The organism is Paraglaciecola sp. IT1134, from assembly GCF_058068185.1.
Genome location: NZ_CM176486.1, coordinates 5,189,943 through 5,305,285 on the forward strand (window position 1 = coordinate 5,189,943; position 115,343 = coordinate 5,305,285).

108 protein-coding genes and 2 pseudogenes (2 of these 110 cut by a window edge) are annotated in these 115,343 nt (G+C 46.8%); 43 read left to right on the top strand and 67 right to left on the bottom strand.

Annotated features, from left to right (window positions below):
- The 11 genes from AC3RV5_RS22720 to AC3RV5_RS22770 form a co-directional block, all read right to left on the bottom strand.
- On the bottom strand, nucleotides 1-569 hold the start of the coding sequence (locus AC3RV5_RS22720; RefSeq protein ID WP_489729833.1) for a GspE/PulE family protein. It extends 1,300 nt beyond the left edge of the window; 569 of the gene's 1,869 nt are visible here — the first part of the coding sequence; its start codon is at nucleotides 567-569; the stop codon falls past the left edge of the window.
- Nucleotides 566-1,645, bottom strand: coding sequence for a tetratricopeptide repeat protein (locus tag AC3RV5_RS22725; protein ID WP_489729834.1), 1,080 nt, complete (start codon nucleotides 1,643-1,645; stop codon nucleotides 566-568). The genes AC3RV5_RS22720 and AC3RV5_RS22725 overlap by 4 nt, the downstream gene beginning before the upstream one ends.
- Nucleotides 1,642-2,550: an ExeA family protein gene (locus tag AC3RV5_RS22730; RefSeq protein WP_489729835.1), complete on the bottom strand. Its 909-nt coding sequence runs from the start codon at nucleotides 2,548-2,550 to the stop codon at nucleotides 1,642-1,644. The genes AC3RV5_RS22725 and AC3RV5_RS22730 overlap by 4 nt, the downstream gene beginning before the upstream one ends.
- Before the next feature lie 4 nt (nucleotides 2,551-2,554).
- Entirely contained in the window at nucleotides 2,555-4,234 is a 1,680-nt protein-coding gene (mshL, locus tag AC3RV5_RS22735) for a pilus (MSHA type) biogenesis protein MshL (RefSeq protein WP_489729836.1), read from the bottom strand.
- Nucleotides 4,224-4,562 carry an MSHA biogenesis protein MshK gene (locus tag AC3RV5_RS22740; protein ID WP_489729837.1) on the bottom strand — a complete coding sequence of 113 codons (339 nt, stop codon included), beginning with the start codon at nucleotides 4,560-4,562 and terminating at the stop codon, nucleotides 4,224-4,226. Before AC3RV5_RS22740 ends, mshL begins: the two co-directional genes overlap by 11 nt.
- Nucleotides 4,563-5,225, bottom strand: a complete 663-nt coding sequence (locus AC3RV5_RS22745) for a type II secretion system protein GspM (RefSeq protein ID WP_489729838.1) — start codon at nucleotides 5,223-5,225, stop codon at nucleotides 4,563-4,565.
- Nucleotides 5,218-5,832: a PilN domain-containing protein gene (locus tag AC3RV5_RS22750; RefSeq protein ID WP_489729839.1), complete on the bottom strand. Its 615-nt coding sequence runs from the start codon at nucleotides 5,830-5,832 to the stop codon at nucleotides 5,218-5,220. The genes AC3RV5_RS22745 and AC3RV5_RS22750 overlap by 8 nt, the downstream gene beginning before the upstream one ends.
- The gene (pilM, locus tag AC3RV5_RS22755; protein WP_489729840.1) at nucleotides 5,829-6,674 is read right to left on the bottom strand and encodes a type IV pilus biogenesis protein PilM; all 846 of its coding nucleotides are present in this window, start codon (nucleotides 6,672-6,674) and stop codon (nucleotides 5,829-5,831) included. Before pilM ends, AC3RV5_RS22750 begins: the two co-directional genes overlap by 4 nt.
- A gap of 347 nt (nucleotides 6,675-7,021) precedes the next feature.
- Complete coding sequence (locus AC3RV5_RS22760; protein ID WP_489729841.1) at nucleotides 7,022-7,828, bottom strand: DUF1338 domain-containing protein; 807 nt, start codon at nucleotides 7,826-7,828, stop codon at nucleotides 7,022-7,024.
- A 67-nt stretch (nucleotides 7,829-7,895) separates the two neighbouring features.
- A complete protein-coding gene (gene astA / locus AC3RV5_RS22765) occupies nucleotides 7,896-8,915 on the bottom strand; it encodes an arginine N-succinyltransferase (protein ID WP_489729842.1) in 1,020 nt (339 codons plus the stop codon).
- Nucleotides 8,916-8,927: 12 nt separating this feature from the next.
- Nucleotides 8,928-10,133, bottom strand: coding sequence for an aspartate aminotransferase family protein (locus AC3RV5_RS22770; RefSeq protein WP_489729843.1), 1,206 nt, complete (start codon nucleotides 10,131-10,133; stop codon nucleotides 8,928-8,930).
- 156 nt (nucleotides 10,134-10,289) lie between these two features.
- Between AC3RV5_RS22770 and AC3RV5_RS22775 the strand changes: the two genes are divergently transcribed.
- On the top strand, nucleotides 10,290-10,718 hold the full coding sequence (locus AC3RV5_RS22775) for an Lrp/AsnC family transcriptional regulator (RefSeq protein ID WP_489729844.1): 429 nt from the start codon (nucleotides 10,290-10,292) through the stop codon (nucleotides 10,716-10,718).
- 42 nt (nucleotides 10,719-10,760) lie between these two features.
- Here AC3RV5_RS22775 and AC3RV5_RS22780 read toward each other — a convergent pair whose 3' ends face one another.
- The 4 genes from AC3RV5_RS22780 to AC3RV5_RS22795 all read right to left on the bottom strand — a co-directional run bounded on the left by AC3RV5_RS22780 (nucleotide 10,761) and on the right by AC3RV5_RS22795 (nucleotide 15,142).
- Nucleotides 10,761-11,393 carry a hypothetical protein gene (locus AC3RV5_RS22780; protein ID WP_489729845.1) on the bottom strand — a complete coding sequence of 211 codons (633 nt, stop codon included), beginning with the start codon at nucleotides 11,391-11,393 and terminating at the stop codon, nucleotides 10,761-10,763.
- The gene (locus AC3RV5_RS22785; RefSeq protein ID WP_489729846.1) at nucleotides 11,390-13,573 is read right to left on the bottom strand and encodes a xanthine dehydrogenase family protein molybdopterin-binding subunit; all 2,184 of its coding nucleotides are present in this window, start codon (nucleotides 13,571-13,573) and stop codon (nucleotides 11,390-11,392) included. The genes AC3RV5_RS22780 and AC3RV5_RS22785 overlap by 4 nt, the downstream gene beginning before the upstream one ends.
- Complete coding sequence (locus AC3RV5_RS22790) at nucleotides 13,566-14,039, bottom strand: (2Fe-2S)-binding protein (protein ID WP_489729847.1); 474 nt, start codon at nucleotides 14,037-14,039, stop codon at nucleotides 13,566-13,568. Before AC3RV5_RS22790 ends, AC3RV5_RS22785 begins: the two co-directional genes overlap by 8 nt.
- A 422-nt stretch (nucleotides 14,040-14,461) precedes the next feature.
- Nucleotides 14,462-15,142 carry a TetR/AcrR family transcriptional regulator gene (locus tag AC3RV5_RS22795; RefSeq protein ID WP_489729848.1) on the bottom strand — a complete coding sequence of 227 codons (681 nt, stop codon included), beginning with the start codon at nucleotides 15,140-15,142 and terminating at the stop codon, nucleotides 14,462-14,464.
- Nucleotides 15,143-15,371: 229 nt separating this feature from the next.
- Between AC3RV5_RS22795 and AC3RV5_RS22800 the strand changes: the two genes are divergently transcribed.
- From AC3RV5_RS22800 to AC3RV5_RS22835, 8 genes are read left to right on the top strand one after another with little or no spacing between them, the layout of a single operon-like run.
- Complete coding sequence (locus AC3RV5_RS22800; protein ID WP_489729849.1) at nucleotides 15,372-16,523, top strand: amine dehydrogenase large subunit; 1,152 nt, start codon at nucleotides 15,372-15,374, stop codon at nucleotides 16,521-16,523.
- 5 nt (nucleotides 16,524-16,528) lie between these two features.
- Nucleotides 16,529-17,053 carry a MauE/DoxX family redox-associated membrane protein gene (locus tag AC3RV5_RS22805; protein ID WP_489729850.1) on the top strand — a complete coding sequence of 175 codons (525 nt, stop codon included), beginning with the start codon at nucleotides 16,529-16,531 and terminating at the stop codon, nucleotides 17,051-17,053.
- 5 nt (nucleotides 17,054-17,058) lie between these two features.
- Nucleotides 17,059-17,679: a redoxin family protein gene (locus AC3RV5_RS22810; protein WP_489729851.1), complete on the top strand. Its 621-nt coding sequence runs from the start codon at nucleotides 17,059-17,061 to the stop codon at nucleotides 17,677-17,679.
- Nucleotides 17,680-17,693: 14 nt separating this feature from the next.
- Nucleotides 17,694-18,251: a methylamine dehydrogenase light chain gene (locus AC3RV5_RS22815; RefSeq protein WP_489729852.1), complete on the top strand. Its 558-nt coding sequence runs from the start codon at nucleotides 17,694-17,696 to the stop codon at nucleotides 18,249-18,251.
- 15 nt (nucleotides 18,252-18,266) lie between these two features.
- Nucleotides 18,267-18,722, top strand: coding sequence for a c-type cytochrome (locus AC3RV5_RS22820; protein WP_489729853.1), 456 nt, complete (start codon nucleotides 18,267-18,269; stop codon nucleotides 18,720-18,722).
- Nucleotides 18,723-18,747: 25 nt separating this feature from the next.
- A complete protein-coding gene (locus tag AC3RV5_RS22825; protein WP_489729854.1) occupies nucleotides 18,748-21,054 on the top strand; it encodes a TonB-dependent receptor in 2,307 nt (768 codons plus the stop codon).
- Between the two features lie 29 nt (nucleotides 21,055-21,083).
- A complete protein-coding gene (locus AC3RV5_RS22830) occupies nucleotides 21,084-22,778 on the top strand; it encodes an AMP-binding protein (RefSeq protein WP_489729855.1) in 1,695 nt (564 codons plus the stop codon).
- A gap of 3 nt (nucleotides 22,779-22,781) precedes the next feature.
- Complete coding sequence (locus tag AC3RV5_RS22835) at nucleotides 22,782-24,194, top strand: aldehyde dehydrogenase family protein (protein WP_489729856.1); 1,413 nt, start codon at nucleotides 22,782-22,784, stop codon at nucleotides 24,192-24,194.
- Nucleotides 24,195-24,291: 97 nt separating this feature from the next.
- Here the strand turns inward: AC3RV5_RS22835 and AC3RV5_RS22840 are convergent, their stop codons facing one another.
- Complete coding sequence (locus tag AC3RV5_RS22840; RefSeq protein WP_489729857.1) at nucleotides 24,292-24,903, bottom strand: single-stranded DNA-binding protein; 612 nt, start codon at nucleotides 24,901-24,903, stop codon at nucleotides 24,292-24,294.
- A 16-nt stretch (nucleotides 24,904-24,919) separates the two neighbouring features.
- Nucleotides 24,920-26,266 carry an MFS transporter gene (locus AC3RV5_RS22845; protein ID WP_489729858.1) on the bottom strand — a complete coding sequence of 449 codons (1,347 nt, stop codon included), beginning with the start codon at nucleotides 26,264-26,266 and terminating at the stop codon, nucleotides 24,920-24,922.
- 202 nt (nucleotides 26,267-26,468) lie between these two features.
- Here AC3RV5_RS22845 and uvrA point away from each other — a divergent pair, with 202 nt between their 5' ends.
- From uvrA to AC3RV5_RS22860, 3 genes are read left to right on the top strand one after another with little or no spacing between them, the layout of a single operon-like run.
- Nucleotides 26,469-29,315, top strand: a complete 2,847-nt coding sequence (uvrA, locus tag AC3RV5_RS22850) for an excinuclease ABC subunit UvrA (protein ID WP_489729859.1) — start codon at nucleotides 26,469-26,471, stop codon at nucleotides 29,313-29,315.
- Nucleotides 29,315-29,713 carry an acyl-CoA thioesterase gene (locus tag AC3RV5_RS22855; protein ID WP_489729860.1) on the top strand — a complete coding sequence of 133 codons (399 nt, stop codon included), beginning with the start codon at nucleotides 29,315-29,317 and terminating at the stop codon, nucleotides 29,711-29,713. The genes uvrA and AC3RV5_RS22855 overlap by 1 nt, the downstream gene beginning before the upstream one ends.
- Nucleotides 29,714-30,418 (top strand): 2OG-Fe(II) oxygenase, encoded by a 705-nt coding sequence (locus tag AC3RV5_RS22860; protein WP_489729861.1) that lies wholly within the window; start codon nucleotides 29,714-29,716, stop codon nucleotides 30,416-30,418.
- A 347-nt stretch (nucleotides 30,419-30,765) separates the two neighbouring features.
- On the opposite strand, the gene AC3RV5_RS22865 is transcribed toward AC3RV5_RS22860, so the two are convergent.
- From AC3RV5_RS22865 to yrfG, 4 genes are all read right to left on the bottom strand, one after another.
- A complete protein-coding gene (locus AC3RV5_RS22865; RefSeq protein ID WP_489729862.1) occupies nucleotides 30,766-31,224 on the bottom strand; it encodes a DUF3299 domain-containing protein in 459 nt (152 codons plus the stop codon).
- A gap of 2 nt (nucleotides 31,225-31,226) precedes the next feature.
- Nucleotides 31,227-32,399: an MFS transporter gene (locus AC3RV5_RS22870; RefSeq protein WP_489732238.1), complete on the bottom strand. Its 1,173-nt coding sequence runs from the start codon at nucleotides 32,397-32,399 to the stop codon at nucleotides 31,227-31,229.
- Between the two features lie 175 nt (nucleotides 32,400-32,574).
- Nucleotides 32,575-33,108 carry an inorganic diphosphatase gene (ppa, locus tag AC3RV5_RS22875; protein ID WP_489729863.1) on the bottom strand — a complete coding sequence of 178 codons (534 nt, stop codon included), beginning with the start codon at nucleotides 33,106-33,108 and terminating at the stop codon, nucleotides 32,575-32,577.
- A 94-nt stretch (nucleotides 33,109-33,202) separates the two neighbouring features.
- Nucleotides 33,203-33,886 (bottom strand): GMP/IMP nucleotidase, encoded by a 684-nt coding sequence (gene yrfG / locus AC3RV5_RS22880; protein WP_489729864.1) that lies wholly within the window; start codon nucleotides 33,884-33,886, stop codon nucleotides 33,203-33,205.
- 102 nt (nucleotides 33,887-33,988) lie between these two features.
- Between yrfG and nudE the strand changes: the two genes are divergently transcribed.
- Genes nudE through AC3RV5_RS22895 form a run of 3 tightly spaced genes read left to right on the top strand, consistent with a single transcriptional unit; the run spans nucleotide 33,989 to nucleotide 35,975 of the window.
- Nucleotides 33,989-34,570, top strand: coding sequence for an ADP compounds hydrolase NudE (gene nudE, locus AC3RV5_RS22885; RefSeq protein WP_489729865.1), 582 nt, complete (start codon nucleotides 33,989-33,991; stop codon nucleotides 34,568-34,570).
- Nucleotides 34,552-35,388: a 3'(2'),5'-bisphosphate nucleotidase CysQ gene (gene cysQ / locus AC3RV5_RS22890; protein WP_489729866.1), complete on the top strand. Its 837-nt coding sequence runs from the start codon at nucleotides 34,552-34,554 to the stop codon at nucleotides 35,386-35,388. The genes nudE and cysQ overlap by 19 nt, the downstream gene beginning before the upstream one ends.
- Entirely contained in the window at nucleotides 35,385-35,975 is a 591-nt protein-coding gene (locus tag AC3RV5_RS22895) for a YceI family protein (protein ID WP_489729867.1), read from the top strand. Before cysQ ends, AC3RV5_RS22895 begins: the two co-directional genes overlap by 4 nt.
- Here the strand turns inward: AC3RV5_RS22895 and AC3RV5_RS22900 are convergent.
- From AC3RV5_RS22900 to AC3RV5_RS22910, 3 genes are all read right to left on the bottom strand, one after another.
- Nucleotides 35,972-36,208 carry a YheU family protein gene (locus tag AC3RV5_RS22900; protein WP_489729868.1) on the bottom strand — a complete coding sequence of 79 codons (237 nt, stop codon included), beginning with the start codon at nucleotides 36,206-36,208 and terminating at the stop codon, nucleotides 35,972-35,974. The genes AC3RV5_RS22895 and AC3RV5_RS22900 overlap by 4 nt on opposite strands.
- Nucleotides 36,205-37,293 carry a hydrolase gene (locus AC3RV5_RS22905; protein ID WP_489729869.1) on the bottom strand — a complete coding sequence of 363 codons (1,089 nt, stop codon included), beginning with the start codon at nucleotides 37,291-37,293 and terminating at the stop codon, nucleotides 36,205-36,207. Before AC3RV5_RS22905 ends, AC3RV5_RS22900 begins: the two co-directional genes overlap by 4 nt.
- 301 nt (nucleotides 37,294-37,594) lie before the next feature.
- Nucleotides 37,595-39,502 carry an ATP-binding cassette domain-containing protein gene (locus AC3RV5_RS22910; protein WP_489729870.1) on the bottom strand — a complete coding sequence of 636 codons (1,908 nt, stop codon included), beginning with the start codon at nucleotides 39,500-39,502 and terminating at the stop codon, nucleotides 37,595-37,597.
- A 79-nt stretch (nucleotides 39,503-39,581) separates the two neighbouring features.
- On the opposite strand from AC3RV5_RS22910, the gene AC3RV5_RS22915 reads away from it, so the two are divergent.
- On the top strand, nucleotides 39,582-39,788 hold the full coding sequence (locus AC3RV5_RS22915; RefSeq protein ID WP_489729871.1) for a YheV family putative zinc ribbon protein: 207 nt from the start codon (nucleotides 39,582-39,584) through the stop codon (nucleotides 39,786-39,788).
- Nucleotides 39,789-39,813: 25 nt separating this feature from the next.
- Here AC3RV5_RS22915 and AC3RV5_RS22920 read toward each other — a convergent pair whose 3' ends face one another.
- Both AC3RV5_RS22920 and AC3RV5_RS22925 read right to left on the bottom strand, forming a co-directional pair.
- Complete coding sequence (locus AC3RV5_RS22920) at nucleotides 39,814-39,990, bottom strand: SlyX family protein (RefSeq protein ID WP_489729872.1); 177 nt, start codon at nucleotides 39,988-39,990, stop codon at nucleotides 39,814-39,816.
- A 60-nt stretch (nucleotides 39,991-40,050) separates the two neighbouring features.
- Nucleotides 40,051-41,025 carry a WD40 repeat domain-containing protein gene (locus AC3RV5_RS22925; RefSeq protein WP_489729873.1) on the bottom strand — a complete coding sequence of 325 codons (975 nt, stop codon included), beginning with the start codon at nucleotides 41,023-41,025 and terminating at the stop codon, nucleotides 40,051-40,053.
- A gap of 116 nt (nucleotides 41,026-41,141) precedes the next feature.
- On the opposite strand from AC3RV5_RS22925, the gene fkpA reads away from it, so the two are divergent.
- Entirely contained in the window at nucleotides 41,142-41,894 is a 753-nt protein-coding gene (gene fkpA, locus AC3RV5_RS22930; protein WP_489729874.1) for an FKBP-type peptidyl-prolyl cis-trans isomerase, read from the top strand.
- A 446-nt stretch (nucleotides 41,895-42,340) separates the two neighbouring features.
- Here the strand turns inward: fkpA and greB are convergent, their stop codons facing one another.
- Nucleotides 42,341-42,817, bottom strand: a complete 477-nt coding sequence (gene greB, locus AC3RV5_RS22935) for a transcription elongation factor GreB (RefSeq protein WP_489729875.1) — start codon at nucleotides 42,815-42,817, stop codon at nucleotides 42,341-42,343.
- Nucleotides 42,818-42,968: 151 nt separating this feature from the next.
- Here greB and AC3RV5_RS22940 point away from each other — a divergent pair, with 151 nt between their 5' ends.
- Entirely contained in the window at nucleotides 42,969-45,296 is a 2,328-nt protein-coding gene (locus tag AC3RV5_RS22940; RefSeq protein ID WP_489729876.1) for a Tex family protein, read from the top strand.
- A gap of 109 nt (nucleotides 45,297-45,405) precedes the next feature.
- Here the strand turns inward: AC3RV5_RS22940 and AC3RV5_RS22945 are convergent, their stop codons facing one another.
- The 3 genes from AC3RV5_RS22945 to bioH all read right to left on the bottom strand — a co-directional run bounded on the left by AC3RV5_RS22945 (nucleotide 45,406) and on the right by bioH (nucleotide 47,514).
- Nucleotides 45,406-46,326 (bottom strand): putative metalloprotease CJM1_0395 family protein, encoded by a 921-nt coding sequence (locus AC3RV5_RS22945; RefSeq protein WP_489729877.1) that lies wholly within the window; start codon nucleotides 46,324-46,326, stop codon nucleotides 45,406-45,408.
- Nucleotides 46,327-46,345: 19 nt separating this feature from the next.
- On the bottom strand, nucleotides 46,346-46,612 hold the full coding sequence (locus tag AC3RV5_RS22950) for a hypothetical protein (protein WP_489729878.1): 267 nt from the start codon (nucleotides 46,610-46,612) through the stop codon (nucleotides 46,346-46,348).
- 116 nt (nucleotides 46,613-46,728) lie between these two features.
- A complete protein-coding gene (gene bioH, locus AC3RV5_RS22955) occupies nucleotides 46,729-47,514 on the bottom strand; it encodes a pimeloyl-ACP methyl ester esterase BioH (protein WP_489729879.1) in 786 nt (261 codons plus the stop codon).
- Between the two features lie 77 nt (nucleotides 47,515-47,591).
- Here bioH and AC3RV5_RS22960 point away from each other — a divergent pair, with 77 nt between their 5' ends.
- On the top strand, nucleotides 47,592-48,257 hold the full coding sequence (locus AC3RV5_RS22960) for a ComF family protein (protein WP_489729880.1): 666 nt from the start codon (nucleotides 47,592-47,594) through the stop codon (nucleotides 48,255-48,257).
- On the opposite strand, the gene AC3RV5_RS22965 is transcribed toward AC3RV5_RS22960, so the two are convergent.
- Nucleotides 48,241-50,796, bottom strand: coding sequence for a M14 metallopeptidase family protein (locus AC3RV5_RS22965; RefSeq protein WP_489729881.1), 2,556 nt, complete (start codon nucleotides 50,794-50,796; stop codon nucleotides 48,241-48,243). The two genes, AC3RV5_RS22960 and AC3RV5_RS22965, sit on opposite strands and share 17 nt — an antisense overlap.
- A 156-nt stretch (nucleotides 50,797-50,952) precedes the next feature.
- Between AC3RV5_RS22965 and nfuA the strand changes: the two genes are divergently transcribed.
- Nucleotides 50,953-51,531: a Fe-S biogenesis protein NfuA gene (gene nfuA / locus AC3RV5_RS22970; protein ID WP_489729882.1), complete on the top strand. Its 579-nt coding sequence runs from the start codon at nucleotides 50,953-50,955 to the stop codon at nucleotides 51,529-51,531.
- Between the two features lie 228 nt (nucleotides 51,532-51,759).
- On the opposite strand, the gene AC3RV5_RS22975 is transcribed toward nfuA, so the two are convergent.
- Nucleotides 51,760-53,097, bottom strand: coding sequence for an MATE family efflux transporter (locus tag AC3RV5_RS22975; RefSeq protein ID WP_489729883.1), 1,338 nt, complete (start codon nucleotides 53,095-53,097; stop codon nucleotides 51,760-51,762).
- Between the two features lie 169 nt (nucleotides 53,098-53,266).
- Here AC3RV5_RS22975 and AC3RV5_RS22980 point away from each other — a divergent pair, with 169 nt between their 5' ends.
- Nucleotides 53,267-54,322: a polysaccharide deacetylase family protein gene (locus tag AC3RV5_RS22980; RefSeq protein WP_489729884.1), complete on the top strand. Its 1,056-nt coding sequence runs from the start codon at nucleotides 53,267-53,269 to the stop codon at nucleotides 54,320-54,322.
- Here AC3RV5_RS22980 and AC3RV5_RS22985 read toward each other — a convergent pair.
- From AC3RV5_RS22985 to AC3RV5_RS23010, 6 genes are read right to left on the bottom strand one after another with little or no spacing between them, the layout of a single operon-like run.
- Complete coding sequence (locus AC3RV5_RS22985; protein ID WP_489729885.1) at nucleotides 54,319-54,927, bottom strand: GNAT family N-acetyltransferase; 609 nt, start codon at nucleotides 54,925-54,927, stop codon at nucleotides 54,319-54,321. The two genes, AC3RV5_RS22980 and AC3RV5_RS22985, sit on opposite strands and share 4 nt — an antisense overlap.
- On the bottom strand, nucleotides 54,927-55,568 hold the full coding sequence (locus AC3RV5_RS22990) for an SCO family protein (RefSeq protein ID WP_489729886.1): 642 nt from the start codon (nucleotides 55,566-55,568) through the stop codon (nucleotides 54,927-54,929). The genes AC3RV5_RS22985 and AC3RV5_RS22990 overlap by 1 nt, the downstream gene beginning before the upstream one ends.
- A gap of 52 nt (nucleotides 55,569-55,620) precedes the next feature.
- Nucleotides 55,621-56,538 (bottom strand): heme o synthase, encoded by a 918-nt coding sequence (cyoE, locus tag AC3RV5_RS22995; protein WP_489729887.1) that lies wholly within the window; start codon nucleotides 56,536-56,538, stop codon nucleotides 55,621-55,623.
- Between the two features lie 9 nt (nucleotides 56,539-56,547).
- Nucleotides 56,548-57,525 (bottom strand): COX15/CtaA family protein, encoded by a 978-nt coding sequence (locus AC3RV5_RS23000; protein WP_489729888.1) that lies wholly within the window; start codon nucleotides 57,523-57,525, stop codon nucleotides 56,548-56,550.
- A gap of 10 nt (nucleotides 57,526-57,535) precedes the next feature.
- On the bottom strand, nucleotides 57,536-58,102 hold the full coding sequence (locus AC3RV5_RS23005; RefSeq protein ID WP_489729889.1) for a hypothetical protein: 567 nt from the start codon (nucleotides 58,100-58,102) through the stop codon (nucleotides 57,536-57,538).
- Entirely contained in the window at nucleotides 58,092-58,820 is a 729-nt protein-coding gene (locus AC3RV5_RS23010; protein ID WP_489729890.1) for an SURF1 family protein, read from the bottom strand. Before AC3RV5_RS23010 ends, AC3RV5_RS23005 begins: the two co-directional genes overlap by 11 nt.
- A 42-nt stretch (nucleotides 58,821-58,862) precedes the next feature.
- Between AC3RV5_RS23010 and AC3RV5_RS23015 the strand changes: the two genes are divergently transcribed.
- Nucleotides 58,863-59,072: a DUF2909 domain-containing protein gene (locus AC3RV5_RS23015; protein ID WP_489729891.1), complete on the top strand. Its 210-nt coding sequence runs from the start codon at nucleotides 58,863-58,865 to the stop codon at nucleotides 59,070-59,072.
- Between the two features lie 82 nt (nucleotides 59,073-59,154).
- Here AC3RV5_RS23015 and AC3RV5_RS23020 read toward each other — a convergent pair whose 3' ends face one another.
- The 5 genes from AC3RV5_RS23020 to lexA all read right to left on the bottom strand — a co-directional run bounded on the left by AC3RV5_RS23020 (nucleotide 59,155) and on the right by lexA (nucleotide 64,364).
- A complete protein-coding gene (locus tag AC3RV5_RS23020; protein WP_489729892.1) occupies nucleotides 59,155-60,036 on the bottom strand; it encodes a cytochrome c oxidase subunit 3 in 882 nt (293 codons plus the stop codon).
- 12 nt (nucleotides 60,037-60,048) lie between these two features.
- The gene (locus AC3RV5_RS23025; protein ID WP_489729893.1) at nucleotides 60,049-60,612 is read right to left on the bottom strand and encodes a cytochrome c oxidase assembly protein; all 564 of its coding nucleotides are present in this window, start codon (nucleotides 60,610-60,612) and stop codon (nucleotides 60,049-60,051) included.
- Nucleotides 60,613-60,624: 12 nt separating this feature from the next.
- Nucleotides 60,625-62,217: a cytochrome c oxidase subunit I gene (gene ctaD, locus AC3RV5_RS23030; RefSeq protein ID WP_489729894.1), complete on the bottom strand. Its 1,593-nt coding sequence runs from the start codon at nucleotides 62,215-62,217 to the stop codon at nucleotides 60,625-60,627.
- Nucleotides 62,218-62,227: 10 nt separating this feature from the next.
- Nucleotides 62,228-63,349 carry a cytochrome c oxidase subunit II gene (gene coxB / locus AC3RV5_RS23035; RefSeq protein WP_489732239.1) on the bottom strand — a complete coding sequence of 374 codons (1,122 nt, stop codon included), beginning with the start codon at nucleotides 63,347-63,349 and terminating at the stop codon, nucleotides 62,228-62,230.
- A 391-nt stretch (nucleotides 63,350-63,740) separates the two neighbouring features.
- Nucleotides 63,741-64,364, bottom strand: a complete 624-nt coding sequence (gene lexA, locus AC3RV5_RS23040; protein ID WP_489729895.1) for a transcriptional repressor LexA — start codon at nucleotides 64,362-64,364, stop codon at nucleotides 63,741-63,743.
- A 180-nt stretch (nucleotides 64,365-64,544) separates the two neighbouring features.
- Between lexA and plsB the strand changes: the two genes are divergently transcribed.
- Nucleotides 64,545-66,980 (top strand): glycerol-3-phosphate 1-O-acyltransferase PlsB, encoded by a 2,436-nt coding sequence (gene plsB, locus AC3RV5_RS23045; protein ID WP_489729896.1) that lies wholly within the window; start codon nucleotides 64,545-64,547, stop codon nucleotides 66,978-66,980.
- 82 nt (nucleotides 66,981-67,062) lie between these two features.
- On the opposite strand, the gene AC3RV5_RS23050 is transcribed toward plsB, so the two are convergent.
- Nucleotides 67,063-67,425 carry a group I truncated hemoglobin gene (locus tag AC3RV5_RS23050; protein WP_489729897.1) on the bottom strand — a complete coding sequence of 121 codons (363 nt, stop codon included), beginning with the start codon at nucleotides 67,423-67,425 and terminating at the stop codon, nucleotides 67,063-67,065.
- A gap of 108 nt (nucleotides 67,426-67,533) precedes the next feature.
- A complete protein-coding gene (locus AC3RV5_RS23055; RefSeq protein ID WP_489729898.1) occupies nucleotides 67,534-68,955 on the bottom strand; it encodes an FAD-binding oxidoreductase in 1,422 nt (473 codons plus the stop codon).
- A 181-nt stretch (nucleotides 68,956-69,136) separates the two neighbouring features.
- On the opposite strand from AC3RV5_RS23055, the gene AC3RV5_RS23060 reads away from it, so the two are divergent.
- Nucleotides 69,137-69,850 (top strand): winged helix-turn-helix transcriptional regulator, encoded by a 714-nt coding sequence (locus AC3RV5_RS23060; RefSeq protein ID WP_489729899.1) that lies wholly within the window; start codon nucleotides 69,137-69,139, stop codon nucleotides 69,848-69,850.
- A gap of 116 nt (nucleotides 69,851-69,966) precedes the next feature.
- On the opposite strand, the gene ilvA is transcribed toward AC3RV5_RS23060, so the two are convergent.
- Both ilvA and ilvD read right to left on the bottom strand, forming a co-directional pair.
- On the bottom strand, nucleotides 69,967-71,517 hold the full coding sequence (gene ilvA, locus AC3RV5_RS23065) for a threonine ammonia-lyase, biosynthetic (RefSeq protein ID WP_489729900.1): 1,551 nt from the start codon (nucleotides 71,515-71,517) through the stop codon (nucleotides 69,967-69,969).
- Nucleotides 71,517-73,364: a dihydroxy-acid dehydratase gene (ilvD, locus tag AC3RV5_RS23070; protein ID WP_489729901.1), complete on the bottom strand. Its 1,848-nt coding sequence runs from the start codon at nucleotides 73,362-73,364 to the stop codon at nucleotides 71,517-71,519. Before ilvD ends, ilvA begins: the two co-directional genes overlap by 1 nt.
- A gap of 476 nt (nucleotides 73,365-73,840) precedes the next feature.
- Between ilvD and AC3RV5_RS23075 the strand changes: the two genes are divergently transcribed.
- Entirely contained in the window at nucleotides 73,841-74,467 is a 627-nt protein-coding gene (locus AC3RV5_RS23075) for a trimeric intracellular cation channel family protein (protein ID WP_489729902.1), read from the top strand.
- A gap of 83 nt (nucleotides 74,468-74,550) precedes the next feature.
- Nucleotides 74,551-76,065 carry a YifB family Mg chelatase-like AAA ATPase gene (locus tag AC3RV5_RS23080; RefSeq protein WP_489729903.1) on the top strand — a complete coding sequence of 505 codons (1,515 nt, stop codon included), beginning with the start codon at nucleotides 74,551-74,553 and terminating at the stop codon, nucleotides 76,063-76,065.
- Here the strand turns inward: AC3RV5_RS23080 and ilvY are convergent.
- The gene (ilvY, locus tag AC3RV5_RS23085; RefSeq protein ID WP_489729904.1) at nucleotides 76,062-76,931 is read right to left on the bottom strand and encodes an HTH-type transcriptional activator IlvY; all 870 of its coding nucleotides are present in this window, start codon (nucleotides 76,929-76,931) and stop codon (nucleotides 76,062-76,064) included. The genes AC3RV5_RS23080 and ilvY overlap by 4 nt on opposite strands.
- Nucleotides 76,932-77,065: 134 nt before the next feature.
- Here ilvY and ilvC point away from each other — a divergent pair, with 134 nt between their 5' ends.
- Nucleotides 77,066-78,550, top strand: a complete 1,485-nt coding sequence (gene ilvC, locus AC3RV5_RS23090; RefSeq protein WP_489729905.1) for a ketol-acid reductoisomerase — start codon at nucleotides 77,066-77,068, stop codon at nucleotides 78,548-78,550.
- Nucleotides 78,551-79,035: 485 nt separating this feature from the next.
- Nucleotides 79,036-79,371 (top strand): hypothetical protein, encoded by a 336-nt coding sequence (locus tag AC3RV5_RS23095; protein ID WP_489729906.1) that lies wholly within the window; start codon nucleotides 79,036-79,038, stop codon nucleotides 79,369-79,371.
- Between the two features lie 126 nt (nucleotides 79,372-79,497).
- Here the strand turns inward: AC3RV5_RS23095 and AC3RV5_RS23100 are convergent, their stop codons facing one another.
- The 5 genes and pseudogenes from AC3RV5_RS23100 to AC3RV5_RS23120 form a co-directional block, all read right to left on the bottom strand.
- Complete coding sequence (locus AC3RV5_RS23100) at nucleotides 79,498-80,139, bottom strand: YiaD family glycine zipper/OmpA-like lipoprotein (protein WP_489729907.1); 642 nt, start codon at nucleotides 80,137-80,139, stop codon at nucleotides 79,498-79,500.
- Between the two features lie 178 nt (nucleotides 80,140-80,317).
- The gene (locus AC3RV5_RS23105; protein ID WP_489729908.1) at nucleotides 80,318-81,544 is read right to left on the bottom strand and encodes a multidrug effflux MFS transporter; all 1,227 of its coding nucleotides are present in this window, start codon (nucleotides 81,542-81,544) and stop codon (nucleotides 80,318-80,320) included.
- 124 nt (nucleotides 81,545-81,668) lie between these two features.
- On the bottom strand, nucleotides 81,669-82,181 hold the full coding sequence (locus AC3RV5_RS23110) for a SixA phosphatase family protein (protein ID WP_489729909.1): 513 nt from the start codon (nucleotides 82,179-82,181) through the stop codon (nucleotides 81,669-81,671).
- Complete coding sequence (can, locus tag AC3RV5_RS23115; RefSeq protein ID WP_489729910.1) at nucleotides 82,178-82,768, bottom strand: carbonate dehydratase; 591 nt, start codon at nucleotides 82,766-82,768, stop codon at nucleotides 82,178-82,180. The genes AC3RV5_RS23110 and can overlap by 4 nt, the downstream gene beginning before the upstream one ends.
- A gap of 100 nt (nucleotides 82,769-82,868) precedes the next feature.
- Nucleotides 82,869-83,403 (bottom strand): annotated as a pseudogene (locus AC3RV5_RS23120) (EamA family transporter); the annotation flags it as partial.
- Between the two features lie 91 nt (nucleotides 83,404-83,494).
- Here AC3RV5_RS23120 and AC3RV5_RS23125 point away from each other — a divergent pair.
- Nucleotides 83,495-84,958, top strand: coding sequence for a M20 family peptidase (locus AC3RV5_RS23125; RefSeq protein ID WP_489729911.1), 1,464 nt, complete (start codon nucleotides 83,495-83,497; stop codon nucleotides 84,956-84,958).
- Nucleotides 84,959-84,974: 16 nt separating this feature from the next.
- Here the strand turns inward: AC3RV5_RS23125 and AC3RV5_RS23130 are convergent, their stop codons facing one another.
- The 4 genes from AC3RV5_RS23130 to proB all read right to left on the bottom strand — a co-directional run bounded on the left by AC3RV5_RS23130 (nucleotide 84,975) and on the right by proB (nucleotide 91,086).
- Complete coding sequence (locus AC3RV5_RS23130) at nucleotides 84,975-86,864, bottom strand: hypothetical protein (protein WP_489729912.1); 1,890 nt, start codon at nucleotides 86,862-86,864, stop codon at nucleotides 84,975-84,977.
- A gap of 263 nt (nucleotides 86,865-87,127) precedes the next feature.
- Nucleotides 87,128-88,420, bottom strand: a complete 1,293-nt coding sequence (locus AC3RV5_RS23135; protein WP_489729913.1) for an NAD(P)/FAD-dependent oxidoreductase — start codon at nucleotides 88,418-88,420, stop codon at nucleotides 87,128-87,130.
- Nucleotides 88,421-88,673: 253 nt separating this feature from the next.
- Nucleotides 88,674-89,924, bottom strand: a complete 1,251-nt coding sequence (locus AC3RV5_RS23140) for a glutamate-5-semialdehyde dehydrogenase (RefSeq protein WP_489729914.1) — start codon at nucleotides 89,922-89,924, stop codon at nucleotides 88,674-88,676.
- A 64-nt stretch (nucleotides 89,925-89,988) separates the two neighbouring features.
- On the bottom strand, nucleotides 89,989-91,086 hold the full coding sequence (gene proB / locus AC3RV5_RS23145; RefSeq protein WP_489729915.1) for a glutamate 5-kinase: 1,098 nt from the start codon (nucleotides 91,084-91,086) through the stop codon (nucleotides 89,989-89,991).
- Between the two features lie 280 nt (nucleotides 91,087-91,366).
- Between proB and AC3RV5_RS23150 the strand changes: the two genes are divergently transcribed.
- The gene (locus AC3RV5_RS23150; protein WP_489729916.1) at nucleotides 91,367-93,829 is read left to right on the top strand and encodes a M1 family metallopeptidase; all 2,463 of its coding nucleotides are present in this window, start codon (nucleotides 91,367-91,369) and stop codon (nucleotides 93,827-93,829) included.
- Nucleotides 93,829-94,341, top strand: a complete 513-nt coding sequence (locus tag AC3RV5_RS23155; protein ID WP_489729917.1) for a DUF6702 family protein — start codon at nucleotides 93,829-93,831, stop codon at nucleotides 94,339-94,341. Before AC3RV5_RS23150 ends, AC3RV5_RS23155 begins: the two co-directional genes overlap by 1 nt.
- A 77-nt stretch (nucleotides 94,342-94,418) precedes the next feature.
- Here the strand turns inward: AC3RV5_RS23155 and AC3RV5_RS23160 are convergent.
- Nucleotides 94,419-94,746: pseudogene (locus AC3RV5_RS23160) on the bottom strand (hypothetical protein).
- Nucleotides 94,747-95,035: 289 nt separating this feature from the next.
- On the opposite strand from AC3RV5_RS23160, the gene AC3RV5_RS23165 reads away from it, so the two are divergent.
- Together AC3RV5_RS23165 and AC3RV5_RS23170 are read left to right on the top strand one after the other, a co-directional pair.
- On the top strand, nucleotides 95,036-95,158 hold the full coding sequence (locus AC3RV5_RS23165) for a DUF3149 domain-containing protein (RefSeq protein ID WP_489729918.1): 123 nt from the start codon (nucleotides 95,036-95,038) through the stop codon (nucleotides 95,156-95,158).
- A gap of 299 nt (nucleotides 95,159-95,457) precedes the next feature.
- Nucleotides 95,458-96,624 carry an AI-2E family transporter gene (locus tag AC3RV5_RS23170; RefSeq protein ID WP_489729919.1) on the top strand — a complete coding sequence of 389 codons (1,167 nt, stop codon included), beginning with the start codon at nucleotides 95,458-95,460 and terminating at the stop codon, nucleotides 96,622-96,624.
- A gap of 202 nt (nucleotides 96,625-96,826) precedes the next feature.
- Here the strand turns inward: AC3RV5_RS23170 and AC3RV5_RS23175 are convergent, their stop codons facing one another.
- The gene (locus AC3RV5_RS23175; RefSeq protein ID WP_489729920.1) at nucleotides 96,827-96,991 is read right to left on the bottom strand and encodes a hypothetical protein; all 165 of its coding nucleotides are present in this window, start codon (nucleotides 96,989-96,991) and stop codon (nucleotides 96,827-96,829) included.
- Between the two features lie 648 nt (nucleotides 96,992-97,639).
- Here AC3RV5_RS23175 and AC3RV5_RS23180 point away from each other — a divergent pair.
- Nucleotides 97,640-98,317 carry a spermine/spermidine synthase domain-containing protein gene (locus tag AC3RV5_RS23180; protein WP_489729921.1) on the top strand — a complete coding sequence of 226 codons (678 nt, stop codon included), beginning with the start codon at nucleotides 97,640-97,642 and terminating at the stop codon, nucleotides 98,315-98,317.
- Between the two features lie 152 nt (nucleotides 98,318-98,469).
- Here AC3RV5_RS23180 and AC3RV5_RS23185 read toward each other — a convergent pair whose 3' ends face one another.
- From AC3RV5_RS23185 to AC3RV5_RS23195, 3 genes are read right to left on the bottom strand one after another with little or no spacing between them, the layout of a single operon-like run.
- On the bottom strand, nucleotides 98,470-99,891 hold the full coding sequence (locus AC3RV5_RS23185; RefSeq protein ID WP_489729922.1) for an efflux transporter outer membrane subunit: 1,422 nt from the start codon (nucleotides 99,889-99,891) through the stop codon (nucleotides 98,470-98,472).
- Nucleotides 99,875-103,057, bottom strand: coding sequence for an efflux RND transporter permease subunit (locus AC3RV5_RS23190; RefSeq protein ID WP_489729923.1), 3,183 nt, complete (start codon nucleotides 103,055-103,057; stop codon nucleotides 99,875-99,877). Before AC3RV5_RS23190 ends, AC3RV5_RS23185 begins: the two co-directional genes overlap by 17 nt.
- 1 nt (nucleotide 103,058) lies before the next feature.
- Nucleotides 103,059-104,354 (bottom strand): efflux RND transporter periplasmic adaptor subunit, encoded by a 1,296-nt coding sequence (locus tag AC3RV5_RS23195; protein ID WP_489729924.1) that lies wholly within the window; start codon nucleotides 104,352-104,354, stop codon nucleotides 103,059-103,061.
- Between the two features lie 150 nt (nucleotides 104,355-104,504).
- Here AC3RV5_RS23195 and AC3RV5_RS23200 point away from each other — a divergent pair, with 150 nt between their 5' ends.
- On the top strand, nucleotides 104,505-105,509 hold the full coding sequence (locus tag AC3RV5_RS23200) for a LysR family transcriptional regulator (protein ID WP_489729925.1): 1,005 nt from the start codon (nucleotides 104,505-104,507) through the stop codon (nucleotides 105,507-105,509).
- Nucleotides 105,510-105,567: 58 nt separating this feature from the next.
- Here the strand turns inward: AC3RV5_RS23200 and AC3RV5_RS23205 are convergent, their stop codons facing one another.
- The gene (locus AC3RV5_RS23205) at nucleotides 105,568-106,806 is read right to left on the bottom strand and encodes a sterol desaturase family protein (protein ID WP_489729926.1); all 1,239 of its coding nucleotides are present in this window, start codon (nucleotides 106,804-106,806) and stop codon (nucleotides 105,568-105,570) included.
- 372 nt (nucleotides 106,807-107,178) lie between these two features.
- Between AC3RV5_RS23205 and AC3RV5_RS23210 the strand changes: the two genes are divergently transcribed.
- The 6 genes from AC3RV5_RS23210 to AC3RV5_RS23235 all read left to right on the top strand — a co-directional run bounded on the left by AC3RV5_RS23210 (nucleotide 107,179) and on the right by AC3RV5_RS23235 (nucleotide 111,771).
- Nucleotides 107,179-108,000: a DUF3014 domain-containing protein gene (locus AC3RV5_RS23210; protein ID WP_489729927.1), complete on the top strand. Its 822-nt coding sequence runs from the start codon at nucleotides 107,179-107,181 to the stop codon at nucleotides 107,998-108,000.
- Nucleotides 108,001-108,054: 54 nt separating this feature from the next.
- Nucleotides 108,055-108,579, top strand: a complete 525-nt coding sequence (locus tag AC3RV5_RS23215) for a DUF1285 domain-containing protein (protein WP_489729928.1) — start codon at nucleotides 108,055-108,057, stop codon at nucleotides 108,577-108,579.
- Between the two features lie 171 nt (nucleotides 108,580-108,750).
- On the top strand, nucleotides 108,751-110,046 hold the full coding sequence (locus tag AC3RV5_RS23220) for a metal-dependent hydrolase family protein (protein ID WP_489729929.1): 1,296 nt from the start codon (nucleotides 108,751-108,753) through the stop codon (nucleotides 110,044-110,046).
- 146 nt (nucleotides 110,047-110,192) lie between these two features.
- Nucleotides 110,193-110,960 carry a class I SAM-dependent methyltransferase gene (locus AC3RV5_RS23225; protein WP_489729930.1) on the top strand — a complete coding sequence of 256 codons (768 nt, stop codon included), beginning with the start codon at nucleotides 110,193-110,195 and terminating at the stop codon, nucleotides 110,958-110,960.
- A 146-nt stretch (nucleotides 110,961-111,106) separates the two neighbouring features.
- Nucleotides 111,107-111,565, top strand: a complete 459-nt coding sequence (locus AC3RV5_RS23230) for a hypothetical protein (protein ID WP_489729931.1) — start codon at nucleotides 111,107-111,109, stop codon at nucleotides 111,563-111,565.
- 23 nt (nucleotides 111,566-111,588) lie between these two features.
- Entirely contained in the window at nucleotides 111,589-111,771 is a 183-nt protein-coding gene (locus AC3RV5_RS23235; RefSeq protein ID WP_489729932.1) for a hypothetical protein, read from the top strand.
- A 1-nt stretch (nucleotide 111,772) separates the two neighbouring features.
- Here the strand turns inward: AC3RV5_RS23235 and tusA are convergent, their stop codons facing one another.
- Genes tusA through rph form a run of 3 tightly spaced genes read right to left on the bottom strand, consistent with a single transcriptional unit; the run spans nucleotide 111,773 to nucleotide 113,431 of the window.
- Nucleotides 111,773-112,036, bottom strand: coding sequence for a sulfurtransferase TusA (gene tusA, locus AC3RV5_RS23240; RefSeq protein WP_489732240.1), 264 nt, complete (start codon nucleotides 112,034-112,036; stop codon nucleotides 111,773-111,775).
- Nucleotides 112,037-112,046: 10 nt separating this feature from the next.
- Nucleotides 112,047-112,700, bottom strand: a complete 654-nt coding sequence (gene pyrE, locus AC3RV5_RS23245; RefSeq protein ID WP_489729933.1) for an orotate phosphoribosyltransferase — start codon at nucleotides 112,698-112,700, stop codon at nucleotides 112,047-112,049.
- Between the two features lie 17 nt (nucleotides 112,701-112,717).
- Entirely contained in the window at nucleotides 112,718-113,431 is a 714-nt protein-coding gene (gene rph / locus AC3RV5_RS23250; protein WP_489729934.1) for a ribonuclease PH, read from the bottom strand.
- A gap of 178 nt (nucleotides 113,432-113,609) precedes the next feature.
- On the opposite strand from rph, the gene AC3RV5_RS23255 reads away from it, so the two are divergent.
- Complete coding sequence (locus AC3RV5_RS23255; RefSeq protein WP_489729935.1) at nucleotides 113,610-114,473, top strand: YicC/YloC family endoribonuclease; 864 nt, start codon at nucleotides 113,610-113,612, stop codon at nucleotides 114,471-114,473.
- Between the two features lie 496 nt (nucleotides 114,474-114,969).
- Nucleotides 114,970-115,152 carry a hypothetical protein gene (locus tag AC3RV5_RS23260; protein WP_489729936.1) on the top strand — a complete coding sequence of 61 codons (183 nt, stop codon included), beginning with the start codon at nucleotides 114,970-114,972 and terminating at the stop codon, nucleotides 115,150-115,152.
- Here AC3RV5_RS23260 and AC3RV5_RS23265 read toward each other — a convergent pair.
- Nucleotides 115,149-115,343, bottom strand: the 3' portion of a protein-coding gene (locus AC3RV5_RS23265; RefSeq protein WP_489729937.1) for a cyclic di-GMP phosphodiesterase. The gene runs 972 nt beyond the window's last position; the window shows 195 of its 1,167 coding nt (coding positions 973-1,167); its start codon lies off the right edge, out of view; it ends in the stop codon at nucleotides 115,149-115,151. The two genes, AC3RV5_RS23260 and AC3RV5_RS23265, sit on opposite strands and share 4 nt — an antisense overlap.

Consider the following 115,343-nt stretch of genomic DNA (forward strand, 5'->3'; position numbering starts at 1 on the left):
GCATCTTCAAATATGGACTGCAGCAATCGCGCAACCGCCGTGTCTTGCTCATCCCCCACACCTGTATCGAACTCGAACTCATCCGCCTGATATTCTTCCGCCAGCTCCTGGGCGAAAGAGGCGATATCTTCGGTTCTGCGGTAAAAAGTATCGTAGGCCTGAAACAGCTGGGCATCACTTACGACGGCCACTTTTATGGTTTTGGGCAATACCCCGGACAAAATATCGATGGCGGCCAAATCCGCTGGATCACTCATGGCGACCAACAGGTGGTCCCCTTTGTCTTCCAATACCAGCGCCCGATAGCGACGGGCCTGCACTTCTGGTAATAACTGCACCGCTTCGGGCACCACCTTATAGTGGCTAATATCGATCAGAGGCACGTTGAGATGTTGGGAAAGAAAGCTTAATAACTGGTTTTCAGTCATAAAACCAAGCTCGATCAGCATGTGCCCCAACTTACGCCCGGACTGTTTTTGTGCGGCCAGGGTCTGCATCAATTGCTGTTCGTCAATAATGCCATCCTGAACCAGCAGATCCCCTAACCGTATTTTGGTTTTCGGCCTCATTTTACACCCATCAAATCGTTTATTCTTTTATGCACAAACTGGATAACTTGCGGCGATAACTGCCCGGCATCATCGGCACGGGCATACGACTGACGCGCGTCCTGAACGTTACCCTGACTATCCTGGGCAATGGCCAAACCCAGCCACCATTTGGCTTTGACACTATCCACTTGAGACAGTAGCAGGTAGTCTTGTTGGGCCAGGGAAAATAGAGCTAGACGCTGGGCTAACGCCCCGCGATAGGCATAATAGTCAGGTTGAGCCACCGCCGATGGCGAGTATTCCCTGAGTAGCTGAATGGCGCCATCCGTGTTGTCTTGCTGTACCAGCAGTTTGGCCAACATCAGGCGTAAATCTGTTTGTACAGGGTGCAAGGACAGACCTTGTTGCAACACCAGTTTCGCTTGGGTGATACGATTTTCGGCGAACAGTAACGCCGCTAATTTTTTGCGGGCGCGCAGGTTAGCAGGTTCGTTGACCAACAGACGTTGCAACCCCTCTATCGCTACCAGGGTTTTACCACTGCCCAAGGCATCGCTAATGTTTTGCTTCAATCCCGCCTGGGAGTTGTTCTTACTGGCACTGTTAATACTAAACGTAGCTGGGGACGTGGTAGGTGTGAGGTTTTCAGGCACGGATGTATTAATAGACAGCGTAGTCTGTTGATTCGACTCTAAAGGCACTGAAACTATTTTTGCCGAACGTTCAGTGACGGCTAATATATTAGACATTTCGCCGACCTGGCCTTGCTGTACGAGCGATTCAGGCGCCGTTTGGGGCTTAATCTGTCTTTCGTTTGCAACAGGCGGAGACAGGGTTAACATCGGCTGGGGCGTTTTATGTGCAACTGCGGATTTGTCTATGGTTATGGCCGGGGCAGCTGTCGGGGGATTATTTGCCTGGTCTAACACCCAAAAATATAACCAGGCAATCACGCCTGCCACAACGGCTGTCAGCGAAATCAGGATCCACAATATATAGGACGGGCGCTTAGGCGGTTGATAATCAGCAGAAAAGCCCTCGGCTTGCCCTTTACGCGCGTCGAGATCCTGCAACATCTTATTGACCACACTCATAACGCAAACCTTAGTGATGCAACATACATCAGCACTAAACCACTCATAATAGCCAGTACCCACACTGCCAATCCCATGGCGGACCAGCCGATTGGGTAAGCCGCTTCGGTATCTTTAGTCGCCAGTGTAACGTGGCTGCGCTGTACCTGTTGTTTGCCTTCACCAAAGGCTAACATCAGCGCTTTGTGGCATAACACGTTAACGATCCTCGGGGTGCCTCTGCTGGCCTTAAACAGTAATTTACACATACGCGTATTGAAAATTTCGTTCCCTCGATAACCCGCCACGGCCATGCGGTGTTTCACGTATTGATATAACTGATCCGCATCCATCAGTTTCAAGGCGTATGAAAACGTTACCCGCTGTTTTAATTGACGCAATTCAGGCAAGGCCAGTTTATCGTTTAGTTCGGGCTGACCAAACAATACCACCTGCAATAACTTTTGGGATTCGGTTTCCAAATTGGTGATCAGGCGTAAGGCCTCAATGCTCTCAACCGGCAAGGCCTGGGCCTCATCGATAATCAACACCACCCCACAATTTTGCTGATTAATCTGAAACAGGCGCTGCTGGAGACGCTGGGTAAACTCTTGCTGATCCGAGTGTTCACTCAGTTCCACATTCAGCTCTGCGGCCACAGCGCGTCTTAACTCGCTGGGGGTCAAATAAGGATTGGGAATATAAGCCGCCACAAAATTAGCCGGTAATTCGTTGAGTAACTTACGGCAGATTAAGGTCTTGCCTGTACCAACTTCCCCTGTAACCTTGATAAAACCTTCACCGGTTTTAATCGCGGTCAACAACACCTGAAGCGCCTCTTTATGGCTCGGCAAACCAAAAAAATAACTGGTATTGGGGGTTAAGGTAAACGGAAATTCCTTAATGCCATAATGATAGAGGTACATCTGATTATTCCACATGTAACCAGTCGGCCATTTGATCACGGCTTCTAATCAATTGTTGCCGCCAGGTATCAGCTCCTACGACTGTGGGTTTGAGTAGGATAACTAACTCTTTTTTAATTTCTTTTTCGGATCGGTTTTTAAATAGGTTACCTAATATGGGTATATCACCCAGCAAAGGCGTTTTGGATTCAGTTTGAGAAATAATCGACTGCATCAAGCCACCTATCACCACTATCTCGCCTGAGCGGGCATGAATAATGGTATCCGACTCTCGAATATTACTGGCGGCCAGAGGCAAAATGAACTGTTCTTCATTGAGAATGACGATTTTTTCCTGCTCCTGGGTGTCGATCACCGACGGATGAACATGCAACAATACCCCGCCACTGGCATCGATCTGCGGTGTAACATCCAGCGCTATGCCTGAGAAAAAGGGGGTCAGCTCAATATTAGGTGTGGTCGAGGTCGTACTGGCGGTGATGGTACTTTGGCTGGACACATCGGTGACAAAATATTCGTCATCCCCAACCTTAATGACCGCTTTTTGATTGTTAATGGCGGTTACCCGAGGGCTGGACAATACCTGTACATTGCCCTGGGTGGATAATAAATTGAGCACCCCGCTAAAATCTTTGTTCACAAAGGATAAACTGGTTATGCCTCCCAGCGCCGCGGTAATGGAATCCCCTATATTGCCCCCGGAAGTAGAAAACTGAAAGTCTGTACTGCCGCTATTGGCCAAAACCTGGCTCCAGTTTATACCCTGCTGATAACCGTCATCCAGAGACACTTCCAAAATACGTGCCTCAAGGATAACCTGACGTTGCACATGTTCTTCGGAAATCGTCAGGAATGCCTTCACAGCGCGAATTTCCGCGGGCATGGCGCGCACAGTAACCAGTCCAGCCTGAGGCGTCACCATAACACTGCGCCCATCTTGTGCCCCAACCATAATTTGCAGGGTAGCCAACAGATCGCTCCAAAAGTCAGTCTCGGTGCTGGTGGAAATACTGGTGCCATTGGAATTGTTGCTCGAGCCCATATTGCCTGAACTGCCGCCTCCGGAAGAAGAATTACCACTGAAATTATTTTGCGAATTACCCTGACTGCCCCCATTACTTTGGGCCTGGGACACGCCGCCAGAGGTGATACTGGTTTGCGTCTGTCCATCACGTTTCATCATCAGATAATTGATGGCCATAGTTTCGGTACGCATGCCTGAGGGATAAATGCGATAGATGTTCTGTCTTCGCTGAATATCGTATCCATAAAGCTCACTAACCAGTTCGAAGACCTGATCCAGGCTAACCTGTTTTAAGTTAAGGGAGACTTGACCACTAACTCCAGGATGGATTGCAACACTAAAAGGGGTGTCTTTGACCAACCCGGAAAAAAAGCTGACTGCGTCAATTTGTTCAGCATTGATGTCGTATTTTGTTTCGCCAAATAAGGCCTGGCTGGCGTCTTGTAATTCAGGTAGCAGAGCTTGGTTAACGGCCTCAGGCAACACGCCCAGGTTCGGTTTTTGGCTCGAAGCATTGGATTGATAGTCAGCGATGGCAGAATCCAGAGAATCCTGTACCCGTCCGCCACTGCGCTCAGAACGGTGTTCAGATCCTGGACGAGATTGACAGGCCACCAAAAAAATCAATAAGGCGAATACAAGTAAGTGTTTAAAAACCATGATTTGTGTCTTTTTTAAAGTTAGTGTTGTTGACAAAAAATTCTTGGCGACCTTCGCTGTCACTTAATACAATGCGATTCGGTGCAATTGCGACCAGGGTAAAGCCGGCAACCGTCTGGCCCTCAGTGACAGTTTGGCCATTGATGATCGCATATTTGTTGGTACCAGTGCTAAATACCGCGTCGAGTCGAATAGTCGAACTTGCCACCGCCTGACTTTCGGGCGTCGACATGTGTTGGGGAGCTGGCCGGGTAGGATCAACCAGTTGTTGGCCACTGACCTGACCACAGACACTTAAAAATATTGCAATGCTCAACTGTGTTTTCATCTAAACCCCTATAAATGCCTGGTTGGTACTCAAGGTATATAACTGAACTTCCACCACGGCTTTGGGGTAAGCGGCCACCTTATAATCAAATTTTTTCCAATAGAATTGCCAGCGCAGCATCTCTATCTTTTGCAGATATTGTTGAATATCAAAATAATTGCCTTCCAGTGTCAATTTCACACCATGACGATATAAATTGATATCCGGGGGACCCTTCACGGCATTCAGTACTGGGGAGGGCGCAATGGACTGCAGGGCAACAAGCTTGACATTTTTACTCTGGGACAGCAGCTCTTCTAACAAAGCTGGCATTTGGTTGGCCGGTACCAGATTGGCTGTACTGTGTTGCAAACTCGACTCTAAATCACGGTTTTTTTGGTGCAATACCTGCAGGGTGCTGGCTAGTTGCTGATTGGGATCATCGTTTAGCTCTTCGCTGAGCATGTCTGACTGCATTTGCAAACTGCCCAGTTGAGCCCGCTGAGCCGTAAGATTTTGGCTTAAACGTGTATTATTTATACCGATAGGTTCAATCACTAACAAGTAGCCCACCACAACGATTAAGATCACACCACTGAATAAAATCAGCAGTTGTTCACGTTGCGTCATGCTTAGATACTTATTAAACCACTGCTCGTACTGACTTTTTTGTTGACTACTCATTAACCTGGGCCTCTGCTACAGCGCTGGCACTTCGGGAATTGAGGGTAAAATGCAGCTGCTGTGCGGTATCGCGATACAAGGTAGTAGTGGAGAATTCTTGTCCGCTAAAATGCCTGGTCAAACCTAATTGACTCACCCACTTGGGAATAATGGCAGAATTATCCGCCGCCCCTTCGATGCTGACGTTTTTTTCATCTAAGCTAACGCGGGTTAACCACAACCCCGCTTGATGATGTTCGGCCAGCCCCAACATCAGGTCTGAAAAACCATTGGATTTTAATGATTCCTGTCCCGCAAGATGGGCCAAAACCCGTTGTTTCAAGTCAATATCCAGGTGCTGCCGGGCAACAGTTTGCACCAGGGATTGATCTTCCTGACGAGCGCCTAGCTGTTCCTGCAAACCCAACACTATGTCTTCCAGTTGCTGACGTTGTTGTTCGACAGCCGCCAGTTTCTGCTGTTGCTGCGTTTCCTGAGCAGATTCAAAATAATAAAGGGCGCCGATAATTAACGCTAAAATAGCCCACACTATGAAAACAAAATGCAGTGTCAGCACTTGTAGTCTTGGCTGTAAATCTGCAACGTACAGGTTGATCCTGGTTTTCATTGGCTGGCCTCTTTACCCGGTATATCATTGCAAAGGGCCATACCCAAACTGGAGAAACTGGTGACGTTGAGGCTGTCGTTTAAGACCTCGATAGAGGGGCTGAATATTTCAACAGGCATAAAGGTCAACTGCTTGATTAAGTCCGCCAATGCCTGTTGATTAGGGGAATCGACCGCCAACAGGATCTTTTTAACCGGTGCCTGACGTAGCTGACTTTCGAAATAATCCATGGAGCGCTGGATTTCCACACTCAAGGTATCACCGACCCCCATTTGCAATTCTTCGGCTGAAAAACTGCTCAGGTTCTCGTAGCCCCGCAGACGCCTGGAGAAATACAACTGCCCCTGTTTGACAATATTTAGACAGACTTGACCGCTGTGATTACGAAAAAGGGTAATGACCGCCTCATCGCTACGAGGTATAAGTTCACTGGTTGCTAATTCTTCAATACCAATGCTACTTAATTTCAATTCGGCCTGAATAATGCCTTTGCAAATATCCTGTACGCTTTTTTTGGTCACGGCGACCACGTTGACCCGTTCAGTGCCCGATGCAATACCTGGATAGTCAAAATGATCGAATACAATTTCTTCATTGCCAGGCATTTGCTCTTTCACCAGCCACAGCAGTGCTTGGCTTAGCTCGGCGTTTTCAACATCGGGTTTATCAATCTGTAAAATTTGGTAGTGATGGGTGGCCAGCGCCACATGACAGGTGGTACGTTTTAAATTTTGCTGTTCCACATAAATTTTAAGCTGGGCAGGCCAATTTGTTAAGGGCAAACTATGTTGTTTAACCCACAATAATTTGCCAGATTTTTTCCCAAAAGTAGAAATGTGCAACTCAGTGTTACCAAACTCAATTCCAATTGTATGGAACTTCGATGGTCTACTAAATCGTTGTTTAATAAACTCGCGCCAACTAATTCGCATTATCTATAGGTCATACCTTGTTACATTACGCCGACATTACAGCAAACTTTAGATCAAAGCGCCAGTATTAAAGCCACCCCAAAAGACAGTGCTTTTTGCAACAATACCAATGATTTACCCAATAAGTTAACGAGCTGCCGAAGGTAGATGGGACACCAATGTATTCTTAAATTTGGGCTTTAGCAATTAGACTATGGGATAAAAAAGGGCAACAAATCACGTAAGTCGCCCCTAGTATAGAGAATCTTATAAATTATTTAGCGGGCATTCGTACTTTCGAATATTTTATCTGCTGATTCGGCCACAAAACCACTAAATAACCGGCCATCAGCCTTGGGAAAGCGCTTAGCAAATTCATAAAAGCAGCTGGGGATAACCTTCGCGCCATCAGTAAAGGCAACCGGATGCATATCGGCGAGGGTTGAAGACTGCTCGAGCATTACTTCTTTTGAACCTTTAATTTCACCCCCTGATAGATTCAGGGATAACCCTGCGTCTTTGACTGCGGCATTAATTTGTTCAATAGTGTCGAAGTTAGCCAACTGGTTGTTACTGACAGTGAAGTGGTTGGCCCGATAACCCCATGCCGCTACCCAAGCCGCAAACTCGGATTCCTTAAGCAACATCTGATAGCTTGCATAATCGATATCCCAGTGCCGCCCAGAGTAAAGGAAATCAGCTTTGCTGACTGCATCAGGGGCCACATCGGCCACCAATTCCTGTACACATTTTTGCAATTGTGTGCTGCACCTTTCCACCAGCAGTTGTGAGATAAACACCTTGGGCAGATTCGGATATTCTGGATGTTCATAATGTTTGGCATACAGTTTTTTGGCCTCAAAATGATATTCACCGCAGGCTTGATAGCCTAAGGCTTCAAAATGCTCAGCCAATACCTCTAGGCACACCTTGGGAAGATTAAAGGTTCGCAGGGCAATATGATCGTTGATCACATCATCCCCCTGGGTGGAACCCAGTAGTTTGTGTATTTTGACCGCGGAAGGGGTTACCTCAAGATAATTTCCCCACAAATGTTCGAACAGTGCATTGACCTTGTTATACATAAAACCTAAACCTATAAAATTAATAAATTAAACTGTGAAAAAATATTGATAGCTGCTTGTCCGCTATTTAAAGTCCAATAAAGCGAACACTGTCACCGCCTGAAAGCAGCAGCCCCTGGGCCACCTGAGGAGCTATGAGCAAATTATTAGTTGCCTGATCATAATGGGCATATGGGGTGACTGTCGCTCTAAAGCTAGATACTTGAGTATTGCACAACATAATCTTGGCCCCCTGTGACAGGTGACCAATTTGCACGGGGCAAACCCGACTTTGGCGCACAGTACGAATATTTTTAACCGCTACTTCCACTGTGGGGCCGGCATCAAATAAATCTACATAGCCCCGATATACAAAACCTTCTTTTTCCAGCAAACATAGGGCAGGGGCTGTTTTGGCGTGCACTTTACCAATGACATCCTGGGCTTGCTGACTCAGCAGACTGGTATAAATAGGGTATTTGGGCATCAGCTCAGCAATAAATGCCTTGTCACCTATGCCTACCAGATAATCGGCGGTGGGGAAATCGATGCCAAAAAAATGTTTTTCAAGCCAGGCCCAAAATGGTGAGTGACCCTGCTCATCCGACACCCCCCGCATTTCGGCAATCACCAGAGGCGAGAAGCGCTCAGGGTGATTGGCCATAAACAAATAGCGCACACGGGATAATAACTGCCCACTTAGGCCCTTGCGGAATTTTTCTCGTACAAACAAGGTGCACACTTCCGACACCCCGGTGTAGTCGTTACACAGATTCAGGGTTTTTATCAGCTTTTTCACCCCCACACTAGGGGAATTATGCATGTGGCTGGCCAGATGGTAATGATAGAAAGGGGCGCCCAGACCCACCGCAGCTTCAATTCCCGTGATACCCACAATATCGCCGCTTTTGCTATCCTCAAGCACAAACAGATAACTGTGCTGCCCCGGCTTATCAATCTTGGCGGCAAAACTCTGTTCGGCCCGTTCAATTTTACTGAGTAATAACGGTTCATTGTTTGGCAGTGACGTAAAACCATGGCCAGACTCAATAGCAATTTGTTTAAGTGCACTAAAATCACTGTTGCGAATAGGGCGAATAATCAACATTTGCAGCGCAACCTAACCATTCACGACTTGCGCTACTGCGCGCTCGAAATGGGCCAGGCCTTGCTCTATATCCGCATCGGGGATAACCAGAGAAGGGGTAAACCGAATGACGTCAGGGCCAGCTATCAGGGTCATCACTCCCTGATCAGCGCTGGCTTGAAGGAAGTCACGTGAACGGCCTTGATAGTCAGCATTGAGCACCGCACCGAGCAACAAGCCTTGACCTCGAACCTGACTGAACACCTGATATTTAGCGTTGATTCGATCGAGCCCTTGTCGAATTAGCTGTTCTTTATATTTAACGCCGCTGAGTACTTCTGGGGTGTTAACTACCGCCAATACGGCTTCCGCGACTGCACATGCCAGGGGGTTACCCCCATAAGTTGAACCGTGGGTACCCACTTTTAAATGTTTGGCAATATCCCGGGTTGTGAGCATGGCCCCTATTGGAAACCCGCCGCCCAAGGCTTTAGCCGAGGTCATGATATCCGGGGTCACACCCACCCCCTGGTAAGCGTAAAGTTCACCGGTACGGCCAACACCGGTCTGCACTTCATCAAAAATCAACAGTGCCTGATATTTATCACACAGTGCACGGACCCCTTCGATAAACCCCTCAACAGGAGGAATAATGCCGCCTTCCCCTTGCAAAGGTTCCATTACTACTGCGCAGGTACTATGTGAGATCAACGCTTCGACGCTGGCCAAATCGTTATAGTCCGCGTGGGCCACATTGGCTGGTTTGGGCCCAAATCCGTCGGAATAAGCCGCCTGGCCGCCCACAGTCACGGTAAAAAAAGTGCGGCCATGAAAACTCTTATTAAAGGAAATAATTTGCGATTTTTGCTCGCCATGGTTTTCCAGTGCCCAGCGACGGGCCAGCTTTAACGCTGCTTCATTGGCTTCGGCTCCCGAACTGGCAAAATAAATATTGTCGGCAAACGTTGCCTCGGTAAGCGTTTTAGCCAGGCGCAAAGCGGGTTCATTGGTCATCACGTTAGATAAGTGCCACAGTTTTTGCCCTTGGGAGGTAAGCGCTGCCACTAAAGCCGGGTGACAATGCCCCAGACAGTTCACCGCTATCCCACCAGCAAAGTCGATGAATTCACGACCGCCTTGATCCCATACTTTGGACCCCTGTCCTTTTACCGGAATAATTTGCGATGGAGCATAATTGGGCACCATCACCTCATCGAACAATTCTCTAGTCACTTGCATTTGCTCACCCGCTTAGCTATTTGTTTGAGTCAGCAGAGCCCGAACCGGCCTCTGCAAATTATTTTACTATTATGTATCTAAAGAGATTAAAAGTGCAGTACCATTCTGGGTAAAATGACGCTATGAATTAGCAATATAACCAAAACATTAGCTATTATGATAACCAAGCAGGAACAACATTTACTTTCTATACTGCGCTCAAACGCCAGAGCCAGTATTTCAGACTTGGCAAGGGTATTAGGTTTGTCACGCTCGACTGTGCAAAACCGCATTGCTAAATTAGAAGCTTCCGGGGTAATCAAAGGTTATGTAGTGCAATACGGCAGTGAATACCAGAGTAATTTGGTGGCTTCACATGTATCAATTAAGGTACGGCAAAAACTGACCGCTAAAACCAATGCTGAGTTAAGGCAAGTCAGTGAAGTCGCAGAGCTTTATGCAATAAGTGGTGAATATGATCTTATCGCCATTGTCCAGGCAGAATCCTTGGAGCAACTTAGTCAGATATTAGATGACATAGGTAATCTTGAAGGGGTTGAGCGCACCAATTCCTCGGTTATTCTGGAAACCAAATTTAAACGTTAGTAAATACTCACAATAGCTGTAGCACTATAAAAAGTGATACTACTAGTCACTGGGGCAAGGTGCGCCCCCGTCGATCCAGGCTTTAGTCAACTCGCCAAAAATTTTCTGACTACCCGGCGCAGACTCTCGACCTTCACCTGGGTGCCAGCCCCAACCGACTAAGCCATCCTCGGCCACATGTTTATGAATATCAGCCAAGCTGCGGTTGCCATTGCGAGTGGGGTCTTTTAGTTGTTGGCAAATATCACCTAGGGATTGCCCTATCCACCCCATACTTAAGGGGGCCAAATGCCAGGGATTATGCCCAGGCAAGCTGCCCGGCGCGGTCAAAAACGCGACATTTTGAGCCTGATGACAAGTAGAGCAACGCATTCCTGGGGCGCCGGACCCGCTTTCATCTTGGCGCACCACAGGTGGTTGATGAAGTTGCATGTCCATGCCTTGACGTGGTGAGTTATCAACTGGGTGACAGTTCATACAGCGCGGGTGAGCCAACACTTTGCCCATTTCCGCATAAATCGCCAGGGCCCGTGTATCTTCATCCTGAATATCATTAAAATCCTCTACAGACTTAAGGCTGTTGGCCCCACTGGCAGTTGAATTTGACGCATTGCTTTGGGCCATTCCTACGAATGTAAGCGTGAACAGCGCTACTATGGCGTAAATCTGTATCATGTTATATCTCCTTTAAAGGCGGGACGAGTAAAGGGTAACTCTCTGAGGCTACGGCCGGTTAAGCCGCGCCAGGCGTTGGCCACAGCTGGCGCTAAAGGCGGCACCCCCGGCTCGCCGATCCCTGTGGGTGCTTCGCTGGATTGGATGATAGTCACGTCGACTTGTGGCATTTCGTTGATCCGCAACATGCGATAGTTGTCAAAGTTGGATTGCTCGACCTGTCCATTGGGCCCAAGGGTAATGGCACTGAACATGGCAGCGCCCAGCGCATAACCCACCCCGCCCTCGATTTGCGCCCGGATAATATTGGGGTTGACCGCCACGCCGCAGTCTACCGCTGCCCAAACTTTATGTACCCGTGGTAAGCCATTTTGGTTCGATACCTGAGCAATCATGGCTACATAAGTATTGAAACTTTTGTGCAGTGCCACCCCCAAGCGCCTGTCTTCACCGGCTTTCACCCCGGTCCAATTGGCCATATCCGCGACCCGCGACAGCACAGCACTGTGCCGGGGCGAGTCTTTGATCAATGCCAAACGCCCAGCCACCGGATCTTTGTTACCCGCTATAAGCGCCTCATCCAAAAAGGTTTCGGTTGCATAGGCAGTATGAGTATGACCCACCGAGCGCCACCATAAGACTGGTATTGGGCTCTTCATCTCTACCCAGGTCACCCGGCGAGATGCAAAGCTGTAAGGTAATTTATTGGCCCCCTCAAACGAAGTCGGATCCAGGCCTTTTTCCATCATGCCCTCCATGGCAGTGCCCCGCAAAATAGACTGATTCGCCACGTCGTTCTGCCAAGCGACAATATTACCACTGGCATCCAAGCCTGCCTTGAGTCGATGCACAGTCAAGGGGCGATAATAACCCCCTTGCACATCATCGCTGCGTGACCAGAGCATTTTGTAACTGCCATCACCACCCATTTTGGCTATCTCTGCCACTTCAGTGGCTATGGGGGAGCCAGGTTGTGCCCGGCGGCCAAAACTGCCACCGGTCAACATGGTATGTACCTGAACGTCCTCTGGCTTTAAACCTAGCGTTTGAGCAATAGCGGTTTGATCCCCTACGGGAAATTGGGCTCCCAGCCAGGCTTCCACCTTGCCATTTTTCAGCTCAATAACGCCATCCATGGGCTCCATAGGCGAATGGGCAAGGTAGGGAAACACATACTCGGCCTCGAGCACCGTGACAGCTGAAGCCATCGCCATATCCACTTCACCGCTTTGTTCGACGACTTTCCCTCCCTTCGCAGCAGCTTGGCGCCAATCGGCAATCATCTTTTCACTTGAGCGAGTTTCCGCATCGCTGTTGTCCCACTCAAGTTGCAGGGCGTCCCGGCCCTTAAAAGCCGCATAAGTGGAGTCGGCATACACAGCCACGCCAGAACTAAGGGGCGCCACCTTAGTGACGCCTTTAACCTTCATCGCCGCTTTTTTCTCAAAACTTTTCAGTTTGGCGCCAAAGCGTGGTGCATGGGCGACCGCTACGGTTTGCATGCCATCGCGATAGATGTCGATACTAAAATCTGCTTTACCGTTAGTTTTGATCACCGAATCGAGTTTAGGCAGCTGGGTACCGATGAGGCTAAAGTTTTTGGGGTCTTTAAGCTTAGGATCTGAGGGCACGGACATCTTGCCGGCGGCGCTGGCAAGTGCGCCGAAACCACTGGCATTACCTGACGCCTGGTGGCTAAGCTGGCCTTTAATGACGGTTATTTCCTCAGCAGGCACCGCCCATTGCTCGGCCGCCGCCGCCACCAACATAGCTTTTGCTGCAGCACCGGCCTTACGCATTTGGGTATATGAATTGGCCATGGCCGTGGAGCCCCCTGTGCCCTGTATACCAAAGGCACTGTTGGCATACAATTGATTGTTGGCAGGGGCTGAGGTAGCGCGCATTTGCCCCCAGTCTGCATCCAGCTCTTCGGCAACCAGAGTGGCAAGCCCGGTATAGGGGCCCTGGCCAAATTCGATGTGTTTGATCACGACTGTGACCGTATTGTCTGGGGCAATACGAATAAATGCATTGGGTGCAAAAACCGAATCCACTGGGCTATCAGGGCGAATGACTCCCGCTCCATCTTGGGCTGCAGGTAATTTAAAGGGCAGGTAGATACCGATAACCAGGCCTGCAGTGCCGGTTAGAAATTGACGACGATTAATTGACTTAGGCATCTGCTTTACCCTCCAGCTTGTCTGCAGCATCATGAATGGCCTGGCGGATCCGCACATAGGTAGCACAACGACAGATATTACCCGCCATGGCTTTATCTATGTCAGTGTCACTAGGTTTGGCAATTTCTCGTAATAAGGCGATGGCACTGATTACCTGTCCGGATTGACAATACCCACATTGGGGTACATCAATCGCTACCCAAGCATCTTGAATGGCTTTGGCCTCTTCTCCCTCTATAGCCTCGATAGTGGTGACCTCTGCCCCGTTTAAGGTGGATATAGGCGTCACACATGACCGGCGAGTCTGGTTATTCACCAAAACGGTACACGCCCCGCACTGCGCTATACCACAGCCAAATTTAGTACCAGTAAGGCGCAATTCGTCGCGTATAACCCACAACAATGGGGTATCGGGCTCAACGTCGACATTTCGCGTCTGGCCGTTAATTTTCAGTGAAATAGGCATAGCTGCCTCCTGACAGTTGCTCAACAATTCCAGCGTCGTCAATTTATCGTTCGCTCATACCTAGCCCCTTCAAAACTGTCTGTTAGGGTGGCAGAAAAATTGGCGTGACAGATTTATTGGTTTACGGGGGATTATCCAAGGTCTATGAATAAAAATAGACGCTGTAGCAATATTTACCAGCGGAATTTAAAACGACCTGTTGCTTTTATACGGATGATTAGAACTTGTTAAAACTCACATGCTGTAGCCGCTTGCATCATAAGGATACTAAGAGGGCAGAATATTAAAGATGTGATGTTTCTCGCCAGCCCCTGTTTGGCTGGTAACGAGTTTTGTATATATTTTCAAAACACCTTAAATCAATCCTTAACGATAAATATCAAGGTCAAACCATGTGGCAAAATACTGCCATACTCAGCTCTTTACAAATCTCTTTCGATGTCCTCTGGGGTGATGTTTTTCACTAACTGAATAAAACTCGTGATCGTGATGTTAGCCATTTGCTTGATGGAATCATTCCACACTTTACCGTGGCCAACAAACATGGTCATACCTTCCATCGAGGCTGATATAAATAACGCGACTTTTTGTACTTGTCCTTTAGATAACGCTAAGTTTAATCGCGCAACGCAATTCTCTAATGGGCAACGCACCCTCGCATATACTTGATCCATAAGGGTATCTGCATAATCGTCGTGATTAGCCAATGCCCAAAGCTCTGGATAAAACTTGGTAGTAGTAGGATTACCCAAATCCAGAACGATGAACTTGATGATAGCAATAAGGTGTAATTCCGGATCGTCATTGGCATGCAATCTCAACCTTTCAAATTCATGCATAAACTCATCGATGCTGTGGTCTAGTAGATCTTTTAGTAGGTCATTTTTATTGGGATAGTAATATTGCAAATTACCTACACTGATCTGCGCTCTTACCGATACCTTACGCATCGATAGGTTACTGTAACCTTCTTCAATCAAAATCGATTTTGCAGAGTCCAATATGAGCAAGATGGTCTCTTTTCCCCGTCTAGACTCCCCTGTACCTTTGCGTATATTGCGTTTTTTTTCCAACTCCGTACCCGCCTCGTTTTCTGTTTTCACCTCTAGCCGTAGCCCTTACTGTTATTAGCTTATATCAGATTGACTGTGAAGTCCTATACATGACTAAAAGCGAGTGAAAATACCCACTTTGTGAATAGATGTAAAATAAATGTTGCCAGTGTAGTACGTTTGTACTAATTTAGTACAAACGTACTAACTTGATTATTAATCGTTCACTTATGCCATCACTGTTTAGTTTTTTATCAGGCAATTATTAGGATCACGAAACATGGTTAGCAAAAAAACACTCGTTTTTTCTACATTTTTACTTACCTCGATTTGCCAGGCTGAGCTCCCCTCAGACAAGGTTCCTAATGTGCTAACGTTGCCGGAAGAACCCGGAAAATCATGGGTGTATGTGCAGGATATGAACTTCTGGGGTATGACGGAAGGCAAAGTCGTGATTTTGGATATTGCCGCTAATAACCACAACTACAAGGGGCAAATCAGTACTGGTTTTTTCGGATCATTTATCCCTTCTACGCATCGCAACGAGATATACAGTGCTGAGTCGTATTACTCCCGTGGTACCCGTGGAAAACGCACCGATGTGCTGTCGATTTGGGAAAACGCCACTTTATCGGTGATCAATGAAATTGAGCTACCTCATAAAAAGCGCGCGCAAACCGTATCTGAGAAAAACGCTATACAACTTATCGACGATGATAAATACATGTTGGTATTTAACTTTACACCCGCTACATCGGTGTCGGTTATCGACATGCTCGAACACAAGATCTTACACGAAGTGGATATTCCTGGTTGTAGCTTAATCTACCCGTCAGGTAAGCGCGGCTTTAGCACTTTATGTGCCGATGGTTCAATGCTCAGCATACAGCTAGATACTCAAGGCAAGGTTTCACAGGAAAACCATGGCGCGTCTTTTTTCAATGTGGATGAAGATCCCCTGTTCGAAAAATATGCGCGCATCAATGATATCGGTTATTTCCCTACCTTTCATGGCTATATGCAACCCGTGGAACTAGCTGAGTCTGTGGCTAAACCTCAGCCACAATGGGATTTGCTGACGGCCAGCGAACGTGAGCAAAACTGGCGTCCCGGTGGATGGCAAATCATATCTGGCCACCCAAATGGACAGGTTTATTTGTTAATGCACAAAAACGGTGTAAACGGCAGCCACAAAGACGGTGGTTCCCAGGTATGGGTTTACGACACCAAACAACAGAAAAAGGTAAAGGAGATCACGCTTAAAAGTCAGGGTATTTCATTGGAAGTAACTAAAGGTAAACAGCCATTACTCGCTGTCACTAACGCCGACATGATGATTGATGTTTACGATGTAAATAGCGCAGAGCTGCTACGCACACTTTCCATTGGCGGTACAAATGCCAATCCCTTTACCTTAACCGCAGTGGAGTAAAACTCATGTTAAGCCTCATGTTATTAGGGTTGCTCAGTGCATTTTGGCTGGCGAGCGGCGCGCATAAGTTTTTCGATCGTACCGGTTTCACCCTGACCCTGGATGAATATAAATGGATACCTAAAATTAATAATCGAGTGCTAGTGTCAGCCTTGATATTTGTTGAGCTGAGCATTGCATTTATGCTGCTTTTTCCAGTATCTCAGCTGTTTGCATTAGCGCTCGCCTGTACAGCTCTGCTGGCATATACCGGCCTAATCTGGCTAAACATTATTGCCGGTAATCAGGCCCTGGACTGTGGCTGCTTATTTGGTAATAAAGAGCAAGGACTTAGCTTTGCTTTGTTATGGCGAAACGCTGGAATTTTATTGCTTCACGTAGTTGCTGTCATAACCCTTCAGTTTGACTCCGCCATGTCCCCTGTAGATGTATTTGCAAGTCTAATTTTTGGTGGCGTGGTGCTGCTATTAAGCATCATTTCACAACAACTCATCCGTAATCAATCACATATAAAAGCCATTAAAAGGTAACCCCTATGTCAAATTTAGTCATCGTCTCATTTGTTATGTTATGGGTGCTTGTTATCGCACTTGGCGTGGTTGTTTACGCCCTAGCCCGTCAAATTGGCGTTCTGTATGAGCGCATTGCTCCCGCGGGTGCTTTAGCCATGAACCAACAGTTAAAAGCGGGTGATAAAGCTCCGCAAGTCACCGTTAACACCCTCACTAATCAAACGTTAACGATAGGAAAGCCTGCCAAGAGAAATACCTTGTTGTTTTTCCTCTCCCCCGATTGCCCGATATGTAAAGAATATTTGCCCGTGATTACGTCGTTGTCACATGCCGAACGCTCCCATCTCGATATTGTGCTGGTTAGTGACGGTGATGACTCTGATCACCAAAGATTTATCAAAGAAAAGAAACTGGAAAATTTTCCCTATGTGCTGTCTGAGGAAGTAGGTAAAAAATACGGGGTTAGTCGCTTGCCTTACGCCACCCTAATCGACAAACAAGGCAAAATATCTTCCATGGGCCTAGTCAATTCCAGGGAGCATATCGAGAGCTTGCTCAATGCCCAAGATCTCAACGTCGCATCTATCCAGGAGTTCCTTGAAAAGCAAAACAACAACCAACGCACCCTTTATAAACAGGCATAAAAAGAGTACTGACTATGAAATGGTTTGATAAATTCTTTGAAAACAAAACACGAAATATTGCGCGTACCAGTTCCAGACGCAGCTTTCTGGCAAACATTGGCAAAGTCGTGGTGGGTGTTTCCGTATTCCCCGCCTTACCGGTAGCAAAGGCAGCTGGTGCAGGTTCCTCAGCAGGCGCACATTATCCCGGTGTGTTGCCCCAACCGAGTGAAAACAGCGCGGATCCTGGCGATCCAAGCACTTGCGAATACTGGCGATATTGTGGCATCGACGGATTTTTATGTTCCTGCTGTGGTGGCTCACAATCTGCGTGTCCACCGGGAACGGAAATGTCGCCTATTACTTGGATAGGCACCTGCCTTAACCCGGCAGATAACAAGCACTACATCATTTCTTATAACGACTGCTGTGGTAAAGCGGCTTGCGGCCGGTGTTTCTGTAACCGTAATGAAGATGACACCCCTATGTACCGAGCATTTACAAACAACGACACAAATTGGTGTGTGGGTGCGTCGAGTGAGACCTATGTATGCTCAACAGCAGTGATCCTCGGCACATCAGTTACACCTTAAATGGGAGCAATGCACATGAGCACACAGCCAAGATCTAAGCTCACAAAACGTGCACTCAGTCTGACCTTACTGTGCCTATTGCCGCTATTTTGTGGCGCCAATGACAATCAAACCAAAATGCAATACACCCTTTATTGCAGTGGCTGTCATACCGCAGACGGACGTGGCAGTGGCGACCTACGTATACCGGACATGCGTAACTTCGTTGGTTATTTTACGGCGGTCGAAGGGGGGCGAGAATTTCTAATTCAGGTACCCGGCGTATCCACAGCGCCCCTTAAGAGTAAGGAGCTTGCCAACATTGTTAATTGGATGCTTCGCACGTTTAGTGCAGATCAGCTACCAGATGATTTCATTGAATTTAATGAACAGGAAGTGGAACGGTTGCGGCATTACGTTCTACGTAGTGAATTGGGCCGTAAGCGTAAACAGCTTGTGTCCCAAATAGAAGAGTTCAAAAAATATAACTAAATACTATTCGCCCCTAGGAGACATCATGAAAACACTAAATTATTCAATCATCTCGGGAGCAGTGTTGCTCGGTCTATCTAGTCTCAGTTCCTATGCTGACGTACTCGAAGTCATTGAGGTCACAGCAAATAAACGCACCCAGAGTGTCCAAGACGTGGGGATTTCAATTACCGCCTTCAGTGGCGATCAAATTGAGGCCCTAGGCTATGATAACGCCCAAGAAGTGACCGCCATGGCACCCGGTGTAACAGCCATACAGCCAAATGGACCGTCCGCGTTTTACATTAATATCAGAGGGGTAGCGCAGAACGATTTTTCTGGTGATCATCAAGAATCTCCGGTAGCTGTTTATCTTGATGAAGCTTATATCAGTGCATCCTCAGGAGCGGGCTTTCAGCTATTCGACATCGAAAGGGTAGAAATTTTAAAAGGACCTCAAGGCACTCTGTTTGGGCGAAATGCCACTGGAGGCTTGGTGCATTACATCTCTCGCAAGCCTACTGACACCTTCGAAGGATACGGTAAACTCACGTTCGGTAGTTATAACCAAATTCTCACCGAAGGCGCCGTAGGCGGTGCCTTAACTGACAAACTCTCCTCTCGCTTCTCATTCACCACCAACAATCATGATCCATACGTGAACAATACCCTAGGCAATGACCTTAACAATGGCGACGACTGGGCTGCTCGTCTGCAATTTTTACTTGACGTCACAGACGACCTTGAATGGTTAATTAGTGCCCGGCGCGGTGAACAAGATATCGACACTGGTTTTTTTGAACATTCCAGTGCCAGACTTAACCCCTCGACCGGCTTAGGTGAACACTTCGACGGTCCAAACCTCACGACTTCCGCCTATGAAGAACCAGACAATGGTGTCTTTACAGGCTCATACGACAAAATCGGTTTTAATAAAGTTCAAAGCCAGGGCATTACCAGCAACCTGCAGTGGGAGTTTGGCGACATATTACTCACGGCTATTACTGACTTTTGGGGGCTTGAAAAAGATTATATCGAGGACTCAGATGCCTCTCCACAGGACTATTACAACTTTTTCCTGCAATCTGACGTGGACCAATTTTCACAAGAGCTGCGCTTAAACGGCCAATCTGATAGCAGCCGCTGGGTGGCTGGTTTGTACTATCTTGATATAGACGGCACATTTGCCAATGGCGGTCAGGTACGCGGCTTTGTTGATCAACTAGTCGGAGAAGGTGCCGGTACCGGCACTGTTACCGGCGGGCCAATCACTATTTGGACACCGTTTGACACCACCACCGAGACCTATTCTGTTTTTGCGCAATTGGAATATGACGTAAATAAACAATGGACACTTATTGGCGGCCTACGCTGGGCAAACGAAGAAAAATCGATGGATTATTCTCAAAATTATGTGGAAACCGCCCAAGGTCTTAACCCTTCAGCCGCTAATATTGTTGACCCCGACCCGTTTGGCTTTGGCGGCCCATTGTTTGTGTTTAACGATGATACCTTTGATTTTGCCACTACTGATGATGATTACGTTACGGCTAAAGCAGAAGTCGATTTTAGCCCCAATCAAGACACTTTAGTGTATTTGAGCTACAACCGCGGTATTAAAAGTGGTGGTTACAATGCCCCCCTTGATATCAGTGATTTTTTAGATGGCAACCCGCAAACCGGTGGCCCAGAAGAAATGAAGTTTGATAAAGAAACCCTGCATGCCTATGAATTTGGGGTGAAACATCAACTCAGCCCTAAAACACGCGTCAACGGCGCGGTTTATTATTATGACTATAAGGATTATCAGGCGTTTCGTTTAGAAGGGCTAACCACTTTTGTCTTTAATACCGACGCCAGTGTCAAAGGCGCTGAACTTGAAATCACTGCAAATCCCATCGATTACCTCGACCTACTCCTTGGTGTCAGTTACATAGACAACAATGTCAAAGATGCCTATCAACTGCCCAATGGCGAACTGCTCGATCGCCGGGCGGTAGTTACCCCAGATTGGAATATCAACGGTTTAGCTCGCTACGGCTGGCAAGTAGCCGATGGGGAATTAGCCGCGCAAATAGATTTTGTTTATATGAGCGAGCACTTTTTCCAATTGAAAAACTCGCCAGTAGGTGAACAAAGTAGTTACGCACTATTTAACGCCCGAATTTCCTACACCTCAGATGACGGCAAATGGTTATTCGCTGGTTTTGTCGATAATTTGCTCGACAAAGAATATCGGGTCATGGCCTTTGACTTAGCTGGTGCGCCTGATGCAGGTGGGTTCGGAATGGTAGAAAATTACTACGGCAAACCAAGATGGTGGGGGCTCAGTGCGACATACCATTTTGAATGACCAACAAATTAATAGATTAGGAAATGCTTATGGGACTTAAACAAAGCTATATCTGCGGCAAGGCCGATTCGCAATTGATTTACCAAACAATAGGGGATTATTTTGATCATATTTGCCAGTTACATGGGAGTAACGAAGCTTTAGTCGTCGATCATCAGGACATTCGTTGGACCTATGCCCAACTAAAAGAGAAAGTGGACGAACTGGCTTGTGGACTACTGGCACTGGGTATCAATACTGGCGAGCGCGTGGGGATATGGGGGCCCAACTCTTTCGAATGGACAGTCACCCAACTGGCCACTGCAAAAATTGGCGCGATATTGGTTTGCATTAACCCGGCTTATCGCCTGCGGGAGCTCGAATACGCCCTGAACAAGGTTGAGTGTAAAGCCATAATATGTGCTGAGCAATTCAAGAGCAGTTGTTATCCCGATATCCTAGAGCAGCTGATACCCGAGCTGCCTCAATCGCAGCCGGGTAAGTTACTTTCACCCACGCTGCCCCATTTACGTTGTGTTATCAAAATGGGAGGAAAACAAATACCGGGCTTGTTCAATTATGCCCAGATAACGCAAATGGGCACGACTCATGAGCAGGCGGCTTTGGCTGACATAGCAAATCGCCTGCTGCCAGACGATCCCATCAATATTCAGTTCACCAGTGGTACCACTGGACAGCCAAAGGGCGCAACACTTACGCATTGTAATATTTTAAATAATGGTTTTATGGCCGGTAAAGGCATGCAATTGACCACTCAAGATAGAGTGTGCATTCCGGTGCCACTCTATCACTGTTTCGGCATGGTGCTGGGCAATCTAAGTTGTATCGCCCACGGCGCAACCATGGTTTATCCCAACGATGCATTTGAACCGCTTAGCACATTACGGGTGGTTGAAAAAGAGCGCTGTACCGCGCTCCACGGTGTGCCCACCATGTTCATCGCTGAACTTGATCATCCCCAGTTCAAGGAGTTTGATCTCTCTAGTTTACGCACTGGCATTATGGCCGGCTCCCTATGCCCAGCTCAGGTGATGAAACGCGTTATCAATGAAATGCATATGGAGCACGTGCTAATTGGCTACGGACAAACCGAACTGAGCCCACTAAACCACTTAACTCTGCCGGATGATCCGTTACAAAAACGGGTTGAAACCGTGGGTAGGGCGATGCCTCGCATTGAGGTTAAATTAACAGATGAACATGACAGGGTGGTGCCAACCGGCGAGCGCGGCGAAGTTTGTACTCGTGGTTACTCTGTCATGCGTGGTTATTGGAATGATGAACAACGCACCAAAGAAACCATAGATGCAGGAGGCTGGCTGCATTCTGGTGATATTGGGATCATGGATGAAGACGGTTATGTAACCATAGTAGGTCGCAGCAAAGACATGATAATTCGCGGAGGCGAGAATATATACCCCAAAGAAATTGAAGAATTTTTATACACTCATCCAGCCATCCAAGATATTCAGGTATTTGGTGTCACTAGTAAAGATTACGGTGAGGAAGTATGTGCGTGGATATGTTTGAAGCCAGGCAATACAAGCTGCCACGAAGAGATTGTCAGTTACTGTAAAAACCAAATTGCGCATTTCAAAATTCCAAAATACATCCGCTTTGTTGAAGAGTTTCCGCTAACAGTGACCGGCAAAGTACAGAAATTTAAAATGCGTGAAGTCATGGAAATTGAAATTTCACAAACCACATCAACCAACAGAGGATAACGTATGCATCCATTTTCAATGCTCATCAATGGCGAATTAGTGCAAGGTAACCGCACTCTTGAAGTCATCAATCCTGCGACGGGGAAAGTCTTTCAACGGATCACCAGTGCCGATGAAAGCCAATTTGAACAAGCAATAGCTGCGGCCAAAGCAGCCTTTCCTTCTTGGCAAAAAGTCGATATGCAAACCCGGCGCGACACCCTCGCCAAACTGGCCGATGCGCTTGAACTAAGAAGCACAGAATTCGCCGAGTTATTGACCCAAGAACAAGGTAAACCGCTGGCAGAATCAACCGCTGAAGTAGCTTACAGTTGCGCCTTTATTCGTTACTTCGCCCAGAGTGAACTGCCCGTCGAGATATTTCAAGACGATGAAACCTGCAAAATTGAACTGCATCGTAAACCGTTAGGCGTGGTAGCTGGCGTTGTACCTTGGAACTTTCCGCTCATGATTGCTTGTTTTAAGCTGGCGCCAGCAGTATTGGCGGGCAATACCTTTATCTTGAAACCACCTGCCACTACCCCACTATGTGTGCTTAAATTATCAGAAATATGTCAACAGATTTTCCCTGCAGGTGTGGTAAATATAATCACTGATAACAACGATTTAGGCCACATTCTAAGCGCTCACCCTGATGTAGCAAAGATCGCATTTACTGGCTCAACACCCACAGGTAAAAAAATCATGGCCGCGTCCTCTGCCACGCTTAAGCGCCTGACGTTAGAGCTGGGTGGAAATGACGCTGGCATAGTTCTGCCTGATGTGGATCCAAAGAAAATAGCACCCGCTCTATTCGCCACCGCTTTTATGAACAACGGACAAGTCTGTATCGCCCTAAAACGTCTTTATGTACATGAGGACATATACGATGCCGTAGTCAGCGAGCTCGCCACGCTGGCGAACAACGCGGTGGTGGGTAACGGTTTAGATGACGGTGTCACCTTCGGTCCTATTCAAAATGAAATACAATTCAACAAAGTTCAGGAGTACCTGGCCGATGCCAGAGAAAATGGCACCATAGCAGCAGGGGGTGAGGTTCTAAATCAACCGGGCTTCTTTATTCGACCTACAATTGTGCGAGATATTGACGATGGCTGTAAGGTAGTAGACGAAGAGCCGTTTGGCCCGATATTGCCCGTGCTGAAATACCGCACCATTGCAGAAGCGATAACGCGAGCCAATAATTCAGTATATGGCTTGGGGGGTTCTGTTTGGTCTAACGATTTAGATAAAGCCCATGAAGTAGCTATGCAACTTGAGTGCGGTACCACTTGGATCAATCAACACTTAGCATTTGGTCCAACCGTACCTTTTGGCGGTGCAAAAGAATCAGGCATTGGAGTCGAATTTGCACAAGAAGGCCTGCAGGAATACACCCAAGTGCACGTTATTAACATGGCAAAACAACAGTTCTAAACTGTTAGCTCGTTACCAATCGATAAATAGAAGAAAGCCAGCAAAAATGCTGGCTTGGTTTTGGCTTTAAACTTTACACTTTCAGCTTATACGTAAGCTAGAATGGAATATCGTCGTCAAAATCAAAGTCAGGTTCGGCCATAGGTGCCGGTTTGTTTTGCCCTTGAGGAGCCTGATTAAAACCCTGGTTGGATGAACCCTGGTTGGATGAACCCTGGTTGGATGAACCTTGGTTAGGTGAACCTTGGTTAGAAGAACCCTGATTAGGCGCCTGTTGATAAGGCGCTTGCTGACCACCTTGATTATTAGCTGGCTTGTTTTGTTGTGGCGCCTGGCGCGACTGCCCCTGGAATCCACCTTCAGATTGACCGCCCTTGCCACCTAACATTTGCATTTGATCGCAAATGATTTCAGTGGTGTATTTATCTTGGCCCTGCTGATCTTGCCATTTACGGGTTTGCAATTTACCTTCAACGTAAATTTGCGACCCTTTACGTAAATATTCACCGGCCACTTCGGCTAAACGGCGATACATGGTAATACGGTGCCACTCGGTGCGTTCTTGCATTTGCCCTTGCTGATCTTTCCAGCTTTCACTGGTGGCTATACTTAAATTGGCGACTGCATTGCCATTAGGCATGTAGCGCACTTCAGGATCTTGACCTAAGTTACCCACCAAAATTACTTTATTTACACCTTTACTCGCCATATTACCTCCTAAATTCTTAATCTAAATTGAGCACTTGCCTAGCTTTATTCAGCTCAAATTGTCTGTCATCAGCTTTTATATATACCACACCTTCATCGGGTACGACTGTGATGTCGACCACACCTTGAAGCTCGGCCAGATGTTGACCAATAGTTTCTGCTGACTGCGCATCCATCTTGGCCTTAAGTGTATAACGTTTTAAACCCGGTGTGCCATCTAATCCTCGCACAATCCACAGCCATATTACGCAGACCCCGGCCGCTAACACAAATACCCAGCCGGTACCGAGAAACTGACTGGTTAGCCCGGACAGCATGCCGCCTAAAAAAGCGCCAAAAAACTGAAAACTGGTATAAATACCCATCGCCGAACCCTTTTTACCTGCTGGTGCGATACTGGAAACCAAGGCAGGAAAATTTGCTTCCAGGTAATTAAAGGCGGTAAAAAACAACCAGCTTAAGGCCATTAAACTGGGCATAGTCCTATGCCCAAAAGATAAACCAATAAAAACCACCACTAATAACAAGATACATAATTTGATCACTACCGCCTGGTTGCGCTTTTTAGCCAGCGCCATCAAAACGATCAAACCTAATATGGAAGCACTGAGCACAGGTAAGTATACTTTCCAGTGGCTGGCTAGCTCCCAGCCCAATCCACTGAGCATGGTTGGCATCTGTACAAAGAGTAAGGTGATCATCATGTGCAGTAACAGCACACTAATATTTAAGCGGCGTAATTGGGCATGAAAAAACAACACTTTCACATCGGTCAGAACTGGCAAGGTATCGCCCTTGGGCGCAATATTAACTGCACTGGGCACCACCCAAACAATCAGCGGAATACATAACACGGCCAGAACGCCGGTAATGGCAAAAATACCACTTAAGCCAAAATGTTCAGCAATGATGGGACCAATGAGCAAGGCGATATAAAAAGAAAAACCAATAGCGATGCCGATTATTGCCATTACTGTGCTGCGTTGCTCATCCCGGCTGACATCACCTGCCAGGGCCATAATAGCCCCGGCAATGGCTCCGGCCCCTTGTAAAAAACGGCCAATCACTATCCACAACATATCATCGGCCAAAGCGGCTACGCCGCTACCTAAGGCAAACATCAACAGCCCACCAATAATTACCGGTTTACGACCGATCTTGTCAGACAGCACGCCCATGGGGATCTGCAGCAAAGCTTGGGTAAGCCCGTAGCCGCCTATGGCCAAGCCGAGCATGAGGGCAGAATAGTCTGCATAGTCCATCGCAAGAATGGCCAATACGGGCATGACCATAAAGAGCCCCAGCATACGGAGCACAAAAACAGCAGCCAGGGCCAACGCGGCCCGAATTTCAGTTCGGTTCAAGATCGATAACACTGTATTATGAGCAAATGGCGCGGCAGTTTAACATAGTTTTGGTCGTCATAAAGGATGCCGAACGAGTGTGCAAACACATCAGATACCCACCACAAATTTGCTCGCGAAGTACAGGATAATTAGTGATGCACATAGAGCTCTTATTCAGAGTATGTAATACTTCCTCTTTTGCGGTAGACAATGGCTAATAATGGATAAAATATCAGTACGTGGAGCACGCACGCACAACCTGAAGAATATCGACCTGGATATTCCCCGCGACAAACTGACGGTTATTACAGGTTTGTCTGGTTCAGGTAAATCTTCTCTTGCATTCGATACTCTTTATGCCGAAGGGCAACGCCGTTACGTTGAATCCTTGTCTGCCTATGCCCGACAATTTTTATCTATGATGGAAAAGCCGGATGTGGATCACATCGAGGGCTTGTCACCGGCAATTTCCATCGAGCAGAAATCCACCTCCCACAATCCACGCTCTACTGTGGGCACCATAACCGAAATCTACGATTACCTGCGTTTACTTTATGCCCGGGTGGGTGAGCCTCGTTGCCCGGATCACCACGTACCACTGGATGCACAAACGGTCAGCCAAATGGTAGACCGGGTACTGGCGATGCCCGGAGACGAAAAACTGATGTTACTGGCTCCGGTAATCCAGGATCGCAAAGGTGAGCATTTAAAAACCCTGGAGAACCTTGCGGCTCAGGGCTTTATTCGGGCTCGAATTGACGGTGAAGTCTGTGACCTATCCGATCCCCCTGAACTGGATCTGCATAAAAAACACCGTATCGAAGTGGTAGTCGACCGCTTTAAAGTACGAGATGACTTAAAACTGCGCCTGGCTGAATCATTTGAAACCGCCCTGAACTTATCCGGCGGGACGGCAAAAATCGCTTATATGGACGAGCCAGAAAAAAGCGAAATCGTGTTTTCATCTAACTTTGCCTGCCCCCATTGTGGTTATAGTATGGCGGAGCTGGAGCCCAGACTGTTTTCCTTTAATAACCCCGCAGGAGCCTGCCAGACGTGTGATGGTTTAGGCACCCGGCAGTTTTTTGATCCCCAACGTATTATTTTAAATGACGAATTAAGTCTGGCCGGCGGGGCTATCCGCGGTTGGGACAAACGCAGCTACTACTATTTTCAAATGTTACAAGCCGTAGCGGACCACTATGGTTTTGATTTGGCCAAGCCTTATGCTGAGCTGGCAGACGACGCCAAAGATTGGGTACTGAACGGCAGTAAAGGCACATCCCTGACCTTTAAATATATTAATGATCGTGGCGATATCATGGAGCGCAAACATCCGTTTGAGGGCATCATTCCTAATATGGAGCGCCGCTATCGCGAAACCGAATCCAATGCGGTGCGTGATGAACTTGCCAAATACCTCAGTCAACAACCATGCACCAGCTGTGGCGGAACCCGGCTGCGCCTGGAAGCCCGTAATGTGTTTATTGGCGAAACGCCGCTACCCACGATTACCAGCATGTCAATCGCCGATGCCCTTAGTTTTTTTGCGGAAGTGGAACTGACCGGCAAACGCGAAAAAATCGCCGAAAAAATATTTAAGGAAATCAACGACCGCTTGAATTTCCTGGTGAATGTGGGTCTGAATTATTTGTCTTTATCCCGCAGCGCCGACACATTATCAGGCGGTGAGGCCCAGCGTATCAGACTCGCCAGCCAAATAGGTGCGGGTTTGGTGGGCGTTATGTATGTGCTCGATGAGCCTTCGATTGGTTTGCATCAACGGGACAACGCCAGGTTGTTAACGACCCTGGTGCACTTACGGGACCTGGGCAATACCGTCATAGTGGTAGAACATGACGAAGATGCCATCCGCGCTGCAGATTTTGTGCTCGACATCGGCCCTGGTGCAGGGGTGCATGGCGGTGAAATTGTGGCCCAGGGCACAATTGAAGACATCAAAAATAGTGAACGTTCGCTTACCGGAAAATATCTTTCGGGCAAAGAAAGGATAGAAATTCCACCAGTACGTACCCCTATCGATCAAGAAAAATGGGTCGAGATGGTAGGTGCCACGGGTAATAACCTACAGGACGTGACCTTAAGGATCCCGTTTGGTTTGATGACCTGTGTAACCGGCGTCTCAGGCTCAGGAAAATCCACCTTAATTAACGATACTTTTTATCGCATCGCCCACCGCGAGTTAAATGGTGCGACGACGGGGGAACCGGCACCTTATAAATCCATCACCGGCATGGAAATGCTGGATAAAGTAGTGGATATCGATCAAAGCCCTATAGGACGGACTCCCCGCTCCAACCCCGCTACCTACGCGGGTATTTTCACCCCGGTTCGAGAATTATTTGCTGGTACCCAGGAATCACGTTCTAGGGGGTATAAACCCGGCCGCTTTAGTTTCAACGTCAAAGGAGGGCGCTGTGAAGCGTGTCAGGGTGACGGGATGATTAAGGTCGAAATGCACTTTTTACCCGATGTTTACGTGCCATGTGATGTGTGTAAAGGCAAACGATATAACCGTGAAACCCTGGAAATTCAATATAAAGGCCTAAATATTCACCAGGTGCTGGACATGACAGTGGAAGACGCCCGGGTATTTTTCGATGTTATTCCGGCCATTGCCCGCAAGTTGCAAACCTTGATGGATGTAGGTTTGTCATACGTGCGACTAGGTCAGGCTGCCACCACCCTTTCCGGCGGGGAAGCCCAGCGGGTTAAACTGGCTAAGGAGCTTTCCAAAAGAGACACCGGCCAAACCCTGTATATTTTGGACGAACCTACTACAGGGCTGCATTTCCATGATATCAAGCAGCTGTTAAATGTGCTGCACAGGCTAAGGGATCACGGAAATACAGTTGTGGTTATCGAACATAATCTGGACGTGATAAAAACCGCCGACTGGATCATTGATTTAGGTCCTGAAGGCGGCTCAGGTGGCGGACAAATTATCGCCCAAGGTACCCCAGAAGACGTTTGCCAGGTAGAAATGTCCCATACTGCACATTTCCTTAAGCCGCTGTTGGCGCTGGCTAATCAGGAGCCCAAGTAATGTTTCGGGAAGAGTTTAAAGTCCGTTTTTATGAAACTGACGCTTTGGCCCATGTGAGTAATACTGTGTTAGTGGGCTGGTTTGAAATGGCCCGGGAGCCTATTTTCAAAATTTTTAGCCCACAACTTGATTTGCAAAACTGGCCGTTAATTCTGGCAAGTTACAAAGTGGACTTCCTGCAACAAATTTTTTATGGGCAGGCCGTTGAAGTACGAACCTATATCAGCCGTTTAGGTAGCAGCTCATTTGATGTGTATCAAGAGCTCTGGCAACAGCAAAAAATGTGCGCGACGGGCGCAACGACTATGGTCAGTTTTGATTATAAGCAGCAAAAATCACAAAAGATCAGCCCTGAAGTACGGGATATTTTGAGCACCCACCAGGCGCCAGAGGACTAAATGCAACCAACAGAGACGTTTATCCAAGTCTACGAAAACGTCCTCAGCCCCCAGTTGTGCCAGCAGTTCATTAGCCAGTTTGAACAGAGCCAGCACAAGCAGGTTGGTCGCACCGGGGGCGGCGTGGATACGGACAAAAAACGCAGCCAGGATGTGTCTGTGGCCCGTCATCCGGAATTCAAACAACCGTATCATGCATTGTTACCTTTAATATCCCAACGTCTGTTTGATTATTTTAGCGAGTATTTTTTTGCCTTGATTGGCCCTATTGGCCTCACGGTGCAGCACCCCCAAAGCGGCGAGCCGGTTAAATTAACCCAGGATAATTTCGCCGAAATTGGGCTGCCCAACCTGGCCAATCTCGTTGCTTACTTGTTCAGGATAGGCGATATAAACGCACAAAAATATGATCAAGGTATGGGGGGGTACCCCTACTGGCATTCAGAGGTGTACCCCCAAGCCGGCAATAACGATGCACTGCATAGGATATTGTTGTTCATGTTTTATCTAAATGATGTACAAGAAGGGGGCGAAACGGAGTTTTTTTACCAGAATAGGATAATTAAGCCTAAACAAGGCAGCATGGTGATCGCCCCAGCCTATTTCACGCATACCCACCGGGGCAATATCCCCGTATCAAACGACAAGTATATCCTGACGTCTTGGGTACTGTTTAATCAAGCCAACCAAATTTATACCGGCTAGCAACCAAGGCGGCCGTCTGTAATCAGGCTCCTGGGGATAATTCCCCTTAGACATAATAAATACCGCAGAACGCATTGCATTTTGCAATAGTTCTATGATGTTTTAAATTTGTTCTGTGGATGGGTGCCTGCGAGAGACGAGGGCGCAAACTTCATCTGCCACCACTACAGAAGCTTATAGCCCTAGCTGCTTAGCCAAAATCTTGTTCATGCTGGCACCTAATTTCGCAAAATCCGCAGTATTATTGATCATGGAATCAGAGACATCGTATGCGAGCGAAAAATAGCTATCAAATACAGTGAACATAAGGTTGGCTTGCTGGGTTAGGTTTGGCTCGTTTGTCGAATTTAACCATCAAAAGGGCTTAAACTAATACCTTGCAAGGTATATCCAACCGTCGCCAAATCACCTTGCCACACTTGTGTTGCCAAGGTACCTGTGACCCATACTGCGTCGTATAGGTTATCTATCGGCACGCCTCTGGCAAATTTCACATAAACGATCTGATTGGCGGGGGGCGGTGGCACGTGGATACAAGCCCCAAAATAAGGAACCAATAAAAATTCAGTGGTCATTTCGCTGTCTCCTTCCAGCGGCACTACAAATCCCGGGATCTTTACCAGCTTACCATCGAGCTCTTGTACCACAGGTGCATCCAGTCCTTGTTGCATCATAGTCCCCTCATGATTGAGCTCGGCCTGAGGCGCAATGTAGTTTTTGGGGATCATGTCTTCCCAAAATAACTCCATGGGATTGGCGTATACCCCGCCAGACATGAGAGCACACAAGATTAACAGTAACTTCATTTTTATTCCTTTGACATTGCAGTGTCAACATAGGGTAAGTTGGCCCAGTGCATCAGGTTAAATCTCACTTCATTACCCGGACCAGGAGATAAAGGAATATTAATCGCCAGTGTAAGGGAGCATAACGCAAAGCTGGCACCTATATAAAAAACCAAACTCGGTGAGGTTAACCATACTATGCCAAGTAGTGCTGGGATCACCACTGCGGCAATGTGATTGATGGTAAAACTCACGCCCGCAGTAGAGGCGATATCCCGGTGATCAGCAATTTTTTGTAAATACGTTTTAAGTGCAATTGCCATGGCGAAAAATAAATGGTCAAGCACATACAATCCCGCGGCTATCTGGCTGTTTTCTACCAGTGCGTAACTCACAAAAACAATGATCAGCCCCAAATATTCAAAACATAGTGCCCTGCGCTCGCCAACTTTGTGGATCCAGCGACCAATGCGTGAAGCAAAAAACAGGTTAAATACATAATTCAACATAAACAACAGGCTAACATCACCTACGGAATAGGAAAATTTTTCGACCATCATAAACGAGGCGAAAACCATGAAAATTTGCCGCCTGGCTCCACTAAAAAACACCAGCGAATAATACAACCAGTAACGCTTTCGCAGCACCATATGTTTATGCTGTACCGAGACCTGGGGAAGGTTATCAAAAATGGCCCAAATTCCAAGTACCAATATCAAACCCACCCCGCCAGCTAACATATACATGCTGAGGTAGCTGACCCCGGCCCATTCCATCAACAGCCAAATAACACCGTAAGCTAACAACGACGCCAAACTTTTCACCGCCAGTTGTTTACCCATAAAATGCGCGGCTTTATCTTTCGCCAACCATTGCAAAGTCAATGACTGATTGATGGTTTCAAAATAATGAAAACCAATGGACATCAAAACGGTGGTGCAATAAAGCCCAAGGGCAAAAGGTAACCAACCCGTTATAGCCACCCCGATACACATCAACGCCAGGGAGACTAAAGCCAGGGTTTGTTCCTTTAATACTAGTAGCAGAAATATTGCAGTAAAGGCCAAAAACCCCGGTACCTCGCGCAAACTTTGCAATAGGCCAATTTGCGCACCATCAAAATTTGCCTGCTCTACCACAAAGTTGTTCAGCAGAGCATTCCAAACAGAAAATACCAAGGGCATCACAAAAGCCATCGCCAGTAACAGCAACTGCGGACTGGTGCGAATAACTGACAATTTAATCACGTTGAGAAATCAATTTGGGGTTGGCTGGCTAGTGTCTCACAGCCCAAGCATTGCACAAATAAAAAAGCTGACATTAGTCAGCTGGTAAACAGGCTAGAGACAGCTAAGCTGCCTCATGGATAAACTAGCCTTCGTTTTTATAACGCTCAACGCTTTCAGTCAGTTCAACTCTGGCGGCTGCAGCGTCTTCCCAACCGTCGATTTTCACCCATTTATTGGGCTCTAAATCTTTATAATGCGAGAAAAAATGTTCAATCTGATTACGGGTTAGTTCGTCCACCTCGTCAATATCTTTGATACCGCGGTAGATGCTGGTTAATTTATCCACAGGCACGGCCAGAATTTTGGCATCGGTGCCTGATTCGTCGGTCATCTTTAATACACCAACGGGTCGACATTTAATCACTGAACCGGCTAATAACGGGAACGGCGTCATAACCAATACATCGGCTGGATCACCGTCTTCGGACAATGTATTGGGAACATAACCATAGTTAGTGGGGTAATGCATGCAGGTAGCCATAAAACGGTCTACGAAAATCGCACCCGAATCTTTATCCACTTCATATTTAACTGGATCGGAGTGGGCTGGGATCTCAATGATCACATTAATTTCTTCTGGCAAGTTATTACCTGCGGGAACGCTGTTAAGACTCATAAACTAGGACCTGTTGTCAGTGATTAAAAATTGAATAGAATTATAGGGCTAACCTTCATAAGATGAAACGCTTGAAGCTTAATTAAAACCCTTATCAGCCAACAAAAGGGTTATTGATTATATTTTCAAGCAAATATCGGTAATCTTGCACGACGGGAAACTCATTTATCAAACGTGCTGGTTGTTTGCTATCTGGGTTTGCCACCGCCAGTAAATGTCCTATGCCAAAGGTTTTAGCAGATTGCAAGATAGCCAGACTATCATCCACAAATAAGGTGCTGGCCGAGTTAAAGCCTAGGCGTTGTTGCAATTTTTGCCATAAAAGTTGTGATTCTTTAGTCACACCAAATTCATGTGTGGAGATTAGTTGATCGATGTGGGTATCGAGTTGGGTATGCTCGACTTTTAACGACAAGCTTTGTGGATGGGCGTTAGTAAGCAAAATAACCTGCCTGTTTGAGGCCTTTAACGCATCCATAAAGGGGATCGCATCATCCCGCATACGGATCAGGTGCTCAATTTCACGTTTAGCTTGCACAATATCCAGCTGTAATTTTTCCGTCCAAAAATCCAAACAATACCAACTGAGCGTACCGGCAACTTTGTTATATTCGCTATTCATATAATTTTTGGCATCAGTTATGCTAGTACCACGCTTAGCGGCCAATTTGGCCGGAAGGTGATGTGACCAAAAATAGTTATCAAAATGTAAATCCAGCAAGGTACCGTCCATGTCCAGCAGTACGGTTTGAATTTGCTTCCAGAGTAAATCAGGCAAGTGGCATGTCCTTCATATAAGAGTTATATTCGACGTATTGATTGCTAAGCAGTTTACGTCTCATTGATACAATCAGTGACGCTATGATAACGTGATAAGTAGATGAGCAAAATAGATCCCCACAAAGCATTGCCACAAATTCATAACCGCCAGGTGGTCGCAAAAAGCGGCTTGTTTAAAGTGGAGCAGGTGAGCCTTGAGTTTTCCAATGGTGCATTACGCACCTTCGAGCGTATGGCTGGCAGCGGCCGTGGTGCTGTGATGATCGTGCCTTTTATTAATCAACATGAGTTTTTACTGGTCAGAGAGTACGCCGCAGGTACCCATTCTTATCAGCTTGGGTTCCCAAAAGGCCTGATCGATCCCGGTGAGCGGCCTGTCGAGGCGGCCAATAGGGAACTCAAGGAAGAAGTAGGTTATGGCGCCAATTATCTGTATCCACTGCATAACGTCAGCATGGCGCCGGCTTTTTTTGATGCTCAAATGGATATATTTATTGCCCAAGACTTGTATGAGAAGAGACTCCCGGGTGACGAGCCTGAGCCTTTGGATGTCATTCCTTGGTCGATCAATAATATGGACGAATTGCTCGCTCGGGCAGATTTTATCGAAGCGCGCTGCATTGCAGCACTATTTTTGGCACAAAGATGGTTAAGGGGGCAAAAATGCCAACCGAAGAAATAATAACCTTACTGGAAATTGCAAAACGCGCTGCGCGTGAAGCGGGACGAGTAGTCATGCAAATTTATGATAGTGGTGATTTCACCAGTTATCACAAAGCCGATGATTCGCCTGTCACATCAGCTGACTACAAAGCCAACGAGATCATTTTGGACATCCTAAAACGTGAAACCCCTGACATTCCTATTATGTCAGAGGAATCTGAAAATGGTAATTTGACCCAGCGCAAAGACTGGCAACGCTATTGGTTGATCGATCCCATAGATGGTACTCAGGAATTTATCGCCCGTAGTGGGGATTTTGCCGTGAACATTGCCCTGGTGGAAAACAATGAGCCGGTGTTAGGGGTTATATATTGGCCACCGGGAGAAACGCTCTATTGGGCGGCCAAAGGCCATGGAGCGTTCAAAGAAAGCCGCGCCGAGAATAAACAAATATTCGTACGTAGTTTCGATGACGTGGAAGCCGGCGTGGTGATGATTGCCGTTAGCCGCCGTCAGGCCCGGGAAAAAGTGATGCTCAGTATGAGTGAACATCGTACCTATCAGACTTACCCAACGGGCAGTTGCTCCCTCAAATCCTGCTTTATCGCTGAGGGTAAAGCCGATGTATTTTTACGCATCGGGATCACAGGAGAATGGGACACAGGTGCTTCACAATGCATAGTGACAGAGGCAGGCGGTAAAATACTGGCCCATGACTTTTCCCCCTTAAGTTACAATGAACGAAATTCACTCAATAATCCGGATTTTATCGTGATGGGTGACCAACGCGTGGATTGGCCAAGCATTGTTAAATATCAAATTGGAGAACAAAAATGAAGGATTTTCCTGCCTGTAGTAGCAAGATCTTTGCTCTGGTTAGTCTGCTTTTTTGCACCACGGCTAACGCCGATTGGCGGTTAGTCAACAAGGATTCAACTCTGAATTTTATTTCTACCAAAAATATTAACGTCAGTGAAATTCATCACTTTTCCCAACTAAGTGGGGAACTGAATGAGCAGGGTGAGTTAACAATTGACATAGAATTAGCTTCGGTAGAAACCGGGGTGGCTATTCGCAACACCCGTATGAGCGAAAAACTGTTTTTAGTTGATAAGTTTCCTACAGCAAGGTTAACTGCCACATTAACCAATGATGTACTTGCCCTTAAAGCAGGCCACACGGCAACTTTCGAATTGCCTGCCATGCTAAAAATCATGTCAACTGAAAAACCCATTAACATTTCAGTGCAGATTACCAAAAGTAGTGATGGTAACTTTACTGCCACCAGCACCAAACCGATTTTAATCGCTGCGGCTGATTATGGATTAGGATCTGGGCTCGAGTTGTTGCAACAGATCGCTGGCCTATCTAGCATAGGGTTAAGCGTGCCCGTTTCATTCAATCTGGTATTTGCTCAACTCTAAGCACCCTCTTCATCGGTCAGCTCTAGCTGTCCTTTGGGGATGATATTGACAGTTTCGTGCAACTCGGAATACACCACTAAGGCTTCACCATTTTTTAGTTGCTCCAGTACTTGTTGCACCTTTTCTTCCAGACTGCAATCCACTTCTCCATACTCGGTACCCTCGCGCAATACAAAGCCTTCAACTAACGTATACAAAGTTTCTAGTTCAATCTCACTTATTGGTACGATCATTTTGTCTCACTGTTATTATCTGGTGACCTGCCTAGTGTCTGGTCGATAAATTGGTTTACTCTGTGGTGCAACCAGATTTCAGGTGCCCAGGGCGTGCCCTGCATAAACCCCACATGACCGCCCTTGGCGCTAAGTTCCAGACGCACACTGGAGGATAAGTCGCTCTGCTGGGGCAGAACGTTTTCATTCATAAAGGGATCATCTTTGGCGTGCAGAATTAAAGTAGGGGTGGCGATGCTCTTCATAAAACCGATGGAACTGCATTTTTGATAATAATCCTCAGCACTGTCAAAACCGTGCAGGGGCGCCGTGACATATTGGTCAAACTCGCGAAAACTTTTAAGTTTGCGGGCATTAACAGGATCGATTGCCAGGTGGCCGTCATAATCAATCAAACCCATCTTAGTAACCAAATTGTTGACCATGCTTTTGAGTAAATAAGACTGATACATACGGGAAATCCCCTGATTGATACTCAGAGAACACTGCTGAAGCTTAAACGGTGGAGAGATGGCAATAGCGCCCTGGAGTATTTCTTGCTCGGTGCGCTCCCCTAGCAGTTTTAATAGCATATTGGCCCCGAGGGAAAAACCCATGGCGATTTTGTGTATGCCTGGAAACTGCTGCTGCAAGTTATTCAATAAAAACCAAGCGTCTTCGGTTTCGCCTGAATGATAGGCTCTGGGCAAGGTATTATGTTGTCCGCCGCACCCGCGAAAATGCATCAGCACCACTAGATATTGTTGCTGGCATAAATTGGCCGCCATATCGTTAGCATAATGTGACTTACTGGAGCCTTCCAATCCATGAAAAATGATCACTAATCCTTTGTAAGCAGAGGGGTTATGTCTGTCTCCTGCCCAGGCTAAATTAACAAAATCACCATCAGGTAAAGTTAGGCGCTGCGTCTGCCAGGCTACTTTCACCCGCTTTTGCATAAACCTGGGCCAGATAGTCTGTATATGACGATTGCTCGCCCACCAGGGCGGAACAAAGGCACTGGTTGCTATCACGCCATGTCTTTGCGCTGCACCTAGTAAGAGCGAAAATTCAGACGGATTATTTAAAGGCAGCTGTTGGCACATGTACGAAATTGACTGTTTACGTATTTATAAAAGCAATACAGTATATCAAGAGCCTATGAACATGTAAGTCTTAGTATTTTTTAACTTCTTACTGTAGGTTTAATCTCGACCAAAATGCGCCTAGCAGAGTGTTTTTAAAGTGTTCACGATATAAAATTTGAGCCTTAGAAAATGCAGTTTAGCGCAACAGGCTGGCATATTCAGTCGCATCCACGTCGCTACTGGAACGACTGATATCAGCTGCTCCAGACGTGTTGTGTGCTTGACCTCATCTATTAACTGAGTCGAAGTATTAGCCGTGCTAAATTGAGCTGGCCTGTTCAAAGACTGCTTGGCGTTCTTCCAATTCCTCTTGTGTTTCCAGCCAATTCATTTCGGTCTCACTCAAGCGGGATTTATATTCTGCCTGCTCGGTCAGCAGTTGCTTAAGTTTGCCTTTATTCTCAGCGTTATAGAGATCGGGATCAGCCATTTGCTGTTCCAGAACTTGCAATTTATTTTGCAACTCAGACATACTTTTTTCTTGTTTAGTCAATTGTTTACGTAAAGGTTGAGTCGCCTGCCTAAATTCGGCTTCCAAACGTTTCAGGTTTTTCCGATCAATTTTAGGCTCTTTGTTTTCAGCGCTGTTTGCACCGCTGTCAGATTTAAGTAACCAGTCGCGATAATCATCGAGATCACCATCAAACATAGTGACTTGGCGATTGTCCACCAGGTAAAAATCATCGCATACCGAAGACAGTAAAAACCTGTCATGGGAAACCAGCACCATGGCGCCTTCGAAACCCTGCAGGGCTATATTCAAGGCATGGCGCATGTCTAAATCCAGATGGTTGGTGGGCTCATCCAGTAATAACAAATTGGGTTTTTGATATACGGTCAAAGCGAGCACCAAACGAGCTTTTTCACCACCGGACATAGGCGCAACCTTGCTGAATGCTTCATCACCACGAAAACCAAAACCGCCCAGAAAATCCCGTAAACTTTGCTCAGTGGCCTTTGGATCCAGACGTTGAATGTGGGCGACCGCCGACTCCTCACCGCGCAAATATTCCAGTTGATGCTGGGCGAAATAACCAATCCGCAAACCAGCTGATGTTTCATATAAGCCGTGCATAGGCTGCTTTTCCCCAGCCAACAATTTGATAAGGGTGGATTTACCGGCACCGTTGCGTCCCAGTAAACCTATACGGCTTCCTGGCACCAGATTAAGATGCAAGTGTTCCAGTATGATAGTGGAATCGTAACCCACTTGAACCTTTTCTATTTTTACTAAGGGATTGGGTAGCTTAGGAGGGCTAAAAAATTCAAAGGTAAAATTCGACTCCGCCAGAGCAGGCAACAGGGTTTCCATTTTGGCCAGCTGCTTGACTCGACTTTGCGCCTGTTTTGCTTTGCTTGCCTTTGCCCCAAAACGGTTGATAAAAGATTCGAGGTGGGCAATTTTGTCTTGTTGTTTTTCAAATTGCAGCCCTTGCAAGCGAATACGTTCAGCCCGTTGCTTTTCAAAAGCATCATAGTTACCCCGGTAACTGACCAATTGTTGTTGTTCTACACTGATGATTTCGTTGACTGTGCTATCGAGAAATGACTTGTCGTGGGAAATTAACATCAAGGTTCCCGTATAACGTTGCAACCATTTTTCCAGCCAAATAACCGCATCCAGATCCAAGTGGTTAGTGGGCTCATCGAGTAACAACAAATCCGAGCGACATAATAAGGCCTGGGCTAAATTCAGGCGCATTCGCCAGCCACCGGAAAACTCGGTCACTTTTTTATTGATAGTATCGCTAGCAAATCCCAGCCCCGCCAATATAGTCGCAGCACGCGCTTCAATGTCGTAGGCTCCGGCCTGTTCCAGTTGCCCATGCAGAACAGCGATTTGTTCACCTTTATGCGCCGTTTCAGCTTCGCGCAAGGTATTTTGCAAGGTACGATAACGCGTGTCGCCGTCTATCACGTAATCAATAGCGCTGCGCTGCACCGCCGGCGTTTCCTGGGCAACCGACACCACTTGCCAACCTTTGGGAATAGTACACTCCCCGTGTTCGGGATGTAATTCATTGCGGATCAAAGCAAACAGGCTAGATTTGCCACACCCGTTGGCACCGATTAATCCGGCCTTGTGGCCCGGATACACTACGGCATTGGTTTCGTGTAGCAATATTTTGCTGCCACGCATGAGAGATAAATCAGAAAATTGGATCATGAAAACCTATTGGCGGATAACACATAACGTCTATTGCGCTATGATAGCAAGATGACAGGCTGAAGAAATCCTATTGATAATGACAAACAAAATAAAAAAACGCTTTATAGCAGGGGCGACTTGTCCTAACTGCAAAAAAATCGACACCTTAATGTTATATTTCGAAAACAATGTCGAAAAGCTGCAATGTATTAGCTGTAACTACCAGCAAACCCAAGCTGACAAAAACGTCACTGCAGCCTCGCGCCAAAATGAAAACGTAATTGGCGTATTTAAACCAGAATAATGCCAAGCCACCTAGCCAACATCTATTAATAATGGGGCGGGGGTGGCTCACTAACGTCACTGCCCGCATTGGGTGTTTCCAAAGTGTTTACTTTATTTACCAGGTGAGAAATTTTAAACTGCAAGTCCTCCAACTGTTTTTGCTGTTGGATAAGGGCACTGTTGAGCTCTTCTATGGTGTCTTCCTGAAAAGACACCTTCATTTGTAATTGTTCAATATCTGCTTGTATCTGCTTGTATCTGCTGCATAACCTACTCGTAAATTAATCGTCTATTTGCCAGAACTCAGCTAACCCGCTACTGCTTTCTGACACTATCTGTTTATTATTGATAAACCCAAGCCCATAAACCACGGCGGTTTGGGGCCGGCTACCCTCCCTGGGTGCCACTTGCCACTCTTGCAGTTCATTGCCATCAGTTACCCGCCATAAATTCATTCTCCTGGCCGGTGATCCGGTTAACAAATAACGGCCATCTTCGGAAAAAACAGCGGTACTGAATATTTTCTGTCTGGCCAAATACTGCAATCGACTCACTTCCTTGCCCGTGGTCAAATCCCAAACCCTGGCCTGACGTTTGCTATCTGCGGTAAAAGCAAATCGGCCTTTGTCGTCCAATACTACTTTGGTGACCCGGCTGGGGTGCGTAAATTTGTGTAAAACCTGGCCACTACGAGTGTCCCATAAATAGGCCACATAATCATTCCCCCCAGTGAGGGCATAAAACCCGTTTGGCGAAATATCCACACTGTTAACCTTTTCCTGATGTCCTAAAAATTCTAAGCGCCTGCCGCTTTGGGGTTCAAAGAACATGACCTTGCCATTACCTCGACCTACCAATATACCCCGGCCCTGATTGGACACCGCGACATCACGAATACTCGCTTCATCAATACGCCAGAACCCTTCGGGCTCACCAGTGGTTAGATTCCACAAGGCAAAGGCTTCCCGGTCAGCGGTGACGACATAACTGTTATCAAATGCGATATGGATATTGAGCACTAAATTGTTGCCTTCACCTTGATGTTGCCACTCATAGCGTTTTTTATTAGTGACCAAATCCCACACCAAAATGCCATTATTTACGCCAGACACTACCGCAAGTGTGCCATCTGGCGAAATATTGGCTGCATAAGCCCCGTCTGCGGCATGCCGCCAGGTCTTGATTGGCGCGCCTCCTCCAGGGCTACATGCATTAAGAAATAAAATAATTAAACTTATTCTGTATAGCGCAGTCAATTGTTCGTTCCTATTTGGGTTTCTTCTTTCCCTCTGGGCGTTTAGTATATGCGCTTTATCAGGTTGAGGCCTATCATAACTAACGCATTCAACACATCTAACTTTGGGAGAATTAAATGAAAAAAACAGCAATCGCTATTCTAATCACTTCAACACTAGGCTTGTCGGCTTGTGGACAACAACAAGAAGTCGATATACTGAAAGTTGAGACATTAAAGCTTGAAACAGAAGCTGACCAACAGGCCTATGCCATGGGTGCCAGTGTGGGTCAGTTTATTGAGAAAAAATTAGCTGAGCAAGAACAGTTAGATATTACCCTGGATAAAAACTTGGTGGTCAAAGGTTTTGTGGCCGCATTGCAGCAGCAGTCACAACTGGAAATGAAAGAAATTCAAACTTTGACCTTAGCTATGGAAACCGCTTCCCGTGAAAAACAACAAGCCCTGGCCGCAGCCCAAGGCGAAACAAACATCGCTGACGGCGCCGCTTTTCTGGCAGAAAATGCTAAGCGCGACGGTGTGACAGTAACGGATTCCGGACTGCAGTACGAAGTGCTGACCGAAGGTGAGGGCGTTTCTCCTGCTCCAGAAGATACTGTGACTGTTCACTATAGCGGGACGTTGTTAGACGGAACGGAATTTGACTCTTCTTATACAAGAGGCGAACCGGCATCATTCCCGTTAAATCGGGTTATAGCTGGATGGACCGAAGGTGTTCAACTAATGAAAGTGGGTTCCAAGTATAAATTTTTTATACCTTCTGAATTAGCATATGGTGAGCGCAGCACGGGTGCCATAACCAGTAACTCCACTTTAATATTTGAAGTTGAATTATTGAAAGTTGTGCCAGCAGCTCCTGCTGCAGAATAAGTTACCCCAATAAAAAACCGAACACCAGACGGTGCTCGGTTTTTTATACTCATCAGCTAATTGTCCTTGCTGAACCTTATTCCCTCGTTATTACTGCCCTAAGAAAGGGCTAATTGGCCCAGATAAATCCGGGTAAGGTTAATCATTGTTATTGCGGACGTCCTACCTTAACGTCAAAAGTACAAGTCAATTTTAATGCTGCCAGCCCAAACTGAGAGCTCTTATCTTGTTAGTAAGGTAGTTTTGAACCGGAAATAACCCTACTAGTTTGTGATGTACACGTTCTTGTCAGTTAGAGTAAAACTGCTTTCGGTATCCAGATGGCAACTGATCTGTATACCCGCTCAATCAAAGTTTAGTTTGAAAGAAAATAAGCGAACCGCTTGAAACCAACTTTGATAGAATAAGGATAGACTAATTTAATTATTTTTCACTCCCAAATTAAATTATTTGTTGTAATAAATTGCGCTAATAAAATAGTTTTTATTACCACTTGGTGTAACAACTTTCACTTCATCATCTACGGCCTTACCAATCAACGCTCTGGCCAGGGGGGAGTCGATACTAATTTTGTTTTCACGTAATTCAAATTCATCAGGACCAACCAACTGATAACGACTTTCTTGGCCATCATCATCTTCCAACACCACCCACGCTCCAAAAAATACTTTGCCATATTGCTGTGCTGATGGATAAACGATTTTAAGGTCTTCCATACGTTTGCTTAAAAACCTTACTCGCCGGTCAATCTGACGCAAGTGTTTCTTGCCATAAATATATTCCGCGTTCTCAGATCTATCTCCCATGGCTGCAGCTTCCGACACTGCCTGGGTAACCCTTGGCCGCTCCTCTTTCCATAAGAATCGCAGTTCTTGCTCGAGTTTTGCCCATCCCTCTCGGGTAATATAATTGGTTCTATTCATGAATAATGTGCCGGGTTACTTTGCTTGCCAGGAACGACGACAACTATTTTAGCATTATTACCTGCTAACACTGGTATTTTGCGCCTATTACCCATATATACCCCAGTTAAGATAATGTTTAATCTCATCTAAGCCAATATAGGGCCGTTACATGATCATTGGAAAAATCGCGAGCGAACTTCAAGTTAAATCATCGCAAGTGCAAGCTGCCGTTAATCTTCTGGATGAAGGTTCAACCGTTCCCTTCATAGCTCGCTACCGTAAAGAAGCCACAGATGGCTTAGACGATATTCAATTACGCAAACTGGAACAGCGCTTAGGCTATTTAAGGGAAATCCACGACCGTCGTTTAGTGATCATAAAATCCATTACCGAACAAGGCAAACTAAACGAAGCCTTAAAACACGCTATCCTCAATTGCGAAAGTAAAACAGAACTAGAAGACTTGTACTTACCCTACAAACCTAAACGGCGCACTAAAGGACAGATCGCTATCGAGGCAGGTTTACAGCCCCTGGCCAACAAACTTTTTGCCGATCCTGCCTTGACACCAGAAAACGAAGCAACGGCATTTGTTCATCCGGATAAGGGGGTTAATGATGTTAAAACGGCTTTGGATGGCGCCAAATATATTCTGATGGAACGTTTTGCCGAGGATGCCGGTTTATTACAGAAAATTCGCCAACACTTGCTCAGACATGCGCATATCAAGAGTCTAGTCATTGCAGGTAAAGAAAAAGAAGGCAGTAAATACGCCGACTACTTTGCCCATAGTGAATTACTCAACAAAATTCCTTCCCATCGTTCATTGGCATTGTTTCGCGGCCGTAACGAAAATTTCCTGCAAGTGAATCTGGATGCGGATCCGGAAAAAGACACCTCAGACAAGAGCTCATACTGTGAGCAAATCATCAGCCAGCATTTAGGTCTGGCCTTTGCGAATCGCCCGGGGGATCCCTGGCTGGCATCAGTGGTGCAATGGACGTGGCGGGTAAAAATCGCGCTGCATATGGAAACCGAGTTATTTGGAGCCACCCGCGAACGTTCAGAACAAGAGGCCATTGAGGTGTTCGCTAAAAATCTGAATGATTTGTTAATGGCAGCACCGGCAGGTCCCAAAACCACTATGGGCCTGGATCCAGGTTTACGAACCGGAGTTAAGATAGCTATAGTCGACGCCACTGGCAAAGTACTGGCCACCAGCACTATATTTCCCCATGTACCGCAAAAGCTGTGGGACAAAGCCTTGCGCACCTTGGGCATGTTATGTAAACAGCATAAAGTTCAGCTGATCAGTATTGGCAACGGCACCGGCTCCAGAGAAACAGATAAACTTGTCGCTGAAGTGATAAAAGCCAATCCGGAGTTAGGGTTAAGCAAGATAGTGGTAAGTGAATCTGGCGCTTCGGTTTATTCGGCGTCTGAATTGGCGTCTGAAGAATTGCCGGATATGGACGTGTCCTTACGCGGTGCAGTTTCGATTGCCAGGCGCCTGCAAGACCCCCTTGCTGAGTTGGTAAAAATAGAGCCTAAAGCAATAGGCGTTGGTCAATATCAACACGATGTCAGTCAGAGTAACTTGGGTAAATCCCTGGACAGGGTAATTGAGGATTGCGTAAATGCTGTAGGTGTAGACGTCAATATGGCCTCTGCCGCCTTGTTAAGCCATGTGTCAGGATTAAATCGGACTCTGGCTTACAACATAGTCAACTTCCGAGATAAAAATGGAGTTTTTACCAGTCGTAAACAACTGCTCAAAGTAGAGAGATTGGGGCCAAAAGCTTACGAACAAGCCGCCGGGTTCCTGCGTATCATGCAAGGTCAAGACCCACTGGACGCATCCGCTGTGCACCCTGAGGCATATCCTGTGGTGCAGGCCATAGTCGACAGTTCAGCAACTGCCGTCAATGACCTGATAGGCAACTCTGAGATACTGAAGAAACTCGACCCACATAACTTTGTCAGTGAGACGTTCGGTTTGCCCACAGTGAGCGATATTATCAGCGAATTGGACAAACCCGGAAGGGATCCCCGTCCCGAATTCAAAACCGCGACCTTTAAGGAAGGAGTGGAATCACTCAGTGACTTAAAATCCGGCATGATACTAGAAGGCGTAGTCAGTAATGTTGCCAACTTTGGCGCGTTTGTCGATGTGGGTGTTCACCAAGACGGTTTGGTGCATATTTCAGCGATGACAGACAAGTTTATTTCGGACCCGCGAGAAATTGTAAAAGCAGGGGATATCGTTAAAGTTAAAGTATTGGAAGTCGACGTGGCGCGAAAACGCGTCTCCTTCACTATGCGTCTAACTGATAATCCGGTTGCAGCAAAACCTGGTGCCCAACCTGTCTCTAAAGCCAAAACGGGTACCCAAGCGCGCCAACAGAATCCGACCAGCAAGAAGGCTCAGGGGGCGGGGAATAACCAAGCCATGGGAAATGCTTTTGCCGATGCTTTTGCTAAAGCCAAAAAGAGTTAAACGAGTCCATTAAGACAAGTCCATTAAGACGAGTCCATTAAGACGAGTCCATTAAAAAGCCCTCACAGGAGGGCTGAGTTTGTTTTGTTGATTTCACGCTGGCCCTTACTCAAACACTTTGTTCAAACCCATTATTTTTAGGTTGGGTGACCTGCTGATAGTAATTTTGGATCACACTTTCCCGGATGCGCATTTTTTCGGCGCGCCCGGCTAAAAGACGGGCAAAATCTTGAGGATTACTGTCAAGACTCCCTGCCAAACTAGCATCCAAAGTAGGGGGACTCACATCGGTAACTTGCGCTATATCGTCTAAATCAATACTTTGCGCCAGGGTTACACTGTCATCATCGGCTACCTGTCGGCTAAACTCTTTTTGCCGATCTTCTGTTTGTTGTGCAGATATATCGTTGCGCGCCTCTACGGTTTTCTGACTCGCTTCTGCGGCAACCTTGCGATCCTGTGCAGAAGGTTCAGCCGGGGCCAAGGCAGCCGCTTTAACTTGTTGCATCTTGCGTATGGTATCTTGCGGAGATGTTGCCTGGGCTATGTCAATGGAGACTTCCCCGTCCACAGCGTAGCGTTTACCATCAGGTCCTTTAGTGTATTCATATTGCGGTGGTGCCGCATATTGGCCGCCTAAGCTAGCATGGGCCTGTTCATGGGCGCGTACATCTGCATCTCGTTGTTTGAGCTCGGCTACCTCAGCCTGCTCTTGTTGCTTTTGCTGAGTCTGCTGACGTTGATCAGCCTCTTCTTTACCGGCGCTGGGATCCTTGGCATTATCCTGATTGGCGGCATTTTGTTGTGTCTCGCTCTGGGCTGGTGTTTGGGGGCGTTCATATACTACAGCTTGATAAGGCGATTTAAGTCTATCCGCTTCGCTGCCTAATCCGGCTTGTGCAGCTGAATTTTCGGCAGCGACCAGTACAGGCACGGCTTCGCGTAGACTATTGTCCCTGCGTGCAGCTTCTGTATTGACATTCACTGTTGTGAAGGAAACTGCAATGGGAATGGGCGTGACTATATTCACTTGGGCGCCGTCAATTTAGCTAAGCAAAAGTATCGAGCAAGGTGCCGAGGGTATCATCGGCTGCGCTCAATACTCTGGCGGAAGCTTGGGTATTTATAGCCCCCATTTGCAGGTCAATCAGAGCATCAGTTACCTTTACGCCAGCTTGAGACCCACTCGTCTGGCTGCCAGCCGTGGCACTGGTGATATTCCTCGACGCCTGGCTAATTTGGTTTGAGCCTCGTTGTAATCCCAATGCCCCACTGGCAAAAGCAGAGCCCGTACCGTTATCAATTAGTAAGCCCAAAATTATTACTCCCCAACTAAATCCATGCTCAATTATTAACCAAATTGCGACAATTTAACAGCAAACTTTTATTTACCCTTGATCAAACGAAAAACCGGTTGAGATAGATGACACTTTTAGCTGATATTTTTGCCTATCAAAATACTCAATAAATTGGCCATAAAATCCTCGGGATGGGAAATAAAAGGGGCGTGTGAGGCATGTGGAAATATATGATAACTGTGCTCAGGATGAGCATCATCTAAATAATCAGTCAAACCTACGGGTACCAAGCTGTCAAGGCGACCCAACATCCAGTGCACCGAAACATTGCCAATATTAACGTTCCTGCGCAGATCTGTCTGTGCCAGTATCTGCAACCCTGCCCGTAGTGCGCCAAGATTAGGTTCGGGGTATTGTTGGATATTTTTTTTGATAAGCTTGATATCGGCTTTAGCCGAATCACTGCCCATAGCCTGAATGGCCAAGAACCGCTGCAGAGTTTTGCTGAAATCACACTGAAGTTGTTGAGCAAACGCTTGCAGAATACGCGGCTCTATTCCGGGCCAATCAGGGGCTTTAGAAAATTTTGGGCTAGTGGCCACTAACAGTAAGTTGTCAATTAGTTCAGGGTGGTCTGCGACGATCTGTTGTGCAACCAAGCCCCCCAAAGACCAGCCCAGAAGGTGGCACTTAGCCGGCAAACATTGATGCACTAGATCGGCGACAGCTTGCAAACTTGAATGACCAAGTTGTATATCGGCGTTGACCCCAAACCCCGGCAGGTCAAGGTAAGTAACCCTAAAGTATTGCTCTAGCTGGGTTGCTATGGGCTGCCATACCCCACTATTTACCCCCCAACCATGTAACAGGACTAAAGCAGGTCCCTGGCCTTGGGTGCGGCTTTGTAAACACATATTCATGTAAATTGATCTACGCTTATTGGCGGGCCGGACAGTGTAAGGAAGCATAGGATGAAATCAAGTACGGGCAACAAACATTGGGAACTTTAGCCATTTCCCAAAGCTGCTTGATATGCAGACAAGCCAGCTTGCCACTGGTATGCCAGTTTTGTCAGGACGACTTAGCCTTATTTGATTGGGGAAAATACCACTACAATTTATTAAATTGGCCCCAGGCTCAGCGCGGCTTAAAAAACTTTAATGGTCGACAACTGTTAGCCCTGGCTGATTACCAATGGCCATGGTCGAGTTTGCTCACCGGTCTTAAATTTTCCAGCAAGCTGCCCCATGCCAAGATCCTGGCGCAAATATTTGTGCAACAGCTACTTAACGTGCCGGGCCCCTTGCCTGACGCCATCCTTCCGGTGCCTTTGCATAACAGTCGTTACCGCCAACGAAAATTTAACCAGAGTATTGAAATCGCCAAACACATGGCCGCCCTAATTCCTATCTCTTTGGATGCAGCATTGGTTAGCCGGGTGAAAGCCACGCAGGCACAAACACAATTGAGTGCAGCCAAGCGTAAGGCCAATCTCAAAGGTGCGTTTGCCTTGAATCGGGCACCACAGTATAAACATGTGGTGTTGTTTGACGATGTGGTCACTACAGGGGCGACAATCAACGCTATGTTATCGCTATTACAAAGTAACTGCCCGGCATTAAAAATTGACGTCTGGTGTATCTGCCTTACCCTGGAGCATTAATAAAGTCAGCCATAAAGATGGCATTGCTCAACAAACGGCTAGTCCCCTGCCAGTATCCTCGAAAATTAGGATCATCCGTAAAGGCTACAACTTTGCCCTTCCCCAGGGTATGAGCTACCACAGAGGCGCTATTGGCGATCAAATGTTGTAATTCGTCCGCCGTGTAACCCGCTAACAGCGGTTTGGCAGAATATTGGCCAACGGTTATAAAAGGCGTTTTAGGTTTGCGCATGATCACCGTACTGTTGCGAAAGCTGGGTAAGTGTTCCCGGCTAAAGCCAAAAGTTAACGGATGACTCAAGTCTAAACGAGTGTCAAATACTGCACCTGCTATACGTTGTTTTGCTGCTAATGCATCTTGGTCGGCATAGTTAAGTCCGGTGACCGAAAACGCCTTGTTGAGTTCGTCTTTAGATAAAAACGAAGCTTTTAGCCAATCCTGCTCACTGAACCACTTGGCCGCGCTACCTTGGCCTATTATCACGCCTCCAGCTTTTATCCAATCGTCTAATTTCTTAACAGTGCCCTGTGCTACCTGGTGATAGTCGCCACTGGCCCAAATTATATGGCTATAAGAAGCGAGGGGTAAAACGTCCAGCTCCGCAAGATCTGTGATGGTGACAGGCATATCCACCCTTTGATCCAAATAGTGCCATATTTCACCCACTTCATATTGCGAGGTGCCTGCACCGCCAACAAGCAAAACCTGGGGGGTCTGCACCTCCAGCATTTCCCGACTGCCCAAATCAATGCCCTGGCTGGTAAGTCCGGACATCACTGACCAGACCTTTAAATTCAGCTCGTCTGCTTTATTGCCAAGTAAAGCAAGCAAGTTGTCTGGCTGTTTAGCGGTTGTCGGTATGATCACTGAGCCGGCAGACAATGGGATGTCTCCTTCTGGCGTACTGGCCACAAACGCATTGCCCGCCACCTTAGCCTTGATCCCAGCACTCAACAGTTGCTGTAACAGCTTGGGGGAATGGGAGTCTTGCCAAGAAAATGCATAGGCATAGGCATCAATACTCAGCGCGGACGACGGAGATTGGTTGTCTCTAGGCGCCTTGTCCAAGGCAACCTTTCGCCAAATCTTGCGTTTAACGGGTTCGAACTGCAGATTAAATGCCAGTGGCAAATTCCAATTCGACACATCATAAAAAGTGTTGTCGTCGAAGCGTTGACGTACGGAGAACAACGATTTTATCAGGCGATATTGCGCTTGTTCCAGGGGCACAAAGATACTGTCCACCGGGTTAAATCGATTGTCATTGATCTTTATGGGCTCAGCCAATGGCCAAAATTGAATACCATGCTGGCTTAAGATAGTCTGCATAGCTGCAAAGCGACTTTTGTCCTTCGCTTCACTTATGACATAACCTACTAGGTTGTCATCACTGATCAGTTTTTGGGTTTGCTCGGCGAACTCTTGTCGATAATTTACCAGCGCCTGTTTGTTGGCCAAGGCGCCGGAAAAAGTAGATAGGGAAGTAGTGATCTGGTTCCGGATTGTATCGGTGAACTTAAGTAGGCCGTTGACGGTTTGTTGTTGATGTCCACGACTACTGGCTTGTTCGAATAAAATACCAATGCTGCCATAAGCATCGGGATAAGTTGAACCCTTGCCATAATAAAAGTCGTCGTAGCCTTCCTGAGTAAAATATAATTGTTTGTCAGCATCTAAGGCTTTGGCATGAAATTTTGCCAATGCTTCGGTCAACTCAACATTTTTTAACGGTGTAAATGGATTTTTACGGGACGTAATACCAGGCTGAAAAAAATAACTGCTGTTAGGGCCCATTTCATGAAAGTCAGTTAATACATCTGGGCGCCAAGCTTGAAACTGGGCAACTCTCGCTCTGGATTCGGGGTGGGTGAGCAATAACCAATCCCGATTTAAATCAAACCAATAGTGGTTGGTGCGGCCACTGGGCCAGGCTTGCTGATGTTCCCGGTGTTGGGGATCACTCACCAGGTTTTTGCCGCGATGCATATTGGCCCACTGGGCAAACCGAGCCAGCCCATCTGGATTAATGCTTGGGTCGAGTAATACCACGTTGTTCTGGAGCAAGTTGTCTATTTGGGAATTTTGTCCCGCGGCCAAATAGTAGGCTATGAGCAGTGCGGCGTTACTACCGGAAGGTTCGTCGCCATGCACACTGTAACCCATCCACAAGATAAGTGGCGAGTCGGTTGAGGTTTTGCTGCCCAGGTTAGCGAGGTGATTGGCCTGGATCTCCCCAAGATTTTTTTGATTTTCCGCAGAGGTAAATGCGAGTAATAACAGCGGGCGATTCTCATGGGTGCGGCCGGTTTCAACCAAACTTACCCGTGTTGAGGTGCCGGCAAGTGCACGCATGTAAGTAACCAGTTGATCGTGGCGTACATGCCACTCTCCCACCGGTGCACCCAACACCTCAGTCGGGGTGGGAATATCATCCAGGTATTGGGTATCCGCGGGTAAATAGGCTTTATCTGTAACGGCGAAAAGTTGGGTGGAGATCAACCATAAACTTGTAACAAAACAACGACAACAACCCAGCATAACACCCTTTCCTCAACTACCCGAGAGTAAAAATTCGATAAAAAAGGAGGTTCGCATGTTTTAGCTGAAATTAACATAAGCAAATATTATTACTTGAGTGTTTTAGTCAAGTAATTTTGTTATTATAGCGTCATGTCTATTTTACAGGACCTTAATATGATTTCTATATCAGAAACTGCTCAAGCACATTTTTGTAAATTACTTGAAAAACAAGAAGCTGACACTAACATTCGGGTATTTGTGGTCAACCCAGGTACGCCCAGCGCCGAATGTGGTGTGTCTTATTGTCCCCCCGATGCGATCGAGGAGAGTGACACAGTACTGGAATTCAATGGCTTTGATGCGGTCGTTGATCTCGAAAGTGTGCCTTTTTTAGCTGAGGCGGAAATTGATTTCACAACGGATCAAATGGGTTCACAATTAACCCTAAAAGCACCCAATGCCAAGGCGCGCAAAGTAGAGAGCGATGCCCCATTGGAAGAGCGTATCAGATACATGATCGAGGCAGAAATTAACCCCCAGTTGGCCAGCCACGGTGGTAAAGTCTCGCTAGTTGCAGTCACGGATAAAGGCGAGGCCATTTTACAGTTTGGCGGTGGTTGCAATGGTTGTTCCATGGTCGATGTGACCCTTAAAGACGGCATTGAAAAGCAAATGATGGCGCAATTTTCTGGGGAGCTAACCGCCATCAAAGACGAAACAGAACATGAAGCTGGCGAGCATTCTTACTATTAAACCTTATGCTCAAGCGCAGCCTGCATAAACTGGCAAGTAATCCGCAAAAAAGCTGGGGCAATTTCAAGATAGGGCTCAGCATTTTTGTGTTGGGTGTAATACTGATATTTGCCGCTCAGCATATTTGGCAATGGTTCTACATACCTGCCTTATTGTGCCTTGCTGTTGGCAGTGGCTTTGCCATAGTAGGCTACATTGGGATCCTCGCATTTAGGCTAATTAACGCCTTTAAGCTACCAAACGCCCGCGCTGGGAAAGCCAAGTAAAATACCAGCCCAAACTCCCCCCCCTAGCTAACATAAACACCAGTAAGGCTATCCACAGTGCCATATTCTCCAGGTCTCTGAGTAACCACCAGCTAGGGAAAAATACCAATAGGCTACTAAGCAACATGCTATTTTGCATAGCCTTAGCTCGCGTTAAACCGACAAACACGCCATCGAGCAAGAAACACCAGTGACTCACCACAGGCAGTAACCAGGTTATGGGTAAATAAGTGTGGGAGAATGTTCTCAGCTCGGGTAAATCGGTCAATAGGCCGATAATCTGGTGACCAAAAAAGACAAAACCAAGACTATACAATACGGCCAAATTAGCAGACCAAAATAAGCCTTGCAGCACCACAGTGTGTATTTGCTGATTACTGGCTCGCCCCTTGGCTTCACCAACCAGTGCCTCTACGGCGTAAGCAACTCCATCTAAACCCAAGGCTATTAAGGCAAAAAACTGCATGACTATGGCATTACTGGCGGCTGTCATCTGACCATATCGGGCACCTTGAAATATCACAAAAGCCAGACACAACTGCAGGGCCAAATTACGAATAAAACTATGGCCGTTTAAGGACATCAATTGGGTTAATTCTGACCAGTGCCAATCTACCAACCTGGGTTTGATAAAACCTAAACGGCGCACTGCCAACCACATGCCCGATAAGCAAATTGAATATTCGGCCAAGACACTGGCCAGCGCCACCCCCTCAACCCCTAAACCCAAGACAAACACCATAAAAATGCTTAGAGCCGCATTAAACAAATTCGCCAGCAACTGAATGATCAGTACCTGCCTGGTTTGTTGTTGGCCAATCAACCAGCCAATTATCGCCAGATTCGCCAGGGCGGCGGGAGCACCATAAATTCTGACGTTAAAGTATTGGCTTATGATATTTTGCAAACCAGAACTGGCATCACTGAGATACAAACCTATTGCCAGCAAGGGCTGATGTATCAACCAGATAAATATACCGATGCTCAACGCTACGCTCACACTGTGCCAAAGCACTTTACTAGCCTGCGCGATGTCTTGTTTGCCTTTTGCTTGGGCGCTTAAACCTGTGCTGGACATGCGGATAAATCCGCAAAGCCAGTAAGTTTGAGTCAATATCAGCGATGCAATGGCTGCCCCGGCTAAAAATTGGCTATTTTGCATATGCCCCAACACGGCCGTATCGACCATACCGATCAACGGGGTGGTAATATTACTGAGGATCATAGGTAAGGCTAAAATCAGAATACGCTGGTGAGCCAGGCGCTCCCAAAAATGTGAATTAGCCGGATTATTTTCCATGCAATAGGTAAACTCGATTTAGTGGGTGGTTTATTGATCAGTTTAGGCGAGCCGCAACCTAGCCTGCATTCAATGTTATAATCCCAGCCAATGTGGCTCAGATTAGGGTAAAATACCTAAGTCCCGAGGCAAACAGCCATTTTCAGACATATCAACCAAGGGTATCTGCATGGATCGTATCATTTTTTTGTTTATTTTAGGGTGTTGCCTCATCACAAATGTGCGTAGCGTTGAAGCCGCCGACAACGCAGTTATCTTGCTTTATCACCACGTGAGTGAAAAAACACCTGGCTCAACCTCTGTTTCGCCGAGCACCTTTAGAAACCATATGCAATATTTGCGTGAAAACTTTCACGTTTTGCCGCTGCCCGAGATAATTTCCGCCCTACAGGCAAAACGCCCTTTGCCTGATAATGCCATAGCCATTACGTTTGATGACGGATATGTGGATATCTATCAAAATGGCCAGCCTATTTTAAGCGAATTTAAGCTGCCATATACCGTATTTATCAACCCGGCTCTGGTCGGTGCAGTCGATTATCATTTGAGCTGGCAGCAAATGAGCGAAATGTCCAAACAAGGCGCGACTTTCGCCAATCACAACTTAAGTCACGACCATCTCTTGGCCCGAAAAGGAGACGAAGATGAAAGTGACTGGCTTAAACGCTTAGAAAAAGACATTCAACAAGCCGAGCAGATGCTGCAAAAAAATCTAGGGATAAGCCACAAGTATTTTGCTTATCCCTATGGAGAATTCTCCCCAGCGTTGCAACAACGTATCACGGATTTAGGTTTTATCGGTTTTGCACAGTACTCAGGGGCAGTCGCCAGTTTCAGTGATTTTTCCGCACTTCCACGCTTCCCTGCTGCCGGTGTTGACGATGACTTTGCCTTATTGAAGTTAAAAATGCACAGCCTTGCCATGCCGGTAACAGACGTTAAACCTAAGGATCCCGTGATGAATGAGGCACAAATGCCGTTTACGTTCAGCTTCGAGGTTAATGACAAAGACATTGATAATGGGCGGATTGCCTGTTTTTTCCAAGGCCAGCCTCAAAGCATTGCCATTGAAGGTAAAAAGATCTTGGCTGAGTTTAATCTTTTTCTGCCATATGGCCGCTCAAGACTCAATTGTACCGTACCCAGCATCGTACAGCCGTCACGATATTACTGGTACTCCAAGCCGTGGTTCGTCGCTGATCAACAGGGGCACTGGCCTGATTAAAGGGCCTTACGCAGATGTTCATAGTGTCCCAGAGCCAATTCGCTGTCATCATTATGGCTGCTGGTATGCACAAAGCCGTATTTAAGATAACACTCAATGGCAACTCGATTACTGGCTTGTACATCCAAGGTTAGTGCCGTTTTGCCAAGTTCCTTACCCATAGTTTGAAAATGATCCAGCAGCTGACTAGCTAAACCCTGACGTCGATACAGACCACTGACGGCAAGATGCCCCACACATAATTCATTGACTTGGGGTTTGGGAAAAACCTCCTGCAAGCCTTGGCAACGCTGTAAGACCCTTAACAGTTGTGCTCCTGAGTAACAGCTTGCCAAGCTATCAAAGGTACTAGAAACAAAACTCGCTGGGGGGTAGCGAACCCAACTACTAGCCAAAGCGACAGCTTGATTGTCCAGGGCTATTACCCAGTGGTTGGCATAACCGAATTGCCCCTCAGGGCGAGACAAAGCATGGGTAAGGTAATCTTTGGCAGTATAAGACGGCGGATTGTCGAACAACCTTGGTAACGCCTTGGGGGCCGAACTGATAAGTAAGGGTACCAGCGAGTCGACATCGCTCTTTACCGCCCGGCGAAGGTGATACATTATGGCCAGGCGGAGATCAACACTGGCAAGTCCTGTAAAATTTTCTGTCCGTCACTGATGGCCAATTTCCCCGCTGCAAAATCTGGTTTAAAACGCCCCATAACATTGCCATCTGGATTCACCAGCACCACTGAAGAGCTGTGATCTACCAGATAGTTAGGATTATCCGTGCTGTCAGAGATGGAATACATCATGCCCATCGCCCTAACTAATGGGAATAGCTGGGTATGTTCACCGCTGGCGGCAATAAATTGAGGATGGAAAAAATTAACATATTCAGCTAATCGCTCTGTCGTATCCCGCCCAGGATCCACCGAGATAAAAACCACTCCTATGGGATAGGTTGTTTCTAACTGCTGCAAGGCAGGGTAAATACTCGTTAATTCGGCCATAGTGGTGGGGCAAATGTCGGGGCAAAACGTATAACCAACAAACACCAAGGTCCACTTATTTTTAAAATTTTCTGCCTGAAAAACCTGTGCATGGTGATCCGTTAACTCAAAATCAGGTAGAGCTCTGGCCTGAGGATACAAACTGATATAACGGGTTTTATCCATCTGTCCGGGTGAAATAGTCAATGCCAGTACTACCCCCAGGGCTAAGGCAACCAGTGCCAATAACCCAAGTTTTATTTTACTCATAGGATGAATCTCATAGGATGAATCTCATAGGATGAATCTCATAGGATGAATTTCATAGGGTAAATCTCACATAATGATCGACCAGCAGCACCACAAACAATACCATCAGATGAATGATGGAAAACCTGAACGTTTGCATTGCCGTGTCATTATCACTGGCAAATTTCAGCTTCCACGCGTAATACAAAAAGCCGCCATTGAGTAAAGTAGAACCCGCTAAATAGATTAAACCTGTCATGCCAATTAAATAGGGCAATAAACACACTATTGTTAACAACAGGGTGTAGAGTAAAATGGAGGTTTTGGTGAATTCTATGCCATGGGTTACCGGCAACATTGGTACTTTAGCACGGGCATAATCTTTCTGGCGGTGAATGGCCAGCGCCCAAAAATGGGGTGGGGTCCAAATAAAGATAATCAACACCAACAACAACGCGTGGGCGTGGACCTCGTTGGTTACCGCTACCCACCCTAACAGTGGCGGTGCCGCACCAGCTAAGCCTCCAATGACGATGTTTTGCGGCGTAGCGCGTTTAAGGTACATAGTATAAACGAAGGCATAACCCACCAGACTTGCCAGGGTCAATAAAGCCGTCAACCTATTCACCCATAACTCTAATATTATATAGCCAACTACCGTCAACCCGGCGGCAAATAACAACGCTCGCCTGGGGCTAACCTTGCCTTTGGGCATGGGCCGATTGGAAGTACGCGCCATTTGGCTGTCAATCTTACTATCCACAACATGGTTGATCACCGCTGCCGCCGACGATAAGAAACCGATGCCTAGCAAACCGGCAATTAAGATCTTCCAGCTGATCCAAGTTTCACTGGCCAGACACATACCTACCAGCGCAGTAAGCAATAACAACATCACCACCTTGGGTTTGGTCATTTCATAATAATCGCGCCAAGTGGTGGTAATACCCCGCCCGGAATTTTGTTGCAAGGCAGCTGCAGCTTTGCTCATTGATGTCTCCTAAGTTTTTCGATAAAGGGTGTAGCTCAACATCACTAACACCAACAACAAACAAGCTGCAAGGGCATTGTGCATTACGGCAACCATAACAGGTAAACTGAAGACTACATTACTCACGCCGAGTATAACCTGAGCCCCAAGAACCACAACTAACCAGGCCGCTTGTTTCTTAATCAGCCGGGAATGGGCGCTCGCATATAAGCCGATCGCCAACCAACACAGATAGATAAAGGTGATAAACGCGCCGATTCTATGGGTGATATGCATGGTCATGCGTTGGGCGTAGTTGTGTACACCATACTCATAATTCTGGGCATCGGGTAAGCTAAAAGCGCCAAGGAAATCCAGACGCTCGTACCAATTACCCTCACAGAGGGGTAATTCGGTACATGCTAATGCCGCGTAGTTTGACGATGTCCAGCCGCCTAACGCTATCTGGCATAAAAGAATAATCATTCCCAATAAAGCGAACTTGCCGAATTGGCGGGTACGTTGGTCGCCTCCGGGTATACGATAGGGCGACAAGCGCAAATACAGTAAAAAGAGGCAGGACAAAACGGCAAAGCCGCCCAATAGATGCCCCATCACCACCACAGGCATCAAATTCAGCGTCACAGTCCACATACCTAGGGCGCCTTGAAACATCACCAGACACAATAGGAAAAAAGGCAATTTAACCGGTCGGTGATAGGATCGATTGATAATGCTGATAATAAATATGACAAAAATAGTCAGGCCCAGAGCACTAGCAAAATAGCGATGGATCATCTCGTTCCATGCCTTATGCGACTCCAAAGGCCGTTCAGGGAAGGCCAGTTCGGCAGCAGCAACCTGCTCATGGGCCTGGGGCACCGTAAAATGCCCGTAACATCCCGGCCAATCAGGGCAACCCAATCCGGCGTCGGTCAGGCGGGTATAGGCTCCCAACATAATGACTACTGCCGCAAGCAACAGGCTAATCAGTACCAATTTTTTCATTCATTGTCCTCTAGCCTATACGCGATAACTTCAGCAGCTTGCGCATATCGGTTAGTATATCCCGGCTGTGCAATATGGCTTGTTGCTGCTCGAGGTGTAGTGGGTAACGTAAAATTACATTATTCAGAGTATCGACTATGAAAATACCATCTGTTGGCTGATCTTTAAATACAGAATCAACACTTTCTTCGTTACTTTTTAACAACTTAACAACATTTTGCAAAGATAACTTAGCCACTGCTGCTTGGTCGCTGAAGGTGGTACTGATCACCACGGGTTCCACCCGATCACTTTCTTTACCCAAAGCTAACCACACCTGCCCCAAACTATATATGGCATTGTCACAGGCTTGGCCGCATTGGGCAGGTAATACATAAACAATATGCCACTTACTGTCGACCCCCAAATTGGGTAATATGGTTAATTCCAACGGGGGGGAGAGTAGCTGGCCTTTATTGGTGGCACCTTTAGCAAACCAGTTATTATCCAAAGCAAGCTTTGCCAAAACCACAGGCAAGATAAAGACCACAGCTAAAATCAGTAACATACGTTTACTGTTGTTTTTCTTAGAGATCATGTTGTTCCTTAGTTTTCGTTTTGCCACGCAGGGCAAATCCGTAAATTAACAGGGCAGCGATGGCGAGGCCAAACCACTGAATTGCATAAGCGATATGTTTTTCAGGAGACATGACGACCGGCTGCCACTGACGTATGAACCCGGATTGAGCCTCGGGATCAAGCTGCACAATAAATGGCAACACCGGCAACTGAACAACTTGTTGGATAAAGGTAAGATCGAGTTGTTGAATCACTTTAGGCCAGCTCTGGGAAATATCGGCGGTTTCGCTAGACATAGGGTTAACGTCCGGTATAGCCACCTTGCCCGTTACCTGCTTTAGGGCCAAAGGTAACTGTACAACCGGCAGCTTCTTGCGGCTTGGATCTCCCGGCACCCAACCAAAATTTATCACTAAATTTCCCGAGTCGGTATTGAGCAAGCCAAGTACTTCAAATCCCACTCTGCCCTGATGTATTCTGTTATCCAGCAAGAAATAAATATTTGGGATTAGTTTACCTGTCAGGCTAACTGGCAGATCTCGAATATCCTGCTCCATAATCATGATCTGGGACAAGGATGAAGCGGAAGTGGTTGCCGCTTCTTCGATCATTGCCAGGCGCACCGACTTTTGTTCAGCCCTTTGTAATTGCCATAATCCAAGCGCAAACATAATGACAACCGCCAGCAAAGTAATTAATGTAGATATAACGGGTAATTTAATAGATTTCACACTCATATCTATCTCAACACAACCAGAGTGTGACAAAGGAGACGCAGTTTGCTTATAAAAATAATAATTGGTGGATTACTTCTGTTCATGGTGTTTAGTTTGATCAAGGCGATGATCATCATGTTAAAAGATGACCCTAACCAGCCTCGTATGAGTAAATATATCGGCCGACGAGTGATGACTTCGGTGGCGATTGTGGTTGTTATTTTAATTGCCCTGGCAACCGGCCTAATTGAGCCGAATCCTCGCCCTTTTTGATGGAGGCGCGGCACTATAACACCCTTGAGTACCTGATATCAGCTGGCCTAAACCTAATTAAGCCAGCTACGCATTATACTTCTTACAAAATATACACAAAGAAAAACAACATTACCCAAACCACATCTACGAAATGCCAATACCAGCTGGCCGCCTGAAAGGCAAAGTGGTTCTCGGGGGTAAAATGTCCCTTGAAGATCCGCAGAAGCATAATGAACAAGATTATCGCCCCCAGGCTAACATGTAGACCATGGAATCCTGTTAGCAGGAAAAAGGTATTGCCATATATTCCTGATTGCAGGGTTAAATTCATCTCTTGGTAGGCGTGCATATATTCTTCAACTTGCAACACCATGAAAATCGCGCCCAACAGCACAGTAACGCCTAATGCCAATTTAAGTCTTCCGCGTTTGCCTTCTTCCAAGGCTACATGGGCAATGTGGCAAGTCACCGAGGATGTCAGCAAGATAACCGTGTTGATCAAGGGTAGACCGTACCAGCCCATAGCTTCGGTTTGTGTGCCACCCGGGGTATTAATTAGGGGCCAAATAGCTTCGAAAGCCGGCCACAGTACTTCGTTCGTTGCCACATTGTTCGAAGCACCACCTAACCATGGTATAGAGAATACCCTGGCGTAAAACAGGGCCCCGAAAAACGCGCCGAAAAACATTACTTCGGAAAAGATAAACCAGGCCATCCCTTGACGGTATGAACGTCCCAATTGCGCGCTGTATAAGCCGCTCATCGATTCGTGGATTTGATTTCTGAACCACCCAACTAACATAAAAATCAGCGTGGCGAATCCGGCCAACAGAATGTAAAGACCGTATCCCTCTGTGCCCTTGGCGCCCTCCATGACAAAGTTACCTGCACCAACTGCAATCAGGAATAATGCCACGGCACCGACAAAAGGCCAGGGGCTCTGATCGGGAACATAGTATTTTTCATATTCTGGTTGTGACATATTGTTCTCCTGTTAACCACGTTTCATTGCAATGTCCTGAGCAGCAGGCGTCACATCATATAAGGTGTATTGCAAGGTAAAATAAGTAATATCATCTGGCAGCTGCGGATCCACATAGAACTTCATGGGCATCACCACACTCTCTCCCGCTTCTAATATTTGCTGTTCAAAACAAAAACATTCGGTTTTGTTCAAAAAAATTGCCGCGGTACCAGGGGATACCGATGGCACTGCTTGCCCAATAATGCGTTTCGTGGATGGATTTCTGACCCGAAAATCAACCTGATTCATCTCTCCAGGGTGCACTTTCAACTGCCTGGTTTGGGCTTCAAACTGCCAGGACATACCGGATTGAGTCCGGGTGATAAAGTCGATGGTAATCAGTCGGCTTTCGTCCACCTCCATAGCCTCGAAAACCGCCGCACTATTGGCGGTTTTGCCATTTAACCCGGTAAGGTCGCAAAACACATCATACAAAGGTACCAGGGCAAAACCGAAACCGAACATGCCCACCACGATAGCCAGTAGTTTAACCACCATCTTATTGTTTTTATTTTGCTCGGCATTCCCTGACATGGTTAAGAACCTTTATTTCACTACAGGCGGTGTTTCGAAGGTATGGTAAGGCGCGGGTGAGGGTATTTCCCACTCCAATCCTTCAGCTCCTTCCCATACTTGGGCAGACACCGGCTCGCCCTGTTTGCGACACGCCTTGATCAGCAACGCCAGGAATATAAACTGTGACAAACCAAAGGCGAACCCGCCTAAACTGATCCACTTATTAAAATCGGCGAACTGCAAGGCATAATCTGGAATACGACGGGGCATGCCCGCCAAACCGACAAAATGCATGGGGAAAAACAGTACGTTGACCGACACCAATGAGCACCAGAAATGCCATTTGGCCAAAGTGATATCAAACATTCTGCCCGTCCATTTGGGCAACCAATAATACACCGCCGCCATAATGGAAAAAATCGCCCCCGTTACTAATACGTAGTGGAAATGCGCGACCACAAAATAGGTATCATGGTACTGGAAATCCACCGGTGTAATAGCCAACATCAAGCCTGACAAACCGCCTATGGTAAATAATACGATAAAGGCCAGGGCGAACAACATAGGCACTTCAAAGCTCAGGGAGCCGCGCCACATTGTCGCCACCCAGTTAAAGACCTTCACGCCTGTTGGCACCGATATCAACATGGTGGCCAGCATAAAGAACATTTCGGCGAATACCGGCATGCCCGTGGTGAACATATGGTGAGCCCACACAATAAAAGACAGCAGTGCGATGGACGTGGTAGCGTAAACCATAGAGGCATAACCAAACAACTTTTTGCGGGAAAAGGTCGGAACGATTTGGGAGATAATGCCGAAGGCCGGCAAGATCATAATATACACCTCGGGGTGTCCAAAGAACCAGAAGATATGCTGGAACATAACGGGATCGCCGCCGCCGGCCGCATCGAAAAAGCTGGTCCCGAAAAACTTGTCAGTCAGTACCATAGTAACGGCCCCAGCTAGCACGGGCATAACGGCAATCAACAAAAATGCCGTTATCAACCAAGTCCAGACAAACAAAGGCATTTTCATCCAGGTCATGCCCGGGGCGCGCATGTTAAAGATAGTGACGATGACGTTGATCGCCCCCATGATCGACGAAATCCCCATGATATGCACCGCAAACACGAAAAAGGCGGTGCTGTCATTGCTGTAGGTGGTCGACAGAGGTGCGTAGAACGTCCAGCCAAAAGCCGGCCCTCCGCCTTCTAAAAATAATGATGAAAGCAAAATCAGAAAGGCAAATGGCAGGATCCAAAAACTCCAATTATTCATCCGCGGTAACGCCATATCCGGCGCACCGATCATCATAGGTATCAACCAGTTTGCCAGACCCGTAAAGGCCGGCATCACGGCCCCAAACACCATGATCAAACCATGTACCGTGGTCATCTGATTAAAAAAGTTCGGGTCGACAATCTGTAAGCCAGGTTGAAATAGTTCCGCGCGGATCACCATGGCCATGGCGCCACCGGTTAAAAACATAATAAAGGCAAACCATAGGTACAAAGTGCCAATGTCTTTATGGTTGGTGGTGTAAAGCCAACGCGTTATCCCTTTTGGGATCTGATGTGCATGATGTTCGTCATGCACAAGTGTTTCGGTTGCTGTGCTCATGGTCGTCCTCTTATTGCCCGTTCATGGCTGCGTTGATGTCTTTAGCTTGCACTAAGTCGCCTGTGTTATTACCCCAAGCATTACGCTCATAAGTAATGACAGCAGCGATATCAGACATGCCCAGTTGTTTGGCGAAAGCAGCCATGGCGGTGCCAGACTTACCGTTTAATACAATATTGATGTGCTCCGCCATATCATTGAGTGCGATTGTGCTGCCTTTCAATGCTGGGAAAACCCCGGGAAGGCCTTCACCATTTGGCATATGACATGCCGCACAATTAGCCATATAGACATTTTCGCCCGTTGCCATCAGGTCTTCCTTGGACATGTTCATGGACAGCAGACGCTGCTCTTCGGCTTGGGCTTGCTGCTGCACTGCTTCTTGTTTAGCTATCCATTGGTCATATTCCGCTGGCTCTTTAGCAATCACCACTATGGGCATGAAACCGTGATCCTTGCCGCATAATTCGGCGCATTGACCACGATAAACGCCGGGTTCATTGACCTTAGCCCAGGCGTCATTGATAAACCCGGGGTTCGCGTCCTGTTTAATCGCAAAATCCGGCACCCACCATGCGTGGATAACATCATCAGAGGTTATCAAGAAACGCACCTTCTTATCGGTGGGGATTACCAGGGGCCGATCGACCTCTAACAAATAATTTTCGCCTTTAGCTAACTTACCGGAAATCTGCTCTGGTTGAGTGGCAAGCCTTGAATAATATTCGACATCATTATCCATATACTTGTAATTCCACTTCCATTGAGAACCCGTAATCAAGATAGTGACATCAGGCTCGCTGGCATCTTCCATGGCAATTAGGGTTTTGGCGGCCGGCACGGCCATGATAATAAGAATAATAAAAGGAATGACTGTCCAGGCGATTTCGACTTTGACACTTTCATGGAAATTGGCTGGTTTCGCACCTTTTGATTTACGATGAAACAGCATGGCGTAAAACATGGCCCCAAACACAACTATCGCTATTCCCACGCAGATTAAGAACATCAGCATATGCAGATCGTAAACCTCGACACTGAGATCTGTTACTCCCTTGCGCATATTCAATTGATATTGATCCGCACCCGACACTGATTCTGCGAAAGCTGAAGTTGTTATGAACGTGCCCATAGCCGCTCCAACCCTTAACAAAATTTTATTCACTCGACACCCCTATCTGCCAAACGCTCTTTACTTTTTGCCAAAAAAAGCACCCTTGAATGATGTATTGCACATTTTAGGCTTAGAATAAGACAGGCTTGTTATGCATTTGTTAACTGAACACTAAGAATTACTCAAAAAGGGGCCAAGAGTCCAGTGTTTTTGATTATTTTATATCCAAACGAACATTTTTTAATCAAGTTATCAGTGGCTTAGGTTGATACTTTTGCAACAAAGCGGAGGGCGAGCCAGGTAGGTTGGGCAGTCCAATCGGCGTATTAACTGGGTTCAGTGATGTTAGCGCCAAATCGACAGAGTGATGAAAGGATCTCTCATCACTCTAAATAAAGTTTGAAAAAAATTACATCCAGTCAGCGTTGCGAATAACCCCTACGGCAATCCCTTCAATATTGAAGGGCTGAGTAGCCAAGTCCACAACGATAGGTTTAAAGTCATCGTTTTCAGCATGCAGCAGAATCTGACGTCCTTTTTTCTCTAATCTTTTAACAGTCACATCGTCGTCTAAACGGGCCACAACAACTTGGCCATTGTGCACGTCAGTGGTTTTATGCACGGCTAATAGATCACCATCTAAAATACCGATATCTTTCATGCTCATGCCATTTACGCGCAATAGGAAATCTGCACTGGGCTTAAATAATGCTGGATCCACTTTGTAATGGCCTTCAACATGCTCTTGAGCGAGTATCGGTTCACCGGCTGCTACCCGTCCGATCAAAGGCAAACCCAGGTCTTCCAGTTGATCTTCTAGGGGCGTGGTTAGTTTTATCCCTCTGGATGTACCGGGCAAGATTTCGATCACCCCTTTGCGGGCCAAGGCTTTAAGGTGTTCTTCGGCCGCATTGGCGGATTTGAAACCCAAATTACGGGCAATTTCTGCTCGAGTCGGTGGCATACCGGTCTCCAACATAGTGTTTTTGATCAATTGCAGTACTTCTTCTTGACGGGGAGTTAGTGGACGCATAAACAGCCTGTTATTTCATACAGTTTAACTGTGAGTATATACAGTCGTTAGCAGATCTCAAATTTTTGTTGAGATAATGAGTTAGCCCCGAGATATTTAGGCCAAATCCTTTGCCAGTCAATAAAAAATGAAAATGTCGTGTTATCCTAGATCTGTCGACAATTCTCAAGGTAAAAATCTATGGTCTGGCTGCATAAATTGCTGCTTGCATTCATTTCGGTTCCGGTAAAGTGGCTGGTAAAAGTCAACAGTATTCCCACTGACATCGAAACCGAGTTGGGTATCGATAAAAATAAAACCATCATCTATTTGCTACGCACCCATTCGGTAACCGATCAGCTGGCCTTGAAAATGTCTACTAACTCTTTGGGCTTACCTAAACCGACGGACAACATTCACATTGCCGGTCACGAGTTAGCAGCTTGCCTGTTTTTGCAACAACCCCGTTCGGTGCTGACTCGAAGAGTCAAAATCACCAATATCGCTGACGATGTGACTCGATTATTTCAAATACACCGGGATAATCCGGATCTCGATCTGCAAATTGTGCCCGTATCTATTTTTTGGGGCCGGGCCCCTGGGCGCAAATTTTCTGGCTGGTCAGATGTCATCGCTCATCAGGTCTCTCCCAGTTGGTTACGCAAATTTTTTATTGTATTGTTTTTAGGTCGGGACAATTTTGTCTGCTATAGCAAAGCCGTTTCATCACGTACCATGGCAGATCTTCCCGGCTCAGATGAAGAAATTGGTCACAAATTGATCCGCTTAGCCGGCACCCATTTTCACCGTCGTCGTCAAAACCTGATCGGCCCGACATTACTTGAGCGTCAGGAGCTATATAATAGCGTTTTGGGCGCAGATTCCGTGCGCCGGGCGATTGATGAAGAAGCCAGAAGTAAACAATTATCTCACCAACAAGCCCAGTTACGAGCGCGCAAATATGTGACCGAGATTGCCGCAGATTACCGTGAAGGCTTAGTGCGGCTAGGAGATCGCCTGCTGACCAAAATATGGCACAAGGTATACAACGGCATAGAGGTAAGACATGCAGACAAAGTGCGCACGCTGGCGCAAACCGGCCACGAGATCATTTACGTACCCTGCCATCGAAGCCATATGGATTACTTGCTGCTGACTTATGTGATTTATCATCAGGGTTTGGTCACCCCGCATATTGCCGCTGGCATTAACTTGAATTTCTGGCCGGTAGGTGGAATTTTACGCCGGGGCGGGGCATTTTTTTTACGCCGCAGCTTTGCCGGTAACAAGCTCTATAGCGCCGTATTTCGCGAGTACCTTGAATTACTGTTTAACAAGGGATATTCAGTCAAATATTACCCAGAGGGCGGGCGCAGTCGTACTGGTCGTTTGTTACCGCCAAAAACCGGCATGTTAGCTATGACACTTCAGGCATTAGTCAAGGGCATCAACCGTCCAGTTAGCATAGTGCCAGTTTACATAGGTTACGAACACGTCATGGAAGTGGCTAGTTACCTGAAGGAGCTCAAAGGTACAGACAAAAAGAAAGAGTCGTTCTTTCAGGTGTTTTCCGCAATACGCAAACTGAAAAATTATGGCAACGGCTTCCTCAATTTTGGCGAACCTATTAATTTAACTAATTATCTCGATAGCCAGCTACCGGATTGGCGCGACGCCCAAGCTATGCAAGATGACAAAAAGCCGCGCTGGCTCACTCCAGTGGTCAATACGCTGGCAAACGACGTCATGGGTAAAATCAACCAGGCGGCTGCAGTCAGTGGTATGTCTTTGTGCGCTATATGTTTGTTGTCAGCCAAGAAACACGCCATGGCTGAAAACGAGCTCGCGCTGGCGATGGATCATTATATCCAGCTGTTGAATGTCGCTCCTTTTAGCGAGCTGGCCACCTTTCCCACCAGCAGTGGCAAGCAGCTTTTGGAAAACACTTTGAAACTCAACAAGTTTGAAGTCAGCCTAGATGGTTTTGGCAAGATCATTTCCCTTAAGCCCCACAATGCCGTTGCCCTAACCTACTACCGCAACAATATTCTGCATCTATTCGCCTTACCCGGCCTTATCAGTGCCATAGTTTTTGCCTATAACGGTTTAGAAAAAAGCAAAATAATGGCCTTGGTGGCACAGTTGTACCCGTTGCTGCAAAGAGAGCTTTTTATATACATGAGCCAACAACAAGCTCTGGAATATAGTGAGTCTTTATTGGTGCACATGCAGGCTATGGGTTTGTTACGCCTAAAAGGGCGAAAAATAATGCCACCAGCGGCGGCCAGTAAAGAATTTTATTCTACCTGGATCCTTAATCGTAGCATCCAGGAAACCCTGCAACGCTACGCCACCGTGTTGACTATTCTAGCCTCTGAAAGTACGATCAGTCGTGGTCGATTGGAAAAACAAAGCCGGCTGTTTGCTGAACGTTTGTCTGCATTACACGGTATTAACTCACCTGAGTTTTTCGACAAAAATGTTCTGGCAACTTTTATTAATGCACTTAAAGACAACGGATTCCTTAACGCGTCCGACGAAGGCCAATTAGTACACACAGCCAAAAGCGAAGCCTTATTGGCTGATGTCGTCGCCTTGATCTCTCCGGAAATTACCCAAAGGTTGCAGCAGATATAAGTCAAGCAACATATCTGTAATCATACAAGTCAATACAAGCCGCGGATCTTGCGCCCCGGAGCAATTAAGCACAGGGGCTGGATTAAACTAATACCACCTCGGATTTCATACTGTACAAAATAAATAACACTTCTTCTTGTTCTCGCTGAGCAACGTTATTTTTGCTTAATGCCCCAAGGGCATCATCCAGCACAGCGATGAATTCACCTGTGTCAATGTTCATACCTTTATGTGTACTGCGCATGTCTTTACCTTGGTAAACGTTAGGTCCACCAGTACCAGAGATAAAAAAGGTCGCAGCTGCATTTTTCATAGCGATAATATCAGCCGCTAAAAATCTCGGGGCAATACGGGGGTTAGCCAGATGCATGTCCACAAGATCATCGGCAATACGGGTAATTCCTTCGCTGCTTCCCAGTCTTTCATATAACGATATAGTCATCATTTGTTACTCCACTAGTTTCATTTTGAGTACTTGTTGTCATTCCTACTGGAATAAACGCCAGCAGAAATATCTTTGCCAATACCGACACCCAAGCTCGGTCAGGAATCCCTAATGCGAAGGTAATATATTAATATTGCTACGAAACAGGTTCATAGGATCCACTTGCCCCTTTATCTGTTGTAATCGAGGAAGGTTTGCACCATAGGGGCCAATTTTTCGCGTCTCACCATTTTCGGGCACAAAATTGACATACACACTGCCGGTGGAAAAATCTTCAAGTTGGCTAAATAACCTTAGTACCCAATCTTTGCCTCGGTTATCTTCTTTTGCGGTTTGCCAGCGCCCATGAATATTGATGGTGTAAGCAGTTGAGCGGTGGGGAAAAGCCATCGCATTGCCAGCGACGCTAGAGGCAAAACCTCCTAGCTGGGCGGCGAATATCTCGCACTCTTGAGAAGGTAGTTTGCTGGCTGCCTCTAAAAGAATATCAATGACCACATTACTGAGCTCGGTAAAATCACTGGATTTCCAATAATTGCGCGCACCTGCGGCTAATAAGGGGTCAAAAGCGGCTTGCCAGGCAGCGTAAGGATGGGGCGCCACTGCGTCGCCTATGGCGTGCCCCAGTTTACGTAGTGGCGCCAGTATCGTTTCGCCTTGTTGCATATCCCCAATATAAGCCATAGCCAATATCAGCACAGGCTGGCCATGGTATTTGGTATCGAGAAACGGGAAGGGTGGTGCTTTTCGAATGACCGACCAGCAGGTTGCCTCATCAGGCAGGGTGCGAGCCAGTTGGCGATATTGTTGTAATATTTCTTTTGCTTGATCCAAGGGGAAAACAACCGGGCCGCTTAATATAGTGGGACCTACAGGATGTAATTTAAATTCGAACTTAGTGATCACTCCAAAGTTACCGCTACCCCCACGGATCGCCCAAAACAGGTCGCTATTTTGCTGTTCAGACAGGTGCAAAAACTCGCCGTTGGCGGTCACTATGTCCGCAGACAGAATATTGTCAACCGTATGACCATATGTTCGACTTAACCAACCATAGCCGCCTCCTAATGCTAAGCCCGCCATGCCTGTGGTGGAATTTATGCCGCTGGGTACTGCTAGACCGAAACACTGAGTTTCATGATCCACATCTCCCAGTAACGCCCCACTTTGTACTTGCGCAGTGCGTTTTTGGGGATCGACCATCACCCCTTTCATATTACTTAAGTCAATGGTCAATCCACCGTCACATACCGCACTGCCCGCAATATTATGTCCACCTCCTTTTATGGACAGCAACAGCTTATGTTGACGAGCGAAAGTAACCGCGTGCATAACATCGGCCGTGCCACTGCAGCAAACAATCAAAGCTGGGTGTTTGTCGATCATACCATTCCACACTTGTCTGGCTGTTTCGTAGCTATCGTCTTTTGCAGTCAAAAGTTTACCGCGCAACGTCTCGGCAAATGCGGTTATCACCTCACTACCAAGTTCCACATTAGTGTCATCTAATCCCTTTACCTGAATGTTCATATCTATTTTCCTTTATTCTAAAGTGTTGCTTCACGCACCACCCTATGCTAAGAAAATAAACGCGTCTAGTGCACCATATGGACTAGCCGGTACAATTAAATCACCCCTTTGAGTTATCCTCCTTGCGCACGGCTTAAAGCCAACTATCCTCGAACTACGCCTTACAATATGGATAGACCTGATGAGTGCCCCTACTTATGGACAATATTGTCCCCTAGCCATGTCTGCCGAGTTTTTGTGTAACAGATGGACGTTGTTGTTATTTCGAGAACTGTTGTTTGGCTCGACAAACTTCAACGATCTCAGTCGTGGGGTGCCACGTATGTCGCGCACCTTACTATCGAACAGACTAAAAGAATTATGCGCTATCGGCCTAATTACCCGTCATGAGAAACGCAGCACAGGACATGTGGATTATCTACTGACGCCAGCAGGGAAAGCACTAGAACCCGTGGTATTTTCCATGGCGTTGTGGGGGCAAGAATGGTTGGAAATTGAACCTTCAGTAGAAAATGTGGATGTGAATTTTCTGATGTGGGACATTCGGCGTAATGTGAAACAACACCCCATCTTACCCGATCCTTTTATCGTGCATTTTTTCCTCACTGATATGCCTGAAAATAAGAGTGAACATTGGCTGGTGTTTGAAGCGAACGATGTTGATCTATGCCACGTAGATCGTAATTTCGCAGTCGATGTCGATATCCAGGTCAGCGCTCAAAAGCTGACTAAAATATGGATGGGGTGGGAAGAGTTTGATGACGCTATCAAAGATCATTCGTTAAAGCTCATCGGCCCGGAAAAATACACCACTTTGGCGACTCAATGGTTGGGCAATAGCAGCGTGGCACATTTAAAAAAACGTAGCCCAAACTTGCGGGTAAGAGGGCATTGACCCCTAAACTGGATAACAATGAGATATATTGGCATGCAGTTATATATTTTGGGTTCACACTCGGTAAACCCAAAACATGCGGCTAAATAAATATCCGTACTTTTGGCTTGTGTAACCTAATTTAGCACGCCATTTAAATCAGACAGGAAGAACTTATAGGCTGGATTGTCAGTTTGTTCAGTATATTGGTAACCAAGCTCAGTGAGGTGCAGCTCAAAATCCCCCCGTTGTGCATTCTCAAAGTCAAATCCCGCCAAGACTAACCCTTCTGCAGCGCCATGGTTGCGATAATGAAATAAGGTGATGTTCCAGCGTTCACCCACGGTCTTCAAAAACGTCATTAACGCGCCAGGCTGTTCGGGAAACTCAAAAGAGAACAAATGCTCATGCAGCAAACCGGGAGGACGTCCCCCTACCATATAGCGCACATGCAGTTTTGCCATTTCGTTGTCTGACATATCCATACAAGGGTAATTATTAGCCCGTAAGGTAGAGGTTAATTCGGCAAATTCTTCTCTTCCCCGACGCAGTTTCACACCAACAAAAATATGCGCTTCTTTATTACTGGCATAACGATAGTTAAACTCGGTAATAGTCCGTCCGCCAAGTAATTCGCAGAATTGTTTAAAGGCGCCTTTTTTCTCAGGGATCTTAACCGCAAAAATGGCTTCTTTTTGCTCACCCAGTTCACAGCGTTCAGACACATAGCGCAGGGTATGGAAATTAATATTGGCTCCGCACAATACTCCGGCAAAGACTTGATCTTTAACCTGATATAAATTGGCATATTTACGCATAGCGGCTACCGACAGAGCCCCTGCAGGCTCCGCTATCACACGGGTATCATCAAAGATGTCTTTTATCGCAGTACACAGCTCGTCGTTGGTTACTGTGATCACTTCATCCACGTATTGTTGACACAAACGGAAGGGTTCGTTGCCTATGGTTTTGACCGCCACGCCATCAGCAAAAATCCCCACAAAAGGCAAAGGAGTGGGCTCACCTGCCTGCAGAGCGGCTTGTAAACAGGCGGATTCTGCGGCTTCTACCGCGACGATTTTGATTTCCGGTTTGAGTTGTTTAAAATACACGCTCATACCCGCAGCCAACCCCCCGCCCCCCACGGCGATAAAAACCACATCCAGACCGGGATTTTGCTCCAGCATTTCTTTGGCTATGGTGCCTTGGCCGGCTATCACATCCGGATCGTCAAAGGGCGGGATCAGGGTGTAACCATGTACTTTGGCCAGGCGTTTACTCTCTTCGTTTGCCTGGTCGAACCCGGTGCCGTGCATTATCACCTGCACATATTTGCCACCAAAATTACGCACTGCATCCACTTTGATGTCAGGTGTGGTTTCAGGCATGACGATCACCGCTGGAATTTGCTTGCGCGCCGCGCAGTAAGCAACCCCTTGAGCATGATTGCCAGCCGATGCAGTAATAATGCCGGCGGCGAGAGTGGCTTCAGTGAGCTGGCTGATCTTATTATAGGCCCCACGGAGTTTAAACGATTTGACCGGCTGCTGATCTTCACGCTTGAGCCACACGTCATTACCGATCACCGCTGAAAACTTGTTTAGCGCAACCAGTTCGCTGTTAACGGCCACATCGTATACAGGTGACACCAGTATTTTCTTTAAATATTCTTGGGCAGTGACAGTCATTAGTCTTCCAACTTACTGGCGTCGCGTACGGCGCCTTTATCGGCGCTGGTCGCCAGTAATGCGTAAGCTTTCAGGGCCAAAGACACCTTGCGCTGACGATTGACAGGTTTCCACGCTTTAGGGCTTTGTTCCATGGTTTCACGCCTGGTTTGCAGTTCGCTATCCGTTATATCGACGCCTATTTTACGCGCGGGTATATCAATGAGAATGATATCCCCCTCTTCAATCAGCCCTATACCGCCGCCACTGGCCGCTTCTGGTGAACAGTGGCCAATCGATAAACCAGAGGTACCACCAGAGAAACGTCCGTCTGTGATCAAAGCGCATTGTTTGCCCAAACCTTTGGCTTTTAAGTAGGTTGTTGGATACAACATCTCTTGCATTCCCGGACCGCCTTTAGGCCCTTCATAACGGATAACTACTACATCACCGGCGATAACTTCATCGGCTAAGATGGCTTTTACAGCATCGTCCTGACTTTCGTAAATGCGCGCCCGGCCGCTAAAGACATGAATAGATTCGTCTACTCCTGCGGTTTTTACGATACAACCTTTTTCTGCAATATTGCCAAATAATACTGCCAGACCACCTTCTTCACTAAAGGCATGATTACGACTGCGTATACAGCCATTGGTGCGGTCGGTATCAGCCGTAGGATAACGACAGTTCTGACTGAAGGCTTGGGTGGTACGAATGCCCGCCGGGCCCGCTCGGTAAAAATGCAGGGCATGTTCATTGGCCGGGTTTGTGATGTCCCACAGCGCCAAAACTTCGCCCATGCTTTTACCTAACACATGGGGCGTATCACTGTGTAACAAGCCGGCTCGATTCAGTTCTGACAAAATACCCACTACCCCCCCAGCGCGGTGCACGTCTTCCATATGATATTGTGGGGTAGAAGGTGCTACTTTGCATAGATGTGGGACTTTACGGGATAAACGATCAATGTCATCCAGGGTAAATGGCACTTCCCCCTCAATAGCAGCGGCTATTAAATGCAAAATAGTATTGGTTGAGCCACCCATAGCGATGTCCAGACTCATGGCATTTTCAAACGCTTTGAAATTAGCTATATTGCGCGGTAACACTGACTCATCGTCCTGCTGGTAATAACGACGACACAGTTCAACGATTTGGCTGCCTGCCTGCTTAAACAAGCTTTCACGGTCGGCGTGAGTAGCCAACATAGAGCCATTGCCCGGCAATGATAAACCTAAAGCTTCGGTCAAACAATTCATGGAGTTGGCGGTGAACATCCCTGAGCACGAGCCACAGGTTGGGCAAGCTGAACGCTCAATCTCGTCACTTTGTTCATCATTCACGTTTTCATCGACACCGGCGACCATGGCGTCAACCAAATCCAGTTTGATGATCTGATCAGACAGCTTGGTTTTGCCTGCTTCCATGGGTCCTCCCGATACAAAAATGACGGGAATATTCAAACGCATAGACGCCATCAACATACCGGGAGTAATTTTGTCACAATTGGAAATACACACTATGGCGTCGGCGCAGTGAGCATTGACCATATACTCCACCGAGTCAGCGATAATCTCACGGGAAGGCAAGCTGTATAACATGCCGCTGTGCCCCATGGCGATACCGTCATCCACTGCTATGGTGTTAAACTCTTTAGCTACGCCACCGGCGGCTTCTATGCTGCGGGCGACTAACTGCCCCATGTCTTTTAAATGCACATGCCCGGGCACAAACTGGGTAAACGAATTAGACACGGCGATAATGGGTTTACCGAAGTCCCCGTCTTTCATTCCTGTAGCTCGCCACAAGGCGCGCGCACCTGCCATGTTTCTGCCTTGGGTTGTGGTTGCCGAACGTAACTTGGGCATGTCTTTCTACCTTAATCTGTTTTTAAATATTGAACCTGTGTCAGACAACGAATAATGCTCGTTTGCTGCATATTTTGGTCACTTATAACAATAAGCGCCAGTTATAGGCGCATTCCATATTGGCGCCAAAAAATTTATTTGAACTGGCTTTTTATTGCCTAATAACAAAAAGCCCCCCGTACTCTCGTGCGGGGGGCTGTAAAACCTGACTATTAGCCAGAGCTATCCCCGCGGAGAATAAATCACCACTTGCGTCACCAAAATAATTACTTTGTTGCACGAGTTGGAATAGGACACTGGGTCTAATCTAATTTGGGTATATCGTCACTGTTTATATAGGTAACATGAACGGCCGTAGTGGATCAAGCTTCGCTATATGCTTTTTTGCTGTTGGATATATACAAAGTAGTTTCGATGATACTTTAGAAATACCCAATAACCGGTATCATTGTGCTTCGATTATGGGTGAGAAGATTATGATTACTTGGTTACATTGGATAGACCTGCTGGGCGTGGCGGTTTTTGCCGTATCAGGCACCTTGATGGCTTACAAAAAACAGATGGACGGGTTTGGTGTGGTGGTGCTGGCTTCCGTCACTGCCATTGGTGGTGGCACGTTGCGCGATATGATCCTCGACTTGCCGGTATTTTGGGTCCAGGACCCAAGTTTTTTCTACGCTATTTTAGCTGCTGCATTTTGTACCATCATCTGGCTGCGTATCAGTCATCGCTTTCCGCTGCGTTATCTGTTATTTGCCGATGCTATCGGATTAGCATTTTTTAATGTGATGGGTTTACAAAAAGCCCTGACCTACGGCGCATCACCTCTTATTGCTATCGCCCTGGGCACTATGACCGGTGTATTTGGTGGCCTGATCCGCGACGTTATCTGCCGGGAAATCCCCCTAGTTCTCAAGGGTGAATTATATGCCACAGCCTGTATTTTTGGCGGCGCCAGCTATATAGCTTTGTCCCTTTTAGGCCTGACTAAAGTGTTCTGCATGATAGTGGGGTTTGTCATCACCTTGAGCATACGTTTGCTGGCGATGAAGTGGCATTTGAACTTACCTGTGTTTAGCAGTGCCAATCAACCGGACGCTTAAACACCAAGCCCTAGCTATTCGCTTTATCGCTCGCCATTGACTAGCCTTAGAAGGAATTAAAGTAAGGAGCAACGGAGCTGCTAATGTCCTTAGCTGTGGTGTATTCTCGGGCGAGTGTCGGTATAGACGCGCCCTTAATTACTGTCGAAGTGCACCTGGCTAATGGTTTACCCTGTTTCAATCTGGTGGGTTTGCCCGAAGCGTCGGTGCGCGAAGCCAAAGATCGGGTACGCAGTGCGTTAATCAACTCGGGGTTCGAATTTCCCGCCAGGCGGATTACGGTTAATCTGGCACCAGCGGACCTGCCCAAAGAAGGCGGTCGCTTCGACTTAGCTATCGCTATGGGGATTATCGCCGCCAGCAGTCAATTACCGTTGCAGAATCTTGGAAATATTGAATTAGTCGGCGAACTTGCATTGTCTGGTGAGATCCGATCCGTATGCGGTGCCTTGCCCTTTGCTTATGCCTGCCATCAGGCAGGTCGAATTGCCATACTGCCACATCAAAACGCCCGCGAAGCCGGTCTCATACAAGGAGCCAGGGTTATACCTGTCCGGCAGCTGCTCGACGTATTCCATCATATTAGCGGGCAACAAACATTGCCCCTATATGAAGCGCAGGTCTGTCGGCACAACGCTGACTACGACACGGACTTACAAGATGTAGTGGGCCAGGGCGCCGCCAAACGAGCCCTGGAAATTGCCGCTGCTGGCGGCCATAACCTGCTTTTTACCGGCCCCCCAGGTACAGGTAAAACTATGTTGGCCAGCCGTTTAATCACGATATTACCCCCTATGAATGATGCTGAAGCCCTGGCCAGCGCTGCTATTCACTCCATAGTGGGCAAACCTGTAGATCCTGCTACCTGGAAACAACGGGCGTTTCGCCACCCCCATCATACCAGCTCCGCTGTGGCCCTGGTTGGCGGCGGCAGTGTGCCGCGTCCAGGTGAGATATCCCTGGCACATCACGGGGTATTATTTCTAGATGAGCTTCCTGAGTTCGATCGCAAGGTACTGGATGTATTGCGAGAACCCCTGGAGTCCGGCTTTGTCTCGATTTCAAGGGCGGCTCGCCAAGCCCAGTTTCCGGCACGTTTCCAATTGGTAGCAGCCATGAACCCTAGTCCGACAGGCAGTTTACACGACGGACGCTGCACCGCTGAGCAGATACTGCGTTATTTAAACCGTATTTCCGGGCCATTTTTGGACCGCATAGATTTACAGGTGGATGTGCCCAAATTGACTGCCAATGAGTTTGCTGAACAAGTCAAAGAGCGGGGCCAAAGCAGCAAAACCATCAGACTAAGGGTGATCCAGGCCAGAGACGTGCAACAACAACGGGCCAACAAACCCAATGCCCAGCTCGGTAGTAAAGAAGTGCAAAACTATTGTCAGTTACAAACAAGTGACCAGCAATTTTTGCAACTTGCGGTAGAAAAACTGGGGCTCTCCCTACGCACCTACCACAGGGTGCTGAAAGTCGCCAGAACCATAGCGGATCTCGCCGAGCAGCCCAACATAAAACGCCAGCATCTGGGAGAAGCCCTTAATTACCGAGCTTTTGATCGCATGTTGGCCCAGTTGACGCACAACTAGTTACTGGGGTGTTGACAGTTGAAAAATGCTTGTAGCAAAGGTTCTTCAGCGCGTTTTGTCAGGCAACACAGTCCCAGGTCATAGGGTTCAATATCAGAAATGGCGATCCGGCTTACCCTTTGGCTAACCACTGAGTTATCCACGACTACCTGGGGCACTATGCCCAATCCGAACCCCAGAGCTACCATACTGACGATGGCTTCATTTCCCCCTACAGTGGCATAAACCCGTGGTCTAATACCTTGTTCGGCGAACCAGTGATGCACTATGCGTTTTGAGGGCCCCGAATCAGGTAAAATAACCGAGTGCTGACGCCAGTCTACCTGACTTAGCTGGGTTAGCTTGGCGTCTTTGGGAGCGATTAGTAACAATGGGATTTTACCCAGGGGCAGGAAGCTCAGTTCCTGTGGAAAATCCGGCGTATGAATAGCAATGGCGGCATCGACCTTACGATCCATGACATTGCTTACCGAAAGCGCTGGATCCCCTGTGGTGAGCTTAATTTCTATCTGCGGGTAACTATGGCGAAAACTGTCCAATATCTTGGGTAAGTGGCTGTGACTGGCAGTAACCGAACAATATAAACTTAACTCACCCTGTAATATCTGGTTGTGCTGGTCCAGTTCAACTTTAAGCTGCTGCCAGGCGTTGAGCGTTTGATCCGTAAATGCCAGCAGCTTTTGTCCCGCTACAGTGATTTGTACCTTACGATTATCCCGCACAAATAAGGCATTTCCGCATTCCTGTTCCAGTCGCTGGATAGCACGGCTGAGAGTTGAGGGGCTAACAAACAACGCATCCGCAGTATTGGCAAAATGCAGATTCTTCGCTAAATGCTGAAATAAGACTAAGTTACGGATATCCATAGTAATTATTTTATAATTGCAATATATGAAACGTCATGTTGCAAATATATCATTTTATACAAGTGAATAGATCAACTATTGTTCAGTCACACGAGATCGTCACTGACTTGTTGCACATATAGGAAAAAAAAGACATGGCAAATTATTTTAATACGTTATCTTTAAGACAACAGCTGAACCAAATTGGTCGCTGTCGATTCATGCAACGCAGTGAGTTTGCAGACGGATGTGAATTTCTCAAAGGTAAAAAGATCGTCATCATTGGCTGCGGAGCCCAGGGCTTAAACCAGGGGCTGAATATGCGTGATTCAGGTTTGAACGTGTCCTATGCTTTACGTCAGGCCGCCATCGATGAGAAACGTGATTCGTTTCAGCGCGCCAGTGGCAACGGTTTCACGGTCGGCACTTACAAACAACTCATTCCTGATGCTGATCTGGTTTATAACTTGACCCCGGATAAACAGCACTCCAGTGTGGTAGAAGCCATTTTGCCTCTGATGAAAAAAGGGGCGTCACTAGGCTACTCACACGGTTTTAATATAGTCGAAGAAGGTCAACAAATTCGCGATGATATCACAGTGGTGATGTGTGCTCCCAAATGTCCGGGCACGGAAGTGCGGGAAGAATATAAACGTGGATTTGGCGTCCCTACACTCATTGCTGTGCATCCCGAAAACGATCCACAACAGCTTGGCTGGGAAATTGCCAAAGCCTTGGCCAGTGCAACAGGCGGAGATCGCGCCGGCGTACTCGAATCGTCTTTCGTGGCTGAAGTGAAATCAGATTTGATGGGCGAACAAACTATATTGTGCGGCATGCAACAAACCGCCGCCATACTGGGCTACGAGAAGATGGTAGCCGAAGGGATCGACCCTGCCTATGCTGGCGCGTTGATCCAGCAAGGTCTAGAAGCTATCACCGAAGCCCTGAAAATTGGTGGTGTGACCAATATGATGGACAGGCTGTCCAATCCGGCAAAAGTGAAGGCTTTTGAACTTTCTGTTGAGCTCAAAACATTGTTGGGTCCGTTATTTGGTAAACATCAAGATGACATAATAAGCGGCGAGTTTTCTCGCGCTATGATGGAAGATTGGGCGAATGGTGACGCAAACTTGCTAAAATGGCGAGAAGAAACTGGCCAATCCGGTTTTGAAAACGCGCCACTTTTCAGCGGTAAAATAGACGAACAAGAATTTTTCGATAATGGTGTTTTCATCGTTGCCATGATTAAAGCCGGCGTAGAGTTGGCCTTCGATGTCATGGTTGAAGCGGGGATCTTGCCTGAATCGGCATATTACGAATCGCTACATGAAACGCCGCTTATATCCAATACTATTGCCCGTAAGCGATTGTACGAAATGAATGTAGTTATCTCCGATACGGCAGAATATGGAAATTATTTATTTGCCAATGTGGCGATACCCTTACTCGCGGCCAAACTCATGCCTGAAATAGGCACCGAACTCATAGGCAAGACTTTTTCCGCCAGTTCCAACAGTGTGGATAACAAGACCCTGGTTGAAGTCAACAAAGCCATTCGCGAACATGGCGTAGAGACAATAGGCAGTCAACTGCGAGGCTACATGACTGATATGAAAGCCATCGTTGAGTCCGCGTAAAAGCTGCTCTTCATTCTAGATTACAATTTCTGTCGTTAGGTGCTGTAAAAAGCCCTTTTTGCCCAGCCAATTTGGCTGGGCTTTTTTATATAAAACATAATTGGCTTAATTATTGCCCGATTTATTGGCGTAATTACTGCATAGAAAGATTAGGTCTTTCGTCGCGATTCGCATCGCTGCCTAATTTGTAGCCAATTATGTCTGTATTAACAGGGCAAGCTTGTTTGTGTCAGCAAAAGAAGACAACAAAAATACAAGTTTTTCCCCATCAAAATCAAACAGTTAACTGCTTACCATGAAATAACCGGCTATTCAGTTAACATTTTATATACAGATATGACTATAATGTATGCAAATGGGTACACATCGTAAATGTAAAATGCTCTCAGGCCCCGTGTCACGGGTTCTCAAAGTTGGCCCAGCTATTGCTTTATAAAAGGTTCGTATCCCCCAGAAGTACCCACAAAACCTAAACAGGAAATCTGATGAGCGAAACAATAACTAGACTAGCAAAAATGGGCGATTGGGTATTTGAGGTGAAAATGGTTAGAGCGTTGAAGGTAGCCAAACATGGTGAGCCTTACTCTGCAGTTGCTATGTTAACCGCCAACGGCGAGCAAATGTACATAGACACGCAGCTAACCAAAGACAACGAAGACCTGTCAAAGAGTGATTTTCTTACCATCTACAAGTTTTGTGAATCTTTAGATATGAAATATTTGAGTTACGACAGAATGAAAGATGGCGTTCGCAGTTCCAAAGTGATTGAAATTCAGGAAACTAAAGTAGAAGACCGACCGATTATCCGTTTAGTTAAATAACGGCAGCTTGTTGTCACTTTCCTAGCTTGTTCCAACCAGATTTAATGATCAAAAAAACGCCATGCTTACATTGTTAAGGATAACGATGAAGCTTGTAGCACAGCGTTTTCAGCACAAGTGCAATTTCTAACTTTTGCTCAAAGGGATAATTTTCAATTCTACGCGGCGATTTTTCTGTTTACCACTGGCAGTGTCATTATCGGCAATAGGGTTATATTCTCCCATACCTACTGTACTGATACGTCTGGTATCTACTCCGGTTTGAACCAGGAAGCTTTTCACACTGTTGGCTCGAGATTCAGATAAACGCTGGTTCAGATCATCAGCACCTACATTATCAGTATGCCCTTCTACCATTAATGTCGTTTTTTCATACTTGTTAATGACCAGGGCTACGTCTTTAAGGATAGGGTAAAAGCTGCTATCGAGATTGGATTTACCTGTATTAAAGGTAATACTGCCAGGCATATATAGACGCAGGTTGTCACCTTCTCTGTAGACTTCAACACCTGTATCCGCTAACTCTTCACGAAATTCTTCTTCTTGTTTATCCATATAATTACCGATAGCTGAACCCGCCAGAGCACCCACGGCCGCACCCCACACATAACGACTTTTATCGTTATCTCCGGTACCTTTACCTATTAAAGCTCCAACTATGGCGCCTATACCCGCACCTTTTTGGGTATTGGATGCGTTCGTGCCTGACGCACAACCACCTAGAACTAATCCTGATAATGCTACACCAACGATAAGTCTCTTATACATCTTGTACTCCTTATAAAACTGCTTAGTGAAAACCTTTGCTTGACTAAGCAAGGCAAAATTTCTAGTGCTGATTATCCAACACTTTGCTGAATCACATATGAACGAACTGACCGTGCAGGAAATGTTCCACCCTCGAGTTGCTGCTCCATTATGATAAGCCGTACCGGGCACTGATTAGCTACTTGGGCACTCTTTCAGCAAACCAGAAAAAGGCCAATGACAAACCACCAAAAAACACAAAGCCCAGGGCAATGGGGGTGACAGTGTAGTTGATAAAACTGCCAATAAAAACCGCCGTTGGTACAGACACCACACTACTTAATGAGCCAATTATCGCTGCACCCAAACCCGCGGTGTCACCTAGGGGCTGCATGGCCATCGAATTCAAATTGCCAAATAAAATACCGATGCAAAAAAATGCAGCAAACAAAACTGCGACAAAATAATTAAGCGGGGGGATGCCGTCATAAATCAAACATAAATAGGTCAGCAAAATCGAAAAACTTACCCAGCCTAAGATCGCCCAGGTGCACAATTTACGCATGCCCAAACGCATTACCAGGGTGCCATTGATGAATGACGCGAAGCCGATGGAGAAAGCTAAAAATGCGAAATACAGCGGGAACAATTCCCCCGTATCATAAATATCCTGAAATACCGTTTGGGAGGCACTGATATAGGCCAAAAAGGCACCGAAGACTAGCCCCATGGCCAGGGTATAAAACATCACCAGCTTATGGGTGAGGATGAATCTGCTGGATACGCAAAGTTGGCGCCAACTAAAAGGTGTACGTTTGTCTTTAGGCAGCGTTTCTGGTTGACGTACAAAATACCAGATACCCGTTAGCAACCCGATAAACAAGAATGAAGTGAAAATATGCCGCCAAGAAGAAATCGCTAAAATTGCCTGACCGAAACTAGGGGCTAACATGGGTACCAAAATAAATACCATCATGATAAAAGACATCACCCGCGCCATCGCCTCACCCTGATACTGGTCACGGATAACAGCCAAGGCCGCGATCCTTGGGCCTGACACGCCAAATGCCTGGACTACCCGCCCAACGAGTAACACGGTTAACGAATCAGCCAGCATGCACACCACCGTGCCTATGCCGAAAATGATCAAACCTGAAATAATGACGTAGCGCCGCCCCTTGTCATCGGATAAAGGGCCGTAATATAACTGACCGAAGGCCATGCCAATAAAAAACAGAGATACGATCAGGTGGGTATTCTGGGGGTCGGAAATCCCCAATTCCACAGCGATCTGATTGAGCGCCGGTAACATCGCATCGATACTCAAAGCGACCAATGACGTCATCAAGGCCATCAGTGCCACAAATTCGACTAAACCCAGTGCAGGTTTAGTTTTTATTTTGGATTGCTGATTGGCAGTGGGCATAAGTTAACCATGATAATGAAACAAAGGCAGGATTCTAACACCGGTTGAAAATTAGCTTTAGATTTTTATGCATATTCTTGGCTAAACTTTGCCTGTTGGAGCTTAAATTTGTCAGACAACGATATTATTTCTGTACCTCTTGGTGTTGTAGGCCAAAGGGCAGGATCACCGACTGGGTGTTTACGCCCCGGGTACTTTTGCTGAGAATAAACAGGCGGCCAAAGTCTTGCTCATTCAGACCCTTGGCTTCGCCCCCCATGAGGCGAACCAGTTCGGGGGTAGTATTACTATGTCCGATAACTAAGACTTTATCCTTGACTGCCAGCTTGTCAGCAAAATCTGTTAACTTGGCGGGAGAATAATACTCAATTTCCAGACCCAACGCCTCAGCTAGCGGCTGGGCACTTTGCTTGGTACGTTGATAATCGGTCGAATAGATTTTTGTTAAGGGAATGTGGGCGAAAAAGCGGGCTAAGAACTGCGCCCGCTCCTGGCCTTTAACGGTTAACCCCGGATCTTCACCAGCGAGCTTTTCGAAATGGCGCACAAAATACCAGCGCTGCTCATCAGCCGAAGATGCCGATGAGCAGAGCAACAAACAAGCTGCAATCCAACCATTGCGCCGATTTACATTCACTTGTTCTGCTTTGAAAGATCTTTTATTCGGCCATTACGCAAACTATAAATCCAACTGTGAATAGTAATGTCCTGACCCCGTTTTAGAGCATCTTTGACAATATTGCTGCGTCTTATATTTTGTGCCTGTTCAATGGCATTGAGTTCACACAGACGCGCTGCACGTTGCACGTTATCGAGTTGACTTAATTCATCTTTATGGTAGTGGGCAATATCTTTGATATGTCCCAGCCAGTTGTCAATCAGCCCAAGTTGCTGATCCTGCAAGGCTGCCTCTATTCCGCCACAGCCATAATGACCACACACGATCACATGTTTGACCTTTAACACATCAACAGCGTACTGCAACACCGACAAACAGTTGAAATCCGTATGCACCACCAGATTGGCCACATTACGATGGACAAAAATATCACCTGGCACTAAACCCAATAGCTGATTAGCAGGTACCCGGCTGTCCGAGCAGCCTATCCACAAATATTCCGGCTTTTGGCGCTTAGCCAGCTTGTCAAAAAAACCAGGCTCTGCTTTGTGCATACTTTCCGACCAATTTTTATTATTTTCAAGTAGTTGTAATATATCGCTCATGTGCCCTCTCTTTAATTGTCTGCAGTATAAGGAAACTCTGTCGTCTAACAACTCCTACCAATTGACCCTACATCTATTTTGGGTAATTAAGCAGATTTCATCATCCCTGTTGCGGGATGCGCCTTGTGAGCTTTCCCATGACTACCGCATTGCCAACCAGTACCACAAAAACTCCAATCACTGGCTCTACCTGCCATTGATAACCTTCAAGGCAGGTTAAAAGTAGCAAAGCGACTATGGGATAGACCAGCACCACATAAGCGGCGTTGTCGGAACCCATTTGCCACACTAATTTCATGTAGGCCCCAAAGGCCAGTACTGGGCCACAGCGCTTAAATAAGCTAATGATAAATAGTAGGACGGCCGGATGCTAGCACCCATTCAAGCCCACTAATCAGGGCAAATGTGAATATGAAAAATGTGCCGTAGGTCATCGCCCAGAAATTCATTTGGATCACCGGTGTGCCGGGACCCAGGATACGCTCCGAGATCACATTACCCAGGGAAACAAAAAAGAATGAAGCCAACGCAAAACCGATGCCTAACATCAACAAGGTATCGGCCCGTACCTTGGCAAATTCCGGGGAGAAGAAAAGGACTATGCCCAACATGCCCAGAGTCGCACCAAACAAAATAAACTGGAGTTTGCCAACTAGCCTACCTGAATAACTTGACGTTATACTGTCCAGCGATTCTATCTCTAATCACAGCATAAGTAGCTAACTAATGAAAAAAGTTTTACTGGCATTGGGTACGGTGGGTATTGTCCTTGTCGCGGTATTATTGTATCGCACGGCAATGGTATTTGAGGATCATCAATACCAGGTGTCCACGCCTCTTGAACTTGTGCAAATTGATAAACAAGGCGCTATCGAAAGATTTAGCCAAGCCATTCAAATCCAGACCATATCTTTTGATGATCGCAGCAAATTCGACCAGCAAGCCTTTCTCACTTTTCATCAACATCTAAAAGACGCCTTTCCCTTAGTACACCAACGCACCACAGTTACAAAAATTAACCAATTCAGTATTGTGTACCATCTTGGCGGTAGTGATCCAAGCCTTAAACCCGCTCTATTTATGGGTCATATGGATGTGGTGCCCGTTGACGATGCCACTCGAGACCAATGGCAGCAGCCCCCCTTTAGCGGGGCCGTGACTGACACCACTATTTGGGGGCGGGGCAGCATAGACGACAAGGTCAGCGTATTAGCATTGATGGAGTCCATGGAAATGTTACTGGCGCAAAACATTCAACCCAGACGTGGTATCTACTTTGCTTTTGGTCATGATGAAGAAGTGGGGGGAGAGCAAGGTGCCAAGGCCATAGCGGCTTACTTTAGCAAACAAAAGCTGCGATTTGAATTTGTGCTGGATGAGGGTGGGGTTATCACTCAAGACCTGATGACAGGCGTCGATAAACCTGTGGCCATCATCGGGGTGGCTGAAAAGGGATTTGTTAACCTGCGCCTGACGGTCAATGCCGATGGCGGCCACTCATCCCAGCCGCCCCAACACACCGCGGCCGGCATTCTGGCCCAGGCAGTGATAAAGGTGGAAGCCCATCCTTTTGCTGCCAATCTGGCTTTTATTCAAAAGACGTTTAAACACATTGGCTATTTCACCGGTTTGGGGACCCGCTTGCCATTGGCAAATATGTGGCTATTTTCACCTATAGTAGAAAACATGATGCTGGCCACCCCCAGCTCTGCGGCCAGTATCCGCACGACCACAGCAGTGACCATGCTCAAGGGCAGCTCAAAATCCAATATATTGCCTACCCAAGCTGAAGCAGTTGTCAACTTTCGCACCTTGCCCGGCGACACCGCAAAGGACGTTGAGCATTATATTAAAGGGATTATTGATGATCCGCGGGTTCAGATTGAAGCCTTTATGGCCAGTGAAGCCTCTCCTGTCTCCTCCATTGACAGTCTGGGATACAAATTGATTGAACAAACCATCAGACGCCTGGATGATAGCTTATTGGTGGCCCCCTATCTGGTGCAAGGTGGGACAGATGCCAAGAATTTCTACTCTCTGTCAGACAACGTTTATCGTTTTATGATGGTGCGCCTAAACCCACAAACCCTGAAGCGTTTCCATGGGGTCAATGAGCAGATAGCCATTGATGACTATCTGCAGGCGATCCAGTTTTATTATGCCATGGTCCAACAAACAGCCCAGGGTTAGTTAACCTGAGTTAAGATTAACTTTCGTGTTCTTGAAGATCTTGTCGCAGTTTGCCTGCGGCTTGTTCTTCCAATTGTTGACGTTTAGCAGCCTGGTCGTCGACCTGATCTGACTGAGAACGGCTCGCTTCGTTGACTCGGTAAATGGTCTCAGCGCTGCTTAGATCCCGCTCGTTGGTAATAGAGGCAATCGCTTCTCTTTTACGCAGAAAGCTCGTTATTTCGCTGACTATAGCCGACATTTCCTGATTGTTTTTATGCATCTGCATAACGTATCTGGGCATTTCGAGGTTTTTGCTGCCGCTGGTAGCAAACGTTGATGTCATCACTCGGGAAGTAATGATCCAGGGCGTAATAGAACTCCTCACGACTACGTTTTCCGAGCGAGTGGAATCGTGTATAGACATGCCAGTGGAAACTTTACTTTCGGTAAAGGTACCTTCAGTTTTCATCCACATCAGCAAGCTGCTAAATTGCATTTCAGCCCAAAACAGATTCGTGCCCCGAGCCAAAATTGTAGCGCCGGCAGAAAGTGTTAACCAGCTAAACAACAGCATCAAAAAGCCATTTAACTGCTGGCCGAACGTCTCCAGAGTCTGAGTTGCCTGCGCCTCAGTCAGACGTTTAAGATCAAAAAGCTGATCCACAACAAACTGGTATAATTGATAGCCATCATTGACAGTGAAAAAGAGTAACAAGGCTGCCAAAAACACTAGTAGTTGCGCCACTCCCGTTGCCATTAAGCGAAACGCGTTGAATCTAGCGCTAAAATTTAGCTGACTGAATTCTGGTTGGGTCTCTATCAGCAGTTTACCTTTAAAACTACCTTTGCCTTGGCTCTGTTCTTGTAATTGAGGATCAAACTCCTGATACATACGATTAGGAATTTCTTTATAACGGCGATTCGCCAGTACGATGTTTTCGATATTGATAAAGATTTCGTTGGGATGTACGGATTCCTGTAAATTTTCCCGATACTCGCTGACTTCAGTACTGGGTTTGGCCAGCTCCAACCGTTCGTGGATCATCACCCAGGATACCCCGATAACCCCACCAATTAGCAAGATCAGCAACAGTAAATTCCACCAGGCATCGAATGCCACCACATCGGCCATCACAGACTGCCATTGTTGGGCAGTGGAAGCATCGAGTTTACTGTAGGCAAAACCCACCCCTATAGGCACCACTATGGCAAATATCAATAACTTGGTTAAGCTCGCTGCGGTTTTACTGTGTAATTTACGCATGTTTTGCGCCGCCAGAGAACGGGAAGTTCTATGCCATTCGACCACCAGATAAATTAACAGCAAAACTGACAAGATAGGGGTGATCACTACACCCGCATCCCCCACCAAACCTGAAGCTGAGACAAAATAGGCCGCTCCGAAGGCAATTAAACCGACTATAGTTGCGCATACCAGTCCACCCAATTCCTGAACAAAATTACGAATAGGATAGGGGCTGAAGACCAGATGGGGGAGCAGGGTATGGATCAAACGCGCGACCCAGCCTTCAGGCTCAGTAAATGTCGAGTTTTTGCGCCCCATTAACATGGATTCCAGTTCCTGGGCGTCATAACCGGTTTGATTTCGCTCGCGTTCGGCATTTTGTCGCTCACTGGCATTATGGTTATAAGCCAGGGAAGTCGGCACTGAGCGGCCGACAAAGTATTTGAATAACTGAAATAATCCTAGACCCAGATGCCTGATACCCAGGGTTAATAAGGTTAAGCCAAGCAAGGCATTGACCCATGCCAATCCCATATCGACTTGCAAATCCTCTGCTACACCCAACAAGGCGATCACCCCTAAGAGTGCAATTGCGCCACCACTGATAGCTTTGGCTATGCCTTGGGGTTTAAAGGGATTATTAATGCCTAAGGTATTGGTACCAAAATCATATGCCATGGCTATTTGTTCCTGTTATTTGCTTGCCGTTATGGGTTGACTGTTAATACGCAACACCATGTTATGAATGTTAACCCACAGATAAAGGCGGTCTCTCATCATAATGCTAATGGTTTATCGGACTCAGTTTTGATTAACTTAGCTTGTATATCAAGGGGGCATTAAAGCTAAAATTGCAAATACGCCAGGATGGTGGCGCGCACCTTACGCTGTCCTTAACACGCTGACCGGGCATCACAGGCCAGTGTTTACGCCAAAAGCAGTTAATGCAGTTTCAATTTTGGTCCGACAATTTTACTCACTTTGCGGCTCAACATGACTAATATGGCTTTTAGCCAGCCGTGTACGGCAAACTGGTGCATGCTGTACAAAGAGGTATAAACCAAACGTGCCAACTTACCCTCAACAAACATGCTGCTATTGGACAAATTACCCATCAGACTGCCCACAGTGCTGTATTTACTCAGGTGCACCAAAGAACCATAATCGCTATATTCATAGTCTTTTAATGGTTCGCCATGCAGCTTATGTACAATGTTTTTAAACACGATTGATGCCATTTGATGAGCAGACTGAGCCCGAGGTGGCACCCATGAGCCGTTTTTTTGTTGAAATGCACAGCAATCCCCGAGTACAAAAATATCCTCGTGATTAACCGCTTGCAGATGCTCGTTCACCAGCACTTGTTGGCTGCGATTCGTATCAAATATGCCGAGGTCTTTGATCAGATCAGGGGCTTTCACACCCGCCGCCCAGACCATAAGATCCGCTTCAATCAATTCATCATTGGCGTTCACAAAACCGTTTTTTTCTGCCCGAGTAACCTTGGTATTTTCATATATTTTCACGCCAATTTTCTCTAGTGCTTGTTTGGCTGCATTGGCAATACGTTCAGGCAAGGCCGGCAGCAGGCGTGGACCCGCTTCAATAATTGAAACTTCAAGGCGTTTAGCCGACATCTCAGGCATACCGTAAGCACGGGACAAATTAGCCACGTGATGCAACTGAGCTGCAAGCTCGGTACCTGTTGCACCAGCGCCAACAATGGCTATGCGCAACTGGGATTGCTGGGTGTCGGGCTGATTAACCCGCAGCATTTGGTTGAGTAAAGCGCGATTAAAACGTTCAGCCTGTGCCAGGGAATCCAAAAAATAACTAAACTTGGCGACCCCGGGAGTCCCAAAATCATTGCTCACACTACCAATTGCCAGAACTAAAATATCAAAAGCAATTTTACGTTCAGGCAAAATCAGCTGATTTTCTTCGTCATGCAGGGCATCTAACGAAATGGTTTTATCCTGATCGTTGATACTGTTCAATGTACCTTGCTGAAACTCATATTTGAATCGACTGGCGTGCATACGATAATCCACCCCATCAGAGCTTTTATCAATCACACCTGCGGCCACCTCATGTAACAGCGGCTTCCAAACATGGGTTCTGACTCTGTCGACCAAAATCATTTCCACTGACTGGTGTTTGCGACAATAACTGCTGAGTTTTGCGACTAACTCAAGCCCACCGGCTCCGCCGCCTACTACGACTATGCGTTTCATGCTTATTACCTTTTAAAGTTGTTATAGAATTTGAGTCAAGGGTGACAGACGCCGTTGGCTGCCTGCCACTGGTTAGAAGAAATGGAAATCACCAGTGGTCGGCCCAAAAGCATATCCCAGGACGTGCCTTTAATCGGTTAGTACTTAGCCTGACAATTAACTCTCCACGGCCTGACGAGTCCCACGGTATAAGTAGCACAGCTAATCTGGGCCATTATCGAATGAGCTTGAAATTGCCGAGTTTTAGACTACCTTAAGCCCTGGTTTCACCATCACCCATAACGATGAACTTTTCTGTGGTCAGTGACATGGCTCCCATGGGTCCATAGGCATGTAATTTACTGGTAGAGATGCCAATTTCTGCGCCCAGACCTAATTCCCCTCCGTCGGAGAAGCGTGAAGAGGCATTAGCCATGACTACTGCGGAATTGATAGTACGGATAAACTGTTGTGCGCGGGAATAATCCTGTGTAGCAATCACTTCAGTATGGCCTGAACCATAGGTCTCAATATGTTCAATTGCCAGCTCAAAACTGTCCACCACTCGTATTGCTATTTCCATGGCCAGATACTCAGCATGCCAATCGTCCTCTGTGGCCAATTCAGCTTGAGCAAAGTACTCCTGACTGCGCTGGCAGGCATGTATCCTGACCTTATGTTGTGTTAGCAGGTTTGCCGCTTTAGGCAGGAAACTGTCAGCAATGTCTTTATGCACCAATAAGGTTTCCAGCGAGTTACAGGCACTGGTGCGCTGGGTTTTACCGTTTTCTAGTAAATTTAACGCCTTAACCGGGTCTGCAGCACTGTCTACATATAAGTGACACACACCTTTGAAATGTTGGATAACTGGAATTCGACTATTTTGGGTAACAAAACGAATGAGACCTTCTCCACCACGGGGAATAATCAAATCAATGTCGTCGCTAAGGGTCATCAGTTCGTTCATCACGGCTCTATCAGGATCCGGCACAACTACCACAGCTGCGGGATCCAGCCCGTTTTTGTCCATAGCGAAACTGATACACGCAGCTAAAGCCAAATTTGAATGTATGGCTTCTTTACCGCCACGCAGTATCACGGCATTTCCTGCTTTTAAACATAAGGCAGCAGCATCTATAGTTACATTGGGGCGAGACTCGTAAATCATGGCGATCACGCCCAAGGGAATACGCATTTTTCCCACCTGGATCCCGCTTGGCATGCGCTCAATCCCACTTATGCTGCCCACAGGATCAGCTTGTGCGGCGATATTGTTTACCGCATCGGCAATTGCCTGAATGCGCTGTGGGTTTAGCAGTAACCTGTCTTGCATGGCGTCATCAAGTTTATTGGCCCGTGCCGCCAGCAAATCTTTTTCATTGGCCGCTAAAATCTGCGGGGTTTGTTCTAACATGCGTGTGGCTATATCAGTCAATAGTGTATTTTTTTGCTCCGCCGTTAATTTGGCAACCTGGCGTGATGCGAGTCTGGCGGCTTTCGCGGCCTGTGTTATTGAAAATTCCATACCTTACTCCCGTATTATGTTTGTGTAATCCGCAGTAGTGGGATAAAAATCGCCATTTACTGCCTTATATCAGCACCAAATCATCTCGATGAATAATTGTTTCACCAAACGAATAACCCAACATGGCTGCAATTCTATCACTGTGTAAACCCTTTATCTGTTTAAGATCGCCAGCGCTGTATAGGGTGAGGCCTTTAGCCACGATCAGCCCATCATGTTCAATATCTACCGCCTCACCTGGTTGAAAGGTCCCATCCACCGACACTACGCCCGATGGCAGTAGGGATGCGCCTTTGTGGATCAATGCCTGTTGTGCGCCTAGATCGATGGCTATTTTGCCTCTGGATCTGAGGGTATGTTTGAGCCACTGGGAACGGGCATTACCTTTGGATTTATTCGGTGTAAACAAGGTTCCTTGGGTTTCTCCGTTGAGCAACTTGGCAAATACCTGACTGTCACGACCATTTACAATTAAAGTCTGAATACCACATTTGGCGCATTTTTCCGCCGCCTGTATCTTGGTGCGCATACCTCCTGTCCCGGCCAAGCTGCCTGCCCCCCCAGCTAAGGCATGGATCTGCGGGGTAATTTCAGTCACATGGGGAATGAAGTTGGCTCGAGGGTTGATTCTGGGATCGGCGTCATACAAACCATCAATATCCGAACATATGATCAGGATATCCGCCTGGGCTACCATGGCCGTATACGCTGCCAAGTTGTCGTTATCCCCAACTTTTAACTCGTTAATGACCACAGTGTCGTTTTCATTAACTATGGGCAAGGCGTGATTTTTCAGCAGTTCCCGTAAGGTATTTTTAATGTTCACATACCGGGTGCGATTGTGTAAATCATCAGAGGTCAGCAACATTTGCGCGCAATCAAAGTCAAACAAATTTGCCCAATTGGCCATCATCTGAGTCTGGCCAATGGCTGCCATTGCCTGCTTTTCGGCAATAGAAGGGTAATGTTTGTGGGCGATTTTACTGCGCCCGGCAGCCACACTGCCAGAAGAGACTAAGATTACCTCTTTGCCTGCAGCACGACTGGCACTAATAAAACGTGCAATGGGTAACAGGTATTGGCTACTGCAATGTTTACCATCCGGGGCGATTAAGGCACTGCCCACTTTTATTACCGCTCTTTGCCACGCCAAGTGCGCCATATGCGATCCCACTTTCTAATTTAGGTTGTAGATTACGACAAATACCATAAGAAACAAGTTGTTAAAATTATAAGCTATGGCAAAAAAAGCCACTTATTAGCTATAGAATCTTAAAGCTGTAAAAGTGGTGTTTACTCTTGTGTACAATTTTCTTACAAACCAGTCCGTCACTTATCACAGCCAAGCAGAGATCTCCCTGGAAATTTGTAATATTATGCGGCGCTTTGTTGAAAAAATATAATAAATCCAAGCAGTCTGAAAAATTACCTCAGGGATAACCATGCTAAAAAGAATCATTGCGACCAGTCTATTGTCGATAGCCACTTTGGCTTTAGCCCAAGGGGCTATTAACCAAACCAAGGGCGATTATGAAGATAAATTTCGTCAGTTGGATGAATCCTTACCCACACCAAACGTATACCGTAATGCCGCTGGGGAGCCAGGCCACCAATACTGGCAACAAAAAGTTAATTACCAAATTAAGGCCCACCTGGACGAACAAAATCATCGCCTTGAAGCCAGTGAGACTATTAACTATAAAAATAACTCTCCAGATACCCTTAAATATTTATGGTTACAACTAGACCAGAATAAATTCAGGAGTGACTCTTTATCCGCCATGAGCACCAGTTTTGGTGGCATAGGCGCACGTGGCCCTGCTACTAAATCGGCATCAAGTGACAAACCGGCCCAACTGAGCCTGGATGCCCTACGTCGTGAGCAATTTGTGGCAGATCATGAGTTAGGTTATCAAATTGGTCAAATACATGATGCATCGGGGCAAACATTGCATCATGTGATCGTAGGCACCAATATGCGTATTGATTTGGCCCAGCCCTTACGGCCAGGTGAAAGTGTCGATTTTTCCATTGATTATGGGTACAACATAGTAGAAGAAGACGCGGTATCTGCCCGTTCTGGCTATGAACACTTTGCCGATGACAAACGTGAAGGCGGTAATGATATATTTCTGCTGGCTCAGTGGTTTCCTCGTTTGCATGCCTATACGGATTATGAAGCATGGACCAATAAAGAATTTATCGGGCGCGGCGAGTTTACCCTGGAATTTGGTGACTACGATGTGCAAATGACCGTACCGGGGGATCACATTGTGAGCTCTACCGGTGTGTTACAAAATCCTGAGCAGGTTCTTACCTCCACCCAGCGTCAGCGCCTTAAAGATGCAGAGAATGCCGATCATCCTGTATTTATTGTTACTGCTGAAGAAGCCCTGGAAAACGAAAAGGCCGCTACAGATAACGAAAAAACCTGGAAATTTAGCGCCAAAAACGTACGTGATTTTGCCTGGGCTTCGTCGCGCAAATTTATGTGGGATGCCAAAGGTCATACACAAAAAAATGCCAAACAAGGCTTGGTTATGGCCATGTCCTTCTATCCGAAAGAAGGGGGCGAGTTATGGGAAAAATATTCCACTGAAGCTGTTATTCAAACCTTGGATGTATATTCACGCTTCGCGTTTGCCTACCCATACCCCACGGCGCAATCTGTTAATGGCCCGGTGGGCGGAATGGAATACCCGATGATTTCTTTCAACGGTCCCCGTACCGAATTACAGGATGATGGCAGTCGCACTTATTCCCAAGCAGAAAAACGTTTCCTGATCGGCGTGGTTATTCATGAAGTGGGCCACAACTATTTCCCTATGATAGTTAACTCGGACGAACGTCAATGGTCGTGGATGGATGAAGGTTTAAATAGTTTTCTGGACGGCGTAGCCGGACGTGAATGGGATCCCACAATTCCTTGGGGGGTTGAGCCCCGTGACGTAGTGGGTTACATGAAGTCCCAATCCCAGGTGCCGGTAATGACCCAATCCGACAGTGTCTTACACTTAGGTCCTAATGCTTATACCAAACCCGCTGTAGCCCTCAATATTTTGCGCGAAACCATATTAGGCCGGGAATTATTCGACTTTGCATTTAAAGAATATGCCCAGCGCTGGATGTTTAAACGCCCCACACCATCGGATTTTTTCCGCACCATGGAAGAAGCCAGTGGAGTCGATTTAGACTGGTTCTGGCGAGGCTGGTTCTACAGTACAGATCACGTGGATATCTCGTTAGATAAAATCTCCAAGCTACGCATGGATACCAAGGATCCGGATATCGATTTTGACCGTCAGCGTCAGGAAGAGCTAGACAAACCCCAGTCCTTAACCGATGAACGTAATAAAGCCGACGGCAAGCAGTTATGGGTTGAGCGCTTCCCGGACGTAAAGGATTTTTACGATGAAAACGATCGTTTCACGGTAACCAACAAAGAGCGTAATAAATACCAAAAATTTCTCAAGGAACTCAAACCCTGGGAACGAGCAACCTTAGAACGGGCAATAAAAGAAGACAAAAACTATTATGTATTGGAATTTTCGAACAAGGGCGGTTTGGTTATGCCGATTATTCTTGAGCTCACCTTTGCCGATGGCAGCATAGAGCAGCAATATATCCCCGCGGAAATTTGGCGTCGTACACCCAAGGCCGTCAACAAATTGATCATCACCGACAAAGATCAGGAATTGGTCAGTGTTGCTGTTGATCCCCGCTGGGAAACCGCCGATGTGGATGTTAGCAACAACGATTACCCCCGTAAAATCATTGAGTCACGTATCGAGGCCTATAAAACCAAAAAAAGCACCAAAAAAGTATCCCGCGATATCATGCAAGATATCAAAACCGAGCTTAAAACCGATGACGATGATAACGACGACGATAAAAACGACGACTAATGAAAACGCTTAAACTCTTACAGGTATTGGCCGCCCTACTGTTGTTTATCGCAGTGGCACCGGCTTTTGCCCACCAGCAAAAGACCGCCATCAGCACTATCTTGTTTAATCCGCGCACGCAAAATATCGAAGTCATGCACCGCTTTAACGTGCATGATGCGGAACACGCGGTGAGGCATATTTTTGGCAAAAAAGCCGACATCATAGCGTCCAGCAACACTCAGCAGGCGTTTAGCGACTACGTGGCCCAGCGCTTCAGCATGGCCACAGAAAACGGAGAAGTCATTGATTTAAAATCCGCAGGTTACGAAATTGATGGGCAGTTTTTTTGGGTCTACCTGGAAACCCGGCAACCGGCCAAACTAGATAACTTGGTGATCAGCCACAACGCCTTGCGTGATCTATGGCCCAGTCAAATCAATACCATCAATATTGAAGGCAAGGGCGACTTACAAACCCTCACGTTTAGAGATTCAGTGGAGTTGTTGAAGGTCGAATTCGACCATCAGTGAGTCATGCCGACTGATAAAAAGTCCGAGGCGCAATCCCCGGGCTTTTTTATTGGGCCCCTAGTATAGTCATCTGCAGCTCACAGGGTAATAGTCATAAACAGACTATTCGGGTCTTGTGTATAATCTGCAAATGGCTGACAGTAACTGAACCCGTATTTGGCGTATAGATTACGCGCAGGAGCAAAATACGCCATGCAGCCCGTCCAGGCACAACAAAGCGCCGCAGCCGGCCAGATTAGAACCATCCCCAACCGTCCAAAATTGCATATTCGACTACCCTAAGGCGACTAAGTCCAGGGCATGTTTACTCTCAGGCGGTGAGGTAGCGCGCATTTCCACTAGATGTTGTTGCAGCAATTGGGCAATTTGTGGCCCTTGCAAATCATATATTTTAATTTCGAACATCGACTAATTCCATTTTTGATAACTTTGTACAGAGATAACTTTTTGCTTGCGTATGTAATTATATCTTCAGGTCTGTACAGTTAATTGCAATATAACCGCTAGTTTCACAAGGTATAAAGCTTATCTTGTCCCATGACGTCATTCAAATATAGGCAGCCAAATGCACATATCCCCGCTCTATTATTGTCTGGAACTTTATTCCTAGCAATTTATTGATCCGGATCAGTTAACCCGAACGGCATGGGAGTATAATCAACCATATTAAGCATTCTTGAAGGGAAGTTGACTGATGTTAGAGCTAATTTTACACGATCCGGTCGCTTGGGGGTCCATCCTCGGTATTGGCATTATGTTAGTGATGGGGGCTTTTTACCTATATTTATTTATCCACAATACCAAGCGAAATCTTTGATAAGATTGCTTCATCGAAAAATCATCATTGTCGGTAGTGATATTTGGTTCTGGCGAGTAAGTCACACCAGATCGAAACCTACAGCATTTATAGCGGTATTAACGGCTGCATGTAAGTCTACCAACAATTCCCTACGAATAATTTTCCCGGCCTGATTCTGCCATCTACATCTATCCAGCTAGCCACTTTTCTAGCATTTTTTTGCATAGTGATGCATATTGCCTTAGTTTGTAATTCAGTGGTGTAATACCCACAAATTCAACCGTCAGGCAATTAAATCACCAGGGAATAACAGTTAGATGAGCGATATATTAGACACTAGGGAAAATGAAGAACCACAACCCTCTCTTAACGTGAAATTGGATAATTTCAGCACGTTGCGCTGGTTATTGGCGTTTGCGGCCCTGTATACCCTGTATTTTGCCCAAACCTTGTTGGTTCCTTTGGTTGTGACGTCGCTGATTGCATTGCTGTTAAGTCCGCTGGTGGCGCTGTTTAAACGGGCTCATATTCCACGGGCCATATCGGCCCTGTTGCTGCTAACGGCGCTATTAACCCCATTTACTTTTGTCGCCGTTGAGCTGGCAGAGCCGGCCCAAAAATGGGCGCAAATGTTGCCCAAGTTATCAGAGCACATTACCCAGCAAATCGATTCCATCAGTGAGGCCATCGAGGGGGAAGAAGCCGTAGCCCAAAGAAAAGCCAAACAAGAAAAATCAGGTTTTAGTTTTTTTGGCCTTTTTAAGAATGACGAACCACAGGAGCCAGTAGCCCAGACCACAGAGCAGCAGAATGTCGTAACAGAGAGGATTAAACAAGGTGGCATAGAGATCCTGATTTCCGCTTTGGAAGCCACTCCTTTAGCCTTGGCACAGCTCATGACGGGCATTATCATGATCCTGTTTCTATTAATTTTTGGCCCTTCCCTGTTTGCTGCCTTTGTCAACGGGCTGCCCAAAGTAAAAGACAAAAAACGGGTGCTGGAACTGGTCAATACCATTCAAAAAGAACTGTCACGCTATATAGTCACAGTGAGTATTATCAATTTCGCCCTCGGAGCAGCCACCGCGATTACCCTGCATCTAATGGGCATGGAGGACGCCTTGTTATGGGGAGTGCTGGCAGGGCTGCTAAATTTTATCCCCTATGTGGGATCTATGATAGGGGTAGCCATATTATGTATGGCAGGTTTAGTGGAATATGGCATTGAAGTTTCGGCGTTAATACCACCCTTAGCTTACTTGGTGCTCAACCTGATCGAATCACAATTTATCACCCCCACAGTATTGGGGCATCATATGCGACTTAACCCCTTAATTGTGATGTTATGGCTGTTAATTCTTGGCTGGCTATGGGGAGCCATAGGTGTATTACTTGCTGTCCCCCTCCTAGTTTGCATCAAACTGACCTTGTCTCAGCTTAAAGTCTGGCTCGATTGGCTTAGGATCATTGAAACCCAAGGCTAACGGCCCAAGCTACTGGTAATCCCTATAATTTCAGCCGTCACATAACTGGACTCCTGTGATGTCAGGTGCACTTATACAGGTCCGAGCTCCACAGGCTGACTAGTCCTTCCCAAAGGTACATTTTCGCCAGGCTTTTGGTAACGCTGGTAATGGCGCCTTTAGTAGAGGCGTAATCCAACGGCCCTGGGCATGGCTTATAGAACTAGATGGACGTCGTGTTAATCATGCTGGCCCCTGGCGGCATATGTGGTACGGCAGCTTTTGTACCTTTTAATCTACTACTGCCAACATAGCTATCTTCGCCATGATCCGCCTTGGGTTTAAGTAATAAATCTAAACCGGGTTCAGGTTGACGGTCATTTCTCACAGGTTATGACATCGAGTATTGGGAACGGAGGTCTTGCATTGAAAATTGATTGGCGAGCGTCATTTATGTCTCCTTAGTATGGAGGATATAAAAAAACGAATGTCATCAGGAACGCAAAATTCATACCTTGCTTAGCGGGAGACGAGACAAAAATAGATTTTATTAAGCAACTATACACTTACGCAAAAGGTGCCAGACACAATTTATGATCTGAAAAGAGTGATTGGGACTACGTAATTTTGTGTAAAAAACAGCCATAATCCAGAAATGATTACATAAATGGGAGTGCAATAAGTGCCCTCGGATTAGTCACGACAGGGCTTGGGGTTATTATGGTGTAAAAAAGTCTGCAACAACCGTTACCTAATAACGTTGTTATTATTGCGCTAGGTAGGTTGGCACAGACAATACTTCCTAGGATAAATAATTTAAGCGCATTAAAACACCTAGGAATGACCATCAACACCAGTTTGAACAAGGCGTCTTGTAGTCACATTTTTGCCGTCGTTATTTGAGTATGCATTGATCTCTATCAGACCCATTCAAAATTGATTGCAATGCGAAGAAAAGCCCACGACAAGGGGATTCATGTGCCAATTATGCTAAAATGCGCCCTCTTTAAAACACATTGAGTTATTAGGCCCTATTATGATCCCCTGGACCCAGCGAGGCACTGCACAAATCCCTAACAATGGCGGTGAGTTAAAATTTTCCCAGCGCGGTGATGAATTCTCTATTAGGCTATCGGGCATACGTGGCGAATTGATGAATAGCCGGGTGTATAATTCAGAACAAGTACTGGCCCAACTGGGCTGTCATCACCTGACATCAACGGACAATGCCCGGGTATTAGTGGGCGGCCTAGGTATGGGTTATACGTTAGGCGCCGCACTCAAAGCGGTAACCCGCACCTCACAGGTCACAGTTGCAGAATTGATCCCCGAAGTAATTGATTGGAATAAAGGCCCTTTAGGTAAATGTGCCGGCAACCCATTACAAGATGCACGCACGACAGTTCACCTTGGCGATGTGGCAGAATTATTAAGCAGCAAAAAACCCTTGTTTGATGCCATATTGCTCGATGTGGATAATGGCCCGGAAGGCCTGACCCACTCAGATAATAACTGGATTTATTCGTTGTCCGGACTAGAAGACATTTATCAAACCCTGCGCCCCAAGGGCACCCTGGCCATATGGTCCGCAGGACCGGATTATTTATTTACCGTACGTCTAAAAAAAGCCGGGTATAAAGTTGATACCCGCATCGTACGTGCCCGTCCGGGCAAGGGCAGTAAACATACGATTTTTTTGGCCAAAAAACCTTAGCCACAATTTATCTACCCAAACCAATGGATTTGGCATAGTTAAGATTAACGAACACCAATAAAAAGGCTAAACAGCATTGCCGTTTAGCCTTTTCGTCTCGCCCTAGAAGAGCCCACATCACTAGGGTTATTTAATTTGCCACCCGCTGAGTATTATTCTGCCAGTGTTACCCTGACAGCCAACAAATTCTGATCCGTTAAGCCGCCACCAAAACTGCGATAGACTTCGATAATATTGGCAAATACCTGGGCTTTGGCCTGAGCAAGATTATCCTTGGCGCTGAGCAACGTTCGTTCAACGTCCAGCAAAGCCAACAGATCAATACTACCGGCATCATATTGCAACTGAGCCAATTCCAGGGAGTGCTGGCTGGCTGCAACCTGCGCAGTTAATAAGTGCGCCTGCAGTTGGGTCTGGGCATATTGATCCACAGAACTCTGGGCCTCTGCCAAAACCCCTAATAAGGCCCGCCTGAATTGTCCATAAGCGGCACGTTCATTAGCACTGGCGATATCGATTTGCGCTTGTACCGAGCCCAGGTCAAAGGCTGGCCAACTGATGCTCGGGGCGATAGACCAAGCTTTGGTCTGTACGCCAAAATTCAGGCTATTCGCAGATAAAAAACCGACAAAACCGGATACTGAAATATCAGGGTAAAGCCGGGCCGTTTGCACGCCAATTTGTGCGCTGGCGGCAGCCAGGGTCCGTTCTGCGGCTTTAAGATCGGCCCGGCGCCTCAGCAACTGGTTGGGATCACCAATAGCAACGGGATGGGCCAGCTCGGGGATCCCCCTGTGTAAATCAAGCTGCAGTTCGTTTGGTGCCAGTCCGATTAGGGCGGCCAGACTATGCTGGGTTGTCAGTAGCTCTCCTTGCAAGGCTGGAATGCTAGCTGCTACGCCTTTTAATTGCGCCTCGATACGCAGCACATCCAACTGTGAAGCATAACCGGCTTCTTCCCGGGAGTGGATCACCCCCTGGGTGCGCTCCAGGCTGCTAATGGTAAGCCGGGCCACGGCAATACGCGCCTCTAAACCAGTGAGGCGAGCATAGCTGGTGGCAACTTGGGCGACAATGCTGACCTGCACATCTTGCCAGGCATAATAACGGGACTCGGCATCCGCCAGTGCCGCTTGGGAGGCTCGTTGTAATTTGCCAAACAGATCCACGTCCCAGCCTAGACTCGCTCCGCCCCGGTAACTGCGGCTAGCAACGCGTTGATGGTCAGTGGTGCCTAATACAATTTGATCCTGGGCGCTGTAATCCAATCCCAAGGATCCTTTAGGTAAACTGTCATTATCCGTATTAGAGAATAACGCGTAGGCCGCAGCAGCATTGGCTTTGGCAATATCTACACTGGGGTTATTTTGTAGAGCCTGTTCAACCAGGCGATTTAACTGCGCATCGCCAAAACCCTGCCACCAGCTTACTTCACGCTCTGTTAGATTGATCTCGCTGGAAGATAGGGTAAGCTTTGGCTCAAAGGTCGGAGCGGTATAATCTGGGCCAACGGCGGCGCAAGCCGCCAACCACAAAGCCGCACTGATAACACTGATTTTATGCCAGCTTTGCATCAAGTCTCTCCTTATTGTCTAGGGCTAGAGCCGCCCGTTTGTTGGCACCACGTCGCCTAACCAGGTAATAAAACAAGGGTGTGAGCAATAAACCAAAAATGGTGACCCCTAACATGCCGGAAAATACTGCAACCCCCATGGCCTGGCGCATTTCGGCTCCGGCGCCTGTGGCCAATACCATTGGCAGCACCCCCATAATAAACGCTAACGATGTCATCAAAATCGGGCGTAAACGCAAACGAGTCGCTTCGCTTAATGCTTCCATCAGGGGTAGGCCTTGCTCTTCTTTTTCCTTGGCAAATTCCACTATCAAGATGGCATTTTTGGTCGCCAAACCCACCAGCACAATCAAGCCAATCTGGGTAAAGATGTTGTTATCTCCCCCGGATAAGATCACCCCGGTCATGGCGCACAGTAAGGTCATGGGTACAATGAGTATGATCGCCAGAGGCAGGCTCAAACTTTCATAGGTAGCCGCCAGTACCAGAAACACTAACAACACCACAAGCGGGAAGACCAACATGGCTGTATCTCCCGCCAGGATCTGCTGGTAGGTCAAGTCTGTCCACTCGTAACTCATACCGTTAGGCAAGGTTTCCGCCAAGATTTTTTCAATGGCGGCCTGGGCTTCACCGGAGCTAAAACCTGGGGCTGGACCGCCGTTTATTTCTGCCGTGGTATAACCGTTGTAGTGCATGACCCGGTCGGGGCCAGCCACATACTCAACCTTCACAAAGGAGCTAAGAGGGATCATTGCACCACTGGCATTACGCACTTTTAGCTGACCAATTTGTTCTGGCTCCTGGCGAAATGAATCTTTCGCCTGCACGTTCACCTGGTAAGTCCGGCCAAATTGATTGAAATCGTTGACGTACAAGGAGCCTAAATACACCTGCATGGTTTCAAAAATATCGTTGATGGCCACGCCTTGGCTTTTGGCCTTATCCCGGTCGATGTCCACATTCATTTGCGGCACATTGATTTGATAACTGGAAAATACGCCGGCTAGCTCCGGGCTAGCCCAGGCCTTTTGCAAGACTTCCTGGGTGACCCGGTTCAATTCCGTATAACCTAGGCTGGCTTTGTCCTGTATTTGCAGCCGAAAGCCACCTATAGTGCCCAGCCCCTGTACTGGAGGCGGGGGGAAGATAGCGATAAAGGCGTCTTGAATAGCGCCAAATTGCTGGCCCAACTGGCCGGCGATCGCATTGGCCGACATATTTTCTGCGCTGCGCTGTGCAAAGGGTTTTAAGGTGACAAATACGATACCGCTGCTGGGGCTATTGGTGAAACCATTGATATTTAGCCCAGGGAAAGCCACGGCATTGGCTACACCCGGATGTTCAAGGGCGATACGTGACATTTCGCGGATCACCGCTTCAGAGCGATCCAGTGAGGCGGCGTCCGGCAATTGGGCAAAAGACACCAAATATTGTTTGTCCTGTCCCGGCACGTAACCGGTGGGGGTACTGGTGAACTGGAAATAAGTCAAAGCCACTAAAGCTGCATACAATACCAACACTATACCGCCGGAGCGGATCACCTTTTTAACGGCCCCGGCGTAAGCATGTTCACCTTTGGCAAACACACGGTTAAAAGGGCTAAACAGCCAACGCCCGAAAATCTTGTCCATGAACCGGGTCAGACCGTCTTTAGGGGCTTTTGCATCTTTGAGTAACAGGGCGGCCAATGCTGGGCTGAGCGTCAGGGAGTTAATCGAAGAAATCACCGTGGAAATAGTAATTGTTAAGGCAAATTGCATATAAAATTGACCGGTCAAACCAGACATAAAAGCAGTTGGAATAAACACGGCACAGAGTACTAAGGTAGTGGCAACTATAGGCCCGGTGACTTCACGCATGGCTTTTTTAGTGGCCTCAATGGGGCTTAAGCCGTTGTGAATATTACGCTCCACGTTTTCTACCACCACTATGGCATCGTCCACCACTATGCCTATGGCCAGCACGAGACCGAACAATGACAAAGCGTTCAGCGAAAAGCCCAGTAAATGCATAACCGCAAAGGTGCCCACTAAAGAAACGGGCACGGCCACTAAAGGAATAATCGAGGCCCGCCAGGTTTGCAAAAACAGCACCACAACTATGACTACCAATAACATGGCTTCAAACAAGGTTGTAACCACGGCGTCGATAGAGCCACGTACAAATACTGTTGGGTCGTAGACAATCGAATAATCTATGCCCTCGGGAAAGGTCTCTTTGAGCTCAGCCATTTTGGCTCGCACATTGTCGGAAATCTGAATGGCATTGGAGCCCGGGCTTTGAAAAATCGGCAGGGCCACAGCAGGTTTATTATCTAACAATGATCGCAGAGCGTAAAAATCCGCCCCCAATTCCAGGGTCGCCACATCTTTTAAACGGGATATTTGCCCCTGCTCACCGACTTTGATAATAATATTTTCAAATTCTTGTTCGCTGGTTAACCTGCCTTTAACGTTGATCAACAACTGAAATTCGTTGTCACCTGTGGGCTGAGACCCGAGGCTACCGGCGGCAGCCTGTTGATTTTGCTCACGAATAGCCCCGACCACATCCATGGCACTAAGACCCAAAGCAGCGACTTTTTCAGGGTTAAGCCAGATACGCATGCTGTATTCACCGGCACCAAACAAACGCACATCTCCGACGCCATCCAGGCCTGCTAACTCGTCTTTCACATTTAGATGGGCATAATTGGATAAATACAGAGTATCGTACTGATCATTGGGGGAAGTAAGGTGCACCACCATGGTTAAATCCGGCGAGGATTTTTGGGTGACTACCCCCAGGCGCTGGACAATATCCGGTAGCCTAGGTTTCGCTCTGTCTACCCGGTTTTGCACCAGGGTTTGAGCTTTGTCTACATCGGACCCTATGGCAAAGGTAATCGTTAAGGTCATGCGCCCATCAGACGTGGCCTGGGACGACATATACAATAAATTTTCCGTGCCCTTGATGGCTTGTTCTAAAGGTGTCGCCACCGTCTCGGCAATGACTTTGGGATTAGCGCCGGGGTAAGTGGCGCTGACCACAACAGTGGGAGGCACCACATCCGGGTATTCGGTGATCGGCAACTGCCAAACTGCTAACGCTCCGGCAATAAAAATGATCAATGACAGAACGCCTGCAAATATCGGTCGGTGAATAAAAAATTGCGATAATTTCACCCTAGTTCCTACCCGTTTGTTTGGCCATAACTGACCTGTCTATATCTGCTTTGGCCTCGTTTTTAGCCAGCTGTTCTGCTGCCAGCCCAGCATCTAAGCTCTGCTGTTGTAATTGCAATTCATTGATGGTCCGCTTGTTTGCCATGTCCACCAGCTCCGGCTCAACCTGGCTGCCGGAACGTACCCGTTGCAAGCCGTTTACCACTATCTTGTCACCTTTGTTCAGACCTGATTTGATAATGCGCAACCCTTGCAATTTTTCACCTAACTCTATTTTTTGGTACTGCACCTGGTTTTCAGCATTGAGCACCAATACAAACTTGTTATTGAGATCCGTGCCTATGGCTTTGTCGTCAATTAACAGACCCTCATAACTGGCACTGCCAAGTAATTTAATGCGCGCAAATAATCCAGGGATCAAGTTGCCATCCTGGTTGTCGAATACCGCACGGCCGCGAATAGTACCGGTGTTCGGGTTTATCTTGTTATCAATAAAATCGATAACCCCGCTGTAGGGATAATCGCCGTCCGTAGCCAGCCCCATATATACCGGGTTGTTGTTGTCCCGTGAGCTCTGGCGACTGCCTTGTTTTGCCAGTTGAATGTATTTCAGGTAAGTTTGTTCGTCGGCGTCAAAATAAGCGTAGGCTTTTTGGGTGGAGACTATGGTGGTCAACACGCTTTGTCCGGCGGTAACGTAATTGCCTTTGGTGATCATGGCGTTTGAGATGCGTCCACCTATGGGCGCAGTGACATGGGTATAACCCAGATTCAGTTTGGCCAATTCAAGGGCGGCTTCCACCGATTGCACCTGTGCCTTAGTTTGCTGTTGACGGGCCAAACGGTTATCCAAAATCTCAGCGGATATGGCTTTTTTCCCCACCAGATCCTGGGCCCGGTTATATTCACGCTCCGCTAGCTCTGCCTGGCTTTGGGCATTGGCTAATTCGGCTTTAAGACGTTTGACTTGTGCTTTAAAGGGTCGATTATCGATGGCAAACAGTGATTGCCCTGGCTCAACGATGCTGCCTTCTTCAAAGGCCACAATATCGATATAACCTGATACCCGAGGCCGCAGTTCCACCGTTTGCGGCGCTTGAATGCGACCGGTAAATTCGTCCCATTCGGTCAAGCGCTCACTGATTACCTGGGCAACGGTGACATGGGGAAAGGGTTGGGCGATGGCAACTTCATCTGTTGCGCTCTGATCGGCTGCCCACAACGAATGCGTGCCAGCCAGCGTAAGGCCAATAGCCAAAGCGATAAATAGAGTTTTAAAAGTGATAGGTGTTTTCATAGTGTGTAGTTCCTCAACCAAATAGTGCTTGGTGGGAAGTATGAGAGCAGAACACTCATAAATATAATTTTGTTTTTATATGCAACACATAAGATTTTATGATGTATAATCTAAACGCTAATAAACCGGCCCATTACCAAAAGGTGTCAAATGCGTCCCCAAGAACTTAATTTACTGATGATATTTGACGCTATTATGACAGAGCGTTCGATTACCCGAGCAGCAGATAGGTTATCTATGACTCAACCTGCGGTGTCAAACGCGGTGAGCCGCATGCGCGTGGCCTGGAAAGACGAATTATTTGTCAAAGATGGGCGCAATATTCAGCCCACCTTGCACGCTCAAAACTTATGGGAGCAAGTGCATCAGCCCCTGAGTCACCTGACCGATGCCATCGATCCCAGTGCTTTTGATCCTGCTAGCGCCAAACGTACCTTTCGTATTGCGGTGTCAGACAACGTTGTGGATATTGCCTGGCTGGCGTTGCGTAAACTTATCGAACGCGAAGCGCCTGGTATCAACATACACGCCATCCCCTACACCATAGTTAACACAGAGCAAGTATTAAATGATGCTAAGGTCGACATGGTGGTAGGTGTGGGCTTCCCACTGTCACGTAATATCAGAACCGAACATCTGTATTCTCCCCAATATGTGTGTGTGATGCGCAACGGCCACCCACTGGCAAAACCAGATATGTCCCTGGCAGAATTTGCCGCGGCGGATCATCTGCTCGTTTCACTGTCAGGCGAAACCACAGGTTTCATTGACCAAATGTTATTACAACAAGGTTTATCCAGGCGGATAGCATTTACCGTTAATCATTTCTCTGCGGTCAGTCCGATCTTAAAAGACAGTGACCTGGTAGCCATTATGCCAACCGGTTCAGTTGAAAAAGCTCTGATGGATAACCAGCTAGCCGCAACTAAGCCGCCCGTGGATTTTCCGCCCAAACAACTGGCCATGTTATGGCATGAAAGGCAAGACAGAGACAGCGGTTTGCTGTGGTTGCGCAAACATTTAAAAGCCATAGTGATGGACGAAGTGACCCGACATACTAACGTGGTGATGAGTTGCTTATGTAAGGCAAGTCCGGCTCAGTGCCCTGAACTGGAAAAAAGCTTACTCCAGCAATCATTGAAATCAACGGGTTGATACCACAGGCACCAACCCAGCGAATGTTAGGGGCAGCAGTGCACACCTGAAAAATCCTTTAGTTAGGCAGCCCTGCCTGTTGGGTACCTTTGCTGGTTATTTCGAATTCACTTTTTAGCCACACCAGCATGACCATGCTGAACAAGGCAAAAATTACCAAAACCGTGTTTATCCAAATGCCCAGGCCAAAAAACGCCACAGCAATTAATGCCGCCCCGTGTTTACCCCACTCAAGCCATAGTCCGTAAAGCCGGTTTTCCATCAAAACGCCCACGGAAAAACTGGCGTATGTTACTATCGCGATGATGATCAGCTGCTCCTGTAGACTAAGCGTGGCCATGTTCAATAAAAATGCTAAGGCCACCCCAGTAGTGAGTAGATGTTGCACGAGCAAATACAGCTTAAGTTTGCCACTTAGGGCAATATCGAATTTTTTAAACTGGGTTAAATCCACTTTGCCCAGAGGATAGTCTCGTTCCACGTCCTTGGGCCGCCAGCCCGTACGACTAAACCATACTGCGAATTTGTCTCCCCAGGATTTAGTGCGCCAACTGTCGATAAACAATTGCTGATAGACCTGCACATTGGCATATAATGGGTTCCAGCTATGCAGTGCCTTGCGAATTCCAAAAATAGGTGGCTCGCTGTCCAGTTCTTCCACAAAGGAGCCGAACAACCTGTCCCAAATAATAAATACCCCCCCGTAATTTCGATCAATGTAAATTTGGTTCTGGGCGTGATGGGCGCGGTGATTAGACGGTGATACAAATATCCATTCAAACCAGCCGAGTTTGGGGATGTGCCGGGTGTGCACCCAAAACTGATAAATCAGATTAAGGGAACCGACACTAAGCAGTAACAAGGGATCAACACCCAGCAATGCCAATGGCAAATAGAAAATCCAGCTTAATACACTGCCGCTCGTTTGGCGTAGGGCGGTGGTCAGATTATATTCTTCACTGGAGTGGTGAACCACATGCGCCGCCCACAGGATATTTATTTCATGCCCTAAGCGGTGATTCCAGTAGTAACAAAAGTCGTAGAGTACAAATGCTGCAATCCACACCCAAGTCGCCTCGGGGAGAGCAAACAGGGCGACGTTATCGTACAGCATCACATAGACGGTAAAAGGCACCAGGGCTTTGATAAGGTCGATCATGCGACTGAGCACACCAGCAGTTAAGCTATTGATCGCGTCATTAACTCGATAGTAGTCGGTTTTCCTGACTTTTTCGGCGATGAGCTCTAACCCTATCAACAAAAAGAAAAAGGGGATGGCATAGATAATGTAGCTCACATCCCGCCACCGTTATGAGGCTCACCCCAGCCAACCTTAACCGACCGACAAACCACAATTACTCCCAATATCGCTTTCATCGACTTACACCTTAGACCGACCACAGTGAATACATTAATCTTTGTGCCCAATAAGGTGAGCGAGATTATAAACATTTTATTAACAATTAATTATTCCCTAATTTAGCCGAATAACCAAGTCCATATCCCTGGCGAAATATCTTGGTGAAAAAATCTAAAAGTGTTCTTATAGTTAAATTAGCCTTGATCGATTGATCTTTTGTCACAACACTATAAGTTAGTAGTTAATAATGAATTTTATTTTTAATTCAGCAACCTACTGCTACGTCTACCAGCGTATTGAGGAACATTTATGAGTGAAGAAGTCACTACAACCAAGTCACTTGTGCCACACTTTATTATTGCAGTGGTGTTAATAGTCATATTAGCTGCATTTTTTCTTTGGCCTGAGGATGCAGACGAAGTGCCTGCCCCGGAAGTGCCAGCTCAAATAACTGTGCCCGACCCCATGCCAGAGCCTATCGATGAGCCCGTTGAACCTCAACCCATGCCCGAGCCAGATCCCGAACCGGAACCCTTGCCTGAGCCAGAACCCGTGGATATCAGCGACGGTGCCGTTAAAACCGAGGTACTCAATATTTCTGATTACGATGCTCTGGGCAGGCTTTTGGTTAATGATGCACTGCTACAACGATTTGTGATCATGACCAACAACTTGGCAAATCAAGAGTTGACCGCCAATCACCAAGTGCTTACTCCCCCAGAACAGCCTTTTCGAACCTTTGAACAAGCGGACAAAGAATGGATAGATCCCGCTAGTTATAAACGTTATACCCCTTATGTAGATGCACTTGAAACCATGCAGCCAGAAGCTATGCACCAGCTCTATCTGCAATACAAACCAGCGATTGAAAAGATTTTCTCCGAAATCAGCGGCCCAACTGAAAATTTTGACGACCAACTGCTAGACGCCATTGACCTGCTGCTTGACACCCCTGAGGTACCTGTACCGATAGAAGTGTATACCGACAGTGTTATGTTCAAATTTAAAGACGAGCGTTTAGAATCCCTGGCCAGCCCGCAAAAACAACTGCTGCGCACCGGTCCGGAAAACATGCGTCGAATTAAAGCCAAACTACGTGAAATCAAGCAAACCTTGGTTGAAGAGCAGTAAATGGATTTAGCCAAACTACGTGAAATCAAGCAAACCTTGGTTGAAGAGCAGTAAATGGATTTAGCCAAACTACAAAAGCAACTTGCCAATCAGCAAGGCAAGTTGCCCCCTGTAGATAAATGGAACCCGGATTTTTGTGGCGAAATGGACTTGGTGATTAAACATGACGGCAGCTGGTTTTATATGGGCACGCCTATCGGCCGCAAAGCGTTGGTTAAGCTTTTTGCCAGCGTGTTAAAAAAAGAAAATGATAAATATTATTTGGTCACCCCAGTTGAGAAACTCGGGATCACCGTTGAAGACGTACCTTATGTAATCACCCAGTGGGATAGGCAAGACGGCATGTTGATATTCACCACACAAACCGAAGAGCAAGTAGTAGTCAGTGCTGAGCACCCGGTAGAGTTAAAAGAAGATAGTAAAAATCAGCTCGCTTTGCCCTATATCAAGATCAGGCGTAATTTGTGGGCCCGCCTGCATCAAAACGTTTACTATCAATTGATAGCCCAAGCCGAGGAAAAAGGTGATGCTTTGTATGTCACCAGCGGTGATTACCAATTTTGTTTAGGCCATATTTAAACCACTCCCCCACTTCTGTGTAAACACCCTTAATTTATTCATCAGAATCATAGTGTTGCATAATATTTACTAAAGGTTCTATCTTGAATTTATTATCTGTCTTCGGCATTTTGACCTAGGGGATTATTTACCCTAGTCTGAACATTCACTAGCGAAAACGAGAATAGTATTATGCGAGTTTTGTTTGCCAGCGCAGTCCTTGCTGCGACCTTTATATGCACCAATGCAGTGGCGGCGACCTATATTCAAGCGGGAAAGCTAATCCCGGCCAATTCAAATGATGTACTTACCCAAGTAACTGTGGTGGTCGATGGCAATACCATCAGTAAAATCCACCAAGGCTACATTACAGGCAGCGAACAAGATGAAGTGATCGATCTTAAAGACCATACTCTTATGCCTGGGCTCATGGATATGCACACCCATATCACCTCCCAACACAATGGCCCTGCAAGTTACCTGGAGCGCTATACTTTGAATGAGGCTGACTACGCCATCAAAGGTGTGCAATACGCCAATAGAACCTTAATGGCGGGTTTCACCACCATTCGTAATTTAGGTGACGGCTATAACGAATCGGTAGCGTTGCGTAACGCCATCAATAAAGGTGTGGTCGACGGCCCGCGCATTTTTACTGCCGCTAAATCCATTGCCACAACCGGTGGTCATGCTGATCCTACAAACGGCAGTGCCAGCAGTATTCAAGGCGACCCAGGCGCCAAAGAGGGCGTTATTAATGGCGTAGCCGAGGCGCGAAAAGCCGTACGCCAGCGTTACAAAGATGGCGCAGATTTAATCAAAATCACTGCAACTGGGGGGGTATTGTCCGTTGCGAAAAGTGGCCAGAACCCACAATTTATGGAGGATGAATTACAAGCCATAGTTGACACAGCCAAAGATTACGGTATGACCGTGGCCGTGCACGCCCACGGCAAAGAAGGAATGGAGCGAGCCATCAAAGCTGGGGTGACCTCAATCGAGCACGGTACCTACATGGACAAACAAACCTTCAAGCTGATGAAAAAGCACGACACCTATTACGTCCCTACTGTCATGGCGGGTAACTGGGTCGCGGAAAAAGCTAAAATTGATGGTTTCTTTCCTGAACTAGTTCGCCCCAAGGCTGCGAAAATCGGCCCTCTCATTTTAAAAACCTTGTCTAATGCCCATAAAGCAGGAGTCAAAATCGCTTTTGGTACCGACGCAGGGGTATCTGCACATGGGGATAACGGTTTAGAGTTTGTACTGATGATAGAGGCGGGAATGAAACCCATTGAGGCTATACGTGCAGCCACTTATCACGGGGCTATACTAGTTGACCAACTCGACACGCTTGGTACCGTTGAGATCGGAAAACTGGCCGATTTAGTCGCGGTGAAGGGCAACCCGCTAGATGATATTAAACAGATGCAACAAGTTAGTTTTGTAATGAAAAATGGTCAGGTATACAAAAGACCCCAAACCTAACCTCTGCAGTCGATGACCGAATAACGCCAAGTGTTTAGTGCAAGCTTTGAAAGCTTCGCTGGTGCAGTTCGGTCATCTTTGGGATCACAATCAATCACGTTGTGAAGCACCCTTTAATTAAAACATCACAACTTTTGGAGCACCCTATGAAATTGTCTAACCACACGTTAAGCGTTTTTATCGCTGCCAGTATACTTTTTGCAGGCTCAGCCCTAGCAGACCAGCAAAACGTAAAAGCGAAAATTAAAAGTGCTATAACTAGCGACATTCGCGGCGCAGCAGACACTGAGCGTGATGACAACCGACTACCGTTAGAGACCCTGACATTTTTTGGCTTGCAGCCAGATATGCACATTGTTGAATTTATTCCCGGCGGTGGCTGGTATACAAAAATACTCGCCCCTGTGGTAGCAGAGGAAGGTCAATATTACGCCGCCCTAGGTACCAGTAGCGTAGCCGCTAACTTGCTTAATGAAGCAGGATTTGAAAAAGCCAAGGTACTGGCTGAAGATGCCCGTTTGTGGCGCGAAGAAGGGGACAAATTGTATTCGTTGGACGTGAACTCACTCGGCGTGACAAACCTAGACATGGTGCTAACGTTTCGCAACTACCACAACTTTAACGAAAACGGCAGACGCAAAATGAATGAAGTAGCCTTTGCGGCGTTAAAACCAGGTGGCATATATGCAACAGTGGATCACACGGCGCGCCATAACGAACCTGCCACCGGCGCGAATCGACGCAGAATCGATCCTGTATTGGCGATCCATGAAATTCAGCAGGCTGGTTTCGAGCTAGTTGATTATAGTAATTTGCATTACAAAGAAGACGATGAACTAAGATACGAAGTCGGTGCAAAAAGCGTGACCGGCAACACTGACCGTTGGACATTAAAATTCAGAAAACCAGAATAAAAACAAACATATAAATTTTACAGTTAACCTTTTTTGGCGGCTAATTAAGTAGCAAACAAAAAAGGTTAATAATTTTTACACATGCTATTGATAATCATTCTCATTTGCGTTAGGTTAATTAAACTTATCCCTACCGAGAGTTATTTATGCCAAATCACTTTTTATGCCCTAATCATCGTCAATGGTTAATCAATAACCCCTTAGCCGCTTTTACCCATCTTATCGACACCCAGGATACGGGTCAGTATTATCGAGAACAGGGGGCATGGCGTCAGGCTTTGCCTTATTTGGGTTGCGCTTATGAAACTGCAGAAATCGTGCTTACCCAAGGGGAAAAAGCGCCACTTAAGGCGGTAATTGATTTTACTTCATGCGCCATTATATTAGCCGATACTTTTAAAAAAATTGGTCAAAAAGCAATGAGTCTAACGGTCTACCAGCAAGCTCAGCAACGCTTGAAAGCAGAATTGCCCCTAGGTAGCCAACAAGCCAGATTTCAGAGCTGTATCCTTGATTGCTTAAAATCCTTGGCCAGCGGGGTCGATTTTCAACATCAGTTTGCAGGTACCCAAAAGGAAGGTACTAAAAGCTGCTCTATTCATTAGTATGCGAGACAGGTGAAGCGACTATGCCGAGTTTCAAACAAAATGAACCCGCCAATCCCGGGTACTTACCTATACAATTGCGGGTTGATGTATTAAAAAGACTATTGGTAGATCACAAAGTTAGTGCCGAAGAGCTGTACTGCGACAGCCGTCGCAGTAAACAAATATTGATGAAGTTATTGTTACAAGCGGCGCTGGAACCCTGACCTAATCTTTGCGGATCAAATAACGATAAGGTTTATCAGCAATATCTGATGCCAGCAAGGTATGACCCATAAACCGGCAAAAGCTCGGTATATCCCGGGTAGTGGAATGATCGTCTGCAGTAATCGACAAGGTTTCCCCCACTTGCATTTGACGAATACGCAAGCGCACCATCATCACAGGTTCCGGGCAACGTAATCCCAGGGTATCCAGGTTATGATCCCCTTGGGCAAAATCCTCCTTGTCTGAGTTGACTATGTCCCCCATCACCTGGTGCTCAGATCCCATAATCAATACGATATTGCTTGATATTAGCCAGATGCTCCGCCAACTCAGGTTGTGTACTGACTTGGCTTTGCAAATATTCAATCAAATCGGTAAGGGTAACAATTGACACTACCTGGGTCGCAAAATCACGCTCAACCTCTTGAATGGCTGACAACTCACCTTGACCTTTTTCTTGCCTATCCAAGGCGATCAACACGCCAGCTAGTTGGGCGTTGTGCGCCTCAATCAACAACATGGATTCACGAATGGCTGTACCGGCTGTTATAACATCGTCCACCAGCATCACTCTGCCGACAAGGGGACTGCCGACCAGGTTACCCCCTTCACCATGAGCCTTTGCCTCTTTGCGATTGAAACAATAAGGTTTGTCTACATTGTGTTTGTCTGCCAACGCCACCGCCGTAGTAGTAGCAATGGGGATGCCTTTATACGCCGGGCCAAATAAAAGATCATAAGGGATATGGGCGACTTGTAGGGCCTGGGCATAACACTGGCCTAACTTCGCCAGATCCCGGCCGGTATTAAACAAGCCCGCATTAAAAAAATACGGACTGATACGCCCTGATTTCAAAGTGAATTGACCAAATTTAAGCACTCCGCGACTTAGCGCAAATTCAATAAATTCCCGTTGATAATCCTGCATATGCGATGTCTCCTAAACTAGTTAAGTGCCGCTTTTTGTTCGTCGAATAATTCACGAATACCGTGTTTGGCCAGTTCCAGCATCTCTTGCATTTCTTGCATACTAAAAGGTTCGCCTTCTGCGGTACCTTGCACTTCGATCAGTTTGCCGGTATCGGTCATCACTACATTCATATCTGTCTCAGCCACAGAATCTTCTGTGTATTCCAGATCCGCAATAGCATTGCCTTTGTAAATCCCCACGGACAGGGCGGCAATCATGTGTTTCATGGGATTGGTTTTGATCATGCCTTTGCTACGCATCCAGCTTAAAGCATCGACCAGTGCCACGCAGGCGCCGGTGATAGCAGCAGTACGTGTACCGCCATCGGCCTGGATGACATCACAATCCACGACTATAGTGTTCTCACCCAACAGTTTCAAATCCAAAGCCGCACGCAAAGACCGAGCGATCAAGCGTTGAATTTCAAGGGTACGTCCACCTTGTTTACCCCGGGCCGCTTCACGATCGGAGCGGGTATGGGTGGCTCGTGGTAACATGCTGTACTCGGCTGTAACCCAGCCTTTACCCTGACCCTTCATAAATCTGGGCACACCTTCAGTAACAGATGCATTACACAATACTTTTGTGTTGCCAAACTCGATCAGCACTGAGCCTTCAGCGTGACAGGTAAAATGACGGGTAATAGTAACGGGTCTGATCTGACTGGCGGTTCTGTCGCTTGGGCGCATAGTTAACTCCTTAAAATGATATAACTTAAAATTATACCGTAATGCCAAGTCCGGTTCTTTACAAATTAGCCCCCGCCATCACTTATCTAGCAAGTAAATACATTGACTACCCGATTGCTGTCGCGTATCGACCTAACAAGGTTATAATAGGCGCTGGTTTGATTAAGGAAATGACTCAATGATTTACAGTATGACCGCGTTTGCCCGTCGCGAACTCAAAGCGCAGTGGGGCACTGCCGTATGGGAAATCCGTTCTGTTAACCAACGTTTTTTGGAAACTTACTTTCGTTTGCCTGAGCAATTCAAAAGCTTAGAACCCATTTTACGGGAACGCTTTCGCAAACAATTGCAGCGCGGCAAGGTTGAGTGCTCATTACGTTTTGTGGCTAACGACGCCGCCGTAGGCAAGCTTAGTCTCAATGAAGAGCTGGCCAAACAGGTTATGAACGCCGCCGATTGGGTGCAATCCCACGGTCAGTCCACCGGGGTTAATCCCTTGGACGTATTACGCTGGCCAGGAGTGATAGCTGCCGAAGAAGCAGACATGGAAGGGATACAAGCCGAAGTCTTACAGGAGTTTGACTTAACCCTTAACGACTTTATGAATGCCAGAAGCACTGAAGGGAATACCTTGAAAGCTTTGATAGAACAGCGCCTAGATGCGATCCACACTGAAGTGAAAAAAGTTAAGCAACACATGCCTGATGTGATTAAGTGGCAACGGGAAAAAATACTTGCCCGCTTTGAAGAAGCCAAAATCGAGTTAGATGAAACCCGGGTGGAGCAAGAGATGATCATGTTGGCGCAAAAGGTGGACGTCGCAGAAGAACTCGACCGCTTAGTGTCGCACCTGGGAGAAACTCACAACATACTCAACAAGGGGGGACCGGTGGGACGGCGTCTGGATTTTATGATGCAAGAGTTTAACCGCGAGTCTAATACACTGGGGTCTAAATCTATCAATAGCGACATCACCCAATCTGCGGTGGAGCTCAAGGTATTAATAGAGCAGATGCGAGAACAGATCGCGAATATCGAGTAAAGTAAAACTAGCTCCTGTCTCATCGATTAAGTCCTGTTTACCAATGGTAAAACAGGGCTTTTTTATTGAAAATTAATAAGCCTAAAATAGGGCGAACCGGCAGTTAACGCTCAAAGAGTGTTACTTCAAGAAAAGAACCTGTCTTAATAAGACCCTATCTGAATATAAAATCAGCAATTTCACTAACTCAATGGTTCTTATATCACCTTTAGTAGTCTAGTATGCTCCCTGCCTTATTTACCGCGCGAGATGGGGAGTCAGCAGTGTGCTGAATTAAACGATAGTGTATGTCAGTTTTTTTTACACATTATTTTTTGGCTGCCACTTAACAAGCATAAAACCTTGTTTTTAATCAGTTTTAAATTTGTGGCTTGCAATATGCTTAGGCCCTCTCACTTAGAATAACGCGGCATTTTCACTTGATATTCCGCCTCGTTAGCCGATAAAAAATTTACGGCCTGGCTTTTTTCAACTACCAACTGGTTAAGATGTACAGATGTCTTGTTTAACTCGAAAACTTCAACAACAATTAACACGTTATTTGAAGCGTAATAACCATTCACTGGCGATCAGTGACGCAGAGCAGGTTCGTAATGAATTGGTCAGTAAGGGGGTATGCCCATCCGCGGTGACCACAGATCAAGTCAGTATTATTATGCAGGATGTTAAGAGCTGTTAGACGGCTATCGATTCGCCGAAATAACGATTGAAATCCAGTTTATATTCCCTGGCCAGCACGGCTTGCACGATACGATATTGGGAGTTTTGTAAATCTAGTTCGATCGGCGGCAAATAGTGGCCACTGCGCACTGAATAAAATACTTTGACCAAGGGTTTGAGTGGGTAAGGTTCATGTTGTTTGATCACCAT

Coding starts and splice junctions, on each gene's coding strand:
- AC3RV5_RS23210 (WP_489729927.1), top strand. CDS start 107,179: ATGAGTGAAGAAGTCACTACAACCAAGTCACTTGTGCCACACTTTATT.
- AC3RV5_RS22730 (WP_489729835.1), bottom strand. CDS start 2,550: ATGTACCTCTATCATTATGGCATTAAGGAATTTCCGTTTACCTTAACC.
- AC3RV5_RS22760 (WP_489729841.1), bottom strand. CDS start 7,828: ATGTATAACAAGGTCAATGCACTGTTCGAACATTTGTGGGGAAATTAT.
- fkpA (WP_489729874.1), top strand. CDS start 41,142: ATGAAAAAAACAGCAATCGCTATTCTAATCACTTCAACACTAGGCTTG.
- ppa (WP_489729863.1), bottom strand. CDS start 33,108: ATGAGTCTTAACAGCGTTCCCGCAGGTAATAACTTGCCAGAAGAAATT.
- AC3RV5_RS23055 (WP_489729898.1), bottom strand. CDS start 68,955: ATGAACATTCAGGTAAAGGGATTAGATGACACTAATGTGGAACTTGGT.
- AC3RV5_RS23125 (WP_489729911.1), top strand. CDS start 83,495: ATGAAAAAAGTTTTACTGGCATTGGGTACGGTGGGTATTGTCCTTGTC.
- AC3RV5_RS23025 (WP_489729893.1), bottom strand. CDS start 60,612: ATGTCAGGGAATGCCGAGCAAAATAAAAACAATAAGATGGTGGTTAAA.
- ilvY (WP_489729904.1), bottom strand. CDS start 76,931: ATGGATATCCGTAACTTAGTCTTATTTCAGCATTTAGCGAAGAATCTG.
- AC3RV5_RS23080 (WP_489729903.1), top strand. CDS start 74,551: ATGTCCTTAGCTGTGGTGTATTCTCGGGCGAGTGTCGGTATAGACGCG.
- AC3RV5_RS23255 (WP_489729935.1), top strand. CDS start 113,610: ATGATTTACAGTATGACCGCGTTTGCCCGTCGCGAACTCAAAGCGCAG.
- uvrA (WP_489729859.1), top strand. CDS start 26,469: ATGGATAAAATATCAGTACGTGGAGCACGCACGCACAACCTGAAGAAT.
- AC3RV5_RS23200 (WP_489729925.1), top strand. CDS start 104,505: ATGCGTCCCCAAGAACTTAATTTACTGATGATATTTGACGCTATTATG.
- AC3RV5_RS22830 (WP_489729855.1), top strand. CDS start 21,084: ATGGGACTTAAACAAAGCTATATCTGCGGCAAGGCCGATTCGCAATTG.
- AC3RV5_RS23105 (WP_489729908.1), bottom strand. CDS start 81,544: ATGCCCACTGCCAATCAGCAATCCAAAATAAAAACTAAACCTGCACTG.
- plsB (WP_489729896.1), top strand. CDS start 64,545: ATGGTCTGGCTGCATAAATTGCTGCTTGCATTCATTTCGGTTCCGGTA.
- AC3RV5_RS22775 (WP_489729844.1), top strand. CDS start 10,290: ATGATAACCAAGCAGGAACAACATTTACTTTCTATACTGCGCTCAAAC.
- ilvA (WP_489729900.1), bottom strand. CDS start 71,517: ATGACTGTCACTGCCCAAGAATATTTAAAGAAAATACTGGTGTCACCT.
- ilvC (WP_489729905.1), top strand. CDS start 77,066: ATGGCAAATTATTTTAATACGTTATCTTTAAGACAACAGCTGAACCAA.
- AC3RV5_RS22980 (WP_489729884.1), top strand. CDS start 53,267: ATGGATCGTATCATTTTTTTGTTTATTTTAGGGTGTTGCCTCATCACA.
- AC3RV5_RS23140 (WP_489729914.1), bottom strand. CDS start 89,924: ATGGAATTTTCAATAACACAGGCCGCGAAAGCCGCCAGACTCGCATCA.
- AC3RV5_RS23000 (WP_489729888.1), bottom strand. CDS start 57,525: ATGAAAAAATTGGTACTGATTAGCCTGTTGCTTGCGGCAGTAGTCATT.
- AC3RV5_RS23100 (WP_489729907.1), bottom strand. CDS start 80,139: ATGTATAAGAGACTTATCGTTGGTGTAGCATTATCAGGATTAGTTCTA.
- AC3RV5_RS22910 (WP_489729870.1), bottom strand. CDS start 39,502: ATGATCCAATTTTCTGATTTATCTCTCATGCGTGGCAGCAAAATATTG.
- AC3RV5_RS23185 (WP_489729922.1), bottom strand. CDS start 99,891: ATGCAAAGCTGGCATAAAATCAGTGTTATCAGTGCGGCTTTGTGGTTG.
- AC3RV5_RS22840 (WP_489729857.1), bottom strand. CDS start 24,903: ATGGCGAGTAAAGGTGTAAATAAAGTAATTTTGGTGGGTAACTTAGGT.
- AC3RV5_RS22990 (WP_489729886.1), bottom strand. CDS start 55,568: ATGAGTAAAATAAAACTTGGGTTATTGGCACTGGTTGCCTTAGCCCTG.
- AC3RV5_RS23215 (WP_489729928.1), top strand. CDS start 108,055: ATGGATTTAGCCAAACTACAAAAGCAACTTGCCAATCAGCAAGGCAAG.
- AC3RV5_RS23005 (WP_489729889.1), bottom strand. CDS start 58,102: ATGATCTCTAAGAAAAACAACAGTAAACGTATGTTACTGATTTTAGCT.
- AC3RV5_RS22895 (WP_489729867.1), top strand. CDS start 35,385: ATGAAGGATTTTCCTGCCTGTAGTAGCAAGATCTTTGCTCTGGTTAGT.
- AC3RV5_RS22975 (WP_489729883.1), bottom strand. CDS start 53,097: ATGGAAAATAATCCGGCTAATTCACATTTTTGGGAGCGCCTGGCTCAC.
- AC3RV5_RS23010 (WP_489729890.1), bottom strand. CDS start 58,820: ATGAGTGTGAAATCTATTAAATTACCCGTTATATCTACATTAATTACT.
- AC3RV5_RS23075 (WP_489729902.1), top strand. CDS start 73,841: ATGATTACTTGGTTACATTGGATAGACCTGCTGGGCGTGGCGGTTTTT.
- AC3RV5_RS22780 (WP_489729845.1), bottom strand. CDS start 11,393: ATGATACAGATTTACGCCATAGTAGCGCTGTTCACGCTTACATTCGTA.
- AC3RV5_RS23180 (WP_489729921.1), top strand. CDS start 97,640: ATGATCCCCTGGACCCAGCGAGGCACTGCACAAATCCCTAACAATGGC.
- AC3RV5_RS23020 (WP_489729892.1), bottom strand. CDS start 60,036: ATGTCACAACCAGAATATGAAAAATACTATGTTCCCGATCAGAGCCCC.
- AC3RV5_RS22855 (WP_489729860.1), top strand. CDS start 29,315: ATGTTTCGGGAAGAGTTTAAAGTCCGTTTTTATGAAACTGACGCTTTG.
- AC3RV5_RS22940 (WP_489729876.1), top strand. CDS start 42,969: ATGATCATTGGAAAAATCGCGAGCGAACTTCAAGTTAAATCATCGCAA.
- AC3RV5_RS22790 (WP_489729847.1), bottom strand. CDS start 14,039: ATGCCTATTTCACTGAAAATTAACGGCCAGACGCGAAATGTCGACGTT.
- AC3RV5_RS23130 (WP_489729912.1), bottom strand. CDS start 86,864: ATGGCATATGATTTTGGTACCAATACCTTAGGCATTAATAATCCCTTT.
- AC3RV5_RS22860 (WP_489729861.1), top strand. CDS start 29,714: ATGCAACCAACAGAGACGTTTATCCAAGTCTACGAAAACGTCCTCAGC.
- rph (WP_489729934.1), bottom strand. CDS start 113,431: ATGCGCCCAAGCGACAGAACCGCCAGTCAGATCAGACCCGTTACTATT.
- tusA (WP_489732240.1), bottom strand. CDS start 112,036: ATGGGGGACATAGTCAACTCAGACAAGGAGGATTTTGCCCAAGGGGAT.
- AC3RV5_RS22805 (WP_489729850.1), top strand. CDS start 16,529: ATGTTAAGCCTCATGTTATTAGGGTTGCTCAGTGCATTTTGGCTGGCG.
- astA (WP_489729842.1), bottom strand. CDS start 8,915: ATGTTGATTATTCGCCCTATTCGCAACAGTGATTTTAGTGCACTTAAA.
- AC3RV5_RS22915 (WP_489729871.1), top strand. CDS start 39,582: ATGACAAACAAAATAAAAAAACGCTTTATAGCAGGGGCGACTTGTCCT.
- AC3RV5_RS22985 (WP_489729885.1), bottom strand. CDS start 54,927: ATGTATCACCTTCGCCGGGCGGTAAAGAGCGATGTCGACTCGCTGGTA.
- AC3RV5_RS22785 (WP_489729846.1), bottom strand. CDS start 13,573: ATGCCTAAGTCAATTAATCGTCGTCAATTTCTAACCGGCACTGCAGGC.
- cyoE (WP_489729887.1), bottom strand. CDS start 56,538: ATGAGCAAAGCTGCAGCTGCCTTGCAACAAAATTCCGGGCGGGGTATT.
- AC3RV5_RS23170 (WP_489729919.1), top strand. CDS start 95,458: ATGAGCGATATATTAGACACTAGGGAAAATGAAGAACCACAACCCTCT.
- AC3RV5_RS22815 (WP_489729852.1), top strand. CDS start 17,694: ATGAAATGGTTTGATAAATTCTTTGAAAACAAAACACGAAATATTGCG.
- AC3RV5_RS22725 (WP_489729834.1), bottom strand. CDS start 1,645: ATGAGTGTGGTCAATAAGATGTTGCAGGATCTCGACGCGCGTAAAGGG.
- AC3RV5_RS22865 (WP_489729862.1), bottom strand. CDS start 31,224: ATGAAGTTACTGTTAATCTTGTGTGCTCTCATGTCTGGCGGGGTATAC.
- AC3RV5_RS22810 (WP_489729851.1), top strand. CDS start 17,059: ATGTCAAATTTAGTCATCGTCTCATTTGTTATGTTATGGGTGCTTGTT.
- AC3RV5_RS22870 (WP_489732238.1), bottom strand. CDS start 32,399: ATGGCTTTTGTGATGCCCTTGGTATTTTCTGTTTGGAATGCTCTGCTG.
- AC3RV5_RS22835 (WP_489729856.1), top strand. CDS start 22,782: ATGCATCCATTTTCAATGCTCATCAATGGCGAATTAGTGCAAGGTAAC.
- AC3RV5_RS22820 (WP_489729853.1), top strand. CDS start 18,267: ATGAGCACACAGCCAAGATCTAAGCTCACAAAACGTGCACTCAGTCTG.
- ctaD (WP_489729894.1), bottom strand. CDS start 62,217: ATGAGCACAGCAACCGAAACACTTGTGCATGACGAACATCATGCACAT.
- AC3RV5_RS22750 (WP_489729839.1), bottom strand. CDS start 5,832: ATGAAAACCAGGATCAACCTGTACGTTGCAGATTTACAGCCAAGACTA.
- AC3RV5_RS23165 (WP_489729918.1), top strand. CDS start 95,036: ATGTTAGAGCTAATTTTACACGATCCGGTCGCTTGGGGGTCCATCCTC.
- AC3RV5_RS22920 (WP_489729872.1), bottom strand. CDS start 39,990: ATGAAGGTGTCTTTTCAGGAAGACACCATAGAAGAGCTCAACAGTGCC.
- AC3RV5_RS23195 (WP_489729924.1), bottom strand. CDS start 104,354: ATGAAAACACCTATCACTTTTAAAACTCTATTTATCGCTTTGGCTATT.
- AC3RV5_RS23260 (WP_489729936.1), top strand. CDS start 114,970: ATGTCTTGTTTAACTCGAAAACTTCAACAACAATTAACACGTTATTTG.
- AC3RV5_RS23155 (WP_489729917.1), top strand. CDS start 93,829: ATGAAAACGCTTAAACTCTTACAGGTATTGGCCGCCCTACTGTTGTTT.
- greB (WP_489729875.1), bottom strand. CDS start 42,817: ATGAATAGAACCAATTATATTACCCGAGAGGGATGGGCAAAACTCGAG.
- lexA (WP_489729895.1), bottom strand. CDS start 64,364: ATGCGTCCACTAACTCCCCGTCAAGAAGAAGTACTGCAATTGATCAAA.
- nudE (WP_489729865.1), top strand. CDS start 33,989: ATGAGCAAAATAGATCCCCACAAAGCATTGCCACAAATTCATAACCGC.
- bioH (WP_489729879.1), bottom strand. CDS start 47,514: ATGAATATGTGTTTACAAAGCCGCACCCAAGGCCAGGGACCTGCTTTA.
- AC3RV5_RS22770 (WP_489729843.1), bottom strand. CDS start 10,133: ATGCAAGTGACTAGAGAATTGTTCGATGAGGTGATGGTGCCCAATTAT.
- coxB (WP_489732239.1), bottom strand. CDS start 63,349: ATGGGCACGTTCATAACAACTTCAGCTTTCGCAGAATCAGTGTCGGGT.
- mshL (WP_489729836.1), bottom strand. CDS start 4,234: ATGGTTTTTAAACACTTACTTGTATTCGCCTTATTGATTTTTTTGGTG.
- AC3RV5_RS23150 (WP_489729916.1), top strand. CDS start 91,367: ATGCTAAAAAGAATCATTGCGACCAGTCTATTGTCGATAGCCACTTTG.
- AC3RV5_RS23050 (WP_489729897.1), bottom strand. CDS start 67,425: ATGATGACTATATCGTTATATGAAAGACTGGGAAGCAGCGAAGGAATT.
- proB (WP_489729915.1), bottom strand. CDS start 91,086: ATGGCGCACTTGGCGTGGCAAAGAGCGGTAATAAAAGTGGGCAGTGCC.
- AC3RV5_RS23135 (WP_489729913.1), bottom strand. CDS start 88,420: ATGAAACGCATAGTCGTAGTAGGCGGCGGAGCCGGTGGGCTTGAGTTA.
- can (WP_489729910.1), bottom strand. CDS start 82,768: ATGAGCGATATATTACAACTACTTGAAAATAATAAAAATTGGTCGGAA.
- pyrE (WP_489729933.1), bottom strand. CDS start 112,700: ATGCAGGATTATCAACGGGAATTTATTGAATTTGCGCTAAGTCGCGGA.
- AC3RV5_RS22825 (WP_489729854.1), top strand. CDS start 18,748: ATGAAAACACTAAATTATTCAATCATCTCGGGAGCAGTGTTGCTCGGT.
- cysQ (WP_489729866.1), top strand. CDS start 34,552: ATGCCAACCGAAGAAATAATAACCTTACTGGAAATTGCAAAACGCGCT.
- nfuA (WP_489729882.1), top strand. CDS start 50,953: ATGATTTCTATATCAGAAACTGCTCAAGCACATTTTTGTAAATTACTT.
- AC3RV5_RS22745 (WP_489729838.1), bottom strand. CDS start 5,225: ATGAGTAGTCAACAAAAAAGTCAGTACGAGCAGTGGTTTAATAAGTAT.
- AC3RV5_RS23235 (WP_489729932.1), top strand. CDS start 111,589: ATGCCGAGTTTCAAACAAAATGAACCCGCCAATCCCGGGTACTTACCT.
- AC3RV5_RS23095 (WP_489729906.1), top strand. CDS start 79,036: ATGAGCGAAACAATAACTAGACTAGCAAAAATGGGCGATTGGGTATTT.
- AC3RV5_RS22965 (WP_489729881.1), bottom strand. CDS start 50,796: ATGCTGGGTTGTTGTCGTTGTTTTGTTACAAGTTTATGGTTGATCTCC.
- AC3RV5_RS22905 (WP_489729869.1), bottom strand. CDS start 37,293: ATGTGCCAACAGCTGCCTTTAAATAATCCGTCTGAATTTTCGCTCTTA.
- AC3RV5_RS23230 (WP_489729931.1), top strand. CDS start 111,107: ATGCCAAATCACTTTTTATGCCCTAATCATCGTCAATGGTTAATCAAT.
- AC3RV5_RS22800 (WP_489729849.1), top strand. CDS start 15,372: ATGGTTAGCAAAAAAACACTCGTTTTTTCTACATTTTTACTTACCTCG.
- AC3RV5_RS23220 (WP_489729929.1), top strand. CDS start 108,751: ATGCGAGTTTTGTTTGCCAGCGCAGTCCTTGCTGCGACCTTTATATGC.
- AC3RV5_RS23060 (WP_489729899.1), top strand. CDS start 69,137: ATGAGTGCCCCTACTTATGGACAATATTGTCCCCTAGCCATGTCTGCC.
- AC3RV5_RS22740 (WP_489729837.1), bottom strand. CDS start 4,562: ATGAAAACACAGTTGAGCATTGCAATATTTTTAAGTGTCTGTGGTCAG.
- AC3RV5_RS22900 (WP_489729868.1), bottom strand. CDS start 36,208: ATGATCGTACCAATAAGTGAGATTGAACTAGAAACTTTGTATACGTTA.
- AC3RV5_RS23225 (WP_489729930.1), top strand. CDS start 110,193: ATGAAATTGTCTAACCACACGTTAAGCGTTTTTATCGCTGCCAGTATA.
- ilvD (WP_489729901.1), bottom strand. CDS start 73,364: ATGCCCAAGTTACGTTCGGCAACCACAACCCAAGGCAGAAACATGGCA.